Below are 112,979 nucleotides of genomic sequence, written 5' to 3'. Positions count from 1 at the left end.
ACGGGTTCGACTCCGGAATGCCGTACTCGCCGTTGGGACCGTTCGTGCCCTCCGGGTCGATGCGGAGGATCTTGCCCGCCGGGTTGTCGAGCTCCTGCGGAATATCGGTGCCGACACCGTCTCCGCCGTCGCCGACCGCCAGGTACAGCAGGCCGTAGTCCTCGTCACCGGGCTCGGCCGTCGGGTTGAAGTCGATCTGCTGGATCGCGTGGATCTGTGTCGCGAAACCGAACCGGAAGATCTCGCGATGGGTTCCCGAGAACGTGTTCGCCGACGGATCATCCGCCGTCCACTCGGTCACGACGCTCTGCACCGTCGCGTCCTGCTGGTTGGGATACGTCGGCTCGTTCTCGGCGATTCCCTCCTCGCCGACCGAATGCACCGTGTAGAACTTGCCGTTCTCGGCGAACTCCGGATGGAACGTGACGAAGCCGAATCCCGTTCCCATACCCCTACCGGAGAAGAAGTACTCGTCCTCGGAGCGCATGTCGAGATACTCGTGCTGCTCACCGTCGTCGGAGAGCAGATACATCGGGCCGTTGAGGTCCGGCACGTACTTCCGGCCCGAGCCGTCCGGCACCTCCCCGATGTAGTTGATTCGGTTGTGCCGCATCAGACGCTCGTCCGTCGGCGGCGGCGTCGGTTCGGTCTCCGGCAGCTGGGCGTACTCCTCCAGCACCAATCCCAGTTCCGCAGGCTTCGGATCCTCGGGGATCGGGTCTGTGATCGGTTCGTCACCCGTCGCCGGCCCGCTTTCCGCCGGTGGCGCTCCGCCCGCCGGCGGCGCCGACAGGGTCATCGTGAGCACCGCCGCGGTCACGGCGGACACCCACCATTTTCTGTTGCCCATCATTGGACTCCATCCCACGTGCTCATGGTTTTCACGTGCTTGGATCGGTTTGCGGCCGGCGCGAGTGCGAGTGCACGCCGGCCCGCCCGAAATGTGGCGGCGATCCCGCCACACCGGGACGTCTACAGTGGATCTCCAGTCGTCAGTCGCGGACACCGACGGCGGTCACGTCGCGAATGCGCCCGTAGTTGTCGAACGATCCGAACCCGATGCGGCCACCCGAGAACGTCGTGTCCTTGGCCGTCATCAACGGCTTCGGAGAACCGTCGATGTGAACGGCGATACGACCGGACGGCGCGTGGTGGTCGACACGCACGTCGTGCCACTCGCGGTCGTCGATCGCGGGCCTTGCGCCGGACTCGCCGTTCCACTGGTCGTCGATGCGTTCCCGGTCGGCGTCGTCGACCTTGAAGATGCCGTTGTGCGGGTAGATCGTGTTGTCCTGCGACAGGTGGACGTAGTAGAAGCTCGTCGGCGACCGGTAGTTGAAGATCAGGACGACGTCGCGGTCGTTTCGGGTCACGGGTTCGTCGATGCGCACCGTGGCGCGGTAGCGAACCGATCCCAGTTCGGGGCCCGCGTCGACGATCGCGTACTCGAACGGCCTGCGCGGACCCTCCGGCGGGTCTCCCCGCTCGGCCTGGATCACCTGCCGGTCGGAGAAGCTCCACTTGTCCGGGTGAAGCGGCGACCAGTCACGCTGCGTCGGCTCCGGACGAACGACGGTGAAGCCGCTCCGATCCGGAGATCCGCCCACATCGAACGGACCGGCAGCCGGATACTGCGCCGACAGCCCGCCTTCCTGTCCGGGTGAACCGGGTGATGTCGGGCCCGCCTCCGGTGCGCTCGCCGCCTCCGCCGATGCCGCGGCCGGGATCGCCGTCGCGGGGATCGCCGTCAACGGCAGGACTGCGGCCGCTGCGACGACCAACGCCCGTCGCAGCCCCGGCGGCCTCGGCTGCGATGTCGGGCCGATACTGCGTGAGTCGATACTGCGTGAGCTGGAAGTCGTTCGGGCATGCGAAAACGTGCGGTGCATGATCCTCCCCGCTCGGCCGGCCGCGTCCACGGCCGCCGCTGATGCGATTTGGCAACTCATGCGGCACCGCCACCTCGACGAGCGGTCGTGTCGACGAGCCGGCGCCATGCGCGAAGAACTCAGCGATCACCTCCGTTGGCTCGCCGTACGGCTCGTCTTGTAAGCGCTTTCGGAAAGCGCTTCCCGGAAGCATAGGAGCGGTGATCCACAACCGCAAGCCCACACAGCGGACAATCCGGATGGACGAGAGCAGACGGCGCAGCCAGGGCGCACGGCCGCAACAAGCCCCGCACAGGAGCCGGCGCGGCAGCTGCGACGGCGTGGCAGTAGCGCGGCGTGGCAGCAGCGCGGCGACGGCGACGGCGACGGCGACGGCGTGGCAGTAGCACAGCGATGGCGACGCACGGCATCAAAGCCCGGCAGCCCAGCTACCGAGAGGCGGGACGCACGCCGGTCGGCCCCGGGCGGGATCCGGCAACCACCGAAGCACCGAAGACCGCCGCCGCCCGCAAGGCCCGACAGGACCCGCGAGGTCCCACAGCCCTCGAGCGCCGAGCCCTTAGCCCCTAACCCCTGACCACTATCCCGGCGGGTCCTCGCTACACCCGGGAATCGTCGGTGCGGGATCCCACGAGTTGTTCGCGCAGGGCGGTGATCTCCGCCTTGAGGTCGGCGACCTCGCCGCGCAGCTCCTCCGCGCGGACGGCGTCGGCCTGCCTGGACTCCTTCTCCGACTCCTCCATACCGCCGAACTTCTCGACGAACCACGACGCGATCGAACCCGTGACCACACCGAGCAGTGCGATGCCGGCGAGCATCAACCCGGTGGCGATGAGCTTGCCCTCGCTCGACACCGGCGAGTAGTCGCCGTAACCGACGGTCGTGATGGTGGTCATCGTCCACCACAGGGCGTCGGCGAAGGTCGTGATCATGGCGTCCGGCTGATCGCGTTCGACCTCGAGGACGGCCAGCGCGGCGGACACGCCGACCAGCACCGTCGCACCCGACACGTAGGCCACGACCTGACCGCGCACGCGGGCCTGGAGACGCCGGTTGATCAGCACCAGCACCATGACCAGGCGCAGCACGCGCAGCTGGCGCAGTATCGGAACCACGATGGTCACGAGGTCGAACAGGTTCCGCAGCACGAATCTGCCGCGCCGACGGCTCAGCGCGAGCCGGATGAGGTAGTCGGCGGCGAACGCCGCCCACACCAGCCACATGCCGACGTCCAACGTCGAGCGCGTGCCGCGGTCCATGCCGGGCTGCAGCACGATCCAGGCGTACCCGGCGAAGAACAGTACGGACAGCGCGATCATCGGCCACTCGGTGCGCTGCTCCCAGCGCTGCAGCCGTGTCTCGTCGGGTTCGTCGTCGGCGCCGTTGTCGGTGCGCACGGGTTCAGCAGACATCGCGCCCATGATGACGGCCACCCCCTCGGTGGATACGCACAACCCCGCAACCTCACAGGTGACGGGCCTCACACGGACCTCACGCGGCGGAGCCGCCCTCGGGACCGCCACCGGGCACGGCGCGCGGCGGCATCACAACCCGGACCTGGCAGTATCGACAGCCGTGACGACACAGCAGCCAGGCACAACGCAGTACCCAGCCCCGCACGTCCCCGAACGGCTCTTCTCCGACGAGGCGGCCGAGCAGCGCTGGCGGTCCCGGTTCCTGGCGCCGCGCGTATCGGTGCCGGACTGGGCGCTCGACGCACCCGACGCCAGCATCTACGTGTCCAACGCCAGCGGCGTGTGGGAGGTCTACGCGTGGAACCGCGCCACGGGCGAACGCTGCCGGGTGACCGATCGTCCTAACGGGACGCTCCACGCGACGCTGTCGCCCGACGGGGAATCGATCTGGTGGTTCGACGACACCGACGGCGACGAGTTCGGCTCGTGGGTCCGCCAGCCCTTCGACGCGAGCGGCGACACATCCCAGCAGCCCGGCGCAGCCAAGGCCGTCGTCGACGTGCCCGACGGCTACCCGGCGGGCCTCGAGATCGGCCACCGGCTCGTCGCGGTCGGCGTGTCCACCGACGACGGCAGTGCGCTGTACGCCCACGCGGGCGGGGAGACGACGCGCTTCTACTCCCGGTCCGAGGACGCGGGCATCGCCGCGCTGTCCCGGGACGAACGGCTGCTGGCGATCGCCCACTCCGAGCACGGCGACTCCCGCCACCCTGCCGTCCGCGTGCTCGCCACCGACGGGTTCGAGACCGTCGCCGACAAGTGGGACGGCGAGGGCAAGGGCCTCGATGCGCTCGAGTTCTCTCCCGTCGAAGGCGACCCACGGCTGCTGCTCCTGCACGAACGCCGCGGCCGGGAAGAGCTGCTCATCTGGGACGTCGAGGCCGACACCGAACAGGAGATCAGCCTCGACCTGCCCGGCGAGGTAGCGGGCACCTGGTACCCGGACGCCGACGCGCTGCTGATCGTCCACTTCCACGAGGGCCGCAGCTCGCTGCACCACTACGACCTGAAGACCGGCGCACTGGCCGCGCTGGACACGCCGCCGGGCCGGATCGGCGGTGGCGGCGTGCGCCCTGACGGCAACGTCGAGTACTCGTGGTCGAACGCCGCCCGGCCGCCCGTGGTGCGGGTGCGCCGCGCCGACGGCACCGACGAGGTGCTGATGACCCCGCCCGGCGATCCGGCGCCGGGGTCGCAGCCCGTCGAGGACGCGTTCGTCGACGGCCCCGGTGGGCGCATCCACGCGCTCGTCGCGAAGCCGGCAGGCGCCGCCGGTCCGCAGCCGACCGTCTTCCTGCTGCACGGCGGTCCGCACGCGGCCGACGAGGACCGCTTCTCGGCCTACCGCGCCGTGTGGCTGGATGCCGGGTTCGCGGTCGTCGAGGTGAACTACCGCGGGTCGACGGGGTACGGCTCGGCGTGGCGCGACGCCATCGAGGGAAGGCCCGGACTGACCGAGCTCGAGGACGTTGCAGCGGTGCACGACTGGGCCGTCAGCAGCGGGCTGACCGATCCGCAGCGGTGCGTCGTCAGCGGCGCTTCGTGGGGCGGGTACCTGACGCTGCTGGCGCTCGGCACCCAGCCGGGCCGGTGGACGGCAGGTGTCGCCGGCGTTCCCGTCGCCGACTACGTGGCCGCCTACGAGGACGAGATGGAACAGCTGCGCTCGTTCGACCGTGCCCTGTTCGGCGGTGCGCCCGAGGACGTCCCCGACGTCTACCGCGAGTGCTCGCCGCTGACGTATCTCGACGACGTCGACGTCCCGGTGCTCGTCCTCGCGGGTGACAACGACCCGCGGTGCCCGATCCGGCAGATCGAGAACTACCTCGACGGGCTCGCCGAGCGCGGCGTGCCGCACGCGTTCTACCGCTACGACGCAGGGCACGGCTCGCTGGTGATCTCCGAGACGATCACCCAGACGGCCACCGAGGTGCACTTCGCGATGCAGGCCGTCGGCCTCGCCTGACCCGCGCGTTCAACCCGGCCACGCGTCGGCATGTCGTCGACGGGCGGTGGCCGGGCCGGCGGTGAACGCCCCCAACGGCACCTTGGGGCGTTCACCGCCCTTGATCTTGCGTCTCCCCGTGATCTCACCATCCGTGTCCGTCCCGTGGGAGAACCGCCCCCTGGGGCTTCACACGCCGGTGCGATTACTGCTGCTGGGCCTGCCACATCCAGTGATGCTTCTCGAGCTCGGCCGCGATCTCGATGAGCAGGTCCTGAGTGACGAGGTCGGCCTTGTCGGTCTCGTCGATGCTCTTGCGCAGGCGTTCGATCAGCTCGGAGAGGACCTCGACGATCGCGTCGACGGTGGCCTGCGTGTCCTGCCAGTTGTCGGGGTAGTCGGACAGGCCGGAACTCTCGGTGACCGTCGATGCCTTGCCGTTCGGCGAGACACCGATGGCGTTGGCACGCTCGGCCACCGAGTCGGTGTAGGTGCGCGCCGTCGACACCAGCTCGTCGAGCTGCAGGTGGACGCTGCGGAAGTTCGTGCCGACCACGTTCCAGTGGGCCTGCTTCGCGATCAGTGACAGATCGATGAGGTCGACCAGCGTGCTCTGCAGCACGTTCGCGGTGATCTTCTTGTCGCTGTCCTTGAGTGGGCTGCTGATCGGCGACTTGGCCATCGGTTCCTCCTGCGGTGCGCTCCCCTGCAAGCGCTCGAGTACTCGGAACGCCGCGTGCCGCGGGCAGCATGCGACGCGCGCCGGGCCGACGCGACTCGGGGATTACCGCGTTGCCGGGGCCCCAAACCCGGCCGCCGTCATGCCCGGCGCTGGGCGAACTCCGTGACCTGGCTTCCGATGAGCCGCAGCGTGTGCTCGACCTTCTCCTCCGACACACCGCCCTGGGCGTCGAACTTGACCTCACCGGTGTTGACCGCGCCACCGAGTGGTGTGGGCCAGCCGCGGAGGGCGTGCGTGATGGTGCGCAACTGGTCGAGCGTGGTGACGGCAGCCTGCCAGCCGTAGGCGACACCGACCACGCCCACGGCGCGGCCGTCGAGGTAGGGACGCCGGTCGGCGCGCAGGTCCTCGAGGTAGTCGAGCGCGTTCTTGATCAGACCGGACAGTGCGCCGTGATACCCGGGCGAGACGACGATGAGCCCGTCGGCTTCGCGAACGGCCTCGACGAGTTCGCTCGCGCGTGGCGTGCGCTCGACCGATACCGCGTCGTAGAACGGCAGGTCCAGGGCCTGACCGCAGATGGCGGACGTTTCGGCACCCGCGTCGGCCGCACCGGCGAGTGCGACCCGCAGCGCCCGTTCGGTCTGTGAACCGTCCCGCAGCGAGCCGCCGATACCGAGCACCTTGACCGCACTTGCAGAAGTCGCGCCCGTAGAAGTCGCGCCTGTAGAAGTCGCGCCTGTAGAAGTCGCGCCTGTAGAAGTCACAGCTTCGAGGCTAAGCGCTCGACCATGGTCGAGGTCCACTACGGCGGCATCGAGACGATATCCGTCACATCTCGACGCATGTGACGGCGCGACCCCGGCCGGAGGTCCTCGCGACGACATCATCGCAGGTACGGAATGCGGTCACGGGAGCGGAACACGGGTGCCGAGGACTGGCCGCCTCGCCTACTCGGGAGTAACCTCGAGTCGCAGTCAGAGTCGACGGGAAGGCACCACCGATGGCGATTCCACCTCAGATCCGGGCCCAGGCCGCCGCCATGAAAACGATCTACGCACTGCCCTCGCCGTTGCGGCGGCTGATCGCGGGCAAACCGGTGCAGCGGGACGGCCAGGAGCTCGCACTGGACGCGCAGTTGCTGCTGCGGATGCAACAGCTGTCCGGGACGTCACTGGTGGATTCGAACTTCGACGTCGGCAGTTCGCGCGCGGCGCTGGACGCTGCGCGCCACCTGGTGAGCGGTACGCCGATCCAGCCGGTCGCGACCCGCGAACTGTTGATTCCCGCCGACCACGGCGACATCGCGGCCCGGCTGTACACCCCGCAGGGCCTGGCCGACGGCTCGCCGCTGCTGGTCTTCTACCACGGCGGCGGCTTCGTCATCGGCACCCGCGACAGTCACGACAACACGGCGAGGCTGCTCGCCAAGCAGGCCGGCGTGCGGGTGCTGTCGATCGAGTACCGCCTCGCACCCGAGCATCCGTTCCCCGCGGCGCAGCAGGACGCGCTCACGGCCTTCGACTACGCGCACGCGAAGGCCGCCGACCTGGGAGCCGACGCCGACCGCATCGCCGTCGGCGGGGACAGCGCGGGCGGCAACCTCGCAGCGGTGACCGCGCTGGCCGCCACCCGGCGCGGCGGCCCGGCACCCGCGTTCCAGCTGCTGCTCTACCCGGCGGTGGACTCGACGACCACGCGCCGCTCGCGAGAACTGTTCGGCAACGGGTTCTTCCTCACCGACGAGCACATGACGTGGTTCCTCGACCAGTACGCACCCGCAGGCGTCGACCGCGCCGACCCGTTGCTGTCACCACTGCTGGCCGACGACCACACGGGCCTGCCGCCCGCCTACATCGCCACGGCCGGGTTCGACCCGCTGCGAGACGAAGGCGAGGCGTACGCCGCAAAGCTCGCCGAAGCGGGCGTTCCCGTCGGCCTCAGCAGGCAGGAGGACCTGATCCACGGGTTCGCCAACTTCACCGGCGTGGGCACCCGGTTCCGCGAGGCGACCGTCGAGGCCGCAGGGGCCCTCCGCATGGGCCTGTCGGGATACACCCGGTAGCAGGACCGGCGCCTCTCGTCAGCCACCAAACTCGCCCCGGGTGGGAACTCTCCACACGGCTGCCCGTCACGGTGCGGAGGGGCGGCCGTTCCCGGCCACCACCCCTCAAGGACGCGCGTTGAATGCCCCCAAGGCTGACCTTGGGGGCATTCAACGTCTGTGGGTCACGGGGCGGGGACGTCCGGCACCTCAGGGGCATCCGGTGCGTCGGGAACCTCGGGCACCTCCGGCATCGGCACCGGCCCGAGCAGCCCGGACAGCAGCCCCTGCACCGTCGCGAGCAGCGACTGCAACAGACCGTTCACCGCCGCCAGCGGGTCCGGCAGCGCGGGCAACTGCCTCATCTCGGCGTCGGCCGTGTACGCACGCGGCTGCGCCTGCGGGTCCGCGAGCACGTCCTGCACCTTCTCGTTCTGCGTCAACGCCTTCTTCGCGTCGCTTGCCGCCTTCCGTTGGGCCGGTGTCGCGGCGAGCCGCTCGAGCACCGGGTCGATATCGGTGAGAGTGGCCTTCGTGCCCTGCACGTCACCGGAGTAGGCCCGGTCGGTGAGCTGGTCCCGCAGGTCCAGCAGGCGATGTGCGGAGGACTGCGTGGTGACCGAGCCGCTGCCGTCGTCGCTGATGCTCGCGGCCGTCGCGATCCCCGATGTGGAGACCGCGAGCGCGGCCCCTGACAGCACCGCGGCGACCGTGCGAGCGAATCCGGACTTCATGACTGCCAACCTCCTGGCGTGGGAGAGCAACGAACACGTCCAGCCGTACCAACCGGCCTCGCCGTGTACACCGTGCAATCACCTGATCCCGTGGCGTGATGGCGTCACTGCGAGTGCCTGCGATCCCTCGCACACTGGGCCGTCAGGGCTATGGCCTTCACCCGGTTGCCGGTACGACAAGTACCGAGACGAGCGATCCGGGCGTCACACTGCGGTCGCAGCGTCCACCACAGCTCCCACTGCCGTCCCTCGACGTAGCCGTTTCACGGTCCGGCCCTCCGGGTTCACCCTCCGGCGCGTCACCCGCACCCCACATGTGACGTGCCCGAAAGAAGTTGCACGACCGTACCGGGATGCTGTTACGTCGCGGATGTGCCGCTGACGCCTTACCTGCACATTCTTCGCATTCCTCGCATGGCTACGTCGACGCTCGTCGCCGTACTCGCCCGGCTCCCCATGACCGCCACGGGCGTCACGCTGACGCTGCACGTCGTCGGCACACTCGGCCACGGCTACGGCGCCGCCGGCCTCGTCGGCACGGCCACCACCGCGGGCACGGCACTCGCGGCCCCGCTGCTGGGCCGCATGATCGACCGTTACGGACTGCGTCCCGTCGTCGCGGTGTGCGGCACGACGTCGGCGACATTCTGGATCAGCGCACCCCACCTGCCGTACGCGGTGCTGCTCGTCGCGGCGCTGCCCGCCGGTGCGCTCCTCATCCCCGCGGGCCCGATCGCGCGGCAGGTGATCGCCGCGCTCGTCCCCGCCGGACAGCGCCGCACCGCCTACTCGCTCGACTCGGTGCTCGTCGAGCTGACGTTCATGACGGGCCCCGCGCTGGGAATCCTCGTCACCACACAGGTCTCGTCGACGGCCGCGCTGACCGCGATCGGCGTGCTCTTCGGCACGTGCGGATGCGCGCTGTACGCCGTGAATCCGCCGGTGCGGACACCGGACGAAGCGGGACGGTCCCGCGCCGCGGTCCGTCCACCGCTGACATCGTGGCTCGGCAGGCACCTGGTCGCGACATTGCTCGTCGCGACGGGCGCGCTGTTCGTACTCGTCGGCGCCGAACTGGCCGCGCTGGCGGCCCTCCGCGAATCCGGGGAGGTAGGCGCGGCCGGCGTCGTGATCGCCGTGATGTGCCTGGCGTCGCTGGTGGGCGGGATCGTGCACGGGGTCGCCCGACGCTCGGCCTCCCAGCTGACGCTGATGGTCACGCTGGCCGCGCTGACGATCCCCGCGGCACTCGCGACGCAGCCGTGGTGGCTGCTGGCGTTGGTGCTGGTGCCGTCGAACCTCGTGTGCGCGCCGACTCTCGCGGCCACGACGGAACGAGTCTCCCAGCTGGCCCCGCCCGCGGTGCGCGGCGAAGCGATGGGAGTGCAGGACTCGGCGACCCGCATCGGGCTCGCGCTCGGCAGTCCGGTCGTCGGGTTCGTCATGGACCACACGTCGCCGGGCATGGGTTTCGTCGCGGCGGGTGCGGGTGGGCTGGCGTTCGCCGCCGCCGGTGCGGCCCTTTCCCGTCGCGGCACCGCGGACCGCACCGCCCCGCAGCCCGCGTGACGCCCGCCGCGGGCGACCGGGCCACCCGGCCGCCCGCGGCGGGCGTCACCGGTCACATACAGGCCTGGCGGAGACTCTCGAGCTTGGACAGGTTCTGCTGCAGCCACTGGTTGAAGTCACCGATCCGGTCGGCTCGTTGCTGTTCGAGCTCGACGTAGCCGTCGGCCAACGCGGTCAGGTTCTGCTGGAGGTCCTGGTCGGCCGCCTGTCCGGCCAGGTCACGCAGCTGCTGTGCCTTGTCCGCCGCTTCGGACTGGACCTGCTGCGGGTCGACGTTGGGGTTGAGGTCGACGATCCCGAGCGCCTGACCACAGACGCTCGCCTTGTCCGCAGCCCCGTCCACGGACTTACTGATCTCCGAAACCTCGGAACATCCTGCGAGCAACAACATCCCCAGCGCGGCGACCGGCGCCGTCCGTTTCCACATGGCTCGACAACCTACCGGCAAGGCCACCTTGCCGTGATCGACTGTGGACGGGAAGGCTAGTGCTTGCGCGCCGTCAGATACCTCCCCCTGCCGGCGAGCTCCGCGACCTCCTCGTCGTCGAAGGTCCGGCCGTACCGCTCGGCCAGCTGCGCCACCGTTACCTCGTCGACCGCCCATCCCAGCTCGGACAGGCGGGCGTTCGGGTCGTAGTCGGCGTCCGACAGCAGCGAGGCGAGGTCGATCCCCAGTCCGGCCGACAGTGACGCGGCCGAGGAATCCGCGAGAGCCGAGCCCACGCCCGGCATGTACTCCACCGCGATCGTGCTGCCCGGCGCGGACAGCTCGTGCACGGTCGTCAGCAGCCGCTCCGCCGCGTCCGCGGGAAGGTAGGGCATGAGCCCCTCGGCGAGCCAGCTGGTGGGCGCCGCCGGGTCGAAACCGCTGCCGGCCAACGCCGCCGCCCAGTCGTCCCGCAGATCGATCGGGACGCCACGGCGCTCGCATGCCGGTTCGGCACCGCCGTGGTCGAGCACCGCGTCCTTGAACTGCAGCACCCGCGGCTGGTCCACCTCGTACACCGTGGCGCCCTCCGGCCAGTGCAGGCGGAAGGCGCGGCTGTCCAGTCCGGCGGCGAGCAACACGACCTGGCGCGCACCCGCCGATGCACCGGCCGACTCGTGGGAACCGAGCAGATACTCGTCGAGATACCGCGAGCGCAGCCCCAGGAAGACCGACATCAGCGACCACCGGTGATCGTCGTCGGCCACGTCCTCGGCGCGGGTCGGCATGGGGATCGGCGATTCAGCGGCGCGAACGAACTCGGCCGCGTAGGGGTCCCGGACGAGCGCATCGGTCCGGCTTGTCTCGACGGCCCTGGCGGCAGCCACGCCGAGAGCGGTGATGCCCACACCGGAGACGATGTCCCAGTCCCGCAGCTCGTACACCATGTCCGCACCCCTTTTACCGCACGTGATCACTCCACTACCAGGCATACCGCGATTGCTTAGCATCTACAACTATCAGAGACACGCGTCACCGGCGACGAGGAGAACGGGTTCCGAAAAGCGAAAACCGCGAAGGCCTGAACCTTCGCGGTTTTCGTCATGCCGGCACGATCCGGCGGAGAACGCCCGTTCCGGGCTTTCAGCGCCCGGTTCGCTGCGTCTACTGCTTCGCTGTTTTCCCTGACTTCGCTGCGTCTACTACTTCGCGATGCGGTCGGCGACCAGCTCCGCGATCTGCACCGCGTTGAGCGCCGCGCCCTTGCGCAGGTTGTCGTTCGCCAGGAACAGCGTCAGCCCGCGGCCGTCCGGCACGCCCTGGTCGGCGCGGATGCGGCCCACGAAACTCGGGTCCTTGCCCGCGGCCGCGAGCGGCGTCGGCACGTCGACCAGCTGCACCCCCGGAGCCCCGGACAGCAACTCCTGCGCCCGCGCCACGGAGATCGGCGACGCGAACTCGGCGTTCACCGAGATCGAGTGACCGGTGAACACCGGAACGCGCACGCACGTCCCCGACACCGCGAGCCCCGGAATGTCCAGGATCTTGCGGCTCTCGTTGCGCAGCTTCTGTTCCTCGTCCGTCTCGAACGTGCCGTCATCCACAATGGACCCGGCCATGGCCAGCACGTTGAACGCGATCGGCGCGACGTACTTGTCCGGCGAGGGGAAGTCGACGGCCGACCCGTCGTGGGTCAGCTCCTTCGCCTTCGTCCCCGCGGCTTCGACCTGGCTCGCCAGCTCCTCGACGCCGCCGAGCCCGCTGCCCGACACCGCCTGATAGGTGCTGGCGATCAGGCGCGTCAGCCCGGCCTCGTCGTGCAGCGGCTTGAGAACCGGCATCGCGGCCATCGTCGTGCAGTTGGGGTTGGCGATGATCCCCTTGCGCGCGTGGCCGATCGCGTCGGGGTTTACCTCGCTGACCACGAGCGGGACGTCCGGGTCGAGCCGCCACGCCGACGAGTTGTCGATCACCGTCGCGCCCGCCTCGGCGAACCGCTGCGCCTGCGCCTTCGACGTCGAACCACCCGCCGAGAACAGGGCGATGTCCAACCCGGAGGGATCGGCCGTGGCCGCGTCCTCCACCTCGATGTCCTTGCCGCCCCACGACAGCGTCGAACCGGCAGACCGGGCCGAGGCGAACAGCCGCAGCTCGGACAGGGGGAACTTGCGGTCCTCCAGCAGCTGCCGCATCACACCGCCGACCTGGCCGGTCGCACCGACCACGCCTACTCGCAGACCTCCAGCCATCAGCGACCACTCCCCGCGTAGACGACGGCCTCTTCGTCGCCGCCGAGTTCGAACGCCTCGTGGATCGCACGCACCGCGTCGTCGACCTGCTCGTCGCGGATCAGTACGGAGATGCGGATCTCGGAGGTGTTGATGATCTCGATGTTGACACCGGCGTGGGCCAGCGCCTCGCAGAACGTCGCCGTGACACCCGGGTGCGAGCGCATGCCCGCGCCGACGAGCGACACCTTGCCGACGTGATCGTCGTAGAGCACTGCCGAGAAGCCGATCTGCTCCTTGAGCGCCTCGAGCTCGCTCACCGCGCTCGGCCCGTTCGCCTTCGACAGGGTGAAGGTGATGTCGGTGCGGCCCTGGGTGTTGGACACGTTCTGCAGCACCATGTCGATGTCGATCTCGGCGTCCGCGACCGCGCGGAAGATGCTGCCCGCTGCGCCCGCATGGTCCGGGACCCCGGTGACCGTGATCTTCGCTTCGGACCGGTCGTGCGCCACACCGGTGATCAACGCCTGTTCCACGGGGATCTCCTCAATCGAGCCGGCCACCGTTGTGCCCGGCTTGTCGCTGTAGGACGAGCGAACCCGGATCGGCACGCCGTACCGCCTGGCGTACTCGACCGAGCGCAGGTGCAGGATCTTCGAGCCGCTCGCCGCGAGCTCGAGCATCTCCTCGTACGGCACCGTGTCGAGCTTGCGGGCATCCGGCACGATCCGCGGGTCCGCGGTGTACACACCGTCCACATCGGAATAGATCTCGCACGCGTCGGCCTCGAGCGCCGCGGCGAGCGCGACGGCCGTCGTGTCCGATCCGCCACGGCCCAGCGTGGTGATGTCCTTGGTGTCCTGCGCAACGCCCTGAAAACCCGCAACCAGTGCGATGTAGCCCTGGTCGAGTGCCTCGGTCACGCGCCCCGGCGTGACGTCGATGATGCGGGCGTTTCCGTGCACGGACGTCGTCACGACGCCCGCCTGCGAGCCGGTGAACGACCACGCCTCGGCGCCCTGCGCCGAGATCGCCATCGCGACAAGCGCGTTCGAGATCCGCTCGCCCGCGGTCAGCAGCATGTCCATCTCGCGCTCCGGCGGGACGGGATTCACCTGCTCCGCGAGGTCGAGCAGCTCGTCGGTCGTGTCCCCCATCGCGGAGCACACGACGACCACCTCGTTGCCTGCCTTCTTCGTGGCAACGATGCGCTCGGCGACACGCTTGATCCGGTCTGCGCTCTCCAGCGACGAACCGCCGTACTTCTGGACTATGAGCGCCACTTTGGCCGAACCTCCTCGAAGGAGCGGCGCCCGCTCGGCGGCCTTGTCGCAAAGGTGCGCACGCTCCGTATCGTCGGGACCAGGGTACCGATCGTTCACCCGGATGCCATTCGGCCTTGTGACTCCTCGCACGCCGCCGAGCTGCTGGTTTCCGGGCCCATGGAGGTGCGGAATGGGTGGCGGACAACAGGAAACGGCCGTCGGCGTGCACTCGCTGATCACCCTGCGGAGAAGCCCCCGGGCCCTCGACGCAATGAGCGACGTCACATCGGAGCAGATTCGCAGGCTCCTCGAGGCGGCCCGCTGGGCGCCCTCGTTCGGCAACACCCAGCCCGCGCGGTTCCTCGTCGGCCTCCGTGGTGACGAGACCTACGCGCGCGTGCTGGCAGCGTTGACGGAGCGGAATCGGGCGTGGGCCCACCGGGCGGGTGCGCTGCTGATCGGGTCGGCGGTGCGGCGCAACGCCAAGGGAGACGTGCCGTACGCCGAGTACGGCGTCGGGCTCGCGGCGGAGAACCTGGCGCTGCAGGCCGTGGCCGAGGGCCTGGCCGCGCATCAGATGGCGGGCTTCGACGCGGAGCAGGTGCGACGGGACTTCGACGTACCCGCCGACGTGGAACCGCTGGTGGCGATCGCCGTCGGGGTCCAGGCCGACGCGGAGGTACTCGGGGAACCGCGGGACGTCGAGCGGGAGCGGGCCCCGCGCTCCCGCCTGCCGCTCTCGGAGATCGCCTACGCCGGAACGTGGGGCGAGCCCCTGCGGTGACGCTGCGGTTGCGCTCAGTGCCGGCGTGAGCGCCCCCAAGGGCACCCTGGTCGCGTTGGGCGCGACGAATCCTCCCCTGATCATGGCGCAACAGCGAGCGCAACCCGTGCCTCTTCACGGAGTGCGAGGGGAAGAAAGGGCGCGTTGAGTGCGACCAATGTGCCCTTGGGGGCGCCGGCACCGCTCAGGCGCCGCCACCGACGCGGCGGATCACCTTCGCCACGATCGACGACACGACGAGCCAGAAGATCGCGGCGATGCCGTAGTTGATCAGAACCAGCAGTTTCGGATCCGCGGGCTGGAACAGGTCGTGGAACCCGACCGCGAGGTTCTCCGAGGTGTCGGCCACCCACTGCACGATGCCGTTTCCGGGGTTCGCCTCGCCGATCACGAAGACGACGTGGAGCACCAGGATCAGCGCGAACGCGAGGCCGACCCACCGGACGATCCCTGCGAGCAGGCCGACGCCCCGTTCGCGGACCGCCGTCCAGTCGACCGACGGCTCCTTCGCCTCACGCTGCGCACGCCGCGAACCGCCGGTCTGGCCGGCCGCCTTCCCGTTCGCCGCGTCGGGGGTGCCGTTCTGCGTCGCCGCCTGCGGCGCACCGCTGCCGCCGGACGTCGTTTCGGGAGCCGGCGGCTGATGCACCTGAGTGGCCTCCGTGTCGGCGCCACCACCCGCGCTACCCTGCGCGTTCTTCTCCGTGTGCTCACCCATGACCGCAGTCTGACACGTCGCATGGCCGATTGCTACGGGCCAGTAACCTGCAACGATGTTGCGCCGTAACATTTCGGTGTCGGGACCCACTCTCGCCAATGGGCCCGTCGTTGGGTTAGCCTCGCTCTCGTGGCACGCGCACTTCTGCTTCGCTGCCGCGACGGGGCCTGATCGGACCGGCTCCTCGTCGCGGGGTTTCGTCGTGCCGGTCTGAAGACCGAGGCCCTTTCAGCAGCGAGCAGGAGCATTCAGCACCATGAGTACGCCCGAGAGCGGAATCTCCGAAGTACCTTCTTCCAGTAGCCACATCCGTAAGCCGTCGCGTCCGGCGCCCGCCGACCAGGCCGTGTGGAACTTCCAGCGTGGCTCGTCCATGCCGTACCACCGCTACGAACCGTGGCACCGGCTGGTCGAGGACATCCGGCTGCCCGACCGCACCTGGCCGGACAACCGCATCGACCGCGCCCCGCTGTGGTGCGCGGTCGATCTGCGCGACGGCAACCAGGCACTGATCGACCCGATGTCGCCCGCCCGCAAGCGCAAGTTCTTCGACCTGCTCGTGCGGATGGGCTACAAGGAGATCGAGGTCGGTTTCCCCGCGGCCAGCCAGACCGACTTCGACTTCGTGCGCGAGATCATCGCCGACGGCGCGATCCCCGACGACGTCCACATCCAGGTCCTGACGCAGTGCCGCCCCGAGCTGATCGAGCGCACTTTCCAGGCCCTCGAAGGTGCGCCGCGCGCGATCGTGCACATCTACAACTCGACGTCGATCCTGCAGCGCCGCGTGGTGTTCCGCGAGGAGCGCGAGGGCATCAAGAAGATCGCGCTGCAGGGCGCCGAGCTGGCCGCCGAGTACGCGAACAAGTACTCCGACACCGAGTTCCGCTTCCAGTACTCGCCCGAGTCGTACACCGGTACGGAGCTGTCGTACGCGGTCGAGGTCTGCAATGCCGTGGCCGACATCTGGCAGCCCACGCCGGAACGGCCCGCGATCATGAACCTGCCCGCGACCGTCGAGATGGCCACGCCCAACGTCTACGCCGATTCGATCGAGTGGATGGGCCGCAACCTCGACAAGCGCGACTCGATCATCCTGTCGCTGCACCCGCACAACGACCGCGGCACCGGCATCGCCGCCGCCGAACTGGGCTATCAGGCGGGCGCCGACCGCATCGAGGGCTGCCTGTTCGGCAACGGCGAGCGCACCGGCAACGTCGACCTCGTCGCGCTGGGTATGAACCTGTTCAGCCAGGGCGTCGACCCGCAGATCGACTTCTCCGACATGGACGAGATCAAGCGGACCGTCGAGTACTGCAACCAGCTGCCCGTGCACGAGCGCAGCCCGTGGGGCGGCGACCTGGTCTTCACCGCGTTCTCCGGCAGTCACCAGGACGCGATCAACAAGGGCTTCGCCGCACTGGAGGCCGCGGCGGAGAAGGCGGGCACCCCGGTCGACGAGTTCCCGTGGGAAGTGCCGTACCTGCCGATCGATCCGAAGGACGTCGGGCGCACCTACGAGGCGGTCATCCGCGTCAACTCGCAGTCCGGCAAGGGCGGCATCGCCTACATCATGAAGAGCGAGCACCAGCTGGACCTGCCGCGCCGCCTGCAGGTGGAGTTCTCGCAGGTCGTGCAGCACTACACCGACTCCGAGGGCGGCGAGGTCGACCCGGACACGATGTGGACGGCCTTCTCCCGCGAGTACCTGGAGTCCACCACGCCGCTGAAGCTCGAGCAAGCACAGGTGGCCGCGACGTCGGACGGCTACGAGGTGAACGCGACCGTGCTGGTCGACGGCGACGAGCGCGAGATCAACGGCCGTGGCAACGGGCCGATCGCCGCGTTCTTCGACGGCCTGGCCACCGTGGGCTACGACGTGCGGCTGATGGACTACAGCGAGCACACCATGTCTCCGGGTGACGACTCGCGCGCCGCCTCGTACATCGAGTGCGGCATCGGCGACAACGTCTACTGGGGTGTCGGCATCGACCCGTCGATCGTCACGTCCTCGCTGCGCGCCGTCGTCTCGGCGATCAACCGCGCGCACCGCTGATCGGCCACGCGCCCCACCGAGGGGCCGCGCACCACTGAGGAATCCGCGAACGCGGGGTGGGCACATGCCCGCCCCGCGTTCGCGTTTCCGCCCGGTCGCCCGCCGCCCCCTCTCAGCGACGCGCCTTCTCTGGCCCGTGTCGCGTGCTCCGGGGAGGTCGTCCGCTAATCCTGGAGTCACGCGGGCGCGCAGCTGACCTCGACGGCCCGTGTTGCGGCTTCCGGAAGACGATCCTCACGCACCCGGTTCGCCGAACTGGGCGGCCTCGGCACGGATCGCGTCGAGGACCGCGCGCACCGCGGGACGCCGATCCGGCGCACCGGGGCGGATCACGGCCTCGACGTGCCTGGCGGCCTTGATGCCGGCGAGCGGTTTGCACCGCACCTTTGCCGTGTCCACTGTGTACCGTGGCAGGAGCGCGATGCCGTGGCCCGCGGCGACGAGCGATTCGATGATCCGGAAGTCGTTGATCCGCTGCACCACCCGCGGCCGGACACCGGTCCTGGTGGCCAGTGACATCAGCAGGTCGTCGACGGGGAATCCGACGTCGACGCTGATCCAGGACTCCGCGGCCAGGTCTGCGAGCTCGACGCGGTCGGCGCCCGCGAGCGGATGCTCCGGGGGCAGTGCCACGTCGAGGGGCTCCCGCAGCAGTGGCAGGACCTCGAGCCGTTCGGAGGCGACGGGCGGGGCGTACTCGTCGCGGTGCATCACCACGATGTCGAAGTCGGCCATGAGCCCCGGCACTTCCGGTGGCGTCATGTCGACATCGCGGACGTCCAGGTCGAGGCCGTCGACGGCCTCGACCTGTCGCAGCAGTCCCGGCAGCAGCACGAGGGCCGCCGACGGGAACACCGCCAGCCGCACACGTCCGCGTGGGGTGCTGCGGAAGGTGTCGAGTTCGGCCTCCGCGCGGTCGATCGCGCCGAGCACGTCGTCGGCCCGCGCGACGAGCGCGGTTCCGGCGTCGGTGAGGCGCAGTCCGCGGCCGTCAGGCTCGGTGAGGACGAGTCCGACTTCGGCCTGCAGTGCGCGCAGCTGTTGTGACACCGCCGACGGCGTGCAGCTCAGGGCTTTCGCGGCCTCCGACACACTGCCCCGATCGGCGAACTCCCGCAGCGTCCTCAACTTGCCCACATCCACGAGGAAATTGAAGCATAACTACATACTTTCTGCAAATATTCTCGCTGGACTACAGAGTCATGGGGCTGCAGGCTGGAGCCATGGCGCTGAGAGATCGACTGCTCGCCGCGTTCGTCGCCGTCATCTGGGGTTGCAACTTCCTGGCGATCCACGCGGTACTGACCCACTTCCCACCGCTGTTCGCGGGCGCGATCCGGTTTCTCGTCATCGCCGTCCCCACGATGCTGCTGATCCCCCGTCCCAAGGTGAAGGCGCGCTGGCTGATCGGCTACGGCCTCGGCTTCGGGACGTTCCAGTTCGCGTTCCTGTTCGTGGGCATGTACACGGGAATGCCCACGGGCCTCGCGTCGCTGGTGCTGCAGTCCTCGGCGCCGTTCACGGTGCTGCTCGGCGCGGTGATGCTGCGGGAACGGCTGTCGCGCAGGCAGCTGGCGGGCATCGCACTCGCCGTCGTCGGCATGGCCGCCATCGCCTGGCAGCGCGCCGAGTACGCCGCCCTGCTGCCGGTGATCCTGACGCTGCTGGGCGGGCTGAGCTGGGCTGCGGGCAACCTGTGTTCCAGGCAGGCGAAGCCGGACAACCCGCTGCACTTCACGCTGTGGATGAGCGTGGTGCCGCCACTGCCCATGCTCGCGTTGTCGCTGGTGTTCGAGGGACCCGAGCGCCAATGGCTGTCGCTGGCGACCCTGGACGAGGCGTGGCTCGCGCTGGCCGGACTCGCCTACATCGTCCTGCTCGGTACCGTCCTCGGTTCCGGAATCTGGACCACACTCATGCGCCGCAACCCTGCCAGCTCCGTCGCCCCGTTCTCACTACTCGTGCCGGTGGTCGGGATGACGCTGTCGTTCGTGCTGCTCGACGAACGGCCGACCCCGGTCGAGATCACGGCCGCGGCCGTCGTCGTGGTCGGCGTGTTCCTCGGCTCCACCACCGCACGGCTCATCCGAGGCCGAAGCCGACACCGCGACCCCGTCGTCGATGCCGAAGAGCCCGGCGAGGTGCAACCGAGCGTGTCGCACGTGCCCCCAAAGGCACCGTCGGGGCGCTGACCGCAGCCACGCGTCAGCGTGTCCTTGAGGGGTAGGGGTCGGGCCGGCGGTGCCCCAAGGGCACCTTGGGGCACCGCCGCCGGTCACGAGTCGGGGTGGACGAGTTCGGGTTCGACTTCGTGCGAGGTGATCCTGCCCGCGAGGATGTCCTCGGCGTAATGGCACGCGACCCGGTGGCCGCCGCCCACGTCGCGGAGCTGCGGCCGGTCCGTGTCGCACAGCGTTTCCTGTTTCCACGGGCAACGCGTGTGGAACCGGCAGCCCGTCGGCGGATTCGCGGGCGACGGCAGGTCGCCGGTCAGCAGAATCTGTTCCCGCTCGTCCTCAACTGTCGGATCCGGCACCGGAACGGCCGACAGCAACGCCTTCGTGTAAGGGTGCATCGGCTCGGCGTACATCTCGTCGGAGCTCGCCTCTTCGACGAGCGAGCCCAGGTACATCACGCCGATCCGGTCGGAGATGTGCCGAACCACGGCCAGGTCGTGGGCGATCACCAGGTACGTCAGCCCGAGTCGCTGCTGCAGCTCCTCCAACAGGTTCAGCACCTGCGCCTGCACCGACACGTCCAGTGCCGACACCGGCTCGTCGGCCACGATCAGGTCCGGTTCCACGGCCAGTGCCCGCGCGATACCGATCCGCTGCCGCTGACCGCCCGAGAACTCGTGCGGATACTTGTGCAGCGCGCTCTCCGGGAGACCGACGGAGTCGAGGAGTTCCACGAGCCGGGCCCGCGTCGACTCCTTGCCGGAGTCGAGTCCGTGTGCGCGCATGCCCTCGATGAGGATCGACTCCACGGACTGCCGCGGGTCCAGACTGGACAGCGGGTCCTGGAAGATCATCTGCATGCGTCGGCGCGACTTACGCAGCCTCTCACCCTTGAGCGTCGACACGTCGATGTCGTCGAACACGACGCGCCCGCCGGTGGGCTCGACGAGCCGCAGCAGGCCGCGGCCCAGCGTGGTCTTGCCGCAACCGGACTCGCCGACCAGGCCGTAGGTCTCGCCGCGCCGGATCGTCAGGTCGACGCCGTCGACCGCGTAGACGTAACCGACGGTGCGTTCCAGCACGATTCCCCGCTTGATCGGGAAATGCACCTCGAGGCCCTCGACGGTGACGAGCACGTCGTCGCCGCCCGCGGCACCGTCACCGGACCGGGACGTGCCGTCGTCGGGCCCGGCCGCGCCGGCGACCTGCGCTCCGGTGACGTCGCCGTCTTCCGGTGTGGCGCCGGTGGCTGCTGTCTCGGTGCCGGTGACGTCCGTCGTCGTGGCGGTTTCGTCGGTCACAGGGCTCCCTCCGTTACGGCATCGCCGATGGCGACGGGGTTGTGACAGCGCAGCATCCTGCCGTCGTCGGCCTTCAGCTCGGGCGGCTCGCTCCAGCACACGTCCGTCGCATTGGGACAACGCGGCGCGAACGCGCAGCCCTGCTCCCATTCGATGTTGTCCGAAACCGAGCCACGGATCGGCGTCAACGGCTCACCCCGCGGCGCGTCGAGCCGCGGGATCGACTGCAACAACCCGTGCGTGTAAGGGTGCCGTGACCGCTGGAACAGGTCGTGCCGCTGCGCCTGTTCGACGATGCGGCCGCCGTACATGACGTTGACGTCGTCGCACAGTCCCGCCACGACACCGAGGTCGTGCGTGATCATGATCAGCGCGGTGTCCGTTTCGGACACCAGTTCCGACAGCAGCGACAGGATCTGCGCCTGGATCGTCACGTCCAGCGCGGTCGTCGGCTCGTCGGCGATCAGCAGCTTCGGCCTGCACGCCAGCGCGATCGCGATCAGCACACGCTGCCGCATGCCACCGGAGAGCTGGTGCGGGTACTCGTCGATCCGCCGCTGCGGATCCGGTAGTCCGACCCGGTCCAGCAGTTCGGCGGCCTCGACCCGTGCCTCCTTCCGCGACATTCCGCGGTGACGTTCGAGCACCTCGGTGATCTGCAACCCGATGGTGATCACCGGGTTCAGGGACGACAGCGGGTCCTGGAACACCATGCCCAGGTCCCGGCCACGCCGATCGCGCAGCTGCTTGTCGGAGAGCGTCAGCAGTTCGGTGTCTTCGAAGGTCACCGAGCCGCTGATCTCCGCACCCCGTTTGGGCAGCAGCCCCATGATCGCCAGCGACGTCACGGACTTGCCACTGCCCGATTCCCCGACGAGCCCCACGGTCTGCCCCGGTTCGACGGAGAAGCTCACGCCGTCGACCGCGGTGAACGGGCGGGTCCCCTTGCGTTTGAACACGACGCTCAGGTCGCGTACGTCCAGTAGTGCCACGTGAGTTACCGCCTGTTCTTCGGGTCGAGCGATTCCCGCATCGACTCGCCGAGCAGTGTGAAGCCGAGCGCCACGATGATGATCGCGATGGCGGGGAAGAACGCCAGCGACGGTTTCACGCTGAGCAGCTCCTGCGCGTTGCCGAGCATCAGGCCCCACTCCGCGCGCCGCCAGTCGGAATCGCCGAGGCCGAGGAACGACAGCGCCGCCGCGTCGATGATCGCGGTCGCGAGCGTGAGCGTCGCCTGCACGATCACCGGGCCGATCGAGTTCGGCAACATGTGCCGGAACACGATCGTCTTCCGCTTGACGCCGAGCGCCGTCGCCGCGAGGACGTGGTCGCTCGACCGCTGGGCGATCATCGCGCCCCGCAGTAATCGTGCGAACACCGGAACACCGATCATCGCCACCGCGATGATCACCGTCCACTGACTACCCGGCAGCAATGCCGCGATCGAGATCGCCAGCAGCAGCGAGGGGAGCGACAGCATGATGTCGGTGAGTCGCATCAACAGACTGTCGACCCAGCCGCCGAACGCGCCCGCGAGCCCACCGATGATCATGCCGATGGTGACGCCGATCAGCGTCGCGAACACACCCACGAACAGGGTCTGCTGCGCACCGACGAGCAGCCGGGAGAAGAAGTCGTACCCGTTCTGGTCGCTGCCGAGCAGGAAGCCCGGCATCGGACCCGGGATGTTCGACGGCGTCAGCTCGGACTGCAACTCCGGATAGGGCCGATACGGGTCCTTCGGCGCGATGAACGGCGAGATGATCGCCAGGATGACGAACAGGCCGACGATGACGAGACCGAGGATCGCGACCGGACTGCGGAACGTCCGGCGGAGCGCGTCCATGGCGAGGCTGGTTCCACCCTCGGCCAGCGAGTCGATCTTGTCGGCCTTCCGCGTGGAAAGAATGCTCATCGCACACGCACCCTCGGGTCGATGATTGCGTACGAAATGTCGACCAGCAGGTTGACCAGCACGAAGACCGTGGCGAACAGCAGGATGAGCCCCTGCAGCCGCGGATAGTCACGTTGCTGGATCGCCTGTTCGAGCAGGGTGCCGAGCCCGCCCCAGGCGAACACCTTCTCGGTCAGCACCGCACCCGACATGAGCAGGCCGGTCTGCAGGCCGATCGTCGTCGACACGGGAAGCAGAGCGTTCCGAAGCACGTGGCGCTTGCGCACGATCTGCGTCGTCAGACCCTTCGAGTTCGCCGTGCGGACGAAGTCCTCACCCTGCACGTCCAGCACCGAGGCGCGCGTGATCCGCACGATCACCGCGAACGGAATGCTCGCCAGCGCCACCGAGGGCAGGATCAGATGCAGCATCGCATCCCACGTGGCGTCGAACTCGCCCGTCAGCAGTCCGTCCAATGTGGCGATGCCGGTGATCCTGGTGGCGTCGATCAGCACGTCCTGCCTGCCGGACGGCGGCAGCAACGACATCTCCTGCGTGAAGATGTACTTGAGCAGGAAGCCGAGGAAGAACACCGGCACCGCGACGCCGACGAGCGTAGTGACGACCGTGGCGTTGTCGAGGAACCTGCCGCGGAACCGGGCCGCGATGTAACCCATCGGGATGCCGAACAGCACCGCGAGGAACATCGCCGCGGCGGACAGCTCCAATGTCGCGGGGAACGCCCAGCTGACCTCCTCCATCACCGGGTCACCGGTGATCAGCGAACTTCCGAAGTCACCGGTGAGCACGCGGCCGAGGAAGCGGAAGTACTGGACGAAGATCGGATCGTCCAGCCCCAGCACGGCGTTCATCGCCGCGACCCGCTCCGGGGTGGCCTTGTCTCCCAGCAATGCCGTCGCCGGCCCGCCGGGCAGCATCCGGAGCCACGCGAAAACCAAAATGGACAGTACGAACAGCGTCGGAACCGCCTGTAGCAGCCGACGCACCGTGAACCTGAGCATGAATAGGTGCCTTTGCCCCATGAAGCCGGGAGGCAGCGCTCACGCACGCGGCGCGCACGCAGGCACTGCCTCCCGGTGGGATGTCGAGCAGAGCGTCAGCTCTGGCCCTTGGAAACCGAGACGAACCGCTCGTCGGTCAGCGGGCTCGGGACGAGTCCCTGCACGTCGCCGCCCACGACGATCGCCGGCGGCGACGACGTCAGCGGGACGGCGGGCACGTACTCGGAGATCTTGACCGCGGCCTCCTCGTAAGCCTTCTTCTGCCCCTCGTCGTCGACCGTCGCGTCGGCGTCGGCCAGCGCCTTGAAGATCTCCTTGTCGTTGAAACCGAACTCCGCCTTCTCGCGGCCGAAGAACGTGCCGACGAAGTTGCCGGCGTCGCCGTAGTCGCCGGTCCAGCCGAGCAGGTGGATGTCGTGGTTACCGTGCTTCTGGATGTCGTCCTTGAAGCCGCCGTTCCACGGCCGCTGCACCATTTCGACGTCGATACCGGCCGCGTCGAGGTTGTCCGAGACCGCGCCCGCGATGTCCACCGGGTTCGGCATGTACGGGCGGCTGACCTCGGTAGGCACGTAGAACTTGAGTTTCAGGTCCTCGGCGCCCGCTTCCTTCAGCAGCTGCTTCGCCTTGTCCACGTCGTGCTCGTGCTTCTCGACGTCGTCGGTGTAACCGTCGGTCTCCTCCGGCACGAACTGGTACCGGGCCGACGCGCCCTCGGGAAGCTGGTTCTTCGCGAGCTGTTCCTTGTTGATCGCGTACTCGATCGCCTTGCGGACGCGTTCGTCCTTCAGTTCCGGCGTGTTCTTCTGGTTGATGCCCAGATAGAGGATGTTGAACGTCGGGCGGACCATCACCTGGGCGCCCGAATCGCGCAACGCCTGGTAGTCGGCGGGGTTCGGCAGATCGTAGCCGTCGATCTGGCCGGAGATCATGTCCTGCTTGCGGGCGTTCTCGTCCGGGATGACTCGGAAGACGATCTTCTCGAGCTTCGGCTTGTCGCCCCAGTAGTCGTCGTTACGCGTCAGCGTGATGGTGTTCGCCGACTTGTCGTAGGACTCGAACTTGAACGGCCCGGTGCCCGTCGGGTGTTCGTTGGCGTAGGCCGGGTAGTTGAACGACTCGCCGCTCTGCGTGACCTCGTCGGCGTTGTGCTCCTTCAGCGCCTCCGGGCTCGACATCGACAGCGACGTCAGGCCGAAGGCGTCGGGGAACGCACCCTTGGCCTCGTTGAGGTTCAGCACCGCGGTGTGCTCGTCCTTCGCCTCGCAGGACTTGTACACCGGGTCACCCGAGGCGTCACCCTTGTTCTCGGCGAAGCCCTCGAACACGTCGCCGTAATAGATCATCTGGCTCTGCGCGGCGGCGCCCGGCATGTTGTACCAGCGGTCGAAGTTGAAGCAGACCGCCTCGGCGTTGAAGTCGGTGCCGTCGTGGAACTTGACTCCTTCGCGCAGCTTGAACGTCCACGTCGTGCCGTCGTCGCTCGGGGTCCACTCGGTGGCCAGACCTGGCTCGAGTTCGGCGGTGCCGGGCTTGTACGCGACGAGCGTCTCGTACATCTGCCGGATCGGGCGGAAGCTTTCGCCGTCGTCGTTGAACACCGGATCGAAGTTCTTCGGCGCGCCGGCGGCGCCGAACACCAACGTGTTCGCGTTTCCGGCGTCCTCGCCACGTTCCGAGGCACAAGCGGACAACGCAAGCGCGCCCGCCAGCCCGATCAGGGCGAGGCGGCGCGTGCGGTTCACCCGTGAGTGGAGCATGTTCGCACCCCTTGAGAAAGGTCAGTCGGGTTACGCCCAGGTGGGCGCAGATGGGGGCAGACCTTAGCGGCTCGTTGCCGGTTCCTTAAGTACTTGAGGTTACGATCGGGCTACTTGACAGCCGTTTCCGGCGACTAATTCACGAATTCGGACACGGATAGTGCCTGAAAACCAAAATTTTCAGCGCCCTGCGACGAATGGATTAGACCGTTCGGACGAGTACGTCACGTCGGCCGCCTCATGAGGTTCGTCCACCGAGAACCAGCCGGCCTCGAAGCGCTGCCACCGCTCCAGGTGCGGTCTGGACCACTCGCCGTCGCGGGCCACCGCGCGCGCCAACCGGGCGTCCCGGTCCGCGTGGTCCAACCAGCACAGCACGGAGGTCGAAGCCCGCACCGACCGGCGGCCCGACGACACGCCTTCCAGTACGAGTACGTCCGGTACCGGAACGTCCACCTGCGCACCGGCGACCGGCTCCCCCTCATCGGTCCACTCGGTGCGCCGGAACCGACCGGGCCTGCCGGCCGCGAGCGGTTCGAGCACCCCCGCGGCCAGCCGCGGCCACCACGACACCGGGTCGTCCCACGTCGCGAAGTCGTCGGTACTCACCAGCGCAGGATCGGCCCCGCGGCCGCGGAGAACGTCGACGACCCGGGCCGCCAGGTGCGACTTCCCCGCACCCGACGGCCCGTCGATCGCGATCAGCCGCACCGCCCCGAGCCGCGGCGGCGCGGCGAGAACCCGGTCGGCCAGCTCGCGGGCCGCGTCGACCGCGCGACCGTCACGCACCGTGCCGCAGTCCGGACCCATGGCGGGTCACAGCGCGCGGCGGCCCGACAGCGCGCGGCCGAGCGTCAACTCGTCGGCGAATTCGAGGTCGCCACCCATCGGCAGGCCGGAAGCCAGCCGCGTGACCGTCAGCCCCGGGAAGTCACGCAGCATCCGCACCAGGTACGTCGCCGTGGCCTCACCCTCGGTGTTCGGGTCGGTCGCGATGATCACCTCGGTGATCTCCTCCGACCCGATACGCGTGAGCAGGTCCTTGATGCGCAGTTGGTCGGGCCCGACACCCGACAACGGGTCCAGCGCACCCCCGAGCACGTGGTAGCGGCCGCGGAACTCACGCGTGCGCTCGACGGCCAGGACGTCCTTCGGCTCCTCGACGACACAGACCGACGTGGCGTCACGGCGCAGGTCGTTGCAGATCCGGCACCGCTCGGCCTCGGAGACGTTGCCGCAGATCTCACAGAACCGCACGCCCTCGGCGACCTTGCCGAGCACCTCGCGCAGCCGCCCGATGTCCTGCGGATCCGAGGCGAGCAGGTGGAACGCGATCCGCTGCGCACTCTTCGGACCGACCCCGGGCAGCCTGCCGAGCTCGTCGATCAGGTCCTGAACGACACCTTCGTACACGCTTACATTCCGGGGAGGCCGAGGTTGCCCATGCCGGGCAGGCCTTCGCCGCCGCCGAGCCCACCCGTGATGGAGCCCAGCTTCTCCTGCTGGAGCTGCTGCGCGTTGCTCGTCGCGTCGCGGACGGCCGCCACCACCAGGTCGGACAGCGTTTCGACGTCCTCGGGGTCGACGATCCCCGGGTCGATGTCGAGCTTCTTCAGCTCGAGCTCGCCGCTGACCGTTGCGGTCACCTTGCCGCCGCCTGCGGTGCCGGTGACCTCGGCGTTGGCCATCTCCTCCTGCGCCTCGAGCATCTGCTGCTGCATCTGCTGCGCCTGCTGCATGATCTGCTGCATGTCGGGCATTCCGCCGCCGGGCTGCGCCATGGTGGTCGATCCGATCTCTCGCTTGAGCTGGCTGTACCGGCCAGCCTAGTCGCCGCACCTGTGGCACCGTGGACACCGTGCGAAGTTCGGGGGGCAGGTTCGCCACCGCGTCGGCCCGCGGGGTCGTTGCGGCGATCGGTATCGGCATGCTGGCGACGGCCTGCTCAGCGGCCGAACCCGCATCCAGCGGCCAAGTGGGCGACCAACGCGCGGCGACCCAGCGTTCGGCGGTCGTCAGCACGGAGCGGAACGCGACCGGTGAACCGGACCGGGCCCCGGACGGGCAGGCACAGGGCCGGCAGTCACGTGCGGCGCCGGGCAGGGACTCCGGCCGGGAACCGCGAGGCGACGTCGTCGTCCTCGATCCCGGGCACAACGGAGGCAACGGGGCCAACCTCGACCGGATCGAACGCCAGGTGCCGAACGGCCGCGGGGCACGCAAACAGTGCAACTCGACGGGCACGAGCACCGCCGACGGCTACCCCGAACACGCCTTCAACCTCGCCGTCGCCCAGCAGGTGCGCAGGCAACTGGCCGACCGTGGCGTCCGCGTCGTACTCACCCGCTCCGCCGACGACGGCGTCGGCCCGTGCGTCGACCAGCGGGCTGCGATCGGCAACCGAAACGACGCCGACGCGGTCGTGTCGATCCACGCCGACGGATCCGCGGCCGAGGCGAACGGCTTCCACGTCATCTACTCCGACCCGCCGTTGAACGATGCCCAGCGGACCGCCGCGCCCAGGCTGGCGCGCGCCATGGTGGCGGGGATGGCATCGACGGGCCTGCCGAAGGCGGACTACATCGCCTCGACCGACGGGCTCGACGGACGCGCGGACCTGGCCGGGCTCAACCTGTCGACGGTGCCCGCGGTGCTCGTCGAATGCGGCAACATGCGCAACCCCGACGAGGCGGCGGCGATGTCGACCGCCGAAGGACACCGCCAGTACGCCGAGGCCATCACCCGCGGAGTACTGCGCTACCTCGACCGCTGATCGCCCGCCACGACCGGGAACCTTCCCGGCGCCGCGGGAAGTTCCCGGAACCTCCCGGAGCGCGGACCGTCACCGCCGGTAGGCCGGAGCCGCGCAGCGAGCAGCGAACTGTCAGTCGATGGGACGGGCACCGAGATGATCCGTCAGGAGCCGCTGTGCGACGTCCTCCGGATCGTCCGAATCGGAGGACGTCGGCGCGGCCTGTGCACTGCCGTTGCCGGACGGGCCCTGCGACCGCTCCGTCCGGGCCGGTCCGGGACCCGGCGGCGGTTCGGGGGCGCCGTACTCGTCGTCCTCCGGCTCCGGAGGCAGCGGAATGTCGGGCTCGGTCGTCGTCACCTTCGGCCCCGCGCCCGCCGAGTCGGCGGCTCCTGACGGACGCTGCTGCCGGGCCGCGTTGTCCGGTGAGGCGTTGTCCGGTGATCCGTCGTCCCGTGATTCGTTGTCCGGTGATCCGTCGTCCCGTGATTCGTTGTCCGGTGATGCGTTGTCCGGTGATGCGGCTTGCGCCGCGGCCCCGGACGTCGCCTCGTGGCCGGTCGGCGCGGTGCCGCCGGACCCGGCGTCGGCGGGCCGGCTGCCAGCCGAGGCCGGAGCGGCGGCGGTCGACGCGGACGGGGCACCGCCGGCCGACGGGGCCACCTGCCGTGCCGAGTTCCCCTGCGCTGATGTCCCCTGCGCCGGAGCCGCCGTGCCCGACTGGGCAGGCGGGGCACCTGCGGCTCCCGCGTGCACACATCGCACCTGCCACCGGCCGCCCAGCAGTTCGCCGAGAGCCGCCGCGATGCAGTCCGCGTTGCGCGGTTCCGACAACCGCCGCGCCAACGGCTCGGCCGTGTGCGTGAGCGTGACACCGCCCGCCTCGACGCTGTGCACCGTCGCGTTGGTGAGCATCGCCTCCGTGCTGCGGCTCGCCTTGCGCACGGTCGACAACAGCTGCGGCCAGTACTGGCGCAACGCCGCCGCGTCGATCTGCCCCGGCTGAGCCGCCGGGGCCTCCTGCGCATCCGGTTCCGGCCGGGCCGACCCGTCCGGCTGTGCCGAAGCTGCCGGCTGGGCCGCCGGTACCGACTGCGCTGCGCCCCCGCCGGATGCCGGCGTCGCGGCTTGCGCTGCCGGTCGGGCCTGTGCTGGGGGTTGGGTGTGAGCTGGGGGTTGGGTGTGAGCAGACGGTGCCTGCGCAGGCGCGGCCGGGGCGGGCGAATCCGCCGAACCGGCCTGCGCCTCCGGCGCCGACGCGGTCGCGGACGCCTGCTCGGCCTGTGCGGCTGCCTGGACGGGCGCGGCCGGTTCGGCCTTCTGCGCACGCTGCGAAGGCCGTTCGAACGTTCGCTCCGGCGCGGCTTCCGCGGCCGGCGCCGCCCCACCTGCCGGAGCGGCACCACCCCCGGCGGTCATACGCCGTTCGAGACGTTCGAGGCGTTGCAGCGTCGCACCCTCGTCGTCGGCAACCTCGGGCAGCAGCATGCGCGCGGCGAGCAACTCGAGCAGCAGCCGGGGCGCGGTGGCGCCGCGCATCTCGCGCAGGCCGTTGTGCAGCAGTTCGGCGTAGCGGGTGAGCGTGCCGGGCGCGACCCGTTCGGCCTGCGCCGACATGCGGCTGAGCTCCTCCTCCGGCGCGGCGACCATGCCGTTCGACGCGGCGTCCGGAACGGAACGCAGGAGGATCAGGTCTCGGAAGCGGTCGAGCAGGTCGCTGGCGAACCGGCGCGGATCGTGACCGGCCTCGGCCAGGCGGTCGATCGTGGCGAAGACCTCCTTGTGGTCCTCGGCGGCGAGCGCGTCGACCATGGAGTCGATCAGCGCCGCGTCCGTGACCCCGAGCAGCGCGACCGCGCGGTCGTAGGTGATGCCTTGGGGGCCCGCACCGGCGAGGAGCTGGTCGAGCACCGACTGGGTGTCCCGCGCGGATCCGCCGCCGGCACGCACGACCAGCGGGTACACGGCCGGTTCGACGTTGATGCCCTCGGCAGCGACGTTCCGTTCGAGCAGTTCGCGCATGGCCGTCGGCGGGATCAGCCGGAACGGGTAGTGGTGGGTACGCGAGCGGATGGTCGTGAGGACCTTGTCCGGCTCGGTGGTCGCGAAGATGAAGATCAGGTGTTCTGGCGGTTCTTCGACGATCTTCAGCAGGGCATTGAAGCCCTGCGTCGTGACCATGTGGGCCTCGTCGATGATGAACACGCGGTAGCGCGACTCGGCGGGCGCGTAGAAGGCGCGGTCGCGGAGTTCACGAGCGTCGTCGACGCCACCGTGGCTGGCGGCGTCGAGTTCGGTGACGTCGACGCTGCCTGGACCTTCCGGCGCAAGCGCTTTACACGGGCCGCACTCGCCGCAGGGATCGGACGTGGGCCCGCTTTCGCAGTTGAGCGAGCGCGCCATGATGCGAGCGCTCGACGTCTTGCCGCAGCCGCGGGGCCCTGAGAACAGGTAGGCGTGGTTGATACGTCCGGCCGCCAGCGCGGTGCGGAGCGGCTCGGTGACGTGTTCCTGCCCCACGACCTCGGCAAAGGTCGACGGCCGGTACTTGCGGTACAGCGCGAGAGCCACGGCAGCGAGCGTACCGGCCCGCACCGACACCCGGACGAGCACTTCGCCCCGACCCTCCCCGCCCCGTGTCCTGCACTCGGACACGCGTGTTCTGCACTCGGGCCCGCGTGTCCTGCACTCGGGCCCGCGTGTCCTGCACTCCGGCCCGCGTGTCCTGCACTCCGGCCCGCATGTTCTGCACTCGCGCACGCATGTCCTGCACTCGGGCCCGCGTGTCCTGCACTCCGGCCCGCGGAGGCCCGTCACGCACCGGATGGCCTCCTGCGCTTAGTGACCGGACAACGACTGAGCAGGACATGCGCGACGAGACAGTCGCGCGGCATCGCGTCGTTGAGGGGCAGTAGCCGGACGACGACCGCCCGGATGCAGAAGACGCGGTGCTGAGTGCAGAACACGCGGTGCTGAACGCAGGACATGCGCCTGGCGGTTCGCCAACAGCACGGTGACGTACACCGGTGGGCACAGCACCGGCCGGGCACGGGCACAACACGAAGAACAGGGAGGGATGCGCCGCCGAGACAGAGTCGGATCCCCACAAAAAAAGGGGACCCCCGCACCCGTCAGAGCCTGCTTATCCTTGCTGCCTTCCGGCCCTGGGGAGGTTCACAGGGTGGACGCCGCGGGGGTCCGGTGCCCAGTCTACGGCCTGGCGACGGTTCTCCGGAACGGGGTCCGGCCAGACCGCCCGCCCGGCCGCCGAGAGCATGACGCTCAGGCGGGCAGATCGAACTGACCTGCCTTTACGGCCGTGACGAACGCCTGCCATTCGCCCCGGGTGAACATGAAGACGGGACTGTCGTCGAGCTTGGTGTCCCTGACGCCGACGTTGCCGTCGCCGCAGGCGTCGCCGAGGTTGACCTCCACGCAGTTTCCACCGTTGGGTTCGCTCGCGAACGACTTCTGCCACCCGGTCGGATCGAACCGGCTCACAACAGTTGCCGGGTCGTAATAATCCGTCTCCACTGCGCGGTCGGCCATCTCTACCTCCGTACCAGGGCGACACCGGCACCAGCTCGGTGAGCTGGCCCGATTTCGTGTCGCTGTTCCGGTTTATCCCTGTACCCAGACGTCAAACCGACAAAAGCGTGCGTCCATCCGTGGGAACTTCACGAACGCCGGTCGACACCGTGATTAATCCCGTCCTAGGATTATTCCTAACGCTCGGCGGCGGGTCGACCCCGGCCCACCCGCTGAGAGGCGAACCACAAGTCCGCAAGCGCGCGCACAGCGTGCTCTCTGGGGGTGGAGTGCATATGGCCGTACGACTTGAGATGCCCCGGGCGGGCGCACCGACCACGGAGCCGGACGTCCCCGACCTCACCGATCACGCCGTGCCCGCGCTGCCCTCGCCGCGCAAGCCCCGCCGGTTCGGACCGGGCCTCGTCAGCCGCCGCCCGCCGCAACAGGACGGCGCCCCGGACGACCGCAGGCTCACCTCGCGGTACGTCGCCCGCCTCTGACCCACCCCGAAGGGCCACTCACTCCGCGGTGCCCTGTCGCCCGCAACCGGCGCACCGCCCGAGTCCGGCAGCGGTCGCCGCCGAACGCCGCCGATCGAATCACCCCGCCGCCCGCGGCCGGCCGCGTCGTCACCGCGCGTGCAGCCACCGCGCGAACGGCCCAACGCGTGCCGCCATGCCACGGACAACAGAACCACCCGCGATCACTCCGCGTGCTGCACGCCCGCGTTCGTGTCACACGCCACATCCCGGCTCTCGGCACCCAGTCCGGCGAACGTGCCTCGGCCGCGCAAACACGCGCCACATTCCCGCATCACACCTCGCTCCGGCAGGCCCGCGAACGTGTCGCTTCCCTGCTGCTCGCCGGACCGCCTCAGGTGACCAGCTGGGAGCGGTAGTGCGCCGCCATCTCCTGGACGAACTCCCGCGTCTCGCCCCGTTCCAGCGCGGCGCCGCGCAGGCGGTCCCACGAGTCGACGAAGATCTGGAAGTCCTTCATGTCGTCGAGGTAGATACCACCGGCGGAGTGTTCGACGTAGACGAAGTCGCGGGTCCGGTCGGGGAAGCGCATGATCGTGAAGTCGTTGGGCACGGCGGCGAGCTTCGCGTCGAACGGCAGCACGTGGATGTACACCCGGGTGCGGCGTTCCAGCTCGAGCAGGTGCTCCATCTGATCGAGCATCACGCCGGGTGAGCGCCCGCCGGGCGCCCTGCGCAGCGCCGATTCGGACAGGATGAACCGGTAGTACGGCGGCTGTTCCTGATCGAACACGGCCTTGCGGTCGAGGCGGGCGCGCACGAGCGAGGTGATGTCGGCCGAGCCGAACTCGGTGAACTGCTTGAGCATGTAGTGCTCGGACTGCAGCGGCCCCGGAATGCGCTCGCCGTGCCACGTCATGATCTCGGCGGCCGCGGGTTCGAGGTCGGTGAAGGTGCGGAACCAGTGCGGCACCACGGATCGGTAGCCGGACCAGTGGCCGCGCTGCCCGGCCGCGGCACGCGCGAGGTTCAGCAGCGTGTCGGACTCTTCGCTGGAGACACCGTAGGCATCGATCATGGTCCGGACATCGCCGAGTTTCGCTCCGACGGCGCCGGACTCGATCTTGTTGACCTTGCCCTGCGTGCAGCCGAGGATCGCAGCCACCTGCTGCTGCGTCATCCCCGCGTTGGTACGCGCATGCCGCAACTCGTTGCCGAGTTGCTTGCGGCGAGAGGTCACGGTGCTTGCCATGGCGGGATGAACGTTACCTTTTCTCGCCGCTGCCCCAAAGCAGGAGGTCGGCGTAGGGTTAGGCCCATGACGAAGAAGGCCGATATCGGCGTGACCGGACTCGCCGTGATGGGGCGGAATCTGGCCCGCAACCTCGCTCGCCGCGGGCACACCGTCGCCCTGCACAACCGCTCCGAAACCCGCACCAGGGAGCTGGTGGAACAGTTCGGTGACGAAGGTGACTTCGTGCCCACTCACTCTGCGCGCGAGTTCGTCGACGCGCTGGAGCGCCCGCGCAAACTCGTCGTCATGGTCAAGGCGGGCGGGCCGACCGACGCCGTGATCGAGGAGTTCGCGCCGCTGCTCGACGAGGGCGACGTGATCGTGGACGCGGGCAACGCACACTTCGCCGACACCCGTCGTCGCGAGGCCGCGTTGCGGGAACGTGGTCTGCACTTCGTCGGCACCGGCGTGTCCGGCGGCGAGGAGGGCGCGCTGCACGGGCCGAGCATCATGCCGGGTGGTTCCGCCGAGTCGTACGAGTCGCTGGGCCCGTTGCTGGAGAGCATCTCGGCGCACGTGGACGGTGAGCCGTGTGCCGCCCACATCGGTCCGGATGGTGCGGGCCATTTCGTCAAGATGGTCCACAACGGCATCGAGTACTCGGACATGCAGCTGATCGCGGAGTCGTTCGACCTGCTCCGTGGCGCGCTCGGGTACGAACCGGCGCAGATCGCCGACGTCTTCCGCACGTGGAACACCGGACGGCTCGAGTCGTACCTGATCGAGATCACCGCCGAGGTCCTCGGACACGTCGACGCCGCGACGGGCAAGCCCTTCGTCGACGTCGTGGCCGATCAGGCCGAGCAGAAGGGCACCGGCCGGTGGACGGTCCAGATCGGACTCGACCTGGGCGAGCCGATCACGGGCATCGCCGAGGCGACGTTCGCCAGGTCACTGTCCGGCCACGCCGATCTGCGTTCGGCGACCCGCGGCCTGGCCGGTCCTACCCGCGCCCCGCTGTCCGGCTCCGAGGCTGAGCGGTTCGCGGACGACGTCGAGCGGGCGCTTTACGCCTCCAAGGTGGTCGCCTATGCGCAGGGCTTCAACCAGATCCTCGCGGGCGGCGCCGAGTACGGCTGGGACATCGATCTGGGCAGGGTCGCGGCGATCTGGCGGGGCGGCTGCATCATCCGGGCACGCTTCCTCGACGACATCCGCGCCGCCTACGCCGCCGAGCCGGGGCTGCCGACACTGCTGACGAGCGGCGGGTTCCGCAAGGCCGTCGAGGACGCCCAGGACTCCTGGCGGTCGGTGGTCCAGACCGCGGTTCGCCTCGGCATCCCGACACCGGGCTTCTCGACCGCGCTGGCCTACTACGACGCGTTGCGCGCCGAGCGGCTGCCCGCGGCACTGGTGCAGGGACAGCGCGACTTCTTCGGCGCCCACACCTACCGGCGGGTCGACGTGGACGGCGTGTTCCACACCGAGTGGGCCGCCGACGGCCGTCCCGAACACCCCGCGTGAGGTGACCGGACGCCTAGCGAAGCGCCTGCTGCCGAGCTGGCGGCAGCCGGCACGCGTCGTCGTCGCGGGGTTCGCGTTCGTCGTCGGGTGCGGCACGGTGCTGCTCGCACTGCCGGTCGCGGCCCAGCCCGGTGAGACCACCGGGCTGGTCGACGCGCTGTTCACGTCGGTGTCGGCGCTGTGCGTCACCGGGCTGATCGTCGTCGACACCCCCGAGCACTGGTCGGCGTTCGGGCAGATCGTCATCCTGGGGCTCATCCAGCTCGGCGGCATCGGCATCATGACGACGGCGTCGCTGCTGGGGCTGCTCGTGTCGCGGCGGTTCGGCCTGCGGATGCGGCTGACGGCGCAGGCCGAGACGAAGGCGCTCGATCTCGGTGACGTGCGGCGAGTGGTGCGCGGCGTCATCAGCGTGTCGCTGCTGCTGGAGCTGGTCGTCGCGGTCGTGCTCGCGCTCAGGTTCGCCACCGGCTACGGCTACGAAGCGGGGCGCGCGGCGTACCACGGGGTCTTCCACGCGATCTCGGCGTTCAACAACGCGGGCTTCGCTCTCTACAGCGACAGCCTCATGGGGTTCGCCACGGACGCGTGGATCTGTGTGCCGATCATGCTCGCCATGCTGGCCGGTGGACTGGGCTTCCCGGTGTGGCTGGAGCTGTGGCGGCACCGGCGGCCGCGCCGCCGCGGCGACGAGGTCCGGCGCTGGTCGATGCACGCGAAGCTGACGCTGCTGACGACGAGCGTGCTGCTCGGCATCGGCATCGTCGTGATCACCATCGCCGAGTGGAACAACCCGGACACGCTCGGCGGCTTCGGGCTGGCGGGCAAGCTGCTCGCCGGAGCGTTCCACGGTGCGATGCCGCGGACGGCCGGGTTCAACAGCGTCGACGTCGGCGAGATGGAATCGGGAACGCTGCTGGTCACCGACATCCTGATGTTCATTGGCGGCGGCAGCGCGGGCACGGCGGGCGGCATCAAGGTGACGACGTTCGCGCTGCTGGCGTTCGTCATCTACTCGGAGATCAAGGGTGAGCCGTCGGCGCACGCGTTCGGCCGCAAGATCCCGGCCCTGGTGCAGCGACAGGCGCTGACCGTGGTGCTGCTCAGCGTCGCGGCCGTCATGCTGAGCACCCTGGCACTGCTCGCGCTCACGCCGTTCCGCCTCGAGCAGGTGCTGTTCGAGGTCGTGTCGGCGTTCGCGACGGTCGGGCTCTCCACCGGTATCACCGGCGAGATCGGCACGGCGGGAGACCTCGTGCTGTCACTGCTCATGTTCCTGGGACGCGTCGGCCCCATCACGCTGGCGTCCGCGCTGGCGTTGCGGGACCGTTCTCGTCGATACGAACTTCCGGAAGAGAGGCCGATCGTTGGCTAGGTGGGGGAGCAGGAATGCGCCGCGGACGTCCCACGACGTCAACCGTGTCGTGGTCATCGGGCTCGGCCGCTTCGGTGGCTCACTGGCGCTGGAGCTGATCGCGAGCGGGTTCGAAGTGCTCGGGCTGGATCGCGACCCGAAACTCGTGCAGCACTTCGCCGACGAACTGACCCACGCGGCCGTCGCCGACACGACGGACCCCGACGCGCTGGTCCAGCTCGGCGTGCCGGATTTCCAGCGCGCCGTCGTCAGCATCGGCGACGACATGGAGGCGAGCATCCTGACGACGTCGGTCATCGCCGACTTCGGCATTCCACACATCTGGGCGAAGGCGACGAGCAAGCGACACCGGCGGATCCTCGAACGAGTCGGCGCCCACCACGTCGTGCTGCCCGAACACGACATGGGTGAACGCGTGGCGCACCTCGTGACGGGGCGGATGCTCGACTACATCGAATTCGAGGACGACTACGCGCTCGTCAAGACGACCGCGCCCGACGAGGTGCTGGGCGTTCCGCTGGGGCAGACGGCGATCCGCAAGCGCTACGGCGTGACGGTCGTGGGCATCAAGCGGCCCGGCGAGAAGTTCACGTACGCCACCCAGGAGAGCATCGTCGAGCGCCACGACCTCCTCGTCGTGGCAGGCCGCCGCGACCAGGTGGAGAACTTCGCCAACCTCACGTCGACACCCCCACGCTGAGTAACCGCTCCGCAGGGCGAACGCCCCCAAGGGCACCTTGGTCGCGTTGAACGCCCCAAAGCTTCCCCTCGCGCATGGCGTTGGACGGCTTTCCGCAGCAGCAAGATCAGGGGAGAAATGAATGGTCGCGTTGAGTGCAACCAAAGTGCCCTTGGGTGCGCGCGGAGGACTCGTCCGCACGCGGGGTTGTCACGGTGTGTATCCGGCGGAAATCGGTCGACGGTGCAGCGATACTGGCGGCATGCTCGCCGACCACTTCCCGCTCCTGGGGTTGCGCGTGCGCACCCCGCGGCTCGAACTGCGCCTGCCCGACGAGGACCAGCTGGCCGCGCTCGCCGAACTCGCCGCGGGCGGCATCCACGAACCGGACACGATGCCGTTCCTCACGCCCTTCACCGACGCGCCGCCGGACGTCGTCGCCCGCTCCGTCGTGCAGCACCACTACCGCATGCGCGGCGAGCTCACCCAGGACAAGTGGGCGCTGCCGCTGACCGTGCTGTCCGGCGGCATCGTCGTCGGCGCGCAGAGCCTCGAAGCCACCGAGTTCGCCGTCACCCGCGAGATCGGGAGCGGTTCCTGGCTCGGGCGCGACTACCAGGGCACGGGGATCGGCACGGAGATGCGCGCCGCGGTGCTGCACCTGGCGTTCGCCGGCATGGGCGCCGAGGTCGCCCGTTCGGAGTCGTTCGACGACAATCCCGCGTCGGCGCGGGTGTCCCGCAAGCTCGGTTACGCCGACGACGGCACCGCCCGCCACGCTGTCCTCGGCCGCCGCCGCACCGGCCACCGCTTCGTACTCACCCGCGAGGCATGGGAGCGGCACCGGACCGTCGACGTGGCGATCGACGGCCTGGAGCCGTGCCTGCCGCTGCTCGGCGCCGACGGATCAGCGGCGTCCTGAGCTTTCTCGTGCGTGTGGTGAGACGTGCCCACCGCCCGCCACGTGACCGGCCTGTGAGGAGCCGCCGAGAGCCGACACAGGCGCCGAGAGGACCCGCTGAGGGCCACCACGGCGGGTGCACAGGCGCCGTGGTCGCCGCAGCTCAGACCCGCTATCAGCGGTAACTCACGGTCCTGTACCCTTTTCCGCGGAGGATTGGCCGAGCGGCCTAAGGCGCACGATTGGAAATCGTGTTGGGTTAATAGCCCTCACGGGTTCGAATCCCGTATCCTCCGCCAGCCACGAACGCCGGGCGCTCCCTCTGGGGCCGCCCGGCGTTCGTCGTTCCACCAGGGCGCCGGTTCCACCGCGTTCAGGGACAACCGAGCGTTCAGCACGACCGAGCGCGCGCAGGTCGACCAAGGCGTTCAGGGACAACCGAGCGGCCTGCGGTCAACCGAGCGGTGAGCTTCCTCGCAAAACGCTCGCGACCAACGGCCGGGCACACCTTAGGCTGGGACGTGCCGAGAGGCGTTGCAACGGGCTGCCATCGCCAGGGGGCAGCCCGCCACGCTCGGTGAGAACCTCCAAGGACGCCTTCCGACCAGGAAGGCAGGGCATGAGCAACATTCAGCCAGACCGCACCGACCAGCTCACCTCGCTCCTGCGTGAGCGAATCCTGATCATCGACGGTGCGATGGGCACGATGATCCAGCAGGAGTCGCCCGGCGAGGCCGAGTACCGCGGCGAGCGTTTCGCGGACTGGAGCTGCGACGTCAAGGGCAACAGCGACCTGTTGGTGCTCACCCAGCCCGACCTGATCGGCGGCATCACGCGCCAGTTCCTCGAGGCGGGCGCGGACATCGTCGAGACCAACACCTTCAGCGCGACCACCATCGCGCAGGCCGACTTCGAGATGCAGGAGTTGGTCTACGAACTGAACTACGAGGGCGCCCAGGTGGCCCGCAAGGCGGCCGACGAGTTCGCGACCGCCGACAAGCCCCGGTTCGTGGCTGGCGCGATGGGTCCGACGAACCGCACGGCGTCGATCTCCCCGGACGTCAACGACCCGGGCGCCCGCAACGTGTCCTACGACGAGCTGGTGACGGCGTACCTGCAGCAGGCCAACGGCCTCGTGGACGGTGGCGCCGACCTGCTGCTGATCGAGACGATCTTCGACACCCTCAACGCGAAGGCCTGCATCTTCGCGCTCGAGACGCTCTTCGAGGAGCGGGGCCGCCGCTGGCCGGTCATGGTCTCCGGCACCATCACCGACGCCTCGGGCCGCACGCTCTCGGGCCAGACCACCGAGGCGTTCTGGAACTCGATCCGGCACATCAACCCGCTGCTGGTCGGCCTGAACTGCGCGCTCGGTGCCGCCGAGATGCGCCAGTACGCCGCCGAGCTCAGCCGCATCGCGGACTGCTTCGTGCACTGCTACCCGAACGCCGGCCTGCCCAACGCGTTCGGCGAGTACGACGAGTCCCCCGAGCAGATGGCGCCCGTGGTCCGCGAGTTCGCCGAGGCGGGCCTGGTCAACGTGCTCGGCGGCTGCTGCGGCACCACACCCGAGCACATCGGTGCCATCGCGAAGGCCTCCGAGGGGCTGGAACCCCGCGTGCCCGCCGAGCCCGAGCCCGCGATGCGTCTGTCCGGCCTCGAGCCCTTCAACGTCGACAACTCGTCGCTGTTCGTGAACGTCGGCGAGCGGACCAACATCACCGGCTCCGCGAAGTTCCGCAAGCTGATCAAGGACAGCGACTACGACACCGCCCTGTCGGTGGCCGTGCAGCAGGTCGAGAACGGCGCGCAGGTCATCGACGTCAACATGGACGAGGGCATGATCGACGGTGTCGAGGCGATGGATCGCTTCCTCAAGCTGATCGCCTCCGAACCCGACATCAGCCGCGTGCCGATCATGGTCGACTCCTCCAAGTGGGAGGTCATCGAGGCCGGCCTGAAGAACATCCAGGGCAAGCCGATCGTCAACTCGATCTCGCTCAAGGCGGGCGAGGACGAGTTCATCGAGCAGGCCCAGCTCTGCAAGAAGTACGGCGCGGCCGTCGTCGTGATGGCCTTCGACGAGGACGGGCAGGCGGACAACCTCGAGCGCCGCAAGGAGATCTGCAAGCGCGCCTACGACATCCTCGTCGACCGGGTCGAGTTCCCCCGCGAGGACATCGTCTTCGACCCGAACGTGTTCGCGGTCGCGACGGGTATCGAGGAACACGCCACGTACGGCATGGACTTCATCGAGGGCGCCCGCTGGATCAAGGAGAACCTGCCGGAAGCGAAGATCTCCGGCGGTATCTCCAACGTGTCGTTCTCCTTCCGCGGTAACAACACCGTGCGCGAGGCGATCCACGCGGTCTTCCTGTACCACGCGATCGACGCCGGCCTGGACATGGGAATCGTCAACGCCGGCGCGCTCGCCGTCTACGACGAGGTCGCCCCCGACCTGCGGGACGCCATCGAGGACGTCATCCTCAACCGCACCGACGACTCCCAGGCCGCGACCGAGCGGCTGCTGGAGCTCGCCGAGCGGTACAAGGGCAGCGGCACCTCCACCGACGAGACCGCCGACGAGTGGCGCGAGCTGCCGGTCGGCGAGCGGATCACCCACGCGCTCGTCAAGGGGATCGACGCCCACATCGAGGACGACACCGAGGAGCTGCGCACCGAGATCGCCGAGCGCAACGGCCGGCCGATCGAGGTCATCGAGGGTCCGCTGATGGACGGTATGAACGTCGTCGGCGACCTGTTCGGCGCGGGCAAGATGTTCCTGCCCCAGGTGGTCAAGAGCGCCCGCGTGATGAAGAAGGCCGTGGCCTACCTGATCCCGTTCATCGAGCAGGAGAAGGCCGAGGCGGGCACGACCGGCGAGAAGGACACCAACGGCACCGTCGTGCTCGCGACCGTGAAGGGCGACGTCCACGACATCGGCAAGAACATCGTCGGCGTCGTGCTGCAGTGCAACAACTTCGAGGTCATCGACCTCGGCGTGATGGTGCCCGCCCAGAAGATCCTGGACGCCGCCAAGGAGCACCAGGCCGACGTGATCGGCCTGTCCGGTCTGATCACCCCGTCGCTGGACGAGATGGTCAACTTCGCCTCCGAGATGCAGCGCCAGGAGTTCGACGTCCCGCTGCTGCTCGGCGGCGCCACCACCTCGCGTGCCCACACGGCCGTCAAGGTCGACCGGAAGTACGACGGCCCCGTGGTGTGGGTCAAGGACGCGTCCCGTTCGGTGCCGGTGGTGGCCTCGCTGCTGCACGAGGAGCAGCGCGAGACGCTGATGGCCGACGTGCAGGCCGACTACGACGCGCTGCGCGCCCGGCACGCGAACAAGCAGGGCAAACCGCTGATCAGCCTCGAGCAGGCGCGGGAGAACCGCACCCCGATCGACTGGTCGTCGTACACGCCGCCGACGCCGGCCAAGCCGGGCGTGCACGTGTTCGAGGACTACGACCTGGCCGAGCTGCGGGACTACATCGACTGGCAGCCGTTCTTCAACGCGTGGGAGATGAAGGGTTCGTTCCCCGACATCCTCAACAACCCGTCGACCGGTGAAACCGCGCGCAAGCTGTACGACGACGCGCAGGCGATGCTCGACAAGCTGACCGAGGAGAAGTGGCTGACCGCCAGCGGCGTCATCGGCTTCTTCCCCGCCAACGCCGTCGGCGACGACATCGAGCTCTACACCGACGAGCAGCGCAAGGAGACGCTGTCGACGCTGTTCAACCTGCGCCAGCAGGGCGAGCACCGCGAAGGCGTCCCGAACCGCTCCATCGGCGATTTCGTCGCGCCGAAGGAGACCGGTCTCGAGGACTGGGTCGGCGGCTTCGCCGTGACCGCGGGCCTGGGCACGCAGAAGAAGATCGCCGAGTTCAAGGAGAACCTCGACGACTACAACGCGATCCTGCTCGAGTCGCTGGCAGACCGGCTCGCCGAGGCCTTCGCCGAGCGGATGCACGAGCGGGTGCGCAAGGAGTTCTGGGGCTACGCCCCCGACGAGGAGCTGGACAACGTCGGCCTGATCAAGGAGAAGTACGACGGCATCCGGCCCGCGCCCGGCTACCCGGCGTGCCCCGAGCACACCGAGAAGCAGACGCTGTGGAAGCTGCTCGACGTCGAGAACACCACCGGTATCGAGCTCACCGAGTCGATGGCGATGTGGCCGGGCGCGGCGGTCTCCGGCTTCTACTTCAGCCACCCGGAGTCGCGGTACTTCGTGGTGGGCCGACTGGGCCGTGACCAGGTCGAGGACTACGCCGAGCGCAAGGGCTGGTCGATGGCCGAGGCCGAGCGCTGGCTGTCGGCGAACCTGGGCTACGACCCGGAGGACTGAGCCGCGGACGCCGAGTAGCCGAACGCCGGCGAAACGCCGGGTGGGTCCGACGCGACCCACCCGGCGTTTCGCTGTCCGGGTTCTCAGCTGTCCGGGTTCTCAGTGGTGGTAGGCGTGCGCGAGGGCCGCTGCCGACGGGCACTCGCGCCAGACCGTCACTCGAACAAGGCCGACAGCTCCCGCGGGAGCTGGGCGATCGTGTCGTCGACCTGGCCGGTCGGCGCCCACGAACGCAGCACGGACAGCACCGCGGAGGCCTGGCGCTCCATGCTCTCCATGTCGACCGTGTGGGTCTCACCGCCGATCTTGTTCAGAAAGGTCGTCTTGTCGAACCGCTCGGCGTGTCCGCTCTTGTCACCGAGTTCGGCTTCCAGGACGTCCGGCAGCCATTGCGCCAACTGCTTGGCCTGCCCTCCGGAAACGGAGGTGCCCAGGGCACGCGCGGTTGCGCGGCACAGCTGATGGGCCTCGTTGTACGACTCCAGCCCGGCGCGCTGCTGCGCCGCACGAACGAACTCTTCCAGCTCGGCGCTGTCCTGGCCGGGAACGTCGGTCATCACTGGTTCCTCCTCCCCGTGGGCGGTGGCATGCTGCGACCCCGCGTCACGGCCTGTCGCGGTCGGGAGTCTGGCCGGCGACACCGTGCCGGAGCGGAGCGCCCGGACCGGCTGCGGTGTCACGAGAGACGGGCGAGCCGTGCGGTGTGTCCGCGGGCTTGCCGGTGCCGTCCCATTGATCGCCGCCCGACGGCTCGGCCCCGTCGGCGAGCTCCTGCTGCCGGGTTCGCAACAGCTCCAGCACGGGTGTGCGGTTGCCGTGCTGCTGCTCGTGGTCGATCAGGGTCTGGATGTCGTCGGCCGACAGTGCGCGAATCTGGTGCTGCAGCTTCGCGATCGGCAATTCGTCGTAGTCGGGCAGGGGCAGGACGCTGTCGGACGTCATCGGGTGCACCTCACAGGACGTGGAAGGTCGATGTGGTCAACTTCCCCGGTTCTCGCCGAGTTCTTCGACGATCGGGGTCGACGCCCACCTCGGACACCGACGTCGCTCCGTCGGCGGGGGAGTCAACTGAGGACAGTGCTGCTTTCAAGGATTCGCGGTCCGCACTCATCGATGGCCCCTCCTGTTCCGGCCGGGCAACGACCGGCCGGCCCGGCATCGCGATGGGCGCCGGCCGATCAGGGAGACGATTGGACTCGCGGGATACCCGCCGCGGCTGCTAATCCGCAGGAACCACGGGGGCGACCCACCCGTCGTCGACCTTGGACCAGTCGGCGCTGCGGTTGAAACCGGCTGCGAGGAGTTCGCCGTCGATGTCGTTGGGGCCATCGACGTCGTGTTGCAGCTCGAGCTCGGTCACCGGAATGCCGCGATCGTCGCGCACCGTGATAGCCGGCGCACTGTCCGTGTCGGCGGCGCGGTAATGCGCTGTTCGTGCCACGCTGTCTCCCTTCTCGGTGGCTCTGCGGGTTCGTACCCGCATCGCCGCGTCGCCAAACCGCACGTCTCACCGCACGCGGGGCCACCGGAGCGGGCCCTGCCTGGTTCCGCCCTGCCGGCCGCCGACACGCCCCGGCGCACGGCGATCGGGCACCGGGGCAGCGCCTGTCACGCGGCGCGCTCGAGCTCCGCCATGTCGTTCTCGCTCAGGGCGACGTCGGCGATCCGCATGTTCTCCTCGAGATGCGCCACGCGTGACGTGCCGGGGATCAGCAGCACGTTGTCGCGGCGGGCAAGCAACCAGGCGAGCCCGACTTGCGCGGGCGACGCGCCGACGCGCTCCGCCACCGCCTGGACGGCGGGGTTGTCGGTGACCTTCGGCATGTCGGGGAACGCCGACCCGAGCGGGAAGTACGGCACGTAGGCGACCCCCGCGCCGTGACACAGGTCCAGTACCTCGGCGTCCTTCCTGTCGACGAGGCTGAACGCGTTCTGCACGCACACGATGCCCGCCTGCTCGATGGCCTGCTGCACCTGGGCGTACGTGGCGGTCGAGATGCCGATTCCCGCGATCTTGCCCTCGGCGCGCAGCCCGACCATCTCGGCGAGCTGATCTTCGAGAGGGATCAGCTGATCGGCGGGCAGTTCGTGCTCGTCCATCCGGCGCAGGTTCACGACCCCGAGCCGGTCGACGCCGAGCGTGCGCAGGTTCTCCTCGACGGCGGCCCGCAACTGGCCGGGGCGCTGCGCGGGGACGAACCCACCCTGTGCGTCACGGAGAGCGCCGACCTTGGACACCAGCACGAGGTCGGCCGGATACGGGTGCAGCGCCTCGCGGATCAGCTCGTTCGCGACGTCGGGTCCGTAGAACTGTGCGGTGTCGATGTGGTCGACGCCGAGTTCGACGGCGCGGCGCAGCACGGCGATGGCCTCGTCGCGGTCACGCGGTGGCCCCATCACGCCGGGGCCGGGCAGCTGCATCGCGCCGAAACCGATGCGACGCACGGGAAACTCGCCGAGGGAGTAGGTATCCATGGTCGCGACGCTAGCCGCGCCCGGTACGGGTCACAAACCGCGTTCCGTGCCGGCAGCCGTGAGCGACCACGGCCGCCGGGGCCCGGGTTGCGCATCCAGGGGCCCGGGTTGTGGATCCAGGAGCCCGGGTTGTGGATCCAGGAGCCCGGAACATGATCGTCGCCTCGGAGGAGCCGCCGTGGACCACCACCCGACCGACGCCACCCCGCGTGTCCTGCGCTCAGCCGCCCGAGAGCTGCATCCCGACCCGCCTGATCTGCGGCAGCGCCTGCAGGACTACGCCGACGCCCGCACCTGGGTCTCCTCCCTGATGTCCGACACCGATGCCGAGCAGCTCGCCGGTCCGGCGCCCTGCGCCGAACTCGACGTCCGCACATTGATGGCGCACCTCATCGGCACGGCGCATCGCGGCCTCGGCACCGCACTCGGCACGTCCACGCGGCACGTTCCGTTCGCGGTCACCGACGTCCCCGACGCCGAGCTCGCGACGACGTACGCGCGGCTGTCGGACGAGATCGCCGACGCGTGGGCCGTGCTGGGCCCGGACGACGAGGTGCGCGCACCGTGGGGACCGTGCACCGCCTCCGCGGCCGCGGGCGGGTTCACCGTCGAGACCGTGACACACGGCTGGGACCTTGCCGTCGCCACGGACAGACCGACCGCGATCGCCGATCCCATCGCGGAACGCTGCCTCCGCCGCGGCGCCCCGCTCGTGCCCGAACGGCTGCGCGGGGTGATGTACGACGAGCCCGCGGCCCCACCGGAGGGGCCGCGCCGATCGAACGCCTCGCCACGCTCCTCGGCCGCACGATCACGGTTCGGGCCACGACGCGGCACGGGACGGGACGGGCTGACCCGGCCGCAACTCGGTGTGGTGGGTGGAGTGGACCCGCCGACGGTGTCCGAAGTCGATGACACACCCACTGCCCCGCTCACCGCGTGCGGTCGGCACGCTCGGCCGGTGACTCCTCGTCCACGCGGCGCTGCGCGGCCCGTACCGCCCCGACGACGGCCCGCGCGGCGACGCCCACGACGACGATCCCCACCGCCATCTGGATCATCGTGAGTATCCGGGCGGCCTCGGTGCTCGGTGCGATGTCTCCGAATCCGACCGTGGCGAACACCGTGATCGCGAAGTACAGCGCGTCGGTATGGCCGAGGTCCTCGGTGAAGCTGCCCGGCTGAGTCCGCGCCAGCCCGGCGTAGGCGGAGGCGAAGAGCACGAGCAACAACGGAAGGCCGACGGCGACCAGCTGCGTGGCCTTCAGCCGCGGAATGTCGGAGACCGCGATGACGCGGAGCTGCCAGGTCACCGCCACGCCGAAAGCCACCAGGGCGATGCCGAACCGCAGCCACGGGCCGGTTTCGAACGGACGGTCCAACGGCAGGAGGTAGTAGACGGTGATCACGAGCCCTGCGCTGAGCATTGTCCGCAGCAGCACACCGGCGACGATCCGTCTTCGCACCCCGGTGGGCAGCTCCTCGAATCGCCGTCGTCCCACGGCCGGACCTCCGGACTCCGCACCCTCACCTGCACGCCACGGGTATGGGTACCCCGGCCGCCGCAGGCGACACGTGGTCACCGGCCGTGGAGAGACGCCTCGACACGGCCGCGCACTCGGTCGACGACGACGGCCGGACGCAACACAGTCCCCCCGAGAACTCAACACGGTCCCCGGAATCCGCAACACCCGTACCGGCACCGGACGCAGGACACGCGTGGCTGAGCGCAGGACACGCGGGAGAAGGTCAGGGGAGGTAGTCCTTCAGCCAGGCCGGCGGGTGCCCCTTGGTGAGCAGTTCCGGCCAGTCGCCGGGGCGCTCGTCGCCGTAGGCGCGTACGCGCAGTTCCTTGCCGAGGACGTCCGCGTACTCGGTGACCTCGGTGTAGTACATGTACGACATCAGCCGGTCGGCGAACCGCCAGCCGGTCGGGGTGCGGCGGTACACGTCCTGGTACCGCAGTGCGACCACCATGGCCTTGCCGTCTCGGACGACCTCGGCGTGCGAAGCGAGCTGACCGTGGGCGATGTCGGGGTCGGTGTCGTCGAAGCGCACGACGTGGCCGTGCGTGAAGTGGTTCGTCGGGCCGAGAGCCTTGAACCGGCCGAGATAGGTGGTCACGATGTCGTCGATACCGACGGCCGCGAACACCCCGTCCGCCGACCGCAACGTGCCGTCCTCGCAGAAGATCCGGCGGATGCCGTCTTCGTCGCGCTCGTCCATGATGTAGCCGTAGAGCACGGCGAGGTCCTGGATCGCCGTCCTGTCCTCGATCCGCTGGATGCGCCGCTCGAGTGCTTCCGTCATCGCTTGCCTCCCGAAGCCGCCGCGCGCCCGGCGCGGTATCCGAACACGAGCGCGGGACCGAGCGTGCCGCCCGCCCCGCCGTACACCATTCCGGTGGGCCCGGCCATGGCGTTTCCCGCGGCGAAGAGCCCCGGTATCGGGTCTCCATCCACAGTGAACACAGAGCCGTCCACATCGGTCTGTGGACCGCCCTTGGTGCCGAGGGTGCTGATGTGGAGTCGCACGGCGTAGTAAGGCCCCTCGTCGAGCGGTCCGAGGGTGGAGGCCGCTGCCGGGTAGTACCGCTTATCGCCGACGAATCCGTCGTAGGCGCTCACGCCGCGGGCGAAGTCGGTGTCGACGCCGTCGGCGGCCATGCCGTTGAACCGGTCGACGGTTCGCCCCAAAGTGGCCGGTTCGACGTCGATCTTCCGCGCCAGTTCGCCGATCGTGTCGGCGCGGAGCGCCCAGTCCGGCGCCTGCCCCGGCGGGAGCGTGAAGCCGCCGTACTCCTCGACGTGCCGGGCGTCGAAGATCAGCCAGCACGGGTCGCCCAGGTAGTCGAAGTCGGACGGGTCGAGCTGGTGGAACGCGCCGCCGAGTGCGTTGTAGTTGGCCGCCTCGTTGGTGAACCGCTCGCCCGCGCGGTTCACCATGATCGACCGCGGCAGCGTGCGCTCCCGCAGCACGAGGTGCACCGCCTGCTCGCCATGGTTCTCCTGGCCGGGCAGCACGCACACCGGCACCCACCACGCCTCGCGCATGTTGCCGAGGCGCGCGCCGGCCTTCATCGCCATGCGCAGGCCGTCGCCGGTGTTGGTCGGCACCGTCGCGGGATAGGACATCGGACCGCGGAGAAAATCGCGCACCAGGTCGGCGTCCCATTCGAACCCGCCGGTCGCGATCACGACGCCGTGGCGGGCCGTGGCCGTGGAGCCGTCGGCGAACCGCGCGCCGCTCACCGCGTGTCCGTCCTGGATCAGCTCGACGGCCGCCGCACCGGTGACGGGTTCGATCCCGTGGTCGAGACAGCCTTTCAGCAGGGCGCCGACCATCGCGCGGCCGAGACCTTCGAGGTGCAGCTGCTCGCGACGGTTCGCCTCGCCGGGGTCGACGACACCCGTGCCGCCGCCCACCGGCGTCTCGCGGACCATCATGCGGCGGACCCGGCCCTCGATGTGGTCGGCCCACGCGCCGAGCTCGTCGAACGGGAACAGCTCCGGTTCCACCGAACGGCCGCCCTTCGGCTTACCGCCGGGGTGTTCGGGGTGGTAGTCCGGATAGCCGGGTACGAGACTCAGGTGCAGCGGCGTGCGCGTTTCGAGCCAATCGGTGACCTCGCCGCTCCCGTCGACGAACGCCTCGGCCATGCCGGGCCGGATCATGCCGCGCGAGAGGGACTCGAGGTACCGCACACCCTCGGCTCGCGAATCCTCGACGCCGGCCTCCCGCGCGTACCGATTGTCCGGCAGCCACGCGACACCGCTCGACAGACAGGTCGTGCCACCGATCAGGGACGACTTCTCGAACAGGCCGACACTCGCTCCCGTATCGGCCGCCGACAGCGCCGCGGTCAGCCCCGCTGCCCCGGTACCCAGCACCACGACGTCGAACTCGGCCATGAGTTCTCCCCTCAATCGAGGATAACCATGCTAAGCGATTTCATCACAACGTCAATGAGTCGACCACACCCCGGCACGGCACCCCGCCCCAGCTCTGCCACCCGAAGGAGATTCGCAATCGAGGATGAACACGCAGTGTCATCGGATTCGACCGACCTCCACACCCCTGCCGAGCCGTGGTCACGCTAAGTTGGTGAGCGACACGCACCGAACATGTCCTAGGAGCCCGCCCCATGGCCGGAGTGGAAGAGATCCGCGCGGGGATCGCCGCCGCGAACGAGAAGGCTTCCGCCAGCATCGCCGCACTTCAACAGGCCGCGCAGACCCTCGAGGAAGCGCAGCAGACCCTCGCGATGGCGACCGAGGGCAGCGCACAGGAGGACGTCAGCCAGGCACACGGACTCATGGCCGAGGCGATTCAGGGCATCACGGGCACGCAGAGCACCATCCAGGCGTGCATCTCCTCGACCGAGGGCTACGCGGCCCGCCTCTGAGCGGCGCCGTACCCGCAGCACGCGATGTCACTACACGAGCTCCGCGCCTCGCTGGGCGTCGTCCGGTCCGGCGTCACCGACACCGCCGCGCAGGCCGCCCACGCCAGGGAACTGCTCGAGGAGTATCGGCATGCACTGCTCAGCGTCCAGAGCGGTACCGGCGCGGACACCTCGGGCCAGCCGTGGCTACCGCCGCCGCTGGCACGCGCGTTCGACCAGCTGGACGAGCACCTCGCCCAGCTCGGCAACGTCGAGTCGGCCCTGAACCAGTACGAAGCAAGGTTGTAGCAGGCGAATGGGCAGGAAGAAGGGCGAGCAGCGCGCTCGGGTCGTCACCGCTCTCGACCAGCTCCGCCACCAGATCGGCCTCGCGCTCGGGGCCGCCCGCAACGCGCGGGCGGCCGCGGAGCACGACCTCGCCCAGCGCAGGCTCGAACAGGAGGTCGTGCGCACCGGGCTGGAGCGTGCCGCCGCCGATCCGGAACTCGCCGCGCGCATGACGACGCCGGCGATGGCAGGTGTCGTGGAGCGGCTCGCGACGGTCCGCGACCGGTTCTACGCCGAATGGGCCGACGGCCCCCGCCGGTTACGAGAGCTCGTCGCCGGCGCCGCGCCAGGGCCCGCGGGAGCGCCGCCCGGCGAATGGTTGGGCCGCGTCGGCACCGATCCCGGCCTGTCCTCCCCGGAGCTGTGGCGGATCGGCGATTCCACAGTGGACATCGGCGGCAGGCAGACGTTCGACGTCGCGGTGCCACTGCTCGACGCCTCCCACCTGTCGATCACATCGGCGCCGAACACCCGGCCCACCGTCGACGCGCTCGTCGAATCGCTGCTGATGCGCGTGCTGTCGACGTTCGAACCGGGCGCCGTCAAGATCCACCTGTGGGACATCGGCCAGCTCACCGGCGTGCTGCCGAACTTCTACGCGCTCACCCGCACGAGCGCCGTCACGGTCCACGACCCGACACGCCTGGCCGACCTGCTCGACGACTTCGCCGGGCACATCCGCCGCATCCACGGCGTCGCGATGCAGGCGGGACACGTGTCGCTGCGGGCCATGCGGGCCGCGACGGGCAAACGCCTCGAACCGTGGCGGATCGGCGTGCTCTACGGCAACGGCGAGGACCTGCAGCCGGAGCAGATCCGCGACATCAAGCGCGTCGCCAGCGGGGCGCTCGAAGCCGGCATGGCGCTGATCCTCGTGGACGTGCCGACGATGCTCGACGGCGCCGTGGAGAACGTCCATGTTACGGCCGATCGCACCGCGGTGACGAGCATGACGGGCGCCGACCTCGCCGTCCGGCTCGACCCGCCGCTGCCCGCTAGCCAGGTGACGGCCGCCGCAAGCAGACTCGCCGAGGCGCTCGTCGCCAAGCAGGGCGGTCCGCGCACGTTCGAGGACCTGCTGCCCACCGAGTTCGGCACCGAGTCGTCGGCGGTCGAGCTCCGCGCCCCGGTGGGCTTCCACGAGGGCGAACCGGTCGACGTCGTGATCGGCGACGCGACGCCGCACGCGCTGATCGGCGGCCCGAGCGGTTCCGGCAAGACGAACTTCCTGTACGCGCTGCTGGGTTCGCTGTGCGCGCGGTACTCGCCGGACGAGCTGTCGTTGTACCTGCTGGACTTCAAGGAGGGCGTGTCCTTCGCGGGGCTGGCGCCGGGCCGCAAGGAGGAGAGCTGGCTGCCGCACGCGCGGCTGGTCGGGGTGAACGTCAACACCGACCGCGAGTTCGGCCTGGCGTTGCTGCGGTTCCTCACCGACGAGCTGCGCCGCCGTTCGGCCGCGGCCAAGCAGCACGAGGTCACGACCCTGTCCGAACTGCGGCAGCAGGATCCGGGCGGGCACTGGCCGCGCATCGTGGCCGTCGTCGACGAGTTCCAGTACCTGTTCGGTGAACGCGATTCGGTGACGGCGCTGGCGACGTCGCTGCTCGAGGACGTCGCTCGCCGCGGCCGCTCGCAGGGCATCCACCTGATCCTGGCCAGCCAGGACATCGCGGGCATCGAGGCGTTCTGGGGCAAGCCCGCCGTGTTCGAGCAGTGCACGCTGCGGATCGCGATGCCGAAGGCCAGGCGGGTACTCGCGGAGGCCAACCAGGCGGCGGTGGCCGCGCCGCGCTGGCACGCGGTGGTCAACCACGAATCCGGCATCGGGCACGGCAACAGCCTGGCCCACGTCCCCGACGCGAGCTCGGGTGGCGTGTTCCCGGCGCTGCAACGCGAGCTGTGGCAACGCTACGGCTCGACTAGCGTGCCGCGACTGTTCGACGGCGCCCACGCACCCGTGCTGACCGAGTCGTCGGCCTACACGGCACTGTCGCGTTCGGACCGTCCACAGGCGATCGTAGGGCAGTCGATCGACGTCGCCGATACGGCGCACGCCGTCGAGCTGTCGGCCGCGCCGGGACGCAACCTGGCCGTACTCGGCACCGGCCAACGCGACGCGGTCTCCATTCTGGATTCCGCGGTGCGTTCCGTGGCGCGGCAGTGCGCGCCGGGCGACGTGGAGTTCGCGCTGGCATGCCTGGTCGAGCAGTGCACCCCAGCGGTGACGGCACTGGCCGAGGAGCTGTCGGTCGACGGGCACAAGGCCGAGGTCGTCACCACCGACACGCTCACCGACCTCGTGTCGGCGTGGGCCGAGCAGCAGTCGGCGGCGCGGCGGATCGTCGTGGCCTACGGCGTCGACGCGGCACTTCCCACGTTGGAGGCGAAGGAACCCGGCAAGTCCAGCGGCCTCGACCACCTGCGGGCGCTGCTCAAGCACGGCCCTGCGCGCGGGGTGCACGTGCTCGGCTGGTGGCGCAGCGTGGCGCGGCTCAAGGACACGCTCGGCTTCGGCGGCACCGACGACATCGGCGCGTGGGCCGCGTTGGACGTGCAGGGCAACGAGCTGTCGACCCTGGCGGCAGGACAGGTCGTGCACTGGTCGCCCCGGCCCGACCGAGCCCTGTTCTTCGACCGGACGACACTGTCGGCCCCGGAGATCGTCGTCCCGTTCCGGCGCGAGGAGGACACCGATGACTGACCCGCAGCGGCATCCCGAGCCGGACAGCGCGATACAACCCGGCGCTATGCAACCCGGCGCTATGCAAGCCGGTGCGGTGGGCGCCGACGGCAGTGGGACGTCGGCGGCGGCGCGGTACAAGGAGATCATCGGACTGGCACGCAGCGCTGCCGAGGAGCTGCGCGCGTGGGAGCAGGCGCGGGAGCGGCAGCTGTACGCCGAGATCCAGGCGGCAGAGGAGAACGTCACCGCGGCGGGCGAGGCGGAGGAGGCGATGGCGGACCGCGCGCGCCGGTGGTGGTCGATGGCGCGGGACAACGTGGCGCGGCTGTCGTGGCTCGACGTGGGCGCCGATCCCGAGCCGGTGCCGACCGCGCGGGGCGAACAGGCCTCGCGCTACGCCGACGACATCCGCCCCGCCTATCACGAACTCACCCAGTCGGTGCTGAAACTGAGCTGGCGCGCACGCTGAAGCCGCGAGCCGGTGCGACCTCGGCCGACCGGTCTCGGCGCGCGGCCGTTCCCTGTCGAACCGTGCGCGATTGCGCCACACTCGTCACGGACGCATGGCCGCGCCCTTCGCGGGGAAGACGACAGGTGCACCGAGAGAAGGGACGTCGATGGGCAGGATCGTGCTCTACATGTGGATGTCCCTCGACGGCTTCATCGCGGGACCGGAGGACGGTCCCGGCCGGGGCCTCGGCGTCGGCGGCGAGCGGCTCCACCGAACCCTCTCCCTCGACGACGGAGATCCGAGCACCGCTCGCTCCACCGACGAGGTCGGCAGCCGGATCCTGGCCGAGGTGAAGGACACCGGCGCGGTGCTGACCGGCAGGCGCACCTTCGACCACGCGGGCCACTGGAACGGTGACCACCACGACGGTGTCCCGATCTTCGTGCTCACCCGCTCCGTGCCCGAACAACCCGCACCCGGGCACGCCCGCTACGTCACCGACGTCCACGAAGCAGCGGCGCAGGCCAGGCAGGCCGCTGGCGAGCGGGACGTCCTGCTGCACGGCGCGTCGGCGGCGCGCGCGTTGCTCGACGCCGGGGAGCTCGACGAGATGTCGCTGCAGATCATGCCCGTGTTGCTCGGACAGGGCCGCCGACTCTTCGACGGCATGCCCGCCGAACACGTCGAGCTCCAGCTGATCCGCACCCTCGACAGCCCCGACATGCTCCACACCCGCTACCGGATCGACTCAGCGCGCCCGGACCGGAGCCGGGCGTAAGGGCTCGACGCACGCTCGACCTCCGGTGGTACCTCCCGTGTCCGGCTGATCGAGCCACGCCCGCTGACCAGCAAGTTCCCAGAACACAGCCGCGAGGAAGAGCGCCGGCGTGGGGACGTGGCCGGGCGAGGGCGGGAGCAACACGGGCCCCGGAACCCGCAACACGACCCCTGGAATCCACAACACGCGCCCGGAAACGACGACACGGCCTCCGGAAAGCGCAACACGGTAGGCCCGCCTACCGCGGCATCACCCGCCGAAGCGTGACCAGAACCAGTCCCAGTAGTCGAGGAAGTGGCCCGCGGACGGCCGGAAGCGGACGATCTGCGGGTCGTGATCGCTGGCCTGCTCGGCGAACTCGGCGTTGATGCGCACCACGTCGTAGTCGACGCGGCGCAGCGAGTCGGACACGAGGATGTGGTCGAGGACCTGCGAGTTGCCCTCGTAGACGTAGCTGTACTGCTCGCCGGCGGGCAGGGTGTCGATCAGCGACGTCAACGCGCCGCCCTCGGTGAGAGTGCCCAGCGTGTCGGAGAACTGGAAGTCGTTCAGGTCCCCGGCGACGACGACGTTGGCGTTCGGCTGCACCTGCTGCAGCTCGTCGACGAAGCCCCGCACCACCTCGGCCTGCTGGTGGCGCTGCTTCTCGGACGAGCGCGTCGGCGGCTGGTGCCGGCCGTGGGTCGGCTCGTCGCCGCCCTTCGACGCGAAGTGGTTCGCCACCACGAACACCGTCCGCCCACGGAACGTGAACTCGCCCGCGAGCGGTTTGCGGCTGTCGTCCCACGCCTCGTGTTGCGGGTCGACCCTGCCCGGCGACACCGACAGCTTCGCCGCGCCCCGCCGCGTCTGCTCCACCTCGACGGCCGTCGTCGCGTCGCCGCCCTCACGGTCCACGAACGACACCCGATCCGGATCGAAGAGGAATCCCACGCGGATGTTGCCGCCCGGCTGGCCACCGTCGGTGAGCTCCTGCGGGTCGATCTGCCGGTATTCGTACTTCGGACCGCCCGCGGCCTCGATCGCCTCGGCGAACCTGTCGAGTGTCTCGTCGGCCGCGACGACCCCGTCGCCGTTGCCGTCGGCACCGTTGTTGTCCTGGATCTCCTCGAGCGTCACGACGTCGGGCGACCGCAGGTGCTTCACGATCCCCTCGGCGAGGTCGTCGAACTTGGCCTGCTCGTCGACGGCGGACAGGTTCTCGACGTTGTACGTCGCGACCGACAGCTCGCTGGGACGCTGCTCGCGCGTCGTCTCGCGTTCGATGCCACCGCTCTCGACCTCGCCCAGCTCGGTGGCCTGCATCGTGTAGCCGCCGTACTGGTCGTACTCGAGCGGACCGGTGGTGGTGCCGGTGAGCGTGTCGCCGACGTTCGCCGTCGGGAACGGGCGCTCGGAGAACGGGATCAGCGACTCGATCTTCAGCCGTCCCGTGTTGCCGTCGTCGTAGCCGCCGTAGACGACGCCGCCCCGCGGGGTGCGATTCTGCTCGGGCTTCGTGGTCACGTACAGCTCGTCGTAGTCCGTGCTGCGGCTGACCAGCGGCACGTCGGCGACGGACACGCGCTCACCCTCATGGGCTTCCCAGAAGTCCAGCGCGTACTTGTCGGGCCGGAGTTCGAGCTCGTCGAGGTCGCCCTCCTCGGGCGCGAGCGTCTCCGGCACGGCGTCCGGGGTCAGCCGGGCGGCCTCGGGCAGTTCGTTGCCCGACGACGCGACCGTCCACTCCGCACCGGTCAGCTGGGTCGACGACTGGTACGCCGAGTCCTGCCCCTGCGGCCGGTACTCACCGACCTCGCCGGTGACGGACACCTCGTCGCCGACTGCCACGTCCGGCGTCTCGTCACCGTTGTAGACGAACAGCGCCTCGCTGGTACGCGGATCGTCGTCCGGCTGCGGGTCCTGCACCCAGAAGCCGCGGGCGCTGCCGAACTGCCGCTTCGCGGTCACGACGCCCGGCACGGTCACGGTCTCGCCGTCCATCGGGGAGATCCGGCCGGTGCCCTGCACGTCGTGGATTCGGGAGTCGGCGGTGGCCTCCGGGGTCGACTGGGGCTCTGCGTTCGCTGGGGTGGCGAGCGCGAGCGAACCGGCCACCGCTGTCGCGGAGAGTGCCGAGACGACCCGCGTCGCGCGTCTGGAATGTACGGTCACGGCACGCATCTTTACCCATTCGGGTTATCGCCGAAAGGAAAATGCCCAATGCGGAGGGGTCCGTTCGTCGGTTGTTCATCCGCACGAACGCCCGAGGTGATCAGCGGCGCGCCGAGCGTCCCACCGTGGACCGGACCACGTGTGCCAGCGCCTCGACCCCGCCACGTGCGCTCGCCGCGAGGACGGTCGTCCAGTCGAAATAGTCCCGCCACAGCACGATCCGGCCGCCGGAGACCTCGAACGTGCCGCACACCCAGAACTCGGCCCGCCACGGCCTGGCGGCGAGCACGTCGGTGCGTTCGGTGAGCACGACCGGCCCGTCGGCGGCGATGCGGTGCACGCGCGCCTCGAACCCACTGCCGTACCGAGCCAGGAAGCGCATCTGCTTCTCGAACGCCGCCTTGCCACGCGCGGGAGGCAGCGGCACGTTCTGGTACACGATGTCACCCGCCGCGTAGCCGAGTGCGGCGTCGATGTCGAGCCGCTCCAGCGCCGACAGGAACGCGCGGACGACCGCGACGGGATCGGTGGGCCGGGCCTCGTCGGCCTCGGCGGCGGGCTGGTCGGACATCGACGTCTCCTCGGCTCGCGTACGAGGTCCGAATGTTACTCCGCAGTAGTAAACATGGGAAGCCGGTGCTCGTCACCGTCACCCACGTGACTCGTGGAAACGCCGTTCAACCGAGGAGGCCGGGGCCGCTCACCGGCACCGGCCCGAACACGAAACGGGGCAGGCACTCGCGATGAGTACCTGCCCCGTTTCCAGCTCCCCTAGGAGATGACTCTCCTGAGAGACCAAGCGCGGTAGCGGTGGGATTCGAACCCACGGAGGCTCTCACCTCACGCGATTTCGAGTCGCGCTCCTTCGGCCGCTCGGACACGCTACCGCTAAATAGGTTACGACACGGCCGACCGCCGATGACACGGGGGTGGGCCTCCCGCCACGCCCCGGCGACGCTCAGCCGGCGTCACCGCGATGCGCTGCGAAGAACTCGTCGAGCAGCGCCGAGCACTCGGTTTCGAGCACTCCGCCGATCACCTCGGGCCGGTGGTTCAACCTCCGGTCGCGCACGACGTCCCACAGTGATCCGGCCGCGCCCGTACGCGGTTCCCACGCGCCGAACACCACCCGGTCGACGCGCGCGAGCACGAGCGCACCCGCGCACATCGTGCACGGCTCGACGGTCACGGCGAGGGTGCAGCCCGTGAGCCGCCAGCCGTCACCGTGTTCGGCGGCCGCCGCGCGCAGCGCCAGCACCTCGGCGTGTGCCGTCGGGTCGCCCAACGCCTCACGCGCGTTGCGGGCGCCCGCGAGCAGTCGACCGCCGGCGTCGAACACTGCCGCGCCGATCGGCACGTCGGCCTCCGGTGGTGCGGCACCGGCACCGTCATCGACCCCGAAGCCCTGCCGTGCGAAGCGCAGCGCCTCACGCACCGCGGATTCGTCGGCGTGCGACGGGTTCACAGCTCGTCGAGCGCCTTGTTGAACTCGTCGCCGAACCCGCAGCGCTGCGCGATCATGCCCAGCTGCTCGTCCGGGTACAGCTCCGTCTCGCCCGCGATCACCTCGAGCTCGGGCGCCGGCATGCCCAGGTCGGCCAGCACCTCGAGGTCACCTTCGGGCCAGATCGTGTCGTCGTCCTCGTCGGGCGGCTCGGCGCGCAGCAGGTCCAGCACGTCGGCCGCGATGTCGTAGTCCAGCGCCGCGGCCGCGTCCGACACCATCAGCTGAGCACCGCTCGGCGTGGGGCGGACGATCACGAAGAACTCGTCGTCCACCGCCAGCAGTCCGAACACCGCGCCCGTAGAACGCAGTTTGCGCAGTTCGGTGATGGCAGCGTCGAGTTCGGCGAGTGCGGCCTGGTCCAGCGCACTGCACTGCCACCGGCCGTCCTCGCGCACGACGGCCACCGCGAATCCCGTGATCGGCTCCTCCACCGGCATGGGCCCTACCGTATACCCGCGTGACCTTCGGTGACGGCTCGAAAGCCTCCCGCCTGTCTTCACGGCCGATCCGAACCGGTGACCGCGGCCCGCGTGAGGCTCGTGCCAGGATCGACCGCATGACCGGACCCGAACAGCTCCCCACCCTCCCCGACCTGGTGCTCCCGCGACTACTCGACGAGGCGCGGGAGCTGCAACCGGACACCGTCGCCCTCCGCAGGCGGCTGCACGCCCAGCCCGAGATCGGCCTCCAACTGCCGAACACGCAGCAGCAGATCCTCGACGCGCTCGACGGGCTCCCACTCGAGGTCAGCACCGGGAAGACGTCGACGTCGGTCACCGCCGTGCTGCGCGGCGCGAAACCCGGTCCCGCGGTGCTGCTGCGCGGCGACATGGACGCACTGCCCCTGCAGGAGGAGTCCGGCCTCGACTTCCCGTCGGAGATCGACGGCGTCATGCACGCCTGCGGGCACGACACGCACGTCGCGATGCTCGTCTCCGCGGCGCGGCTGCTGGCCCGGCACGTCGACGAGATCGCGGGCTCTGTCGTGTTCATGTTCCAGCCCGGAGAGGAAGGCCAGCACGGCGCGCGGCACATGATCCACGAAGGTGTGCTGGACGCGGCCGGTGAACGGGTCGAGCGGGCGTTCGGCGTGCACATCTACCCGACGCTGCCGAGCGGCCGGGTGCACACGCGCCCCGGTCCGCTGATGGCAGCCGTCGACGACTTCCACGTACGCGTCCTCGGCAAGGGCGGGCACGGTTCGGTGCCGGAGGCGGCCGTGGATCCGATCCCCGCGGCCGCGGCGATGGTCGGCGCGCTGCACACGATGTCGAGCCGCCGGTTCGCGGCGACGGAACCGGCCGTGTTGTCGGTGACGCACCTCGAGGCGGGCACGACCACGAACATCATCCCGGAGACCGCGTTCGTCGAGGGCACGATGCGCACCCTGTCCGACAGCGCGCGGGCCACGATGCGCGCCGAGGTGGAGAAGGTGTGCGAGGGCATCGCCGCGGCGTACGGCTGCCGCGTGCACGTGGACCTCACACCGGGGTATCCGGTCACCGCCAACGACCCCCACGAGGCCACGCGCGTGCTGGACCTCGCGTCGACCGTCCTCGGACCGGACAACGCGGCCCCGCTGCCGGAGCCGATCATGGGCGGCGAGGACTTCTCGTACGTCCTGCAGCGCGTCCCCGGCGCGTTCGCCCTGCTGGGCGGCTGCCCACCGGACGTCGACCCCGCGGAAGCGCCGGCCAACCACTCGAACCGCGTCCGCCACCACGAGGACGCCATGGCCCACGGCGTCGCGATGCACGCCGCCTACGCCCTATCGACGCTGCGGTGAGTGGTGATTTCACCCTCAAGGACACCGTTGCGCCCCCAAGGGCACCTTGGTGGCGTTGAACGCCCCAAAACTTCCCCTCGTGCACGACGTCTCCCCGCGCGCACGGTAGTTGAACAGCGCTCTGGCACGGCCATGATCAAGGGAAGAATAGTGGCGTTGAGTGCCCCCAAAGTGCCCTTGGGGGCACGCTGGGGCACTCAACGTTCAGTGAGGGGCGGGCGCGGAGCCACGGACGTGTGCCAGGATCTGCACCGTGCGTGACGTGTGTGTGATCGGACTGGGGCTCATCGGCGGATCGGTGCTGCGTGCGGCCGCTGCCGCCGGACGCAGCTGCTGGGGAGTCTCCGACTCGCAGGCGGACGTCGAGGCCGCGGGCGCCGACGGCTACGACGCCACCACCGAACTCGGCCACGCCCTGGACCGCGCGGCCGAGGCCGACGCACTGGTCGTGCTCGCCGTTCCGCTCACAGCGGTCGACGAGGTCCTCCGCACGGTCGGCGAACACGCGCCGCACTGCCTGCTCACCGACGTCACGAGCGTGAAGGCCCCGGTCCGTGACGCCGTCGCCCGCCTCGCCCCGCACACACGCTACGCAGGCGGTCACCCGATGGCGGGAACCGCCGAGTCCGGCTGGAAGGCCGCGACGGCGTCGCTGTTCGACGGTGCGACCTGGGTCGTGTGCGCAGAGGAGCCCGCCGCCGACGACGAACCCGGCACGGACCTCACGGCGTGGCGGGAGACCGCCGCGCTGGCGTTCGACGCGGGCGCGCGGGTCCTCGCACTGCCCGCGCTCGCGCACGACGGCACGGTCGCCAGGACATCACATCTGCCGCATCTGCTCGCCGCGGTGCTGGCGAACGTCGCGGCGGGCGGCGGCCCGCTCGCCGCGGCCCTCGCAGCGGGGTCGCTGCGGGACGGCACGCGCGTCGCGGGCACCCGCCCCGAGCTGGTGCGCGCCATGACCGAGGGCAACCGCGGCGCACTGCTTCCCGTGCTCGACGAGGCACTCGGCCTGCTCGGTGCCGCGCGTGGATCACTGGCTTCGACCGGCGGCCTCGCCGCCACGATCGACGCGGGGCACGAGGCCGCCACAACCCTCGTGCGACAGCAGGAGGCACCGCGCACGCCGGTCACGCTGGACCTGCGAGCCCCCGACGCCCTCGAAGGGCTGTTGTCGCTGGGGGAGCGCGGGGGCTGGTTCACCGCGATCGACGGCGACGTCCTCACCGGCGAGGTCGCCTGAACGCGGCCGACCTCGCCGAGCAATCGGCACTGCTGGTCCGACGGCCGGCACTGCCCGCCTGACCGGCGGTGTCAGGCCAGCACTGTCAGGCCGTCACTCTTAGGCCAGCACTGTTAGGCCGGCGTTGTCCGGCCGGCCGTGTCAGATCGGCATTCTCAAGACGGCGTTCGCACGCCGGTGGTGTCCGATCCGACCTCGCCGGATCGGACACCCGCTCACTGCCCTGTCGGTCCGGTCGGACCCGACGGACCCGGCTGCTGGCCACCCTGGCCACCGCCCTGGTCGCCCTCGCCGCCTGACTGTTTGTGCAGCGCGTCCTTCGCCTTTTGCGTCGCGTTGTCGATCTTGTCGGCCTTGTCGCCGAACTTCGACTTGGCAAAGCCGCTCGCCTTGTCCAAGCCCTGCTCGACCTTGTCGCTGTTCTTGCTCAGGGCGTCCTGAGCCTTCTTCTTGATGTCATCGAAGTTGATGCCCATGTACCCAATCCACCAGCATCGACGGCCCGAGCGCAAACGCTGGCGGGGGTGTCGCCCGAAAAGACCCGAGCGTGTCACGGACGAAAACCGCGGACTCCGTGCTTCCGGCCCGCCGCGGCCCTCGAATACGCGACGATTCCCCCGAAATACCGTCGAAACCCGTAGCAATCGGACTAACCGGATAAATCACCCGGACGGAGCGGTGCGGAGCCGGACGGCGTAGTGCCGGATACCCCGAGGTGGCGGGTACGCGACGACGCTGGGGATCGGCGGAACGTGCCGAGCGCAGAACGTCACTGGCCCGGGGCATCCACGAGCACAGGGCCATCCGAACGCAGCACCATCCAAGCGAAGCGCCGTCCGAGCGCAGGGCATCCGAACGCAGCACCATCCGAGCGCAGGGCATCCGAACGCAGGCCGTCCGAACGCAGGCCGTCCGAACGCGCTGCGGGCCCCACCTCACCGCCGCCGGAACCGGAACCGCGGCCGCATCGGATCCGGCCCGCGGACGGCGGCGAACGCGGCGGACAGCTGATCGGTCACGCCCGAGAGCTGCTCGGACGCGGGCAGCTCGACGTCGCCGGGGTCACGTGACTCCCGCACGGCGGATGCCAGCTCGCCGAGCGCGGCCGTCACGAGCCGGACGTCCGCCTCCGCGGGCCGTTCGGCGCCGTGGGAGATCGTCACGACGACAGCCGTGACCGCGTCGGTGACCTGTTCCAGCGCCACGATCGCGGGCCACCACGCCGCGGCCTGCCTGCCCGCGGGCGAGGGCTCCACGACCAGCTGCTGGAACGCCGTGCGCAGGTCGGACAGTCCGCGATAGGCACGTCGCCTGCAGCGGGACTGCTCTGCCCGGTCCTCGTCGGACGGGCCGAGGCTGACCGCTACGTACCGGGCGACGGTGTCGGCGACCTCCGCGAGCCGCCCGCCCACGCGCGGGCGCAGACTGCCCGGCCACAACAGGTAGCCGAAGACCAACACGATGGCGCAGCCCAGCACGGTGTCGGCGAGCCGGGCGATCACGACACCCCAGTCGCCGCCGATCGTGAGGTCCATCTGCAGGATGATCAGCGGCGTCACGAACGCGCTGAGGATGCCGTAGTTGCGGACCTTGCCGATGGCCACGCCCGCGCCCATGATCGCGACGAGCAGCACCAGCACGACACCGTGGGAATCGGCGCCGAGGCCGAGGATCGCCGCGCCGATGCCCACACCGACCACCGTGCCCACGCCGCGCAGCACCGCCCGGCCGAACACCGACCCGAAGTCCGGTTTGAGCACGAGCCCGACGGTGAGCGTGATCCAGTACGAGTTGTCCAGCGGCACGATCAGACGTGCCAGCTCGGCGAGCGCCACGCACAGCGTCAACCGGGCCGTGGCCACCCACGTGAGCGGACCCGATGTGAGCGAGTCCAGCCACTCGCCCAGCTTCGTGTGCCAGGGCGAGGGGGCACGCCTGCGGCGGTCCCGGTCGGTGCTGATCCTCGTCAGCGCGTGGTACAGCGCCGCCGCCGGTGAATCGGCGGGTTCGCCGCGGCCACCGGTCGCCGACTCCGGGTCTGGCGGCTCCGGCAGCGGCATGTCCGCCAGCACGGCCGTGGCCAGGTCGGTGAAGTGCGCGATGATCTCCTTAGGAGCGCGCTGCCCCGCGTTGACCATCGCGACCGAGGCCTCGACGGCCGGCGTCGTGGCCGACAGCAGGTTCAACAACCTGCGGTACGTCGCGTCCCGACCCGACAGCCACGACCGTGCGGTGAGCAACCGGTCGTAGGCGGTGTTCATCGCGGTCGTGAGCTGGGCTCGGGCGGTGAGCGACGTCGCGTCGTCGGGCGCCGAATGCATGGCAGCCAGCTCGATGTAGACCTGGGCGACGGCCGTGCGCTCCGGCGACGTCCCGCGCACCGGCCAGCCGGACAGCGCGACGAGCAGTCCCCACACCCCACCGGTCACGATGCACAGCAACGCCACGCCGACATCGGCCCCGGCCTCGGCCTGGCCCGTTCCGAGGGTGACGAACACGAACAGCTGCAGCGCGGCGAACGAGGCGTTGTTGCCGCCCGCACTGATCAGCGCCGACACGGCCGCGACGGCCACGACCGTCGGGTGCGACAGCCACGGGTCGGCGCCGGAGACGAGACCGATCCCGAAGCCCGCGATCGCGGCGAGCACCGTGCCGCCGAGCCGCTTCGCGCGATACCGGTACGGGCCCGCCACGTCGCCGGTGACGACCGGCAGCACGCCCGCCGACACCAGTGCACCCGTCGCGGGCGCGCCGAGCAGGTAGCCGACGGCGATCGGCACGGCGAACGTCACGGCGGCGCGCGCCGCGCCGCTCCACGGCACCGGCGCCGGATTGGTGCGCAACAGGTGCGCGAGCCAGCGCGGCGCGGGCAGGTCGGCACGGGGCGGGCTCACGCCACCATCTTGACCCAGCACCGCCACCGCCGAGTAGCGGCCACCGGAGCGAGATGATCACGACGACAATCGTGTGCCGCCAGGGACGGTGCCCCCTCGTCGACTCGTGACCCCGCCGGATCGACGGCAGCATGTCGAATCGCGACCCCTGTCACTGTGGCGGCACCGGGTCGATTCGGCAGCGCCGGGTCGTTTCGACGGCCCTGTGTCGAGTTCACAGACCTGGGACGTCGAATCCACGGCGCCTCGTCGAATCCACGCCCCTCGGACGAATCCGCACCGGGTCGATTCGGTCGCCCTGGCGGCGAATCATCGCCGCTGGCCGGCACGCGCGAAGCGGTACGGCTGCCCTCCCTGCGAACCGCACCCGCCTCGCGCTCCGTGGTCCGGACCTGCGCCGTGGCGTGGCCCGGACCGATTCCCGCATCCCGGACGGATGGCCGACACCCCCACTGCGTGTCATCCGACAGTCGGCCAGCCGCACCCGCTTGCGGGGAACACTGCCTCCGACCTACTGCACCCGCCCGCCGGTTCCGTCCTGCGGCCAACGGATTTCACGAACCCACCGGCCGCCGCTCACCGGTCGGCGTTCAAGGACTCCCAGCGGGCGAACAGCTTCGGGATCTCGACGACCAGGTAATCGAGGAAGTCGGCCATGTTGGACAGGCGAATCCCGGCCGGCGTGTCGGGCCCCACGGCCTGCACCCCCTCCCGCGTCGCGTCTCGCCACATCTCGAGCATGCGCTCGCGCTTGAGCATCGAGGCGAACCAGAAGTCGTCGAACACGCGGTAGTGGTCGCGGCGCGCGCCCGGGGCCCGCTCCCTGGCGATGAGCCCGGTCTGTTCGAGGTACTTGACGGCGCCCGAGACGGCGGCGGGGCTGACAGACAGGGCCTCCGCGATCTCGGCCGCCGTCATCTCCCCACTGTCCGACGTGGTCAGGGCGGCGAACACGCGCGCGGGCATGCGCGGAAGGCCGATGTTGTTGAGCGTCAGCCCCAGGCTCTCGACGTACTTGGCGACGGCCTCCTCGTCTCGAGCGCCGGCCTCGCCGGGGGTGTTCACCCCGTTGCGGCCGTTCTCGTCGCGGGCCTCGTCGTCGCGGGCCTCGTCGGTGCGGGCCTCGCCGTCGCGGGCGTCGTCGCGGTTATCGGCGTCCTGCTGTCCGGCTGACTTCTCGACCACGGGCACATCCTCCCTCACGCCGATCCGGGAACCACACGGCGCGCGCCCTAGGGTTCACATCGATCACGAACTTTTCAGTATTCACAAGTTTGTGAAATCAGTGTACCTTCGTTCGCATGACATACAACGCCGCGAGCACCACCACGAGCGGCACGACCGCCCACGAGGCGATCGGCGTCGCCGGGCTGCGCAAGACATTCGGCCGCACCATCGCCCTAGACGGACTGGATCTGCACGTCGAGACCGGCGAGGTGCACGGCTTCCTGGGCCCCAACGGCTCCGGCAAATCGACCACCATCCGCGTACTGCTCGGCCTGCTACGCGCCGACGGCGGCGACGTGCGACTCCTCGACGGCGACCCGTGGCGGCAGGCGGCCACGCTGCACCGCAGGCTCGCCTACGTGCCGGGCGACGTGAACCTGTGGCCCAACCTCTCGGGCGGCGAGGTCATCGACCTGCTCGGCAGGTTGCGCGGCGGCATGGACAAGCGCAGGCGCGCCGAGCTGATCGAGCGGTTCGAACTGGACCCGACCAAGAAGGGCCGCACGTATTCGAAGGGCAACCGGCAGAAGGTCGCACTCGTGGCCGCACTGGCCTCGGACGCCGAACTGCTGATCCTCGACGAGCCGACCTCGGGGCTCGATCCGTTGATGGAGGCCGCATTCCAGGAGACGATCCGCGAAGTCCGCGGCGAAGGCAGGACGGTGTTGCTGTCCAGCCACATCCTCGCCGAGGTCGAGGCGCTGTGCGATCGCGTGAGCATCATTCGCGCGGGCCGCACCGTCGAGACCGGGACCCTGGACGACCTGCGGCACCTCACGCGGACGTCCATCTCCGCCGAGCTCGCGGGCCCCCCGAACGGGCTGGCGACCCTGCCCCACATCCACGACCTGCGCGTGGACGGCAACACCGTGCACTTCGACGTGGACACCGACGCACTCGACGAGGCGTTGCGGCGGCTCACCGCCATCGGCGTCCGCAGCCTGACGAGCACACCGCCGACCCTCGAGGAACTGTTCCTGCGGCACTACACCGACGAGCTGCCCGACGCCGAGGCCGACCGCACGGAGAATGCGAGGACGGCGCCATGACCGCGGACGTCACCCACGTGCCCGCCACCCACGAGAGGCCGTCGGCCACGGCGGGCGCACTGGCGGGCACGGGCCAGCTGATCCGGCTGGCACTGCGCCGCGACCGGATCGTGCTGCCCGTGTGGGCACTGGTGATCGCCTTCCTCGCCGCATCGGGCGCGAGCGCGTACGAGGCGCTCTACCCCGACCCCGCCGAACGCGCTGGGCTGACGGCCAGCGTGGCGGCCAACCCGTCGTTCGCGATCATGTTCGGCCCGGCCTACGACCTGCAGACGGCAGGCGGGTTCACGGCCTGGCGGTTCGGCACGATCGCGGCGCTGCTGACGTCGTTGATCGCGGCGTTCACCGTCACCCGGCACACCCGCCAGGAGGAGGACACCGGGCGCCAGGAACTGCTGTCGGCGGCGGTGGTCGGCCGCTACGCACCGCTGACCGCGGGCGTGGCCACGGCCGGCCTGTTCAGCGTGGTGACCGGGGTGCTGCTGACCGCGATGATCGCCGGGGTCGGCGCGGACGTCACAGGATCGGTGGCGTTCGGCGCGGCCGTGGCGCTGTGCGGCCTCGTGTTCACCGGCGTCGCGGCAGTGACCGCCCAGCTCGCGGAGTACTCGCGTACCGCCAACACGCTCGCCGGTTCGACGTTCGGCGTGCTGTTCCTGCTGCGTGCCGCGGGCGACACGTCCGAGGCCGAATGGCTGTCGTGGCTGTCGCCGGTGGGTTGGGTGCACCGCGTGCGCGCGTTCGCCGAGAACGAGTGGTGGGTGTTGGCCCTGCCCGCCGCGACAACGCTCGTGTTGTGCGCGGTGGCTTACGCACTGCTGCCGAAACGCGACGTCGGGATGAGCCTCATCCCTGGCAGGCCGGGGCGCGCGACGGCCACGCCGGGGCTGCGGACGTCGCTGGCGCTCTCGTGGCGGCTGCACCGCGGCGCGCTCATCGGCTGGATCGTCGGATTCGCCGTGATGGGAATGCTGTTCGGCACGCTCGCCTCCGGCGTCAGCGACATCGTGGGTGACAGTGCCGAGATGAAGCAGATGCTGCAGCAGATGGGCGGCGCCCGCGGCATCGAGGACGCGTTCCTGAGCTCGATCACCGGCATGATCGCCATGATCGGTTCGATGTACGCGGTGCAGGCGACCCTGCGCATGCGGTACGAGGAGACCGCGCTGCGCGTCGAACCGCTGCTCACGACCGGTGTCGGACGGCTGCGCTGGCTCGGCGGGCACCTGCTGTTCGTGCTGGCGGGCACGGCCGCGGTGCTCACCGTGTGCGCCGCGCTGCTCGGCGTCGGCTACGGGCTGAGCTCCGGCGACGTCGGCGGCGAGTGGCCACGCGTGTTCGGCGCGACCCTCGCCCAGCTGCCCGCGATGTGGGTCGTGGCGGGAGCCGCGGTGCTGCTGTTCGGGCTGGTGCCACGCGCGACGGTGGCGGCATGGGCGCTGGCCGCGGCGTTCGTGCTGATCTCCATGTTCGGCCCCATCCTCGACCTGCCCCAGGCCGTGCTGAACGTCTCGCCGTTCACGCACGTGCCGCAGCTGCCGCACGCCGAGTTCACCGCTACCCCGCTGCTGTGGCTGACGGCTACAGCCGCGGCACTCGTCGCCGTGGGCGTGACCTCACTGCGCAGGCGCGACATCGGCTGATCGGGCCGGCGAGACCGGCGGGCGGGCCGGTCGCCGGCGGGGGAGGTGCGGCCGGTCCGGCGTCGGGGGCCGGGCCGGCCGCACCGCCGCGGGCGGATCACCCGGGACGCACCGCGGCGTCCCGGTCGACCGTGACCGAGGCGGCCGGTCCGAGCGCCGGGCATTCGTCGCCGTTGGGGCGGACCGGCTCCGGGACGACGGTCACCGGATTCAGCCGTCGCCCGTCGGCGACGAGCGTGACGCGGACGGGTTCCGCGGGCAGCTCCCGGATCTCGACGAAACCTCGCTGAGGCTCCGACGACCAGTGACGGCTCACTTCGTACTCCTGACACGTTCCGCCCCAGCACGCCTCGAGCACCAGATCGGTGGGAACCAGGCCGTCTCCGGACGGAGCGGGCGCCGTGCCGCCGGGCGCAGGATCACCGGGCTCCGGCCCGCCCGGCTGCGACTCACCGGACGGTGCTTCTCCGGACGGTGCTTCTCCGGACGCCGACTCACCGGATGTCGCCTCACCGGGCACTTCCGGAGCGAGAACGTTGATACCCGGCGGTGAACCGATCGCCGTACAGGTCTGCCCGCTCGAACCGCACCCGCCGACCGCAACGACGGCCAACAGTCCCGGTATCCACATTCGCCACACACCACTGGGACGCACCCGGACGTCGATTCGGTTGCACATCCGCCCCTGGTCCATATCGGACCGATCGGTCCGGCACTTCTGCCGGTTCCCGCACCCTGGGCGGCTTCGTCCCCTCACCGCCGTTCGATGCCCGTCCGCCGACCTGCTCCGTTGTGGGACGCGACGTCGTGCGACGGCGACCACCGCCGGTCCCTGCGCCCGTGGTCCGGTACCGCTGCCGAACTGCACGTCCGATCAGGTGCCCTGCGGCGACTCCGGCTGCGCGCCGGCGACAGGTCCGTAACATGAGGATCCGGCGAGTCGGGTGCGAAGGGAACGGGATGGACAGCGATCGGCGCTCGGAGTGGTCACCCGCCGAGCGGGCCGCGTACCGGCGGTTCGTGCGGGATCACCATCCCGACGCGGGCGGCGACCCCGAGGTGTTCGCGGCCGGACTGCGCCGGTTCCGGCAACGTCCTCGCCCCGACGCCGAACCCGTCGTGTTCGTCGCCCGTAAACGCGGTCTGCCACGACTGTGGTCCGCGCTGTCGGCGCGCCGCCGTCGCAAGAGGAAGTCGCGGGTGATCTAGGAACAGGAACCGCACATCGCAGGCCCGTCCCGGAAACGGACAGCGCCCGGTGACCACGGCGGCGTCCACGTGGCGGCCGTCACGTGGGTACGCGCGTGACGACGGTGCGATTCCGGTGTCCTACGAGGTGAACAGGAGGGATGTCGCCATGACGGTCACCGGGACTCAGCTGGACGACGTCACGCTGGTCGCCAGAGCCCGGGACGGGGACGCACACTCCTACGAGCAACTGGTGACACGCTACGAGGGGCCGATCTATCGTCTTGCACTGCGGATGCTCGCCAACGCGGCCGACGCCGAGGACGTCACCCAGGAGGCGTTCCTCGCCGCCTGGCGGCAGCTCGGACAATTGCAGGAGGACGCCGCATTCGTCGGCTGGCTGTACCGCAGCGCCACCAACAGGTGCCTGAACGTCATCCGATCGCGGAAACCGCTCGCCGACAGTACGCCCGAGGAACACGCCGCATCGGGCCCCGACGGGAAGCCGGAACAACAGGCCGAGACGAGCGCTCAGCTCGCCGCGCTGTCGACGGCGATGGGCCGGCTCACCCCCGAGAAGCGAGCCTGTTGGCTGCTGCGCGAGGTGCACGGCCGTTCCTACGACGAGATCGCGACGACATTGGGGGTCTCCGCCACGACCGTGCGCGGACGGATCGCACGCGCACGAGCAGAACTGGCTGAGGTGATGTCACCATGGCGCTGAGCCCGGGCACGGACACATACCGGCTGCCCTGCGGCCGGAACGTCGAGCGCCTCTGGGAGGACCTCGACGCACCCGACGAGCACGGGACGAGCTGCCCGCACTGCCAGGCGTCCCGAGCCAGCCTGCAGCTGTTGCGCCAGGCGACCGGCGAGCTGGTCGCCGACGAGGCCGAACCGCCCGCCGGCCTGACGGCCCGGATCATGGCCGCGGTGCGGGCCGACATCCGGCGCAGGGACCTCCTCGAACTGCCCACGACCGAGCCGGGTGCCGCGCGCATCAGCGCCCAAGCCGCCGCGACGATCCTGCGGTTCGCCGCCGACACCGTCGAAGGCGTGCGGGCACGGCACTGCCGGGTGGACCTGGACGCGACGGGTGCGGTCGTCGAGCTGAACATCGCAGTCGACAGCCGCACGTTCACCCACCCCGCGCTCGAGCAGGTTCGGCAGCGGGTCGAGACCGCTGCCAGCAGGCGCATCGGCTGGCCGACGGTCACCCTGCATCTCACAATGACGGACGTCTTCGAAGCGTGATCGTGCTCCACATGCGCGACGAAAGGAAACCGACAGCCGTGCCGACCGTGGATCTCGCCAAGTGACCGGCCAGGAACGCGAACCGGATTGGGACGTGGAACCGCCCGTACTCGCCGCGATCGCGGCACGGGCTGCGTCCCGAGTGGTCGGTGTGCAACGCCTGCAGAGCGGCCTCGTGGGTCTCACCGGAGCCGCCATACGCGCCGTCCGGCAACGGATCGCCGACGTGGATCCCGCCCCCACCGAGGGAGTACGGATCGAGGTCGACGACACCACCGGCAGCGTCGACGTCGAGATCGACCTGACGATCTCGCACTTCGAACAGGCCGCGGCGGTGGCACGGGCGGTGCAGCACGCGGTACACCGCACCGTCACCGATGCGACCGGGATCGCTCCGAGGAACGTCTCGGTGAACATCCTCGACGCCGACCCGGGGACGGCAGTGTGATCACCGAGAGAACCGACCTCGTGCAGGCGCTGCTCACGGTGCTCCGCGGGCTTCCCGGACTGCGCCCGGCCACTCCCGTGACCCGGTCCTGGGTTCCCTGGGACGCCGACACCATGGCGTTGGACGTCGACGACCACACGGTGGAGATCCGGGTCGTCGCACTGGCCCTGCCGCTCGAACCGTTGCTGCGCGAAGCCGCCTCGGCGCTGGCACCGTCCTTGAACGACAGTGCCTGGCGGAACGCACGGCTCCGGCTCGTCGTGACCGACGTGGATCGTGGTGCGCTGGACTCGCTACACGTTCCGGAGACGTAGACCACACGAACGGGTCGTGACGTTCTTCCGTCCGTGGGGTCTTTCCTGTGTAGGCATCCGATGAAGGAGGACGGCATGACCGAGACCGACAAGACCACCACGCAGGGTTCGGCGTCCAAGACGAACACGCAGGCCTCGGGGGGCGAAGTGGAGAAGTCCGGCACCAGTGCGCTGGTGACCAAGGACGGCACAACCACCATCGCCGACACCGTGGTGCAGAAGATCGCCGCGCTGGCCACCCGCGAGGTCTCCGGGGTCCACGACGTCGGCGGCGGCGCCGCGCGGGCCTTCAACGCGATCCGCGAGCGCATCCCCGGCGCCTCGGCTTCGAGCGGCCAGGGCGTCACGGTCGAGGTCGGCGAGAAGCAGGCCGCGATCGACCTCCAGATCCTCGTCGAGTACGGCGTCTCGATCGCCGATCTCTCGCGCTCGGTGCGGCGCAATGTCATCACCGCGGTCGAGCAGATGACGGCGTTGGAGGTCGTGGAGGTCAACATCCACGTCGGAGACGTGCACCTGCCCGGCGACGACACCGACGACGACCAGGCCGACAGCAGCCGCGTGCAGTGACCGGCGACGAGCTCCGGGCCGATCGGATCGCCGCGGCGCAATCCGTTCCCCGCGTCCGCCGGATCACACGGTGGCTCCCGGATCGCTCCGCCGATCCGGGTTCACACCACCGCTCCGGATCGGACACCGTCACCGGATTCCACGGCATCAACGGATCACACGGCATCAGCGGATCACACGGTGGCCGGCTCGGCCGGTCACCCGTCCGTCCGGCCGCTGCGCGTGGCGGCCGGACGGACGGGTGACCCCCGGTCGTCGTGGGCTGCCGTTACCGGGCGGCGGCGCGCGAGGTCGGCGACGATGTGCGGGAGGTGGCCGCGACGTCGCCGGGCCCGGCAGCCGGACCGGTCGTCACCGACATTTGCACCGATTCTTACGGCTCGCCTGAAGGGACACTGTCATGAGTATGACCCAGATCGGGTTACTTACCGGGCTCGTGCTGGGCCTCGCCGGAGCCTTCGGCGGGTTCGGCGCCTTCGTGTTCGTTCTCGTGTTCGGAGGGCTGGGACTGCTGGTCGGCCGCTACCTCGACGGCAAGCTCGACCTGTCCCAGTTCTCCGGGCGCGACCGGAACTGAGGCACGCATGACCGCCACGAGCATCGAGGAACGCGGGCAGACCACGATCGCCACGCGCACCGTCGAACGCATAGCCACGGCGGCGCTGACCGAAGTGGACGACGTCGGCGGCAGCGCCCGGCGCGTGTTCAGTATCGCCGTGGGCGGTGCTGATGACGCCCAGGACGCGCAGGTCACCGCCCAGGTCCAGGGAGAAGAGACCACGCTCGGCGTCCGCCTCTCCGTCGTCTATCCGACGCCGGTCTCGGCGGCGACCGAGGCGGCCAGGCAGCACCTGGTCCGCCGGGTGAGCGAGTTGACCGGCCTTGCCGTGTCGCGCGTGGACATCACGGTCACCGCGCTGCACGCACCGACCCGCGAGCGCAGGAGGGTGTTGTGAAGCGCCGTCCCCGCAGGAGCCTGCCGGCCTTGTTGGTGGCACTCGTCGTGCTCGCCGCGGGAGCGCTGGTCGCGATCACCGCGGTGCAGTTGCTGCTCGGTGAACCACCGTGGATCAGCTACGACGCGGTGGCACGAACCCTGCACGGTCTCCGGTGGGCCGACACCGCGGTACTTCTCGTCGGCATCGGCACGGCCCTGGTGGGCCTGTTACTGCTGCTGTGCGCATTCGTGCCCGGCGCGCGGACGGTCCTGCCGTTGGCACCCGGCGACAGCGGCGTGGACTGCGGTGCCGCACAGCGCAGCTACCGCAACGTCCTGCACAGCGCGGCCGCCCGAGTCGACGGCGTCAGCGACGTGAAGGTGAAGGCACGCAGCCGGTCGGTGAAGGCCGTCGTGCGCACCGACCGCACGAACACCGCAGGCCTGACCGAGGCGGTGGAGCGGGCCCTGGCACAGCGGATCGACCAGCTCGCGCCCGAACGCAAGCCGACGGTGAAAAGCAAACTCAAGGCCGCTAGGAGCAAATAATGCCCAGCCTCAACCGTCCCGCGAGGCTCAACCGAAGCGTGCTCGCGCTGTTCGGGTTGGTGCTGATCGCGGCAGGCGGGTTCGCGGTCGCGACCCATTTCGGCTGGCTGACCCTGTTCGGTCCGGACACTCGCCTGGTCCCGGGCACCGCACGACCGCCGACGTGGGCGCTGTACGTCGCTGCGGCCGCCGGTGTCGTCGTCGCACTGCTCGCGCTGGCGTGGCTGCTCGCACAACTGGCCCGCAAGCCCGCGACCACGACGTGGCGGTTCGAGCGGGAACCGGCGGCGGGCACGACCGAGCTGGCCGCGAGCACCGCCGTCGAACCGCTGCTGGCCGAGCTCGAGGCATACGACGGGGTGGCGGCGGCGCGCGGCACTCTCGCCGGGCGACAGGGATCCCCGGTCCTCACGCTCGTCGTCACGGCGGAGGCGGACGCCGATCCGGCCGAGATCCGCCGGCGACTCGAGTCGGAAGGGCTTCCCCGGCTCCGCCAGGCCCTCGAACTCGACACCCTGCCCACGAGAGCCGAGTTCCGTTTCAGCACCTCGACGAGCAGCCGCATCCGCTGATCGGCGGCGAACCGGGCGTCACCCCGCCGACCACTGCTGTCGGAGCGATGACACACGCGGGCTCGGCGCTCCGAACGCGTCCACCGCTGCACCCGAGGCGGCACCCGTCAGACCGGACCGCGCCGCGCCTCGGTCACCTCGGACAGGGCGGCTTCGGCCTCGCTCACACGACGGTCGGCGGCCTCGAACGCCTTACGGGCCGCGATGGTGCGGCGGCGCGCTTCCGCCTCGGCGGCCTCCGCCTCCCGGAGTTCGGTCACGGCGGCCCCGAGCGTCGCCCGCGCCTCGGCGAGTTCGGCGTTGCGCTGGTTGCGCAGTTCCCGCTGCTCCCGGAGCCGCTGTTCTTTGAGCTCCTGTTCCTTGAGCTGCCGTTCCTTGAGCTCCTGTTCCTTGAGCTCCTGCTCCTTGAGTTCCTGGTCCCGCAGCTGCTGGTCGTGCTGCTCCTGCTGTCGCAACCGCTGTTCGGAGCGCCGGCTCTCGGGTGAGTCCCGCTCGGGCGGCTCCTGCGGTTGCATGCCGCGCGGCTGGAGTTCCCCACGGTTCCGCTCGCGGCGTTGCCGTTTCTTGTCGCGGTGCTCCCGGTTCTGTCTCCCGGTCTGCGCCCGCCGCGCGGCCTCGCCCTGCCTCGCGGTCGACCGTGAACCTTCGGAGTCGACACCGGCGTCACCGCCGCCCTGCCCACCGCCGCGCTGTCCACTGCTGCTCCGACCCGCCGACGGCTCCACCGCTGCCGATCCGAGTTCACGACCGTCCACATCGGGCCCGGTCCAGCCGGTTGCGAACACGTCTCCCGGCTGCAGCACCGACACGAGACAGCCGCGGGCGACGGCCTCGCCCGCGTCGGCGTCCGTCACGGCGGCGTCGAACGTGTCGTGCACCTCGCGTGACACTTCCCGGCCCGCCTCCTCGGCCTCCAGTTCGGACAGCTCGCCGACCAGTTCACGCCGACGCTGCGACAGTTCCCGGATGCGGTCGCCGTCGAGCTCGCCGTGCGCGGCGCGCAGCTCGTCGCCGAGTGCGCGAAGCTGCCAGACCCGGCCGGGATTGCTGCGCGCGAACCGGTTCACCCGCGCTGCGGCGACGGTGGGTTTGCGCAGCTTGCGGACCCGAGCCGCCAGTTCGCGATCGCCCACGGAACGCGCACGTGCGTCCCGAGCTCGCGTGAACTCGGCGCGGTCGAGTGCGTACAGCTCATCGGCGACGTCCCGCAGCGCGGCATCCGCCACGACGGACTCCTCCCGGGCGGCGTCTTCCCGTGCGGTGTCCTCCCGTACGGGGTGCTCGTTCCCACCCGCGTCGGTGCCGGTTCGCGCGCCGTCGTCCATGCCGTTCAGCGTGCCGCACCATCGCCCGCCCGCGAAGACCTCCGGACCGCCGCCTGCCGGAAGTCCGAGGTCGACATCCCGGTTCCGCAGCAACGACCCGCCCGGCACACGGATTGCACGACCCGCGTGCCGGTGCGCACGTCAGGTGGCAGGAATCGGCTCGTCCGCCTCGAGTAGGGTCTTGAGGTCGGCCACGAGTTCCGGCCAGCCCTGGGAGACCATCTGCCGCATGGTGCTGCCGTCGGGGAACCCGTCGTGGGTGACGGTGAGCCGCACCTTCTCACCGCGGCCGTCGGGGTCACCGCGGCTCTCGATCTCGAACGTCACGGTGGAACGCGATTCGGCGGCCAGCTCGGCGCGCACGTCCTCGCCGATCCCAACCGAGGCCGCCCACTCCGGGGTGGGCGTGTGCCACGTGTAGGACAGTGTGCGATACGGCTCGGCCTCGACGACCTGCTGCGCCGGATCCTCGGTGCGGCTGCCGCCTTCCTGCCACACCATGGGCGAACCGGGCCGCCAGTCGGTCTCGAACTCCACGCCCCAGTAGCGGCGCGTGAACGCCGGGTCGGTCAGCGCCTGCCACAACTTCTCCGGCGTGGTCCTGATGTACGTCGTGTACACGAAAGCGGGCTCGCCCATCGGTGTCTGCTCCAATGCGTGTTTGAGGTCGGCGAGCGCTTCGACCCGCCTGCGGTCGTAGGTGTGGATCCAGCGATCCGAGATCGCGAGGATCGGCTCGGCATTGAGGTAGTGCAGTTTTTCCCTGCCCCGGCGAACCGCGGTCACGAGATTCGCCTCCTCCAGCACGGCCAGGTGTTTGCTCACCGACTGGCGCGTCATCTCCAGCTCCGCGCACAGTTCGCGCAACGCCTGCCCGTTGCGGGCGTTGAGGCTGTCCAACAGCCTGCGCCGACCGGGGTCGGCCAGCGCCTTGAAGACCTCGTCCATCCGCTCCCTGTCCCCGATAGGCAACCGTGCGGCTGCTTTTTCACGATAGGCACCCGGACGGTTGCATGTCAATCTGCGTCACATCCGGCCCTGATCCGCCGCGGCAACGACGTACCGTCGGAGACGTGGCGATTGACGAGATCGAGTTCTACTGGCGTCCCGGCTGCCCGTTCTGCATGATGCTCGAGGCCCAGCTGGACGCGACCGAGCTGCCCGTCCGGAAGATCAACATCTGGGAGGAGCAGGGCGCGGCCGATCGCGTACGCGCGGCAGCCGACGGCAACGAAACGGTGCCGACCGTCTACGTCGGGCAGCATTCGCTGGTGAACCCGAGCATGGCCCAGCTCGAGAACCTCGTCCGCACCGAAGCCCCCGGACTCCTCGGCGAATAACCCCGCTTTCACTGCGACTCTTTCACTGCGGCCTGTGGAACGCGGCCTGTGGAACGCGGTTTGACCGCATCCAGTTCGGGTAGCCGGGCGAGTGATGGATGCAGGTTCACCGCCGGACGTCGCAGACCTTCTGCGCTCGGCCGGGTTGCGCGTCACCGGGCCACGCCGGCGCGTACTGCGCTGGCTCGAACACCACCCGCACTCGACCGCGGACGCCGTATGGGCAGGCGTGCGCGGACAGCCGGCGTCGGTGTCACGCCAAGCGATCTACGACGTCCTGCGCGCCTGTGAGGAAGCCGGCCTGGTTCGTTCCATACAGCCGGCCGGCCACGCGGCCCGTTACGAGCGCCGCGTGCACGACAACCATCACCACCTCGTCTGCCAGTCATGCGGGCGGACGGAAGACGTCGACTGCGCCGTCGGCGCGTCGCCGTGCCTCACCCCGAGCGATTACCGCGGATTCGACATTTCCCAGGCCGAGGTCATGTTCTGGGGCCTGTGTCCTGCGTGCCTGCAGCGACGACGGTCCGCATCGGCCCCGGCCGCACAGGCTCCCGCTCCCCACGGCGGCTGACCCCGGCGACGGGCTCCCAGCCCCGCGCGGGAGAAGGCCGCGGAGATTCCCGATACCGACACACCCAGCGTGCAGGCGACGCGACGAGGAGGAACCGAAAGACATGGCCGCACCCACCAACCGCCCCGCCACCACCACCGACGCAGGCATCCCCGTCGAAAGCGATGAACACTCGCTCACCGTCGGCCCGGGCGGGCCGATCCTGCTGCAGGACGCGTACCTCATCGAGCAGATGGCCCAGTTCAACCGCGAACGCATCCCGGAACGGCAGCCGCACGCCAAGGGCAGCGGCGCGTTCGGGCGTTTCGAGGTGACCGGCGACGTCAGCCAGTACACGAAGGCGGCGCTGTTCCAGCCTGGCGCGAAAACGGAGATGGTCGCGCGCTTCTCGACGGTCGCGGGCGAACGCGGCAGCCCCGACACATGGCGCGACCCGCGCGGTTTCGCGCTGAAGTTCTACACCTCGCAGGGCAACTACGACATGGTCGGCAACAACACGCCGGTCTTCTTCATCAAGGACCCGATGAAGTTCCAGCACTTCATCCGGTCGCAGAAGCGCCGCGCGGACAACAACCTGCGCGACCACGACATGCAGTGGGACTTCTGGACGCTCTCGCCGGAGTCGGCGCACCAGGTGACGTGGCTGATGGGTGATCGCGGCATTCCGCGTTCCTGGCGCCACATGAACGGCTACACGTCCCACACCTACATGTGGGTCAACGAGAAGGGCCAGCAGTTCTGGGTCAAGTACCACTTCAAGACCGACCAGGGCATCGAGTGCTTCACCCAGCACGAGGGCGACCAGATGGCCGCGGCCGACACGGACTACCACACGCGTGACCTGTTCGAGCACATCGCGGCCGGCGACTATCCGAGTTGGACACTATACGTGCAGGTGATGCCGTACGAGGACGCGAAGACGTACCGGTTCAACCCGTTCGACCTGACGAAGGTGTGGCCGCACGGCGACTACCCGCTGATCGAGGTCGGCCGGATGACGCTGGACCGCAACCCGACCGACAACCACGCGGAGATCGAGCAGGCCGCGTTCCAGCCGAACAACCTCGTGCCCGGCATCGGGCCCAGCCCGGACCGGATGCTGCTGGGCAGGCTCTTCTCGTACGCCGACGCCCACCGCGCCCGCATCGGCGTCAACTACCAGCAGCTGCCGGTGAACGCCCCGGTCGTGCCGTTGCAGTCGTACTCGAAGGACGGCGTGATGGCGTACCGGAAGGTGACCGATCCGGTCTACGCGCCGAACTCGAAGGGCGGTCCGGCAGCCGACAGTGAGACCCACAGCCCGCCGACCTGGCAGGCCGACGGCGACATCACGCGTGCCGCCTACGTCTCACACGCCGAGGACGACGACTGGACCCAGCCGGGCACGCTCGTGCGGGAGGTCATGGACGAGAGCGCCCGCGACCGGCTGGTCGACAACGTCGTCGGGCATCTGCTGAACGGCGTCACCGAACCCGTGCTGGAGCGGGCGTTCGAGTACTGGAAGAACATCGACCCGACGGTCGGCAAGCGCATCGAGGACGGCGTGCGGTCGAAGCAGGCCGAGAAGGACCCGAAGGCGCACGAGCAGGCCAACCCGGCTCGCAGCAGCATGCAGCAGAAGGCCTGAGCAGGCAGCGACGGTTCGCCGAGCGGCCCGGATCCCGCGTGGGATCCGGGCCGTTTTCGTCGCGCGGATCGTCTCGCGCCGACCGTTTCCCGCAGCGATGCCTCAGATGGCGGACGGGTGCCGCGTCAGCGCCTTCACCTGGATGTCCATGTACGGGAACAACGGCAGGTTGGACAGGATGTCGTGCAGTTCGTCGCCGGACGGCACGTCGAAGATCGAGACGTTCGAGTACTGGCCGACGACGCGCCACAGGTGCCGCCACGTGCCGGCACGCTGCAGCTCCTGCGCCAGGGCCTTCTCGTCGGCCTTGAGAGCGGCGGCCCTCTCCGGGTCCATGTCAGGCGGCAGGTTCACCTGCATCTCCACGTGGAACAGCATCGGCTTCCCTCCTGCTCGGGCCGGCTGTGATCCGCCGGCGGGGTGGCTCCGCGCAACCGAACTTGACACGTCCGGCAGGCCACCGCACAGTACCGAGTAGTCGAATAGCGAACAACTCATACGCATTGCGTCCAACATTGGGTCCAACATTGCGTGCAGCGCGAGGAGATCGGCCGTGGTGAAACCGCCGGAGGACAAGGACTACGTGCAGTCCCTCGAACGCGGGCTCGCGGTCATCCACGCGTTCACCGATCGCGGACCGCGCCTCACGCTGGCGCAGCTCGCCCAGGCCACCGGCTTGTCACGACCGACCGTCCGCCGTGTCGTACTGACCCTGGAACGCCTCGGCTACCTGCGCACCGACGACCGCGAGTTCTCACTCACCCCGCGCGTGCTGACGCTCGGGGAGGCCTACCTGTCGTCGTTGAAGCTGACCGAGGTCGCCCAGCCGCACATGGAGAACGTCACGAAAGTCACCGGGCACACGTGTTCGCTGGCCGTACTCGACGGCGACGACGCCGTGTTCGCCACGCGCGTGCCGGCTCGGCCGGTCATGCGGAACACGTTGACCACGGGAACACGCTTACCCGCGTACGCCACGTCGATGGGCCGCGTACTCCTCGCCGGACTGCCCGACCACGAACTGGACGCGTTCCTCGCCCGCGCACCGTTCTCCCGGTTGACGGCGAGCACGAAGGTCACCGCCGAGGAGTTGACGGCGGCGCTCGCCGCGACCCGCTCCCGCGGCTGGGCACTCGTCGACCAGGAATTCGAGGAGGGCGTGCGGTCGTTCTCGGCGCCGGTGCGCGACTCCCACGCCTCGACGGTCGCATCGCTGAGCATGTCGGTGCGCGCCGACGAACTGAGCGTGGACGAGATCCGCCACGAACTGCTGCCCGTGGTCATGGAGGCCGCGGCCGAGATCAGCAAACAGCTCGGGGCCGACGCCCCGCACACCCCTCCGCACGCCTGACCTCGCGTGTCCTGCACTCAGCACCGCGTGTCCTGCACTCAGCACCGCGTGTCCTGCAGTGTTGCGCCTTCCGGGGCCCGTGTTGCGTTTTCCAGCGGTCGTGTTGCGCCTTCCGGGGACGCGGGTTGCGACTCCGGAGGCGTGGCGGTCGCTCTGCCAACCCGCGGCCGATCAGGCGAGTCCGGCGGTGCGTAGCTGCAACTCCACGGTTCGCGCGAAGTAGACGTCGGCCGGGTCGAGGGTGTTCGCGAACTGGCCGGTGAACTCCAGCGCCACGGTGCCGAACAGCTGCGTCCACGCATCGACGGCCCGGAGGATGACCACCTCGGGCAGGCCGGACAGGTCGAGTGCCGTCGCGATGGTGCGCGCCTGGGTTCGCAACGTGTCGTCCGGTTCGGCTCCGTCGGCGCGGAGGTCGCCCGCGTGCCAGGCGTCGCGCGCGATGCGCAGGAACGCGCCGGGGACCCGGCCCGCGGGCGCGACGGTGTCGTGCGGCGCGCGATAGCCGGGCACGGGGGTCCCGTAGAGCAGGGCGTACTCGTACGGGTGAGCGCGAGCCCAGGTGCGGAGCGCGTCCGCGGCGGCGCGCCACCGGTCGGCGGGGGTGCCATCGGAAGCCGACGCCGTGTCGAGCGTGTCACCGAGCGCGTTGTAAGCGTCGACGATGAGTGCCGTCAGCAGCTCGTCGCGACTGGGGAAATAGCGGTACAGCGCGGACGAGACCATGCCGAGCTCACGCGCGACCGCTCGCAGCGAGAGGCCGTTCGCGCCGTTGTCGGCTAGCTGCCTGCGGGCCTCGTCCTTGATCTCGGCTGTCAGTTCGGCGCGGGCGCGTTCCCGTGCGGTGCGATGGGCGGGCATGACGTGATTCTCCCACCTGTGTGATCACTGCACCATACCGAGATCAGTGCTCTTGATTTTTGGAACGAGAGCGAGGATGCTCAAAGAGAGAGCAGTGATCTCACTTTTGACAGGCGATCTCAAGGAGGGGTGATGACCGAGAACGTGCGGTACCTGGAGCCCACACGACCGGCCGTCGTGTTCAACGCCGTCGTGGCGCGCCTGACCCGGCTGGGCGTCAGCCTGTGGGGCAGCAGAGTGCTGTCGGTGCAAGGGCGGAAAACCGGCGAATGGCGGTCGGTGCCGGTGAACGTGCTGACCATCGATGGTGCGCAGCACCTGGTGGCGGCTCGCGGGCACACCCAATGGGTGCGGAACCTGCGCGCGGCAGGCGAGGGCACGCTTCGAGTCGGCAGGCGGGTCGAGTGGTTCGGGGCCGTCGAACTCTCCGACTCCGACAAGCCGCCGATTCTCCGCGCCTACCTCAAGCGGTGGGCGTGGGAGGTCGGCTCGTTCTTCGACGGGATCGATGCGAAGTCGTCGGATGACGACCTGCTCGCGGCCGCACCGGGCGTCCCCGTGTTCCGCCTCTCGCCCGGGCACGACGGCTGACTCATCGACAGGCGACTGCGCCCGTCGGTGACGTCGACCGACGTGGGCCGGGCAACGACACGCGAACACCGTCCAGGCCCCGCCCGCGTGCGCAGGCACGATCCGCGCAAGCGCAACACAGCAGCCCGGGCGAACACAACACGAGCCCTGGGACCCGCAACACGAACCCCGGAACCCGAAACACGAGCCCCTGGAGGAACAACACACGGGAGGGGCGAGCACAGATGCAGGACACGCGTGGCTGAGTGCAGAACACGCGCCTCCGAGTGCAGGACACGCGTGGCTGAGTGCAGGACACGCGCACGCGCGCGGGGTGTCAGCCGACCAGCAGGACTTCCAGGGTGCGCGGGCCGTGGACACCTTCGACGCGGTCGAGCTCGATGTCGCTGGTCGCGGACGGCCCGCTGATGAACGTCAGCGGACCCGACGGATCCAGCCGTTCGATCGCCTCGGGCACACTCACCACGATCTGGTCCGCCCTCACGACACACAGGTGGTAGTCGGGTACGAGCGTCAGGACACGCCTGCCCTGGGCGGGACCGGCGTCGAGCACGATGGTGCCGGTCTCGGCGATAGCGAGGGCACATCCGCTCAGCACGCCGTCGACCTCCTCCATATCGGACACCCCGAGCGGAGGGTCGTCGGGTAGCCAGGCCACGCCGGGAACCCGCCATTCCCCCGGCACGTCAGGTGGCACGGCGATGCGGCCACGGCCGTCGAGACGTTCGGCGATCCGGTACGGCAGTTCCCGCACGGCCGCCCGGTACACCGTCGCCCGGTAATCGGAGATGCGTTCGGCGAGCAGCTCGACGGGGTCGTCGGCATGACGGGCCCGTTCGTAGTCGCGCGGCACCGGGGGCGGTGCCGGCCGGTCGACGGCGCGGATCCGGCCGAGGATCTCGTCGCGCGCACTACCCACGGTTGCGCCTCCACCACGAGCGGAACGATTCCTTCGGCACCACCGGGGCGTCGCGGGTATCCGTCCACTTCGAACCGGGCCACGGCAACGACGACAGGGTTCCGCCGCGCGCCAGGAACCGCGTGAGCGAGCCCGCCTTCTGCGCAGCCTCGTACCGTTTGCGATCGCCGAACACCCATGCGGCCGCCGACATGGCCATGGCCTCGGGCGTCCGCTTTCCCTTCGCCTCCACCACTTCCGCTCGCAGGTGCGTCAACACCTCGGGGATGTTGATCCGCACGGGACACACCTCGTAGCAGGCTCCGCACAGCGATGACGCGTACGGCAGCGACGCGGTCTGTTCGTCGTGCAGATCGCCGGCCAGCTGCGGCGCGAGGATCGCCCCGATCGGCCCGGGATACACGGACCCGTACGCCTGGCCGCCGGTGCGCTCGTAGACCGGGCAGACGTTCAGGCACGCCGAGCACCGGATGCACCGCAGCGCCTGCCGCCCCACCTCGTCGGCCAGCGTCGATGTCCGTCCGTTGTCGAGCAGTACGAGGTGGAACTTCTGCGGACCGTCACCGGGTGTCACGCCCGACCAGATGGACGTGTACGGGTTCATCCGTTCCGCTGTGGACGATCGAGGGAGCAGTTGGAGGAAGACCTCGAGGTCCTGCCACCGTGGCAGGACCTTCTCGACGCCCATCACGGTGATCAGCGTTTCCGGAAGGGTCAGGCACATCCGGCCGTTGCCCTCGGACTCCACCACGACGATCGATCCCGTGTCGGCGACGCCGAAGTTGGCCCCGGAAATCGCCACCTTCGCCGACAGGAACTTGCGGCGCAGGTACTTACGGGCGGCCTCGGCGAGCACGCGAGGGTCGTCGGATGCCGGCGGTTCGGGCATCTGCGCGAAGATCTCCTTGATCTCCGCGCGGTTACGGTGGATCGCGGGGACGAGGATATGCGACGGCCTGTCGTCTCCCAATTGGACGATGACCTCGGCGAGATCAGTCTCGATCGCGTTCACGCCGCCGTCGGCGAGCGCCTCGTTGAGGCCGATCTCGGCGGTCGCCATGGACTTGACCTTGACGACCTCGTCGGTGTCCTCCTCCTGCACCAGGTCGAGCACGATGCGGTTCGCCTCGTCGGCGTCGCGTGCCCAGTGCACGACACCGCCACGCTCGGTGACAGCGACCTCGAGGCGTTCCAGCTGGGTGTCCAGGTCCGCCAGCACTTCGTCCTTAATGGACTCACCGGCCCTGCGGAGTTCCTCCCAGTCGTCGAGTTCGGCCACGACCGATTCGCGCTTTCCCCGGATCGTGGTGGTGGCCTTGCGGAGGTTGCCGCGCAGTTGCGTGTCGCCGAGGGCCCGGCGCGCCGCGTCGGGGAACGTCGGGCTGCCCAGCCACGTCACGGGGTTGCGACCCACGGCTCCTCCTCTGTGCTCGCCAGAATCTCGGCCAGGTGCACCGGGCGCACCCCCGTACGCAGCCGGGACAGGCCGCCACCGATCTGCATCAGGCACGAGTTGTCGCCCGCGGTCACGACCTGCGCGCCGGTGTCCTGCACGCACCGCATCTTGTCCGCGAGCATGGCGGTGGAGGTCTCGGCGTTCTTCAGCGCGAACGTCCCGCCGAACCCGCAGCACTGCTCCGCCTGCGGCAGCGGAATAAGCTCCAGTCCGGAGACGGCACGCAGCAGGCTCAGAGGCTTGTCGCCGACACCCAGCATGCGCAACGAGTGGCACGTCGGGTGGTAGGTGACGCGGTGCGGGAAGTGCGCGCCCACGTCGACGACACCGAGCACGTCCACCAGGAACTCGCTCAGCTCGTACGTGCGCCGGGCGGCGGGCGATGTGCCGCACAGGTCCGGATGGATCTCCCGCACCATGCCCGCGCACGAGCCGGACGGCACCACGACGTGGTCGTAGCCGTCGAACACCTCGGCGTAGGCGCGCGCCATCGGACGCGCGTGCTCGGCGTATCCGGTGTTGAAGTGCATCTGCCCGCAGCAGGTCTGGTCCAGCGGGAAGTCGACGTCGCAGCCGAGCCGTTCCAGGAGCCGCACCATGGCCTTGGCGGTCTCGGGGAACGCCGTGTCGGTGAGGCACGTGGGAAACAGTGCGACGCGCGGTCCACTCGTGCGCCGACCGCCAGCGTCCTCAGTGGACGGCGGACCGCTCGCTCCGTCGCCGTTCTGCACACCCCGAGCCTACGACGTGCACGGCGCTTACGCGAGCGTTGCGGACCGCGTGGCTCCTGGGCTAACGTCGAGATCGTGACTGCCGGGTCGGCCATGCGTGGCCACGCACGAGAGAGGTTCCCGGTCATCGCGTGATCGCGCGGTGGCCCCGGAGCTGCTCACGAACGCGGGGCCCGCCACGACGCACTGCTTTTCGACGGTTCGAATCCTCAGGCCCTCTCCGAAAGCAGTGCGTACATGAACGATTTCAACAGACCGATCATCGACGAGTTCCGTGCCGCGGGCGGCCGTGTCGGCGGCATGTTCGCCGACGCCAGACTGTTGCTCCTCACCACCACCGGCGCGAAGAGCGGCCTGCGGCACACCACTCCGCTGGCCTATTTCCCCGACGGCGGGCGCGTACTCGTGATCGCCTCGGCAGCGGGCTCGGATCGGCATCCCGACTGGTTCCGCAACATCGAAGCGGACCCGCGCGTGACCGTCGAGGACGGCGCGTTCACCTACGACGCCCACGCCGAGGTACTCGACGGCGAGGAGCGCGACACCGTGTTCGCCCGTGTCGTCGCGGCCGAGCCCGGCTTCGGGGACTACCAGCGCAAGACCACGCGAACCCTGCCGGTGGTCGCGCTGACACCGGTCGCCGACGGCCCACCGGACGGTGGTTCGCTCGCGGACATACTGGTGGGCATCCACGACGGATTCCGCCGCGAGCTCGAGCGGATCCGGAAGGAACTGGCCGATTCGGGCCCGACGCTGGGAGTGCAGCTGCGCATCAACTGCGTGACGCTGTGCCAGGGCCTGCACAATCACCACGTCGGCGAGGACATGGGCCTGTTCGCGGCCATCGGCGCCAGGCACCCGGAGCTGACAGACACCCTCACGCGGTTGCGCAGCGAACACGAAACGGTCGCCGACCTCACCGCCGCGATCCAGGCAGCCGTGCGTGACGAGTTGCGGGACACCGCACGTGCCGAGGTCGAACGGCTCGCCGGCGAACTCGAACGACACCTAGATCACGAGGAGGAGCAGCTCCTGCCCGTGCTCAGAGCGATGTGACGCGGGCCGGTGTCACCGCGGGTGGCACCGGGCGTCGCCGGGCCTACGGTGAGCCGGTCGCCGGCCCGGCCGTGGCCACGAGCCGTTCGACGAGACCCGCCTTGAACCGCTCGCGCTCGACGACGTCGAAGCCGTGCCCCGTGAGCAGTTCGAACGGCCGGCGCAGGAAGTGTTCGCCGGCCTGCCGGACGGTGACGGCCTCGAGTAGTCGTTGCAGCACGCGGACAACACGCGAGGTGCCCGCGACGTGGTCGACGAGGATCAACCGCCCACCGGGCCGGAGCACGCGGGCCATTTCACCGAGCGCGGCGTCGTGGTCGGGGATCGCGCACAGCCCGAGCGTGCAGACCACCGTGTCGAACGAGTCGTCCGGCGACGGCAACTCCTCGGCGCCCGCCTGGCGGAGCGTCACGTCGCGGCCGAACTGTTCGGCCCGGCTGCGAGCGCGATCGAGCATGCGCGGGGAGATGTCGATGCCGGTGACGCGGACGTCGTCCGGGTACAGCGGCAGGTTGAGTCCCGTGCCCACGGCTACGTCGAGCACCTCGCCCCGCGCCCGCGACGCTGCCCACTCTCGGGAATCACCGAAGAGCTTGCGTTCCCATCTGGTCATCTGCCGGTCGTAGTCGTCGGCGTGGGAGTCCCAGTACCGCTGCCAACGCGTGCTGTGGGTCGTCACCCGGGTGAGTCTGCCGGACACACCCCGCGGCAGCGACCCACAGAACCCTCGGACACGACGCGGCCCCGGACACCCTCGAGGGGCTGTCCGGGGCCGCGGGTGGGTGTCACTTCGACGAGTCGTCGCTCCCGGTCTGGTAGACGTCCGGCACGCCGTCGGCGTCCTCGTCGCGGTTCTCGATCTCGTGCAGCCGCTTGTACACGCGGTTGCGGGCCCTGAGCACGATGGTGCCCAGCACGGCGGCGAGGATCGAACCGGAGAGGATCGCGATGCGGACGTGGTCGTCCTCCGGCGTGCCCACCCCGAAGGCGAGTTCGCCGATGAGCAGACTCACCGTGAAGCCGATACCGCCGAGCAGGGCGAGACCGACGGCGTCGACCCAATTGAGCCCTTCGGCCATGCGGCCGCGGGTGATTTTCGTGGCGAGCCACGCGCCGCCGACGATGCCGATGGTCTTACCGAGCACGAGGCCGGTCATGACGCCGAGCGAGACCGGCTCCTGCCAGGCTTCGACCAGGCCGGACAGGCCGCCGATCGGAACGCCTGCCGCCATGAAGGCGAAGATCGGCACCGCCACACCGGCCGACAGCGGGCGGAAACGGTGCTCGAAGTGCTCGGCGAGACCAGGGCCGGCGTCCGGGCCGCCGGCCCGCTCGCTGCGGATCACCGGCACGACCATGCCGAGCGCGACGCCCGCGATGGTCGCGTGGACACCGGAGGCGTGCACGAGCGCCCAGGTGACGATGGCCAGCGGCAGCAGCAGATACCACGAGCGCACCCGTTTCTGCACCAGGAAGGTGAAGATGCCCAGCGGGACGAGCGCCAGCAGCAGCGGGCCGATCGCCAGGTCGTCGGTGAAGAAGATCGCGATGATCAGGATCGCGATGAGGTCGTCGACGACGGCGAGCGTCAGCAGGAACATGCGCAGCGCGGCGGGCAGGAACGGCCCGGCGACCGCGAGGATCGCCACGGCGAACGCGATGTCGGTGGCCGTCGGGATGGCCCAGCCCTGCGTGGCGCCGCCGATGTTGAAGGCGACGTAGATCAGGGCCGGCGCGACGACACCGCCGATCGCGGCGACGACGGGAACGATCGCCTTACGGATGTCCCGCAGGTCGCCCGCGACGAACTCGCGTTTGAGCTCGAGCCCGACGACGAAGAAGAAGATGGCCAGCAGGCCGTCGGCGGCCCAGTGGGAGATCGTCAGGTCCAGGTGCAGCGATTCGGGGCCGATCTTGTACGACACCATGGACTGATACGCCTCTGACCAGGGCGAGTTCGCCCACAGCAGGGCAACCACGGCACCGATGATCAGCAGCGCGCCGCCGACGGTCTCCTTACGCAGGATGTCACCGATTCGGCGGGTCTCCGACCACGATCCGCGACCAAACGTGTCGTAGTCGTGGGAAGACGATTGCGACATTCACACTCCAGGGGAAGGCAGCGGTCAAGACCATTGCCGACCAGACTTCCCGGCGCACCTGGCCGCCAGGATAGTGGCCGCGCACAGGAACACTAGCCCCTTCGCGCCGTCTCGGCCGAGTACGAACGCAGCCGGGTTGACACGGTGACCAGGCGTTTTCGTGGACACTCCAGCATACTCCGGCGATCCAGTGACACACTGTGACATGTACCTCGAATGCCGCCACCTCGCGGAAACCCGACCCACCGCGACGCCGTCGTCACCCTGCGAACACCTCTCCCGCGGTCAGAGCTGAGACCGAACGAGCCGGCGCCGGGGAAGGGGACGGGGAGAAGTGGGGACGGGGAGAGGCGGGGACAGCGAAGTGAGGGGGCGCCGGCCCTTGCTGGGGGTCCAAGGGCCGGCGCCGGCGCGACCCCCTGGGGGAGGGAGGGTGCGCATGGGGGAAGAGCGGCCTCGCGGCCCTCAATGACGCGCACTCACCAAACTCACCCATCCGGGTGAGTATTCGCCTCCAGTCCTCGTGTTGTTCCCGCCCGTCGCCCGACCAGCCTGACCGGCACGCTGGCCGCGCGACCGTGCTTTCGAGCCCGTGTTGCGGGTTCCAGGGGCCGTGTTGCGGGTTCCAGGGGCCGTGTTGCGGGTTCCAGGGGCCGTGTTGCGGGGCCCGTTGCCGCACCCGTCCCCGACCACCGCACCTCACCGACATGCCGACACACTGACGCGTATCCACGGCCGGCGTGACCGGTTCACGACTCGGCGACGAGTTCGACCTCGAAGCCCTCGCTGTTCTCGAGGAACGCGGCGTAGTGATCGGGACCGCCCGCGTACGGGTGCCGATCGGCGAACAACAGCCGCCAGCCGTGGGCGGCTCCTTCGGCGGCGAGCCGGTCCACGTCGCCGCGCCCGCCCGCCCAGAACGCGACGTGATTCGCCCACCCGTCTCCCGCCACCACCCATCTCAGAGTGACCATCCGCCACGGTTGACGTTCGGCGGGGAGGCGAGACCGGCCTCGGCCGTACTCCGATCGTGCGTTCCGGAACGGTCGGGCCCCGCCTCCAGCACGACGTACCCGGCCGTGTCGTGACGCCAACTCTGTCCGTCGCGCCAGTGGTCGGAGCACACGTATCCGAGTTCGCCGAGCAACCAACCCCACTCGCGTTCGGCCCCGGCGAGGTCATCGACCCACAGTTCCAGGTGGTGCAGGGCCCCCGTTCGGGTCATTCGCCGGTCTCCCCGTCGATGGCCTCGCGCAGCAGGTCGGCATGGCCGTTGTGGCGGGCGTACTCCTCGATCATGTGGAGCAGGATCCACCGCAGGTTCGGCGCGCGGCCGTCCGGCCAGGGCGTCTCGGCGAGCCGCTCGAACCCTCCGTCGGCGATCGCCTCAGCGGCCAGCCTGCGGGAGCTGTCCACAGTGTCCTTCCACAGTCCGAACAGCTCCTCCGGCGTGTCGCGGGCGGCGCTGCACCATTCCCAGTCCGGGTTCCGGCTCCAGTCCACCTCGTCCCACGGCGGCTCGGCGGGCAGTCCGTGCAGCCTGCGCGCGAACCAGTGGTTCTCGACGAAGGCCATGTGCTTGAGTAGTCCGCCGAGGGTCACCGCGGAGGCCGATGTCGTCCGCCGCAGCGCGTCCGCACCCAGCCGCGAACACTTCCATTCGAGCGTCTGCCGTTGGTAGTCGAGAAAGCCGAGGAGCTGATCCTCCTCGCCACCTTCGAGTGGTGGCTCGGTCCTGCCTTGCTCGTCCACGTCTACATCGGACATCGACATCGTCTCCTCACCCGTACTCGGCGGTGACCAGCGACCCTAGTCCGACATCGGCGTGTCCGATACGGTTCGACGCAGTTCACGACGCCGTGCCCACCGGAACCCGGGAGTGCCCGCAGTCATGCTCGAACCGACCGTGGAACCCACGGCCGAAGCCGCCCGAACCGCCGCGCAACAGTTCATCGACCTAGCGTTGTCGGTTCTCGACCCGGCCGTCCCTGTGCCCGCCACTCCACCGTGGACGATCGCCGACGTCTTCGGTCACGTCGCGATGGAGCCGCGGCGCTACCGCGACCTCGCCCGTGGGCAGGGCGCGTGGCCGTCGCGGGCTGCCGACCTGCCCGACTTCAACGAACAGCAGATCGCATCGCTGCCCACCGACGACCTCGGGACACTGGCCGGTCTGCTGCGGGCCGATCTCGACGACTTCCTCACCACGATCGACGAACTCGGCCCGGACGCGCGAATGATGTTCGACGGCGACCAGGAGATCCGCGTCGACCGTTCGCTCGGCACGCTGCTCGGCGAGTTCATCGTCCACGGCCACGACATCGCAACCGCGCTGGGCAGGTCGTGGCCGATCGACCCCGAGCACGTGCCGATGGTGCTGACCGGCATGCACCAGGTCATGCCCGGCTGGATCGACCGCGACGCCGCGGCGGGCCACACGGCGACCTACCACGTGCGGCTGCGCGGCGGCCCCATGCAGATCTACTCCTTCCGGGACGGCGCACTGACCATCGGCGAGAGCGGCCGTCCGCACGTACGCATCTCCGCCGACCCGGCCACGTGGCTGCTGTTGGTGTACGGCCGAGGAAACCCGACGCGCGCCGCTCTCACCGGGAAGGTCGTGGCCTACGGCCGCAAGCCGTGGTTGGCCTCCGGCCTCGCGAAGCGGTTCCTGCCGCCGTGAGGGGCCGCCGTCGGCACCTCACCACCTCGCCCAGGCGTCGGGGCGGGTTCCGTCGACGTCGGTGACGCAGTACTCGCGTGCCAGGTCGCCGGCGGTGACCGAACGCTGATTCCAACGTGCGCGATCCGCATCGGCGGCCAGCGCGGCGATGCCGCGCCCGACGAACCGCGGGGTCTCGGACTCCGAGAAGTCCGCGGGCGCGACCGGTCCGTCGGCACGTTCCGGGTTCAGCGCGTCACGCCAGCTGTCCTCGGTGACGCCGAAGTGCTCCAGCATCATCTCCGAGCGCATCCATCCCGGCGTGACCGCGACGGCGCTGCCCCCGTGCGGTGCGAGTTCGTGCCCCTGGGAGAAGGCCAGCCGGTTCACCGACGCCTTCGCCAGGTCGTAGAACACCGAGATCCGATACGTCGAGGCGTTGATCTCCGTGGTGCCGTCGGTGACCTCCACCAGCAGCCCACCGGGACGCTCGATGAGCAGTGGCAGCAGGAAATGCGACGTCACCAGGTGCGTTTCGACGGCGAGTCGCAGCATGCGCAGCCCGGCCTCGAGGTCGAGACGCCAGATCGGCGTGTCCCACTGCGGCGGGCCGCCCGTCAGTTCCTCGCCGCCCCAGATGTCGTTGACCAGCACGTCGAGGTGCCCGAATTCGCCGCGGACCCGGTCTGCGAGCGCGCGGACGCTGTCGTGTTCGAGGTGATCGACCTGGACGGGCACACCCGTGCCGCCCAGCGAGGTGACCAGCTCGGCGGTCTCCTCGATCGTCTCGGGACGGTCGTAGTCCGACGCCGTGTTACCGGCGCGCGAGCTGCGCCCGGTGCAGATCACGGTCGCCCCCGACTCGCCCAGCGCCGCGGCGATCCCACGGCCCGCACCGCGCGTCGCCCCGGCCACCAGGGCCACCTTGCCGCGCAGACTCCCGCCCGGATCTCCGTCGCCGCCCAGATCTCCGTCTAGCTCTCCGTCGCGGTCCACGTTCCCGTCACCGTCCGGCACGACAGCCCCCTTCCGCTCCACCACCGATGGTCGCCGGTGACGCTACTCGCGACGTCCGACAATTCCGGTGCCGCGAGAATGCCGGGCATGGACGAGGTGACGATCCGTACGGCACGCGACGACGAGCTGCCGTTGCTTGCAGACATGCGCTGGCGCTGGGTGATCGATCGCGGCGACGAACCGGACACGACGCGGGACGCGTTCGTCACGGCATTCGTCACGTGGGCGCGGGCGCACGCCGAGGCGCACCAGCCACTGATCATGCTGCGGGGCGGGACGGTCATCGGCATGGCGTGGCTGGCGCTGCAACCGCGGGTGCCGTCACCGCGGTCGACCGACCGGGTGACGGGCGATCTGCAATGCGTCTACGTCGCGCCGGAGCACCGATCGGCGGGGCACGGGGACCGGCTCATCGAAGCGGCACTGGCCCGGGCACGCGAACTGGGCCTCGAATCGGTGACGGTGCATTCGAGCGAACGTGCCGTCACGGCGTACGAACGCCGAGGGTTCGCCGTGTCGCCGAGGCTGCTGCAGCTGAGACTCTGATCCGGCCGTAGCCGCCCGGTCCCGTGTCACCCGACCCGGGCGCGACGAGCACCCGCCACGGTGCATCCGCGGCTGCCACTCAACCCATGCCCCGTGCCGCGCGTCCCCCGCACATGACCAACGGCGTTGCGTGCGACAGGAACCTCGCCTGGGACGGCTGCGTGAACGTCCGCGACCTGGGCGGACTCGGCGACATGACACCGGGCGCCGTCATCCGGATGGACGAACCGACGACACTGACCGAGGCCGGGTGGGCGGCCGCATGGGAACACGGCGTTCGCACGATCGTGGATCTGCGGGACCCGTGCGAGCGGACGTCCGACCGGGCACACCGGCCCGACGGCATCGCAACGGTCCCAGTGCCGGTGGAACCGGTCGGCACGCCGTTCCACGACCGTTGGCAACGGATCGACGGCCTCGCCTCCCCACTGCACTACACCGCCATGCTCGACGAACACCCGCACGCGGTCGTCGCTGCGGTTCGTGCCGTCGCCACCGCGGCACCCGGCGGGGTGGCGATCCATTGCGCGGCCGGCAAGGACAGGACCGGGCTCGTGACACTGGTACTGCTCGCGTTCGCCGGTGCGACCGCCGACGAGATCTGTGCCGATTACCTGCTGAGTTACGGGCGACTGCAACCACGGTTCGACGCCGAGAATCCGGGCGAGGGCGTGCGAGATCAGCTCACCGCCGTCACCGGCCTCCTCGCCGACCACGGCACGACGATCGAGGAATCGATCGCGGCCACGGTCGCCCACCTGCGCATGCCCGACTTCCTGCTCGAGGGCGGCCTGCCGAAGTCGGGGCTCGCCGCGCTCCGCAGGCGTCTGACCGGCTGAGCTCAGCCGGTGGAACGCACCATCGTGAGCTGGTGCACCGGCTTGCCGCGGTAGCGAACACCGGGCACCGGTACGGCCTCGCCGTGCGGCGTGAACCCCATCCGCCGGAAGAACCGGACGGCGCGGTCGTTCTCCACGACCGTCTGCAGGTAACACCCAGGCACGTCCTGCTCCTTCAGCTGGGAAAGGAAGTGCCGCATCAGGCCTTCCGCGGCACCGCTGCCACGGGCGGTCTCCGCGACGTTGATGTGCAGGTGAGCGGGCCAGCGCTCGTCGTGCAGTTCCCCCGCCGTGCGGCGACCGCGGAGCTTGGCGACGGCCATGTCGCGCACGCTGCGGGCGAAGAAGCGCCGCGCAGCGGGGTTCCGCAGCAGGCGGTGCTGCCGGATCGCGGACGCCAACCTCGCGTCCTCACCCGGCATCAGGTCGGAGGAAGGGCAACCGACGAGATATCCGACGAGCCGGTCGTCGCGTTCGGCCAGCCACACCGAGCCCGGCACGGCGTCCAGGTACGGGTCGAGGTAGACGGCCGCCTCCGACACCGGATCGCCCCACAGCGACTCCGTCGGGGATCCGCGGCCCGCGAATGCGAACAACTCGCGTACCGCGACCCGATCGCCGCTGCGATAGGTACGAACGGTCAGCATCGACATCACCTCGCCTGCGGATCGCTGCGCGAGCGGTCACCGTCCGCTCCCGATGTCGGCCGATTCTCCCTCACACGGCCGAAAACCGCGGCGGAGCGGTGGCGTCGGCTCCCACTGTCCAACCTTGACACACGTTCCGGCGCCGCCGCACCATCAGCCGGCGGTGGCCGACGGCGGCGAAGGAGCTTCCCGATGATCGACGCACCTGCGATGCGAGACGTCCGCGGCGGGGACGCACCGAGGACGGTCGGCCACGGGAGCGATTCGCCCGTCGACCCGTTCACCGTCCGCTGACGCCATGGGGAGCTACGACCAGCGCCCGTGGCTGAAGCTGTACCCGGACGGGCAGCCCGGCGGAATCACGGTCGAGTTCGACAACGTCGTGGACATGTTCGCGGCCACGGTCGCGCGCGATCCGGACGGCGACGCGATCCGCTACTTCGACGGCCGGATCAGCGCCCGTGAGCTGGACGCACTGTCGGACGCGTTCGCCGCGGGCCTCGCCGACACCGGGTTCACGGCGGGCGAGCGCGTCGCGATCTACGCGCAGAACGTGCCGCAGTTCGTCATCGCCCAGCTGGGCACCTGGAAGGCCGGCGGCATCGCGGTGTCGGTCAACCCGATGAACCGCGAGCGCGAGCTGGAGCTGATCCTCACCGATTCCGGCGCCAGCGTGCTGGTGTGCCTGGAAGGGCTGTATCGCGACGTGGCGAGCGCGGTGCTGCCGCGCACCGAGGTGCGGACGGTCATCACGACGTCCGAGCTCGAACACCAGACACGCGGGGACGAGCGGGTGCTCGGCGGGATCGAGCGGATCACCTGCGACGGAACCATCGATATGTCGACAATGCTCGCGCGGTTCCGCGGTGCCGCGCCTCCCGCGGTGCGACTGCGCCCCGACGACGTCGCGCTGTTGACCTACACCTCGGGCACGACCGGCCCACCCAAGGGCGCCATGAACACCCACCGCAACGTGGTGTTCAACGCACAGACCTTCCGCGACTGGATCGGCATCGACCACGACGACGTCGTCCTCGGCGTCGCCCCGCTGTTCCACATCACGGGGCTGATCGGCCACGTCGCGCTGTCCCTGCTCACCGGGGCTCCCCTCGTGCTGCTGTACCGGTTCGACCCGGAGGTGACGATCGAAACGGTCCGGGACGAGCAGGTCACGTTCGCCGCCGGGTCGATCACGGTGTTCATCGCGATGATGAACGCACCGAACGCCGAGAAGGCCGCGCTGGCCAGCCTCACGAAGGTGTACTCCGGCGGCGCGCCGATCCCGCCGAGCACTGTCACGGCGTTCCGGGAGACGTTCGGGCACTACATCAACAACGTCTACGGCCTCACCGAGACCACGTCCCCTTCCCACGGCGTGCCGAGGGGAGCCGACGCACCCGTCGACCCGGCGTCGGGGGCGTTGTCCGTGGGCGTCCCGGTGTTCGACACCGTGGTACGCGTCGTCGACGAGGACGGGCGCGACCTGCCGCCCGGCGAGATCGGCGAACTGGTGACATCCGGACCACAGGTGGTGCCCGGCTACTGGAACAAACCCGACGAGACGGCGAAGGCACTGCCCGGCGGCGAACTGCACACCGGCGACGTCGGCTACATGGACGCCGAGGGCTGGTTCTACCTCGTCGACCGCAAGAAGGACCAGATCAACGCCGGCGGCTACAAGGTGTGGCCCCGCGAGGTCGAGGACGTGCTGTACGAACACGACGCCGTGCGCGAGGCCGCGGTCGTGGGCGTGCCGGACGCATACCGCGGCGAGACCGTGAAGGCGTTCGTCAGCCTTCGTCCCGGCCGGTCCGCCGACCCCGACGAACTCGTCGCGTTCTGCAAGCAGCGCATGGCGGCCTACAAGTACCCGCGGCAGGTGGAGATCCGCGACGACCTGCCCAAGACCGTCACCGGCAAGCTCCTGCGAAGGCAGTTGCGCGACTGACACAGGCGCCGTGTTGCGGATCCCGGGCGCCGTGTTGCGGATCCCGGGGGCCGTGTTGCGGCGAAAACGGGGAGCGGGTACCGGCGCGGCGTTGTTACGTTGCGCCGGTGACGGAACAGACCACGGACGTGCGCGCCGCCATGCGGACCGCGTTGAGAGATGCCATGAAGGCGAAGGACAAGGGCGCGACATCGGCGTTGCGCTCGGCGCTGGGTTCGATCGACAACGCCGAAGCCGTGGAGGTCGAGGCCACTGCCGATACGGCTTCGGAGAACGTGGCGGGAGCCGTGTCAGGGGTCGGCACGGCCGACGTCCCACGTCGGGAGCTGACGGCCGACGACGTGACCGGCATCGTGCGCTCGGCCGTCGACGAGCGCAGGGCCAACGCGGCCGATTACGACCAGCTCGGGCAACACGACGCGGCCGAGGCCGCGCGGTACGAGGCCACCGTCCTGGCCCGGTTCGTGGACGGCTGAATCGACGTCCGAGTCGGCGGGTGGGTCACAGCCGGTCGAACCGGACTATCGACACCCATCCGGGGCAGGGACAGGCGCCCGTGCCCGCACCGCGCGGGCGCAGAACCCCCGGTGCCGAGTGCAGAATACGCGTGGCTGAGCGCAGCACACGTGGTGCTGAGTGCAGGACGCGCGACGGCCCCGGAACCCGCACCACGCTCCCCCGAACCTGCAACACGGGCGCCGGAACCCGCAATACGATCCCGAACCCGCAACACGGGGCCCGGAACCTGCAACACGGCGTCGGCGCGGCGGGCGCGGGACACGCGCGAGCACCGGGGCTAGCTACGCGGGCGCAGGCGGACGTTCGGCAGCTCGGGCGCGGGAATCGTCTGCTCCCACTCTGCGGGCATGCGGCCGAACCTGCCCGGCTGCCGCGATGTGCGCTCGTGTTCCCATTCGCGGCGGTACTCGGCGATCTCGTCGTGGGAGCGCCCGACGAAGTTCCACCACATGACGATCTGCTCGCCGAGCGGCTCGCCGCCGAGCAGTAGCAGGCGGGTGTCGGACTCGGCACGCAACGCCAGCGTGTCGGAACCTGCGGGCTGGTGGACGAGCACCCCCGCTGCGGCCGTGACCCCTGCCGTGACGACCGAGCCCCGGTCGACCAGCACACCGTGTTCGAACGCCGGGTCGATGTCCAGCCGCAACTCGCGTCCCGCCGGCAGCGTGATCTCGGCCCCGAGCAGCGGGGTGAACGTGTGCACCGGCGACACCTGCCCGGCCAGTGAACCGAAGAAGACCAGCATCTGCGCACCGTCGACGTCGACCACGGGTGGTGCGTAGTGCTCGAACCCCGGCTCGGTGAACCGATGTTTCTCGGGCAGCGCGAGCCACAGCTGCGCGCCGTGCAGGACGTCGGTGCCGGGAGTGGAGAACTCGGAGTGGGCGATGCCCGCGCCCGCGGTCATGAGGTTGAGCTCGCCGGGGCGGACGTACGCGTGCGCGCCGGTCGTGTCGAGGTGTTCGATCTCGCCGCGGAACAGCCACGACACCGTCTGGAGCCCGGTGTGGGGATGGCCCGCGACGCGCATGCCGCCCGTCGCCGCCACCTCGTCGGGGCCGTAGTGGTCGACGAAGCACCACGCACCGATGAACGACTGCGCGCGTTGCGGCAGCGTGCGGCGTACCGACATGGCCCGCGGACCGCCGAGCGGCACGCTGCGCGGTTCGAGCACGCGCCCACGGTCGTTCGGCGCCGACGTGCACGTCAGCTCCTCGGGTGCCGCTTCGAGATTGCTCATGCCCGCCTCCACTGCTCGCCAGGTCGACGCGAGATCCACTGTTCACGATGCCGGACGCGCCGGCAGGGAGCATCGCGAGGGTCGCCTCCCGGCGGATGCAACCGATCACCGGCAGGCGGCGTCGAACCCGGCATGGCCGCCGACGAACCGACCTCGCCCGACGACCCGGACAGCCGGGCCCCGGACGGCCGGGCCCCGGACGCCCACGACGCGGACGCCCACGGCGCGGCTGTCCACGGCGCAGATGCGCAGGGGCCGGGCACGCCGGACATCGACGGGCGGGACCACACGCCGGATGCCGACACGGGAGATTCCGACGTCAGGGAGGACGCCGACGCGTCCGATGCGACAGCGCAAGACCGACGCGCGGGGTCGTATCTGATCACGTTGCTGGTCACCGTGCAGCTCGCCCTCATGGTGCCCGCCGCTCTGTTCACGACCTGGGTTCTCGGTGGTTTCGACGCCGAGGAGATCCAGGTGTGGGCGCTGCTGGCCACCGGGTTCACGGCGCTGGGCTTGTTCGGGCTGTGGGGCGCGGGCCACGCGGAGTCGCACACGGCGCTGCACTGGTTCGCCGGGCTGGCCGCGTTGTTCGCCGTCGGCACCGCGGCGACGGCCGTCGTCGGGTTGCTGCCCACGGACGAATGGCAGGGGCCCGCGCCGCTGTACGCGCTGCTGGCCGCGCCGCTGTGGGCGGCCGTGGCGGCGGCGACGTGGTGGGAGATGCGGTTGCACGGGCCGCGCGCGACGGGGTGGGCCGCGGGCGGTCTGATCACCGGCAGCTGTGTCGTGATCGTGACGGCGATGGTCTTCGTGCTGGGCGGGTTCGGCCCGGCGCTGTCCGACCGGTACCTGCTGTGGCGGCATTCCGACGTCGAATCGGGGCCCGGCCGGATCGAGACGCCGCAGCCGTCCACCTTCGACGGCTCCGTCCGCTGGACCTTCGAGGTCGGATCGCTCGGGCTGGTGCGCGACGTCGTGCCCACCCGGCACGGCATCGCGGTGGCCTACGAGGATCGCGGCTTTCCGCGCGTCGCGCTCCTGTCGGCACGGGACGGAGAGCCGGTGTGGATGCGATCGCTCGAGGAAGGCCGCCGCCCACGCATCATCGCCGCCGATGCGACCCACGTCGTGGTGCGCTGGAACACGCACGGAACGGACGTGGACGGGACCGTGCTCGACACGCGGACGGGCGCCTCGACGTCGGTGTGGAACTACGGCGGGGACGATCACCCGCTCCACGCCGAGGACGACGAGCCGTGGCCGACGGGTGACGACGACGTGCGAGCGCCGTACACGCTGGTGACGCGCGGCGACCGTCCGGACGGCCGGCTCGCCGCGGTGGACATCGACGGTGCCGAGTTGTGGGACCGCCGGGTCGACTGCATCAACGAGCACGTCGAGGCGGCGCACGACGACGTCGCACTCCTCGGCTGCGACGGCGACACGCTTGCGTTCGACGCCCGGACCGGCAGCCGGCTGTGGGAAGCGTCGGAGGACGACGACACGCTCGAGTCGAACGTCGCCTCCACCGTGACCGGCCGGCTGTACATCACCGCGGGCAGCGAGACCGGCCGGATCACGGCGCGGCGGCTGTCCGACGGGGCCGACGCCTGGTCCACCGGTCCGCCACCGGAGGGAACGCCGTGTGCACAATCCGCGGAAAAAGACTGGGCCACGGAACGAACACTGCGGCTCACCGCCGGTGCGGACACGCTGTACGTGTCAGGCTGCGGTTCGGCGTCCGACTCCGACGTGCTGACGGCGATGCCGTTCGGCGGCTCGCCCGCCTGGCACCACCGGTACGAGCGGCGGACCGTCACCGACGTCCTGCCGCTGTCGGGCGAGCGTGCGCTGGTCGCGTCCGCGGACCGGGACGGCGGCTGCGCCGTGGACCTGGTGAGCGGGTCGGGCAGCACCCGCCTCGCCGATTCGGAGTCGGACTCACGCATCGACTGCAGCTACGGCGGCCGGCTGGTGCGCTCGGGCGGCGCCTACTACCTCTACGACGCCCGCGGCACCGTCACCGCCATCGGCTGACCGGTTCCCTTGTGGGCACCGGCCGGACGGAGCCCGGCACCGCGCCGGAACACCGCGGTTGACCGTAATGGAGCAGTGTTGTCACCGTGACGCGCGAAGTCGCTGCTTTTCGCACCGTTGCCGGACGGTGGTTCGATGAGCGAACGGCGCCGGCGAATCCCGAGAGGTTGCGAAGGCATGCGAACTTCCCGCGTTCCCGCCACGCTCGCGGCCCTGTTCGTCGCGGTGGCGATGTCGCTGCTCACAGCCGCGGCACCTGCCCAGGCACAGGAGGCCCGCCGGGTGGGCGAGGTCAGCGCGGTCACGGTGACCGCGGGACCCTCCCGCACGCCGGAGGCGGCCACCGGCCCGTCGACGCCGATCGGAGCACTCGTCGTGCTCTCCGGACTGGGGCTGCTGACGGGCCTGGCGGTCCGGTACGTCGCCCACAAGCGCGAAGGCTGACCGGTGTTCGCCGTCCGCGTCACGCGGGGGCGCAGCTGGCCGGGTCGGCCTGCACCACGGGTGCGTCCTCAGCGGCGCCGTGGAACTCGGTCTGTCCACGTGGGACGACCGTGTCGCGCGTGACCTCGTAGCTGGTGCGCACGCCGTCGAGTCCGCCGTCGGTCCGTTCGGCCCGCACGGTGGTGAAGGTCGCGCCGTCGTCGTCCGGTTCGTGGCACGCATACGAGGCCAGCGATGTCGCACCGCCGCCGTCGTGGAAGGTCAGTGGCGCGCCGTCGGTTCCGGTCACCCGCACCAGGCCCTGTTCCGGGATGTAGGTGAACGCGGCGAACGTCAATGTGTTGGCGCCGGTCGCGGTGGTGACGAGCAGGTCCGCCGTACCGTCCCTGCCGAGGTCGGCCACCCGCGGATCGAGATTCAACCGCCCCGCCGTGTCGCTGGGGAACGCGGATTCCACATAGGAATGGTCGGCGAAGCGTGCCGACACCACCCGGTCGTCATCGCGTTCGCGCACGGTGATCAGCTCCGGCCCACCGTCGCCGTTGATATCGGCCTGCACGGACGCCGAATCCGGCAGGTCCCCGCCCGCCTCGCCCGCCGCTGCAACCGGCGTCGCCAGCGCACCGCCCAGCAGTGCGGCCAACGTCAAACCGGCGGTTCTCGACCCGATCCTGACAGGTTTCATCGCAGCCCCCTCGCGATGTCGACCCGCGCCGTTCGCGCGGACTCCCTGTCAGGACGGGACGAACGTGGCCGAAGGTTGCACGCGCCCGCTCACAGTGGACGCACCGTGAGGATCTGCTGCGCGTGCCCCACGTGGCCGTGAGTGTCGTGGAGCGCGGTGCTCGTGATGCCGCGGCCGCCGGGACCGAACGTGACGGTGGTATCGAGACCGGTCCAACCGGGTTCGGGCGCCCGATGCAGGTGAACGGTCAGGTCGACGTTCGGGAACATCCACTCGGTCGGCGGCCTGCGCACGGCGATGCCGTTGGCCGCGTCGACGTGCGTGACGAACGCGGCGAACGGGCCGACGGGCTCGCCGGCGACGAGGTCGGCGTCGGACGAGATCCAGACTGTGCCGCGGCCGGGCTCCGGTGCCGCGACGGGACGGGCGTCCAGCGAGGCGATGTAGCCGCCGGACCACAGGTGCGACATCTGCCACGGCTCCAGCTCACCCGGCGGGGTGAGGGGTGGATCCTCCCCGCCCGCGACGGACGCCGTGTCGCCCGGGGCCAGCAGCCACGCCCTGGCGCGTACCGCCGTGCGGCCACCGAGGTCCGCGACGGCTTCGACCAGCTCGATCGTCCGTCCTGGGCGGATCACCTCGACGCGGATGTCGCATTCGTCGAGGGCGAGTTTGCCGAGGATGTCGAAACTGATGCGGGAGATCGCCAGTGCGCTGCCCCGCTCGTCCCGGTCGCTTTCGATGGCGTGCGTGATGAGACCACCGAGGGGACTGAAGTGCTGTTCGTCGGGGTTCCACGCGCCGCTCGTGTGAGACGTCGGCTTGAATCGCCGATCGTCGATGCGCTCGTAGTAGCTGCGCTCGTGGTCGGTGCTCACCAGGCGGGCTCCCTCTCTGCTCGTCCTCCCGGTGAGAGTAAGCGACCGGGGTGAGTCGAGGGCGCGTACGCGCACTTCGTCACTGTCTCGCGGCCCCTCCCGCGGCACGTGGCCGGCGTGGCGGCGTGGCCGGCATGGCGACGTGCCGTCTCAGGGGTAATTCAGGAAAGGACCGGGTCGTGCCCTGATGTCGGCCGTCGCGTGGCCGCATAGCGTCCACACCGTGAAGACTCGACTTGCCCAGCTGTCGTGGCCGCTGATCATCGCGCTCGGCGTGTTCGCGCTCATCAGACCGCTGTTCAGCATCACAGGGCTCATGGATGAACTCGGAAAACCGGTGACGCCGATCCTGATGACCGTGGGCATCTCGGTCGTGTGGCTGGCCGCCGTGCTCCTTGGGCGTGCTCGCGAACCGGTGCTGACGTTGGTGTGCGTCGGCCTCGTCTACGGTGCGGCGGCGATCGTGCTCAGCGCGATTCTCTCGCCGATGCTGCACGGCCAGCTCGAAGGCCCGCTGGCGACGCCGGGAGGCATCGGCGTCGTGATGACCCTGCTGGTCAACGCGGCATGGGGCGGAGCGGTCGGGTTGCTCGCGGCGGGTATCGGCGCCACCCGACACCGGGCGGGTTGACCGGCTGCGCGAGGCAGTGCCGGGGCGCTGATGCGGGAGCAACTGAGACCCGAAATGAGCACCCGACACGAAATTGGCCCCTGCGAGTGCTTTCGCAGGGGCCAATTTCGCTGGTCAATGTTGTGGCCAGGGCCGGGGTCGAACCGGCGACCTTCCGCTTTTCAGGCGGACGCTCGTACCAACTGAGCTACCTGGCCGTTGGCTGTACACACTAGCGCATGTGCGCAACGGCCCGTGCGGCGGGGCCCGTTGCGCAGGGCGGTGTCAGGACTCCGACGTCGGGACCACCCGGCGATGCAGGTCTCCGGAATCGAGGCCGCCACGCGGTGACTCCCGGGGTCCCGACGTCACGACCGGCGCGCGATGACTCCCAGCGAGCCATGACTCACAACCGGGCGGTGACTCACCACGGGCGACACCTCCCGACGACATGAAAAAGCGGATCCGTCTCATGACGAACCCGCTTCCTCGATGCGACCCTGACGGGACTTGAACCCGCGACCTCCGCCGTGACAGGGCGGCGCGCTGACCAACTGCGCCACAGGGCCTTGCTGTGCTCCGGCCTTCAGGTTCCGATGTCGTTACCCGAGCCGGTATTCTGTTGTCGACTGCACTCGTCACGTGCAGCGTACTGCGTACTCCCAACGGGATTCGAACCCGCGTTGCCGCCTTGAAAGGGCGGAGTCCTAGGCCGCTGGACGATGGGAGCCCGGCCGGTTTCGGATAACCGACCCGACCACGCTCTCCAGGTCGTCTCCCCGGGAGCGATGACTACTTTACGGCACCCGGTGATCCGCCGAAACACCGGGGGTCACTTTCACCCTGACCTGCGAAAACCTCCGGATCGGCGCCGAACCTCCGCGACGCCCCTCGACGGGGGGGCACACCCGATCCCCCGCGCGCCGACCTTCGGCACCGAGTTCGCGATCCCCGCACGCCGCCACGGCAGGCGTCCCCACGACTCGACCGTCCGATCCCGCCGGCTCGGTCACACCCGGCGACGCCCCGCACCCGGATCCGTCACAGCGACCTCTCCGCAACCACCACCGGGTTAACGGCGGCCGACCGGCACCTGCCGACCCGGTTACAGCCCGGACGCATCAGGTCGCAACCGTTTGCCCGGCGGCACTGCCTGCAATTAGCGTGGCGAAGTGTCGTCCAGGTGCACGACCAGGGGGTGTGCACCTGGACGCACATTTGCCGGACGTCGCACGGCATCGGCCGCGGACCACACGGGTGACGTCCGCCCGCGGCGGCGCATCCACCGCAACCACTCCGTGCGACGCGAACGACCTGCATCCCGACGGCACCGAGCGAGTCGCCCGGCCGGGCCTCACCGAACGGCGACGGCCGGCCCGAACGACGGCGCTCCCCGAAATGACGGCGCAGCCCGAAACAACGGCGAGCCGCCGCGGATCGGCGCGGTCACAGCCGGATCGGCACCGCGGTCACCGCTGAACGGGAACGTTGCCGTCCTCGTCGGGTGTCAGGCCGAGCATGTCCAGCAACTGGGCGCAGTCCTCGGCGTCGACCGCACCCGAGGCTACGGCGATCCTGGCTCTGCGTACCTGGTCGTCGGAAACCCGCGGCGCCTCCGCCTGCCCCGAGCGTTGCCCTGGCAGTCCACCGACTCCGGAAACCTGCTCCCCTCCGTCCTGCCGAAGGAGAAACTGTCGCACTTCCACTGATCCGCTCATTGCTCCTCCAAGGGGCTGCGCCGGATCGCGGACGGATCCCCCGCGTACGGGTTGCCGCCGGATCGAGGGGTGGTCGAGCACCGACCTCGGCGCCGAGGCTAGCCACGCGGCGATCACAACCCCAGCCCCCCGCAGAGTGAACTCCTCGTCACGCGTGCGGACTCCGCACATCGGTGACGGCCGGCCGTGGAACGCATTCCGACGACAGTAGTTGCGCGATCTCCGTTCGGATGCGTCGTCCGCGCAAGATCTCGCGGGTGTAACGCCCGAACGCCGGAAGAATGTCAACCCATTCACCGTCGACTCTGCGGAAGACGGGCCGACGGAGCCCCGCCGAAGGTGGCCCGCAAGCTTTTTTCATCCCCAAACCTCGCCACCCGCGGCCGGATCGTGTAACAATCGACGTGCTGACACACCCCCGGTCAGCGCCTGTGGAGATCCCCTCCGGCCCCCGCGTTCCTCCCCCTGGCGCGGGGGCCTCTCCATTTCCGCGATCACTTCGCCGAGCACATCCCGCCGGTGGTCACAGCGGTTTCGGCGGACTTCCGGCGGCTTGACTTCCTGCAGCCGATCGCCGTCTTGCGAAAATTCTTCAGCCCTGCAATCTGCAATCGTCGCGATGTCCGAAATCACGATCCGTACAGGAATCCACAACGCGCTCCGGTTGTGCCCACACAGATGGCCCACCGCCACGTTGAACGCAGAATCACGGACACCTACGAGCCGTTACACGACGTGTCGGAAGCCACGTCGTCCCACGTGGCTGAGACACAACCGTTATCGTGGCCGCCGTGCCTAAACCTTCATTCGGACGGCTGTCCGGCCGCGGCAAATCCGGCTCCAGACGCCGGGACGACGCGGACAACGCCACGCCGCGCACCGCCGCACCGGCAGGCCGCGACGACACCGACGACCACGGTGGGGAGGACCAGGAGCTCTCCAGCTACCTCAAGGCCCTCGCCCCGGACAACGACGTCGAGAGCACCGGCTCCGGCAGGAAGTTCGGCGACGCGCAGGTCTACCAGCTGCGCATGACCCACGCCGCAGGCGAGGAACTGACCGAGCTCGCCGAGGCCCGCGGCACATCCCCGCAGGCGCTCGCTTTGGAGTGGGTGCTCGAACGGCTTGCATGGGAGGCGGGCTCCGTGACGCCCACCGGCACCGACCCGGCCGCCCCGGGACAGGACGCCGCCGCATCCGGGGCGGACCAGCCTGCCGGTCACCAGAACGCGGGGTTTCAGAACGCGGGGTTTCAGGACGCCGGGTTGCCGGGCGACGGGTTCCCGGCGGCGCCGCAGGCGGAACAGGTGGCGCCCGCTCCCGAGGCGCACGCCGCGCGTCCCGGCGAGGACACCGATCCGCACGGCCGCGCCGTTCCCCCGCTCGGTGCGGGTCCGGACCCGCGGCATGCGGCTGGACCCGGCCACATCGAGCCGGAGGCCCGCACCGACGAGCACTTCTTCGATCGCACCGGCTGGGACGCGCCGCGGCGCTGACCGACCCGAAACGCAAGCCGACCCGAAACGCAAGTGAGCCCCCGGCGACCTGGTCGCCGGGGGCTCACTTGTCAGTCAGTGAAAATCAGCAGGTGACGCACGCCCTCAGACGGCGCGAACCTTCTGAGCCTGCGGGCCCTTCTGGCCCTGGCCCACCTCGAACTCCACTCGCTGGTTCTCCTCGAGGGTGCGGAAGCCGCGTCCCTCGATCTCCGAGTAGTGGACGAACACGTCGCCCTCGCCGCCGTCCTGGGCAATGAAGCCGAAGCCCTTTTCGGCGTTGAACCACTTCACAGTGCCTTGCGCCACCGTTTACTCCTCGTTGCTGTTGAGCTGGGACCCAGCTTAGTGAGTCCCCGGCCGATCCGGACGGTTCCAACGAGGTTCTGCGAAAGAGCGCATGTCCGTCTCACGCCCCGCGTCAGAAGTTCCGCGAGTGTGAAGCCACGAACACGCAAAACAACGGCCACTTCGCAGCCTACCCTGCCGCCGCCGTTTCGACAGCCCCGTACGGGTGTTGGTCCAACCGGGCGGACCGGCCCCGAACGGGTTTCGATCCGGCCCACACCGGCCATGTCACCTGGGTAGCCGCATGGTCACCGCCGGAGTCGACCGGAATGTTCGGACCGGAGTGCCGAATGTGAGTGCCATCACATTCGGCGGATGAGTGGCGAGGACAGGACACGGCCACACATTTCGCGGACCTCAGAGGGGCGGATCCACGTGAAGGGCACTTACACGATCGGGGGCGATCGCAGACCCGGGCCGGTGATCGCATTGACACTGACCGCGATGCTGTGGCTGGCGGCTTGCACCGGTAGCACGCCACAGCAGCGAAACGCGGGTATGCAGGACAGCACCCCCGAACCCGCACCCGCGGCCGAGGTCGACCTGCGGCCCGGCGACGGTGAGGCCGACGTCGAACCGCGTGACGACGTGTCCGTGACGGTCGAACACGGCACTCTCGACAACGTCACCCTCACCGCCGACGCGGGCGAGCAGGTCGACGGCGAGCTGGCGGAGAACGGCCGCTCGTGGACGGCCACCGAGCGGCTCGGTTACGGCAAGCGCTACCGCTGGACGGGCACCGCGACGAACGCGGAAGGCAAGGAATCCCCGGTCACCGGGTCGTTCGAGACCGTGAAGCCGACCGCGATCCACAGCGCCAGCCTCAACGTCGGTGACGGCGGCACCTATGGCGTGGCCATGCCGATCTCCATCACGTTCGACGAGCCCGTCGAGAACAAGGCTGCGGTCGAACGCGCACTGTCGGTCGAGACGTCAACGGCCACCGAGGGCTCGTGGGCATGGCTCGAACTCGACACCGCCGTGCACTGGCGGCCGAAGGAGTACTGGCAGCCCGGAACCGAGGTGTCGGTCAGCGGCGATCTGTACGGGCTCGAACTCAGTGACGGCGCCTACGCCGAAAGCGACGTGTCCTCGACGTTCACGATCGGCCGCAGGCAGCTCGTGCGCGCCAACACGCAGTCGCACCGGATGAAGGTGTTCGTCGACGGCAAGCAGACCGCCGACTACCCGGCCAGCTTCGGCCTCGACTCCGACCCCGGCCGCGTCACCCGCAGCGGAACACACGTCGTGATGACCAAGCACTCCGAGTACTACATGAACAACCCTGCCTACGACTACGAGGACTTCCGGGTCGAATGGGCCGTGCGGATCTCCAACAACGGCGAGTTCACCCACGCCGCTCCGTGGTCGGTGGGCAGCCAGGGATACGACAACGTCAGCCACGGGTGCATCAACCTCGCGCCCGCGGACGCCCTCGAGTACTACAACCTGGCGCAGACCGGCGACCCGTTCGAGGTGCGGGGCAGCAGCGTTCCCCTCGGCCCCCGGGACGGCGACTACCACGACTGGTCGTACTCATGGCCCGAATGGACGTCGATGTCCGCTCTCCAGGACTGACGGCCGCGGAGATCGTTCGCCCGGACCGAGTCATCACCCGAGCTTCGTCAACGCGGCCTGGGCCGTCTCGGCGGCGACCTCGCGGTAATGCTCACGGCCGCTGTCGACGTCGACCGTGCGCACGCGCAGCTGCACGTACGCCGACCGACCGTGCAGCGGCGGTGTTCGCCACAGATCGGCGCCGCAGGCGAGGTCACGGCGCCGCGGCCGGATAGCTTGACCCGATGAGCTCACGTACCGAGAACTGGCCGCCAGCCGACGCCGAGCCCGTCAGCCCGCACGCCGACGCACCCGCCCCCGGCACGCAGCTCGCCGAGCACTACGCCGAGTGCTTCGGGTGCGGCCACGAGGTCGAATCGGGCCTGCACCTGAAGTCGGCCGTCGCCGACGACATGTCCGTCGTGTCGACGTTCACCGTGCAGAAGGATCACCAGGGCGCTCCCGGTCTTGCCCACGGCGGGCTGCTGGCGTGCGCGTTCGACGAGGCCCTCGGGTCGGCTGTCGGCAACCTGCTGCGCAGGCCGGCGGTGACCGCCCGCCTGGAGACCGACTTCGTCGCGCCCGTCCCCGTCGGATCGACGCTGCACATCGCCGCCAAGCTCGACGGCGGGTCCGGCCGGAAGACGTACGTCAGCGCCGAGGGCCGTCTCGACGCCGCCGACGGTCCGGTCGCGCTGCGCGCCCGCGCGCTGTTCGTGACGGTCGGCTTCGAGCACTTCACAACGCACGGCGACCCCGACGCGCTCGACAAGTTCCGCGAGTCCGAGGCCACCGAGACCACGGCCGCCGAGGACAGGGGCTGGGACGTCAACCCCTGACGTCCGCCGCGGTGGCGTGGTCGTGCGGCAGCCACGGCGATGCCCCCAAGGGCACCTTCGGGGCATTGATCACGGCCACGCGTCGGCGTGCCCTTGAGGGGCGCTGGTCGGGCCTGCGGGTGAGAGCGCCCCGAATCTTCCCTTGATCACGCGGCATGGCATGCCCGTATGCGCGGTCGGCGCACGGCGGCACGGACTTGCCCACCGCCATGCCCCACGAGCCCACGGACCCGTCCGCGCTCACGTCAAGGTGCGCGGCCGCAACGCATTCGCTTTGTCGACGAGTTCGATGCGCTCGGCGGCCGTCGACGCCAGCCGCGCCAACGACCGGTGGTGCGACTCGAGCCCGAGCCGGATGTCGCGGTCCTCCAGTGCACATCCCAGCACCCGCGTGCCCCCGGACGCGTTGTTCGCACCGACCCATTCCAGCGCGGCCGACAGAACCTCGATCCCGAGCCGCGTCCGCCGCTCGGCGTCAAGGTTCAGCCGCTCGAGGCGTGCGCTCGCGTCGACGAGATCGGCCTCCGTCACGGACTTGCCCGCGATCGGCGTGATCTTCACCTTGATCGCCGCCAACTGTGCGGGCACGTGGTGCGTCGACGTCGCGGGCACCGATTCGAGCACCTCGATCGCGCTGGCCCGCGCTCCCTGTGCCAGGTAGACCCGCGCCAGTCCGAACGCGGCACTCACGTACGACCGGTCGGTCCGCCACACCAGCTCGTACAGCCGCGACGCCGTGAAGTACTCGCCGGTCGCCTCCGCGCTGAAGGCCATCGCCAGCTTGGGCGCCGTCTCACCGGGCAGCTCGTCGTAGACCGTGTCGAACGCGACGTGCGCGACCCGCGCGCGCCCGCCTGCGAGCTCGATCAGGCCGCGGTACCAGTCGATCCGCCAGTCGTGCGGGAAGCCCGCCTTGATCGCCAGGTACTGCGCCGCCTGCAACTGACGATTGGCCTCGGCCAGCTCGCCCAGCTCGATCCGCGCGCGCACGACCCGCAGTCGCACCTCGATCGACTCCCGCGGCGCACCGGCCAGCGCCTCGATCGCCGCCCGTGGATCCGCACCGAGCGTCGCGGCGAGCACACCGGCGCCGACGTCGTCGGTGTCGACCTGCGGCACCGGCAGTCCGGACACGACCTCCACCGGATCGGGCAACGGCACATCCTGTCCGTTGCCCGGAACGACCATGTCGACACCGAACGTGTTCGTCTCCGGACCGAACACAGTGGACTGTCCGGGGCGCTGTTTTCCGGTTCCCAGCGCCATGATCTCGCGCAGTACACCGGTCAGCTGGTCGGCCATCTCCTCTGCGGAGACGAACCGGCGCGCGGGATCGGTGTGCGTCGCGCGGCGCAGGAACCGGTAGTAGGAGCCGAACAGCTGGAACAGTGGAACGTCGTCCTGGCTCGGCAGCGTCGTCTTGAACTTCGTGGTGTAGCCCGTGAATTCGAAGCTCAGCACCGCCAGCGTGCGGCCGACCGTGAACAGGTCGGAGGCCACGGACGCGCCGTCGCTCGCCAGCTCCGGCGCGCTGTACCCGCTCGTGAAGAACAGCGGACTGCTGTAGTCGTCCATCCGCCGCACTGCGCCCAGGTCGATGAGCTTGAGCTGGTCGCCGGTCTGGATCACGTTGTCCGGCTTGAGGTCGCAGTACAGCAGCCCCTGGCTGTGCAGGTAGCCCAGCGCGGGCAGGATCTCCAGTCCGTAGGCGATGACCTGCCCGATCGGCAACGGCTCGGCGCGCCCGCTCTTGCGGTGGTGGTCGAGCGCGAGCTGGCGCAGCGACTGCCCGCCGACGTACTCCATCACGATGTAGTCGACGGCCCCGCCCGTGTCAGGGTCGGGGTGCTGCACGAAGTTGTAGATCTTGACGATGTGCGGATGCTCGACCTCGGCGAGAAACCGCTTCTCGTTGACGGCGGCCGCCATCGCGGTCGCGTCACCGGTGTTAATCAGTCCTTTGAGGACGACCCAACGGCCGTCGACGTTGAGGTCACGTGCGAGATAGATCCAGCCGAGCCCACCGTAGGCGAGCGCGCCCAGCACCTCGTACTGACCGCCGACGAGATCGCTGGGCTGGAGCTTCGGCACGAACGAGAACGGTGTCCCGCACTTGTCGCAGGTGCCCTGCGGACTGCCCGCCTTGCCGTCCGCCCCCCGGCCGACCTTGGCGTTGCAGCTGCTGCAGAAGCGCTTCGACTCCGACACGACCGGGTCGGACAGCACCGCCTCGGCGGGGTCCCGGTAGGGCACCGGCGGCACCTCGACCATGCCGGCACCCAGCCTGCCGCGGGTCGACGTGCGGGAGGACGACCGCCGCGACGTGCGCGGGAACGCACCTCCGGTGCCTGCCCCCGAACCGGTCCACGGCCCACTTCCGGCTCCGCTGCCGGTCCCGCTCCCGGTGCCACTGCCCGGCCCGCTTCCGGGGCCGCTCCCCGGGCCGCTCCCGGGGCCGCTCGCCGGACCGCTCGCAGGACCACTCGCCGGGCCGCTTCCCGGACCGCTCGTGTACCCACTGGGCGGTCCCATACCCTCGCTCGGATCGGCCGATTCGGACGGCGGAGCAGGCGGCATGACGAGTTCGGTGCCCGGAGCGTGGTCGAGCACGCTCGTCGACATCGGCTCGTTGGCCCCGGCCTGCGCCTGCGCGGCTTGCGGGCCCTGCTGTGCGGCCCCGGGTGCCTGCGGCTGCGGCGGTGCCTGCGGCTGCGGCGGCTGCGGCGGCTGCTGCGGCTGAGCGGCGTGCCGGGGCGTGCCGCCGTTCGGCTGCACCGGCGCGACGTACTGTGTGTGCTGCTCGTCGTCTCCGTCCGGCGCCGCGTGGCGAGGACGACGTGGCTCGTCGGTCACAGGTTGCCTCCTCGGTTCGCGGTCACCGGTACTGCGGCTGCGGTGGGGTCAGGTCGCCCAGCACCCGCTGCAGCCCCCAATGCCGGAACCGGTCGCGCCACATGTTCTTCCGGAAGTCCTCGAGCGTCGCATTCACGAAGCGGACCATGTCCTCGTTGCCCTTCGGGACACCGACGCCGTAGAGCTCCTCCGACAACTGCGGGCCGACGACGCGCGTCGCCGGATCCTCCTCCGTCATGCCCGCGAGGATCGTGTCGTCGGTGGACACTCCCGCGACCTGCCCCTGCTGCAACAGCACGAGGCAGTCCGTCCAGTTGTTGGTGACCACGGGCTCGGGCTTCGGTTTCGCTTCGGCGAGCCGGTTCACCGAGGTCGAACTGCCCGCGGCGCACACCTTTTTCCCGCCCAGCTGCGCGATGTTCTCGATCCCGGACTTCTCGGTGACCAGTACGCGCTGCGCCGCTTCGAAGTAGACGGACGAGAACGCGACCTTCTGCAACCGCTCGCACGTCACCGAGTACGTCCGCACGACCACGTCCACGTCGCCGCTGGCGAGCACGGTCTCGCGCTCCGAGGAGTTGATCGCCTTGAAGCGGATCGTGTTCGGGTCGTAACTGCCGAAGATGTCGTGGGCGATCTCCTTCACGACATCGATGTCGAACCCTTCGAGCTCGCCCGTGTGCGGGTTGCGGAAGCCCCACAGGTTGGTGGCCTGATCGACACCGGCGATGAGGTAGCCGCGCTTCTTGATGTTGTCCATTGTGGACCCGGGCGGCATCGAGTCGTCCGGCCGCAGGCTCTGCTGCGGGTTGCAGTTCGGCGCGTCCGAACCGCCCTGCTCGATCTTGCCCGACACATCGGTGCCACCCGGCATCGGCCGCTGCACCGATCCGACCGGGGCCGGATCCACGGGCGTTCCCGCCGACCCGCATCCGGCCACCAACGTCGCCACCAGTGCCCCGGCGAGCCATGTCCAGCGTTTCATCAGCGGTACTCCCGAAGACGTTCACGGATGCCGAGGATCGAACCCAGCATCGCCACCAGCGACAACACCGCGAATCCCGGCGAGAGCAACGTCAGCACGCGCGAACCGTTCGTCGTGTCGTCGAGGAACAACTGCCTGCTGTCGGCGATTCCCCTGGCCAGGTCGCCGTCGAGGCGCGTGAACGCGGCGGTCGCGCCCTCGTCGCCCTCGGTCTGGATGGCGAGCTCCACCGCGTCCTCGTAGCGGCCACCGTTGTCGAGGTTGCGCACCTGGCCGTGGACCTCTCGCCACGCCCCGGCGCTCCGGATCGCGGCGTCGACGTGGTCCGCGGCCGACAGCCCCTCGGTGCCGTCCCTGGCCTCACCGAGGAACCCGCCTTGCCCGTTGCCACCGGAGAGCCGCTGGATGGACGCCTGGTATTCCTCCTCGTACGCCGTGCCGTTGCCGCGGGCCAGCAGCGTCAACGTCTCGTCGGCGCGCGCCTGCAACGCCGCGATGCGCGCCCGCACCATGACGTCGGTCTGCTCGGAACCCGACGACTGGCCGCTGCTGACGAGGACGCTCTGGATCGTGACCGCCACGGCCGACCACAGCACCGCCAGCCCGACCGCGACCGTCGCCACGACCAGGCCGACGTTGAACACGCGGTTCGTCCGGCGTTTGAGGTGCACCTGCGTGACGATCAGCGCCGCCAGCAGCGCCAGTGCCAGCAGTCCCGTCAGCCACGGCACGGACGCCGCGTCGTCCTGCTCATCCGCGAGACGTTCGACCTCGATCTCGTAGAGATTCTTCGCTGCCGGCAGGATCTCCGACCGCATGAGCTGCGACGCCTCGGCGAGATACGCGGCGCCGACGGGGTTGCCCTGGCGGCTGTTCGTCCGAGCCGTCTCGACCAGCCCGGTGTAGACCGGCAACTGCCGCGACAGCACGTCGACCTGCGCCACGGCCGCGGGGTTACCGGCCGAGGCGCTGGCCGCCTTCGCGAGCGCTGCGCCCGCGCGGGCGACGTCCAGGTCGTAGCGGTCCCGCAGCGCGATGCCCTCGGAGTCGGCGTTGAGCAGCGTGCCGGCCGCGGTGGCGTCGGCGTCCGAGAGGGAGCGGTAGACCTCCTGTGCGGCCGCCGTCAGCGGTTCGCGGTGGTCGACGAGACCGTCGATCGTCGCCTTGCGCTCGCCGAGTTCGGCGCCCGCCACCGTGCCGACCAGCAGCGCGAGCAGGGCGAGGCCGGCGCTGATGAGCGTCAGTCGTCCCGGTGTGGTCGCGGCCGAGCGCCGCAGCCCGCGAACGGCCGCACTCGGGAGTCGCACCAGCCACGCGAACCCGGAGCGTCCCCCGCGCGGCTCACCGGCGGGTTCCGGCCCGGACTCCGGTTGCTGCACTTCCGGGCCGTGACGCGTCACGGTGCTCGTCATCGTCCCTCCACCCAGTTCGCCTGCCGCGCACGACCGTAGCCGAGGCGCCCCTCACGCAGGTCACGGACCGGTACAACAGACGAAGATCGTGGAGATGTCGTATCACGAGCAGCGGCGGCAGCCGACCCTTCCCACCCGAAACGAGGAGCCGGCCGCGTCGGCCGTGACACCCCGTGACGGGTCGGACGGGTGGAACGACTACTGAGCCAGTCGGGTGAGCCGGGTCGCGCTCGGCCAGCGGACCTTGGTCGCCCAGCCGAGCTTCTCGAAGATCCAGATCAGCCGGGCCGATATGTCCAGCTGGCCGCGCAGCACCCCGTGCCGGGCACAGGTCGGATCGGCGTGGTGGAGGTTGTGCCAGGACTCGCCGAACGAGAAGATCGCGAGCGGCCAGAAGTTCGCAGCCTTGTCCCTGCTGCTGAACGGGCGTTCGCCGATCATGTGGCAGATCGAGTTGACCGACCACGTCACGTGGTGCAGCAGCCCGATGCGGACGAGCCCGGCCCAGAAGAA

At 69.8% G+C, this 112,979-nt stretch carries 109 protein-coding genes, 5 tRNA genes, 1 other RNA gene, 2 pseudogenes and 1 riboswitch (2 of these 118 only partly in view); of the genes and pseudogenes, 51 read left to right on the top strand and 66 right to left on the bottom strand.

Annotated features, from left to right (window positions below; genetic code table 11):
- The 3 genes from LY40_RS13380 to LY40_RS13370 form a co-directional block, all read right to left on the bottom strand.
- Positions 1-853, bottom strand: partial view of a PQQ-dependent sugar dehydrogenase gene (locus LY40_RS13380; RefSeq protein WP_258937041.1) — the start only. 1,487 nt of this gene lie to the left of the window's left edge; the window shows 853 of its 2,340 coding nt (coding positions 1-853); it begins with the start codon at positions 851-853; its stop codon lies off the left edge, out of view.
- A 139-nt stretch (positions 854-992) separates the two neighbouring features.
- Positions 993-1,751, bottom strand: a complete 759-nt coding sequence (locus LY40_RS13375; protein ID WP_258937040.1) for a hypothetical protein — start codon at positions 1,749-1,751, stop codon at positions 993-995.
- Positions 1,752-2,488: 737 nt separating this feature from the next.
- Positions 2,489-3,301: a potassium channel family protein gene (locus tag LY40_RS13370; protein ID WP_183782208.1), complete on the bottom strand. Its 813-nt coding sequence runs from the start codon at positions 3,299-3,301 to the stop codon at positions 2,489-2,491.
- Positions 3,302-3,464: 163 nt separating this feature from the next.
- On the opposite strand from LY40_RS13370, the gene LY40_RS13365 reads away from it, so the two are divergent.
- Positions 3,465-5,330: a prolyl oligopeptidase family serine peptidase gene (locus LY40_RS13365; protein ID WP_258937039.1), complete on the top strand. Its 1,866-nt coding sequence runs from the start codon at positions 3,465-3,467 to the stop codon at positions 5,328-5,330.
- Between the two features lie 184 nt (positions 5,331-5,514).
- Here the strand turns inward: LY40_RS13365 and dps are convergent, their stop codons facing one another.
- Both dps and LY40_RS13355 read right to left on the bottom strand, forming a co-directional pair.
- The gene (gene dps, locus LY40_RS13360) at positions 5,515-5,991 is read right to left on the bottom strand and encodes a DNA starvation/stationary phase protection protein Dps (protein WP_183782206.1); all 477 of its coding nucleotides are present in this window, start codon (positions 5,989-5,991) and stop codon (positions 5,515-5,517) included.
- Between the two features lie 137 nt (positions 5,992-6,128).
- On the bottom strand, positions 6,129-6,674 hold the full coding sequence (locus tag LY40_RS13355; protein WP_258937038.1) for an NADPH-dependent FMN reductase: 546 nt from the start codon (positions 6,672-6,674) through the stop codon (positions 6,129-6,131).
- 320 nt (positions 6,675-6,994) lie between these two features.
- Here LY40_RS13355 and LY40_RS13350 point away from each other — a divergent pair, with 320 nt between their 5' ends.
- Positions 6,995-8,056, top strand: a complete 1,062-nt coding sequence (locus tag LY40_RS13350; protein WP_258937037.1) for an alpha/beta hydrolase — start codon at positions 6,995-6,997, stop codon at positions 8,054-8,056.
- Between the two features lie 164 nt (positions 8,057-8,220).
- Here LY40_RS13350 and LY40_RS13345 read toward each other — a convergent pair whose 3' ends face one another.
- A complete protein-coding gene (locus LY40_RS13345) occupies positions 8,221-8,769 on the bottom strand; it encodes a hypothetical protein (RefSeq protein ID WP_183782200.1) in 549 nt (182 codons plus the stop codon).
- Between the two features lie 372 nt (positions 8,770-9,141).
- Here LY40_RS13345 and LY40_RS13340 point away from each other — a divergent pair, with 372 nt between their 5' ends.
- The gene (locus LY40_RS13340; protein ID WP_183782197.1) at positions 9,142-10,338 is read left to right on the top strand and encodes an MFS transporter; all 1,197 of its coding nucleotides are present in this window, start codon (positions 9,142-9,144) and stop codon (positions 10,336-10,338) included.
- Between the two features lie 52 nt (positions 10,339-10,390).
- Here the strand turns inward: LY40_RS13340 and LY40_RS13335 are convergent, their stop codons facing one another.
- The 4 genes from LY40_RS13335 to LY40_RS13320 all read right to left on the bottom strand — a co-directional run bounded on the left by LY40_RS13335 (position 10,391) and on the right by LY40_RS13320 (position 14,276).
- On the bottom strand, positions 10,391-10,765 hold the full coding sequence (locus LY40_RS13335) for a DUF8711 family protein (protein ID WP_183782194.1): 375 nt from the start codon (positions 10,763-10,765) through the stop codon (positions 10,391-10,393).
- A gap of 56 nt (positions 10,766-10,821) precedes the next feature.
- Positions 10,822-11,712: an SAM-dependent methyltransferase gene (locus LY40_RS13330; protein ID WP_258937036.1), complete on the bottom strand. Its 891-nt coding sequence runs from the start codon at positions 11,710-11,712 to the stop codon at positions 10,822-10,824.
- A gap of 255 nt (positions 11,713-11,967) precedes the next feature.
- Positions 11,968-13,014, bottom strand: a complete 1,047-nt coding sequence (locus LY40_RS13325; protein ID WP_258937035.1) for an aspartate-semialdehyde dehydrogenase — start codon at positions 13,012-13,014, stop codon at positions 11,968-11,970.
- On the bottom strand, positions 13,014-14,276 hold the full coding sequence (locus LY40_RS13320) for an aspartate kinase (protein ID WP_183782185.1): 1,263 nt from the start codon (positions 14,274-14,276) through the stop codon (positions 13,014-13,016). Before LY40_RS13320 ends, LY40_RS13325 begins: the two co-directional genes overlap by 1 nt.
- A 172-nt stretch (positions 14,277-14,448) precedes the next feature.
- On the opposite strand from LY40_RS13320, the gene LY40_RS13315 reads away from it, so the two are divergent.
- The gene (locus LY40_RS13315; protein ID WP_258937034.1) at positions 14,449-15,042 is read left to right on the top strand and encodes a nitroreductase family protein; all 594 of its coding nucleotides are present in this window, start codon (positions 14,449-14,451) and stop codon (positions 15,040-15,042) included.
- Positions 15,043-15,226: 184 nt separating this feature from the next.
- On the opposite strand, the pseudogene LY40_RS13310 reads toward LY40_RS13315, so the two are convergent.
- Positions 15,227-15,544: pseudogene (locus LY40_RS13310) on the bottom strand (hypothetical protein); the annotation flags it as partial.
- A gap of 472 nt (positions 15,545-16,016) precedes the next feature.
- Between LY40_RS13310 and leuA the strand changes: the two are divergent.
- The gene (gene leuA / locus LY40_RS13305) at positions 16,017-17,816 is read left to right on the top strand and encodes a 2-isopropylmalate synthase (protein WP_258937033.1); all 1,800 of its coding nucleotides are present in this window, start codon (positions 16,017-16,019) and stop codon (positions 17,814-17,816) included.
- Positions 17,817-18,050: 234 nt separating this feature from the next.
- Here leuA and LY40_RS13300 read toward each other — a convergent pair whose 3' ends face one another.
- Positions 18,051-18,959, bottom strand: a complete 909-nt coding sequence (locus LY40_RS13300) for a LysR family transcriptional regulator (protein ID WP_258937032.1) — start codon at positions 18,957-18,959, stop codon at positions 18,051-18,053.
- A gap of 80 nt (positions 18,960-19,039) precedes the next feature.
- Here LY40_RS13300 and LY40_RS13295 point away from each other — a divergent pair, with 80 nt between their 5' ends.
- Positions 19,040-20,008: an EamA family transporter gene (locus LY40_RS13295; RefSeq protein WP_183782173.1), complete on the top strand. Its 969-nt coding sequence runs from the start codon at positions 19,040-19,042 to the stop codon at positions 20,006-20,008.
- An 83-nt stretch (positions 20,009-20,091) separates the two neighbouring features.
- Here LY40_RS13295 and LY40_RS13290 read toward each other — a convergent pair whose 3' ends face one another.
- From LY40_RS13290 to LY40_RS13255, 8 genes are all read right to left on the bottom strand, one after another.
- Complete coding sequence (locus LY40_RS13290; RefSeq protein WP_183785305.1) at positions 20,092-21,129, bottom strand: ABC transporter ATP-binding protein; 1,038 nt, start codon at positions 21,127-21,129, stop codon at positions 20,092-20,094.
- 161 nt (positions 21,130-21,290) lie between these two features.
- Positions 21,291-22,286 carry an ABC transporter ATP-binding protein gene (locus LY40_RS13285; RefSeq protein ID WP_183782170.1) on the bottom strand — a complete coding sequence of 332 codons (996 nt, stop codon included), beginning with the start codon at positions 22,284-22,286 and terminating at the stop codon, positions 21,291-21,293.
- Between the two features lie 5 nt (positions 22,287-22,291).
- Positions 22,292-23,212, bottom strand: coding sequence for an ABC transporter permease (locus LY40_RS13280; RefSeq protein WP_183782167.1), 921 nt, complete (start codon positions 23,210-23,212; stop codon positions 22,292-22,294).
- A complete protein-coding gene (locus tag LY40_RS13275) occupies positions 23,209-24,213 on the bottom strand; it encodes an ABC transporter permease (protein WP_183782165.1) in 1,005 nt (334 codons plus the stop codon). The genes LY40_RS13280 and LY40_RS13275 overlap by 4 nt, the downstream gene beginning before the upstream one ends.
- Positions 24,214-24,308: 95 nt before the next feature.
- A complete protein-coding gene (locus LY40_RS13270; protein WP_258937031.1) occupies positions 24,309-25,973 on the bottom strand; it encodes an ABC transporter substrate-binding protein in 1,665 nt (554 codons plus the stop codon).
- A 180-nt stretch (positions 25,974-26,153) separates the two neighbouring features.
- A complete protein-coding gene (locus LY40_RS13265) occupies positions 26,154-26,783 on the bottom strand; it encodes a uridine kinase family protein (RefSeq protein ID WP_258937030.1) in 630 nt (209 codons plus the stop codon).
- Positions 26,784-26,789: 6 nt separating this feature from the next.
- On the bottom strand, positions 26,790-27,386 hold the full coding sequence (gene recR / locus LY40_RS13260) for a recombination mediator RecR (protein WP_183782156.1): 597 nt from the start codon (positions 27,384-27,386) through the stop codon (positions 26,790-26,792).
- Positions 27,387-27,388: 2 nt separating this feature from the next.
- The gene (locus LY40_RS13255; protein ID WP_183782153.1) at positions 27,389-27,754 is read right to left on the bottom strand and encodes a YbaB/EbfC family nucleoid-associated protein; all 366 of its coding nucleotides are present in this window, start codon (positions 27,752-27,754) and stop codon (positions 27,389-27,391) included.
- A 77-nt stretch (positions 27,755-27,831) separates the two neighbouring features.
- Between LY40_RS13255 and LY40_RS13250 the strand changes: the two genes are divergently transcribed.
- Entirely contained in the window at positions 27,832-28,746 is a 915-nt protein-coding gene (locus tag LY40_RS13250) for an N-acetylmuramoyl-L-alanine amidase (protein ID WP_258937029.1), read from the top strand.
- A 111-nt stretch (positions 28,747-28,857) separates the two neighbouring features.
- Here the strand turns inward: LY40_RS13250 and LY40_RS13245 are convergent, their stop codons facing one another.
- The 3 genes from LY40_RS13245 to LY40_RS13235 all read right to left on the bottom strand — a co-directional run bounded on the left by LY40_RS13245 (position 28,858) and on the right by LY40_RS13235 (position 32,274).
- Positions 28,858-31,296 carry a DNA polymerase III subunit gamma and tau gene (locus LY40_RS13245; RefSeq protein WP_258937028.1) on the bottom strand — a complete coding sequence of 813 codons (2,439 nt, stop codon included), beginning with the start codon at positions 31,294-31,296 and terminating at the stop codon, positions 28,858-28,860.
- Positions 31,297-31,835: 539 nt separating this feature from the next.
- Positions 31,836-31,928, bottom strand: an RNA gene (gene ffs, locus LY40_RS13240) — signal recognition particle sRNA small type.
- A gap of 79 nt (positions 31,929-32,007) precedes the next feature.
- Positions 32,008-32,274, bottom strand: coding sequence for a DUF397 domain-containing protein (locus LY40_RS13235; protein ID WP_183782146.1), 267 nt, complete (start codon positions 32,272-32,274; stop codon positions 32,008-32,010).
- 275 nt (positions 32,275-32,549) lie between these two features.
- Between LY40_RS13235 and LY40_RS13230 the strand changes: the two genes are divergently transcribed.
- Positions 32,550-32,756, top strand: a complete 207-nt coding sequence (locus LY40_RS13230) for a hypothetical protein (protein ID WP_183782143.1) — start codon at positions 32,550-32,552, stop codon at positions 32,754-32,756.
- 373 nt (positions 32,757-33,129) lie between these two features.
- On the opposite strand, the gene LY40_RS13225 is transcribed toward LY40_RS13230, so the two are convergent.
- On the bottom strand, positions 33,130-33,987 hold the full coding sequence (locus LY40_RS13225; RefSeq protein WP_183782140.1) for a helix-turn-helix domain-containing protein: 858 nt from the start codon (positions 33,985-33,987) through the stop codon (positions 33,130-33,132).
- 66 nt (positions 33,988-34,053) lie between these two features.
- Between LY40_RS13225 and gnd the strand changes: the two genes are divergently transcribed.
- From gnd to metH, 6 genes are all read left to right on the top strand, one after another.
- Positions 34,054-35,493 (top strand): NADP-dependent phosphogluconate dehydrogenase, encoded by a 1,440-nt coding sequence (gene gnd, locus LY40_RS13220; protein WP_258937027.1) that lies wholly within the window; start codon positions 34,054-34,056, stop codon positions 35,491-35,493.
- Position 35,494: 1 nt separating this feature from the next.
- Complete coding sequence (locus tag LY40_RS13215; protein WP_258937026.1) at positions 35,495-36,868, top strand: TrkH family potassium uptake protein; 1,374 nt, start codon at positions 35,495-35,497, stop codon at positions 36,866-36,868.
- A complete protein-coding gene (locus tag LY40_RS13210) occupies positions 36,861-37,568 on the top strand; it encodes a potassium channel family protein (RefSeq protein WP_221212693.1) in 708 nt (235 codons plus the stop codon). Before LY40_RS13215 ends, LY40_RS13210 begins: the two co-directional genes overlap by 8 nt.
- A 241-nt stretch (positions 37,569-37,809) precedes the next feature.
- On the top strand, positions 37,810-38,469 hold the full coding sequence (locus LY40_RS13205; RefSeq protein ID WP_258937025.1) for a GNAT family N-acetyltransferase: 660 nt from the start codon (positions 37,810-37,812) through the stop codon (positions 38,467-38,469).
- 189 nt (positions 38,470-38,658) lie between these two features.
- Positions 38,659-38,747: transfer RNA gene (locus LY40_RS13200), tRNA-Ser, on the top strand.
- 221 nt (positions 38,748-38,968) lie between these two features.
- A riboswitch (S-adenosyl-L-homocysteine riboswitch) is annotated at positions 38,969-39,054 on the top strand.
- Between the two features lie 13 nt (positions 39,055-39,067).
- Positions 39,068-42,796, top strand: coding sequence for a methionine synthase (gene metH / locus LY40_RS13195; protein ID WP_258937024.1), 3,729 nt, complete (start codon positions 39,068-39,070; stop codon positions 42,794-42,796).
- A 155-nt stretch (positions 42,797-42,951) separates the two neighbouring features.
- On the opposite strand, the gene LY40_RS13190 is transcribed toward metH, so the two are convergent.
- The 4 genes from LY40_RS13190 to LY40_RS13175 form a co-directional block, all read right to left on the bottom strand.
- Entirely contained in the window at positions 42,952-43,353 is a 402-nt protein-coding gene (locus LY40_RS13190) for a DUF2267 domain-containing protein (RefSeq protein ID WP_183782125.1), read from the bottom strand.
- 46 nt (positions 43,354-43,399) lie between these two features.
- Positions 43,400-43,738 (bottom strand): DUF8129 domain-containing protein, encoded by a 339-nt coding sequence (locus tag LY40_RS13185; protein ID WP_183782122.1) that lies wholly within the window; start codon positions 43,736-43,738, stop codon positions 43,400-43,402.
- A 277-nt stretch (positions 43,739-44,015) separates the two neighbouring features.
- On the bottom strand, positions 44,016-44,237 hold the full coding sequence (locus LY40_RS13180; RefSeq protein WP_183782119.1) for a hypothetical protein: 222 nt from the start codon (positions 44,235-44,237) through the stop codon (positions 44,016-44,018).
- A gap of 167 nt (positions 44,238-44,404) precedes the next feature.
- A complete protein-coding gene (locus LY40_RS13175; RefSeq protein ID WP_258937023.1) occupies positions 44,405-45,271 on the bottom strand; it encodes an oxidoreductase in 867 nt (288 codons plus the stop codon).
- Between LY40_RS13175 and LY40_RS26525 the strand changes: the two are divergent.
- Positions 45,270-45,980, top strand: a pseudogene (locus LY40_RS26525) (TIGR03086 family metal-binding protein); the annotation flags it as partial. The gene LY40_RS13175 and the pseudogene LY40_RS26525 sit on opposite strands and share 2 nt — an antisense overlap.
- 223 nt (positions 45,981-46,203) lie before the next feature.
- On the opposite strand, the gene LY40_RS13165 reads toward LY40_RS26525, so the two are convergent.
- From LY40_RS13165 to LY40_RS13155, 3 genes are all read right to left on the bottom strand, one after another.
- On the bottom strand, positions 46,204-46,773 hold the full coding sequence (locus tag LY40_RS13165) for a potassium channel family protein (RefSeq protein WP_258937021.1): 570 nt from the start codon (positions 46,771-46,773) through the stop codon (positions 46,204-46,206).
- A gap of 247 nt (positions 46,774-47,020) precedes the next feature.
- Positions 47,021-47,581 (bottom strand): nuclear transport factor 2 family protein, encoded by a 561-nt coding sequence (locus tag LY40_RS13160; RefSeq protein ID WP_183782110.1) that lies wholly within the window; start codon positions 47,579-47,581, stop codon positions 47,021-47,023.
- A complete protein-coding gene (locus LY40_RS13155) occupies positions 47,578-49,182 on the bottom strand; it encodes an FAD-dependent oxidoreductase (RefSeq protein ID WP_258937020.1) in 1,605 nt (534 codons plus the stop codon). Before LY40_RS13155 ends, LY40_RS13160 begins: the two co-directional genes overlap by 4 nt.
- 233 nt (positions 49,183-49,415) lie before the next feature.
- Here LY40_RS13155 and LY40_RS13150 point away from each other — a divergent pair, with 233 nt between their 5' ends.
- From LY40_RS13150 to LY40_RS13130, 5 genes are all read left to right on the top strand, one after another.
- The gene (locus tag LY40_RS13150) at positions 49,416-49,676 is read left to right on the top strand and encodes a hypothetical protein (RefSeq protein ID WP_183782107.1); all 261 of its coding nucleotides are present in this window, start codon (positions 49,416-49,418) and stop codon (positions 49,674-49,676) included.
- A 24-nt stretch (positions 49,677-49,700) separates the two neighbouring features.
- Positions 49,701-49,964 (top strand): hypothetical protein, encoded by a 264-nt coding sequence (locus LY40_RS13145; RefSeq protein ID WP_258937019.1) that lies wholly within the window; start codon positions 49,701-49,703, stop codon positions 49,962-49,964.
- Between the two features lie 7 nt (positions 49,965-49,971).
- Complete coding sequence (locus LY40_RS13140; RefSeq protein WP_183782101.1) at positions 49,972-52,704, top strand: FtsK/SpoIIIE domain-containing protein; 2,733 nt, start codon at positions 49,972-49,974, stop codon at positions 52,702-52,704.
- Positions 52,697-53,155, top strand: coding sequence for a hypothetical protein (locus LY40_RS13135; protein WP_372497734.1), 459 nt, complete (start codon positions 52,697-52,699; stop codon positions 53,153-53,155). Before LY40_RS13140 ends, LY40_RS13135 begins: the two co-directional genes overlap by 8 nt.
- Before the next feature lie 148 nt (positions 53,156-53,303).
- Entirely contained in the window at positions 53,304-53,915 is a 612-nt protein-coding gene (locus LY40_RS13130) for a dihydrofolate reductase family protein (RefSeq protein WP_258937018.1), read from the top strand.
- 249 nt (positions 53,916-54,164) lie between these two features.
- Here the strand turns inward: LY40_RS13130 and LY40_RS13125 are convergent, their stop codons facing one another.
- The 5 genes from LY40_RS13125 to LY40_RS13105 all read right to left on the bottom strand — a co-directional run bounded on the left by LY40_RS13125 (position 54,165) and on the right by LY40_RS13105 (position 58,013).
- Positions 54,165-56,069: a DUF8508 domain-containing protein gene (locus tag LY40_RS13125; RefSeq protein WP_258937017.1), complete on the bottom strand. Its 1,905-nt coding sequence runs from the start codon at positions 56,067-56,069 to the stop codon at positions 54,165-54,167.
- A gap of 100 nt (positions 56,070-56,169) precedes the next feature.
- Entirely contained in the window at positions 56,170-56,640 is a 471-nt protein-coding gene (locus LY40_RS13120; RefSeq protein ID WP_258937016.1) for a limonene-1,2-epoxide hydrolase family protein, read from the bottom strand.
- Between the two features lie 231 nt (positions 56,641-56,871).
- Positions 56,872-56,956: transfer RNA gene (locus tag LY40_RS13115), tRNA-Ser, on the bottom strand.
- Positions 56,957-57,027: 71 nt separating this feature from the next.
- Positions 57,028-57,534: a nucleoside deaminase gene (locus LY40_RS13110; protein WP_183782090.1), complete on the bottom strand. Its 507-nt coding sequence runs from the start codon at positions 57,532-57,534 to the stop codon at positions 57,028-57,030.
- The gene (locus LY40_RS13105) at positions 57,531-58,013 is read right to left on the bottom strand and encodes a tRNA adenosine deaminase-associated protein (RefSeq protein WP_183782087.1); all 483 of its coding nucleotides are present in this window, start codon (positions 58,011-58,013) and stop codon (positions 57,531-57,533) included. Before LY40_RS13105 ends, LY40_RS13110 begins: the two co-directional genes overlap by 4 nt.
- A gap of 119 nt (positions 58,014-58,132) precedes the next feature.
- On the opposite strand from LY40_RS13105, the gene LY40_RS13100 reads away from it, so the two are divergent.
- Positions 58,133-59,362, top strand: a complete 1,230-nt coding sequence (locus LY40_RS13100) for a M20 metallopeptidase family protein (protein WP_258937015.1) — start codon at positions 58,133-58,135, stop codon at positions 59,360-59,362.
- A 253-nt stretch (positions 59,363-59,615) separates the two neighbouring features.
- Positions 59,616-60,605, top strand: coding sequence for a prephenate dehydrogenase (locus LY40_RS13095; protein ID WP_258937014.1), 990 nt, complete (start codon positions 59,616-59,618; stop codon positions 60,603-60,605).
- A gap of 215 nt (positions 60,606-60,820) precedes the next feature.
- On the opposite strand, the gene LY40_RS13090 is transcribed toward LY40_RS13095, so the two are convergent.
- From LY40_RS13090 to LY40_RS13080, 3 genes are all read right to left on the bottom strand, one after another.
- The gene (locus tag LY40_RS13090; protein WP_183782078.1) at positions 60,821-61,081 is read right to left on the bottom strand and encodes an antitoxin; all 261 of its coding nucleotides are present in this window, start codon (positions 61,079-61,081) and stop codon (positions 60,821-60,823) included.
- A gap of 459 nt (positions 61,082-61,540) precedes the next feature.
- A complete protein-coding gene (locus LY40_RS13085; RefSeq protein ID WP_183782075.1) occupies positions 61,541-63,499 on the bottom strand; it encodes an FUSC family protein in 1,959 nt (652 codons plus the stop codon).
- 576 nt (positions 63,500-64,075) lie between these two features.
- A complete protein-coding gene (locus LY40_RS13080) occupies positions 64,076-64,564 on the bottom strand; it encodes a GbsR/MarR family transcriptional regulator (protein ID WP_258937206.1) in 489 nt (162 codons plus the stop codon).
- 236 nt (positions 64,565-64,800) lie between these two features.
- Between LY40_RS13080 and LY40_RS13075 the strand changes: the two genes are divergently transcribed.
- Positions 64,801-65,775 carry an ABC transporter ATP-binding protein gene (locus tag LY40_RS13075; RefSeq protein WP_258937013.1) on the top strand — a complete coding sequence of 325 codons (975 nt, stop codon included), beginning with the start codon at positions 64,801-64,803 and terminating at the stop codon, positions 65,773-65,775.
- Positions 65,772-67,418: an ABC transporter permease gene (locus LY40_RS13070; RefSeq protein ID WP_258937012.1), complete on the top strand. Its 1,647-nt coding sequence runs from the start codon at positions 65,772-65,774 to the stop codon at positions 67,416-67,418. Before LY40_RS13075 ends, LY40_RS13070 begins: the two co-directional genes overlap by 4 nt.
- A gap of 97 nt (positions 67,419-67,515) precedes the next feature.
- Here the strand turns inward: LY40_RS13070 and LY40_RS13065 are convergent, their stop codons facing one another.
- Positions 67,516-68,049, bottom strand: a complete 534-nt coding sequence (locus tag LY40_RS13065; protein ID WP_258937011.1) for a hypothetical protein — start codon at positions 68,047-68,049, stop codon at positions 67,516-67,518.
- A 329-nt stretch (positions 68,050-68,378) separates the two neighbouring features.
- Here LY40_RS13065 and LY40_RS13060 point away from each other — a divergent pair, with 329 nt between their 5' ends.
- The 10 genes from LY40_RS13060 (at position 68,379) to LY40_RS13015 (ending at position 73,250) form a co-directional block, all read left to right on the top strand.
- Complete coding sequence (locus LY40_RS13060; protein ID WP_258937010.1) at positions 68,379-68,627, top strand: hypothetical protein; 249 nt, start codon at positions 68,379-68,381, stop codon at positions 68,625-68,627.
- A gap of 148 nt (positions 68,628-68,775) precedes the next feature.
- A complete protein-coding gene (locus LY40_RS13055; RefSeq protein WP_183782060.1) occupies positions 68,776-69,330 on the top strand; it encodes an RNA polymerase sigma factor in 555 nt (184 codons plus the stop codon).
- Positions 69,321-69,860 (top strand): anti-sigma factor, encoded by a 540-nt coding sequence (locus LY40_RS13050; protein WP_258937009.1) that lies wholly within the window; start codon positions 69,321-69,323, stop codon positions 69,858-69,860. The genes LY40_RS13055 and LY40_RS13050 overlap by 10 nt, the downstream gene beginning before the upstream one ends.
- 61 nt (positions 69,861-69,921) lie before the next feature.
- Entirely contained in the window at positions 69,922-70,308 is a 387-nt protein-coding gene (locus LY40_RS13045; protein WP_258937008.1) for an Asp23/Gls24 family envelope stress response protein, read from the top strand.
- Positions 70,305-70,622: a hypothetical protein gene (locus LY40_RS13040; RefSeq protein WP_258937007.1), complete on the top strand. Its 318-nt coding sequence runs from the start codon at positions 70,305-70,307 to the stop codon at positions 70,620-70,622. Before LY40_RS13045 ends, LY40_RS13040 begins: the two co-directional genes overlap by 4 nt.
- Positions 70,623-70,697: 75 nt before the next feature.
- Positions 70,698-71,192, top strand: a complete 495-nt coding sequence (locus LY40_RS13035; protein WP_183782053.1) for an Asp23/Gls24 family envelope stress response protein — start codon at positions 70,698-70,700, stop codon at positions 71,190-71,192.
- A 400-nt stretch (positions 71,193-71,592) separates the two neighbouring features.
- Positions 71,593-71,769 carry a hypothetical protein gene (locus LY40_RS13030; protein WP_183782051.1) on the top strand — a complete coding sequence of 59 codons (177 nt, stop codon included), beginning with the start codon at positions 71,593-71,595 and terminating at the stop codon, positions 71,767-71,769.
- Between the two features lie 7 nt (positions 71,770-71,776).
- Positions 71,777-72,148, top strand: a complete 372-nt coding sequence (locus LY40_RS13025) for an Asp23/Gls24 family envelope stress response protein (RefSeq protein ID WP_258937006.1) — start codon at positions 71,777-71,779, stop codon at positions 72,146-72,148.
- Positions 72,145-72,678, top strand: coding sequence for a DUF6286 domain-containing protein (locus LY40_RS13020; protein WP_183782044.1), 534 nt, complete (start codon positions 72,145-72,147; stop codon positions 72,676-72,678). Before LY40_RS13025 ends, LY40_RS13020 begins: the two co-directional genes overlap by 4 nt.
- Positions 72,678-73,250 carry an alkaline shock response membrane anchor protein AmaP gene (locus LY40_RS13015; protein WP_183782041.1) on the top strand — a complete coding sequence of 191 codons (573 nt, stop codon included), beginning with the start codon at positions 72,678-72,680 and terminating at the stop codon, positions 73,248-73,250. Before LY40_RS13020 ends, LY40_RS13015 begins: the two co-directional genes overlap by 1 nt.
- A gap of 107 nt (positions 73,251-73,357) precedes the next feature.
- Here the strand turns inward: LY40_RS13015 and LY40_RS13010 are convergent, their stop codons facing one another.
- Together LY40_RS13010 and LY40_RS13005 are read right to left on the bottom strand one after the other, a co-directional pair.
- Positions 73,358-74,575 (bottom strand): hypothetical protein, encoded by a 1,218-nt coding sequence (locus LY40_RS13010; protein WP_258937005.1) that lies wholly within the window; start codon positions 74,573-74,575, stop codon positions 73,358-73,360.
- 141 nt (positions 74,576-74,716) lie between these two features.
- Positions 74,717-75,523, bottom strand: coding sequence for an ArsR/SmtB family transcription factor (locus LY40_RS13005; protein ID WP_183782035.1), 807 nt, complete (start codon positions 75,521-75,523; stop codon positions 74,717-74,719).
- 125 nt (positions 75,524-75,648) lie between these two features.
- Between LY40_RS13005 and LY40_RS13000 the strand changes: the two genes are divergently transcribed.
- The 3 genes from LY40_RS13000 (at position 75,649) to LY40_RS12990 (ending at position 78,116) form a co-directional block, all read left to right on the top strand.
- Complete coding sequence (locus LY40_RS13000; protein WP_183782032.1) at positions 75,649-75,915, top strand: glutaredoxin domain-containing protein; 267 nt, start codon at positions 75,649-75,651, stop codon at positions 75,913-75,915.
- Between the two features lie 94 nt (positions 75,916-76,009).
- Positions 76,010-76,489: a Fur family transcriptional regulator gene (locus tag LY40_RS12995; RefSeq protein ID WP_183782030.1), complete on the top strand. Its 480-nt coding sequence runs from the start codon at positions 76,010-76,012 to the stop codon at positions 76,487-76,489.
- A gap of 103 nt (positions 76,490-76,592) precedes the next feature.
- Positions 76,593-78,116, top strand: coding sequence for a catalase (locus LY40_RS12990; protein ID WP_258937004.1), 1,524 nt, complete (start codon positions 76,593-76,595; stop codon positions 78,114-78,116).
- Positions 78,117-78,218: 102 nt separating this feature from the next.
- Here LY40_RS12990 and catC read toward each other — a convergent pair whose 3' ends face one another.
- The gene (catC, locus tag LY40_RS12985; protein ID WP_183782025.1) at positions 78,219-78,494 is read right to left on the bottom strand and encodes a muconolactone Delta-isomerase; all 276 of its coding nucleotides are present in this window, start codon (positions 78,492-78,494) and stop codon (positions 78,219-78,221) included.
- A gap of 175 nt (positions 78,495-78,669) precedes the next feature.
- On the opposite strand from catC, the gene LY40_RS12980 reads away from it, so the two are divergent.
- Positions 78,670-79,467: an IclR family transcriptional regulator domain-containing protein gene (locus tag LY40_RS12980; RefSeq protein WP_258937003.1), complete on the top strand. Its 798-nt coding sequence runs from the start codon at positions 78,670-78,672 to the stop codon at positions 79,465-79,467.
- A 171-nt stretch (positions 79,468-79,638) separates the two neighbouring features.
- Here the strand turns inward: LY40_RS12980 and LY40_RS12975 are convergent, their stop codons facing one another.
- Entirely contained in the window at positions 79,639-80,328 is a 690-nt protein-coding gene (locus LY40_RS12975) for a TetR/AcrR family transcriptional regulator (protein ID WP_258937002.1), read from the bottom strand.
- A 132-nt stretch (positions 80,329-80,460) separates the two neighbouring features.
- Here LY40_RS12975 and LY40_RS12970 point away from each other — a divergent pair, with 132 nt between their 5' ends.
- A complete protein-coding gene (locus tag LY40_RS12970; protein WP_183782020.1) occupies positions 80,461-80,919 on the top strand; it encodes a nitroreductase family deazaflavin-dependent oxidoreductase in 459 nt (152 codons plus the stop codon).
- Between the two features lie 316 nt (positions 80,920-81,235).
- Here LY40_RS12970 and LY40_RS12965 read toward each other — a convergent pair whose 3' ends face one another.
- The 3 genes from LY40_RS12965 to LY40_RS12955 are packed head-to-tail and all read right to left on the bottom strand — an operon-like array spanning position 81,236 to position 83,944.
- Positions 81,236-81,838, bottom strand: a complete 603-nt coding sequence (locus tag LY40_RS12965) for a LutC/YkgG family protein (protein WP_183782018.1) — start codon at positions 81,836-81,838, stop codon at positions 81,236-81,238.
- Positions 81,831-83,252: a LutB/LldF family L-lactate oxidation iron-sulfur protein gene (locus LY40_RS12960; protein ID WP_258937001.1), complete on the bottom strand. Its 1,422-nt coding sequence runs from the start codon at positions 83,250-83,252 to the stop codon at positions 81,831-81,833. The genes LY40_RS12965 and LY40_RS12960 overlap by 8 nt, the downstream gene beginning before the upstream one ends.
- A complete protein-coding gene (locus LY40_RS12955; protein ID WP_221213166.1) occupies positions 83,234-83,944 on the bottom strand; it encodes a (Fe-S)-binding protein in 711 nt (236 codons plus the stop codon). The genes LY40_RS12960 and LY40_RS12955 overlap by 19 nt, the downstream gene beginning before the upstream one ends.
- A 318-nt stretch (positions 83,945-84,262) precedes the next feature.
- Between LY40_RS12955 and LY40_RS12950 the strand changes: the two genes are divergently transcribed.
- Positions 84,263-85,081, top strand: coding sequence for a nitroreductase/quinone reductase family protein (locus LY40_RS12950; RefSeq protein WP_258937000.1), 819 nt, complete (start codon positions 84,263-84,265; stop codon positions 85,079-85,081).
- A gap of 43 nt (positions 85,082-85,124) precedes the next feature.
- Here the strand turns inward: LY40_RS12950 and LY40_RS12945 are convergent, their stop codons facing one another.
- From LY40_RS12945 to LY40_RS12925, 5 genes are all read right to left on the bottom strand, one after another.
- The gene (locus LY40_RS12945; protein ID WP_372497735.1) at positions 85,125-85,760 is read right to left on the bottom strand and encodes a class I SAM-dependent methyltransferase; all 636 of its coding nucleotides are present in this window, start codon (positions 85,758-85,760) and stop codon (positions 85,125-85,127) included.
- A gap of 106 nt (positions 85,761-85,866) precedes the next feature.
- Positions 85,867-87,183 carry a Na+/H+ antiporter NhaA gene (nhaA, locus tag LY40_RS12940; protein WP_258936999.1) on the bottom strand — a complete coding sequence of 439 codons (1,317 nt, stop codon included), beginning with the start codon at positions 87,181-87,183 and terminating at the stop codon, positions 85,867-85,869.
- 749 nt (positions 87,184-87,932) lie between these two features.
- A complete protein-coding gene (locus LY40_RS12935; protein ID WP_258936998.1) occupies positions 87,933-88,139 on the bottom strand; it encodes a VOC family protein in 207 nt (68 codons plus the stop codon).
- Positions 88,140-88,144: 5 nt separating this feature from the next.
- Positions 88,145-88,408 carry a VOC family protein gene (locus LY40_RS12930; RefSeq protein WP_258936997.1) on the bottom strand — a complete coding sequence of 88 codons (264 nt, stop codon included), beginning with the start codon at positions 88,406-88,408 and terminating at the stop codon, positions 88,145-88,147.
- Entirely contained in the window at positions 88,405-88,950 is a 546-nt protein-coding gene (locus LY40_RS12925; protein WP_221212689.1) for a DinB family protein, read from the bottom strand. Before LY40_RS12925 ends, LY40_RS12930 begins: the two co-directional genes overlap by 4 nt.
- A 124-nt stretch (positions 88,951-89,074) precedes the next feature.
- On the opposite strand from LY40_RS12925, the gene LY40_RS12920 reads away from it, so the two are divergent.
- A complete protein-coding gene (locus LY40_RS12920; protein WP_258936996.1) occupies positions 89,075-89,866 on the top strand; it encodes a maleylpyruvate isomerase family mycothiol-dependent enzyme in 792 nt (263 codons plus the stop codon).
- An 18-nt stretch (positions 89,867-89,884) separates the two neighbouring features.
- Here LY40_RS12920 and LY40_RS12915 read toward each other — a convergent pair whose 3' ends face one another.
- Entirely contained in the window at positions 89,885-90,841 is a 957-nt protein-coding gene (locus LY40_RS12915) for an SDR family oxidoreductase (RefSeq protein ID WP_372497736.1), read from the bottom strand.
- 108 nt (positions 90,842-90,949) lie between these two features.
- On the opposite strand from LY40_RS12915, the gene LY40_RS12910 reads away from it, so the two are divergent.
- Together LY40_RS12910 and LY40_RS12905 are read left to right on the top strand one after the other, a co-directional pair.
- Positions 90,950-91,408 (top strand): GNAT family N-acetyltransferase, encoded by a 459-nt coding sequence (locus LY40_RS12910; protein ID WP_258936995.1) that lies wholly within the window; start codon positions 90,950-90,952, stop codon positions 91,406-91,408.
- An 86-nt stretch (positions 91,409-91,494) separates the two neighbouring features.
- Complete coding sequence (locus tag LY40_RS12905) at positions 91,495-92,247, top strand: tyrosine-protein phosphatase (protein ID WP_307876800.1); 753 nt, start codon at positions 91,495-91,497, stop codon at positions 92,245-92,247.
- Positions 92,248-92,249: 2 nt separating this feature from the next.
- On the opposite strand, the gene LY40_RS12900 is transcribed toward LY40_RS12905, so the two are convergent.
- Positions 92,250-92,894: a GNAT family N-acetyltransferase gene (locus LY40_RS12900; protein ID WP_221212688.1), complete on the bottom strand. Its 645-nt coding sequence runs from the start codon at positions 92,892-92,894 to the stop codon at positions 92,250-92,252.
- Between the two features lie 298 nt (positions 92,895-93,192).
- Here LY40_RS12900 and LY40_RS12895 point away from each other — a divergent pair, with 298 nt between their 5' ends.
- Positions 93,193-94,842, top strand: a complete 1,650-nt coding sequence (locus LY40_RS12895) for a class I adenylate-forming enzyme family protein (RefSeq protein ID WP_183781988.1) — start codon at positions 93,193-93,195, stop codon at positions 94,840-94,842.
- Positions 94,843-94,949: 107 nt separating this feature from the next.
- The gene (locus tag LY40_RS12890; RefSeq protein ID WP_258936994.1) at positions 94,950-95,318 is read left to right on the top strand and encodes a GatB/YqeY domain-containing protein; all 369 of its coding nucleotides are present in this window, start codon (positions 94,950-94,952) and stop codon (positions 95,316-95,318) included.
- Positions 95,319-95,638: 320 nt separating this feature from the next.
- On the opposite strand, the gene LY40_RS12885 is transcribed toward LY40_RS12890, so the two are convergent.
- A complete protein-coding gene (locus LY40_RS12885) occupies positions 95,639-96,601 on the bottom strand; it encodes a pirin family protein (protein WP_258936993.1) in 963 nt (320 codons plus the stop codon).
- A gap of 132 nt (positions 96,602-96,733) precedes the next feature.
- Between LY40_RS12885 and LY40_RS12880 the strand changes: the two genes are divergently transcribed.
- On the top strand, positions 96,734-98,641 hold the full coding sequence (locus LY40_RS12880) for an outer membrane protein assembly factor BamB family protein (RefSeq protein WP_258936992.1): 1,908 nt from the start codon (positions 96,734-96,736) through the stop codon (positions 98,639-98,641).
- A 177-nt stretch (positions 98,642-98,818) separates the two neighbouring features.
- A complete protein-coding gene (locus LY40_RS12875; RefSeq protein ID WP_183781979.1) occupies positions 98,819-99,085 on the top strand; it encodes a hypothetical protein in 267 nt (88 codons plus the stop codon).
- A 19-nt stretch (positions 99,086-99,104) separates the two neighbouring features.
- On the opposite strand, the gene LY40_RS12870 is transcribed toward LY40_RS12875, so the two are convergent.
- Together LY40_RS12870 and LY40_RS12865 are read right to left on the bottom strand one after the other, a co-directional pair.
- Positions 99,105-99,770 carry a hypothetical protein gene (locus tag LY40_RS12870; RefSeq protein ID WP_258936991.1) on the bottom strand — a complete coding sequence of 222 codons (666 nt, stop codon included), beginning with the start codon at positions 99,768-99,770 and terminating at the stop codon, positions 99,105-99,107.
- A gap of 89 nt (positions 99,771-99,859) precedes the next feature.
- Positions 99,860-100,648: a thioesterase family protein gene (locus tag LY40_RS12865; RefSeq protein WP_258936990.1), complete on the bottom strand. Its 789-nt coding sequence runs from the start codon at positions 100,646-100,648 to the stop codon at positions 99,860-99,862.
- A 223-nt stretch (positions 100,649-100,871) separates the two neighbouring features.
- On the opposite strand from LY40_RS12865, the gene LY40_RS12860 reads away from it, so the two are divergent.
- Positions 100,872-101,279, top strand: coding sequence for a hypothetical protein (locus LY40_RS12860; protein WP_258936989.1), 408 nt, complete (start codon positions 100,872-100,874; stop codon positions 101,277-101,279).
- Positions 101,280-101,402: 123 nt separating this feature from the next.
- Here LY40_RS12860 and LY40_RS12855 read toward each other — a convergent pair.
- The 4 genes from LY40_RS12855 to LY40_RS12840 form a co-directional block, all read right to left on the bottom strand.
- Positions 101,403-101,476 (bottom strand) — tRNA-Phe (locus tag LY40_RS12855).
- Positions 101,477-101,753: 277 nt separating this feature from the next.
- A tRNA-Asp gene (locus tag LY40_RS12850) sits at positions 101,754-101,827 on the bottom strand.
- Positions 101,828-101,915: 88 nt separating this feature from the next.
- Positions 101,916-101,988, bottom strand: a tRNA-Glu gene (locus tag LY40_RS12845).
- Positions 101,989-102,727: 739 nt separating this feature from the next.
- Positions 102,728-102,976 carry a hypothetical protein gene (locus LY40_RS12840; protein WP_183781966.1) on the bottom strand — a complete coding sequence of 83 codons (249 nt, stop codon included), beginning with the start codon at positions 102,974-102,976 and terminating at the stop codon, positions 102,728-102,730.
- A 791-nt stretch (positions 102,977-103,767) separates the two neighbouring features.
- On the opposite strand from LY40_RS12840, the gene LY40_RS26520 reads away from it, so the two are divergent.
- Positions 103,768-104,472, top strand: coding sequence for a hypothetical protein (locus LY40_RS26520; RefSeq protein ID WP_372497737.1), 705 nt, complete (start codon positions 103,768-103,770; stop codon positions 104,470-104,472).
- Between the two features lie 105 nt (positions 104,473-104,577).
- Here LY40_RS26520 and LY40_RS12830 read toward each other — a convergent pair whose 3' ends face one another.
- The gene (locus LY40_RS12830) at positions 104,578-104,781 is read right to left on the bottom strand and encodes a cold-shock protein (protein ID WP_183781963.1); all 204 of its coding nucleotides are present in this window, start codon (positions 104,779-104,781) and stop codon (positions 104,578-104,580) included.
- A 459-nt stretch (positions 104,782-105,240) separates the two neighbouring features.
- Between LY40_RS12830 and LY40_RS12825 the strand changes: the two genes are divergently transcribed.
- Both LY40_RS12825 and LY40_RS12820 read left to right on the top strand, forming a co-directional pair.
- Positions 105,241-106,398 (top strand): L,D-transpeptidase, encoded by a 1,158-nt coding sequence (locus LY40_RS12825; protein WP_258936988.1) that lies wholly within the window; start codon positions 105,241-105,243, stop codon positions 106,396-106,398.
- 224 nt (positions 106,399-106,622) lie between these two features.
- Positions 106,623-107,216 (top strand): PaaI family thioesterase, encoded by a 594-nt coding sequence (locus LY40_RS12820; protein ID WP_258936987.1) that lies wholly within the window; start codon positions 106,623-106,625, stop codon positions 107,214-107,216.
- A gap of 240 nt (positions 107,217-107,456) precedes the next feature.
- On the opposite strand, the gene LY40_RS12815 is transcribed toward LY40_RS12820, so the two are convergent.
- From LY40_RS12815 to LY40_RS12800, 4 genes are all read right to left on the bottom strand, one after another.
- On the bottom strand, positions 107,457-110,069 hold the full coding sequence (locus LY40_RS12815; protein ID WP_258936986.1) for a serine/threonine-protein kinase: 2,613 nt from the start codon (positions 110,067-110,069) through the stop codon (positions 107,457-107,459).
- Between the two features lie 22 nt (positions 110,070-110,091).
- Complete coding sequence (locus tag LY40_RS12810; RefSeq protein ID WP_183781954.1) at positions 110,092-111,054, bottom strand: glutamate ABC transporter substrate-binding protein; 963 nt, start codon at positions 111,052-111,054, stop codon at positions 110,092-110,094.
- Positions 111,054-112,466 (bottom strand): GlnX family signal transduction membrane protein, encoded by a 1,413-nt coding sequence (locus tag LY40_RS12805; RefSeq protein WP_183781952.1) that lies wholly within the window; start codon positions 112,464-112,466, stop codon positions 111,054-111,056. The genes LY40_RS12810 and LY40_RS12805 overlap by 1 nt, the downstream gene beginning before the upstream one ends.
- 198 nt (positions 112,467-112,664) lie before the next feature.
- A protein-coding gene (locus tag LY40_RS12800; protein ID WP_183781950.1) for an acyl-CoA desaturase crosses the window boundary here: on the bottom strand, positions 112,665-112,979 show its final stretch. 639 nt of this gene lie beyond the right edge of the window; the window shows 315 of its 954 coding nt (coding positions 640-954); its start codon lies beyond the right edge, outside the window; its stop codon occupies positions 112,665-112,667.

The organism is Prauserella salsuginis (genome assembly GCF_024648885.1).
GTDB classification, from domain to species: Bacteria; Actinomycetota; Actinomycetes; order Mycobacteriales; family Pseudonocardiaceae; genus Prauserella; species Prauserella salsuginis.
The sequence above is the reverse complement of the archived record's forward strand: the minus strand, read 5'-3'. Positions and strand labels throughout refer to the sequence as shown.

Excerpts from the sequence above, each read along its gene's own strand:
- LY40_RS13370 (WP_183782208.1), bottom strand. The coding sequence starts at position 3,301 with ATGTCTGCTGAACCCGTGCGCACCGACAACGGCGCCGACGACGAACCC.
- dps (WP_183782206.1), bottom strand. The coding sequence starts at position 5,991 with ATGGCCAAGTCGCCGATCAGCAGCCCACTCAAGGACAGCGACAAGAAG.
- LY40_RS13350 (WP_258937037.1), top strand. The coding sequence starts at position 6,995 with ATGGCGATTCCACCTCAGATCCGGGCCCAGGCCGCCGCCATGAAAACG.
- LY40_RS13345 (WP_183782200.1), bottom strand. The coding sequence starts at position 8,769 with ATGAAGTCCGGATTCGCTCGCACGGTCGCCGCGGTGCTGTCAGGGGCC.
- LY40_RS13335 (WP_183782194.1), bottom strand. The coding sequence starts at position 10,765 with ATGTGGAAACGGACGGCGCCGGTCGCCGCGCTGGGGATGTTGTTGCTC.
- LY40_RS13330 (WP_258937036.1), bottom strand. The coding sequence starts at position 11,712 with ATGGTGTACGAGCTGCGGGACTGGGACATCGTCTCCGGTGTGGGCATC.
- LY40_RS13325 (WP_258937035.1), bottom strand. The coding sequence starts at position 13,014 with ATGGCTGGAGGTCTGCGAGTAGGCGTGGTCGGTGCGACCGGCCAGGTC.
- LY40_RS13315 (WP_258937034.1), top strand. The coding sequence starts at position 14,449 with ATGGGTGGCGGACAACAGGAAACGGCCGTCGGCGTGCACTCGCTGATC.
- leuA (WP_258937033.1), top strand. The coding sequence starts at position 16,017 with ATGAGTACGCCCGAGAGCGGAATCTCCGAAGTACCTTCTTCCAGTAGC.
- LY40_RS13295 (WP_183782173.1), top strand. The coding sequence starts at position 19,040 with ATGGCGCTGAGAGATCGACTGCTCGCCGCGTTCGTCGCCGTCATCTGG.
- LY40_RS13280 (WP_183782167.1), bottom strand. The coding sequence starts at position 23,212 with ATGAGCATTCTTTCCACGCGGAAGGCCGACAAGATCGACTCGCTGGCC.
- LY40_RS13275 (WP_183782165.1), bottom strand. The coding sequence starts at position 24,213 with ATGCTCAGGTTCACGGTGCGTCGGCTGCTACAGGCGGTTCCGACGCTG.
- LY40_RS13270 (WP_258937031.1), bottom strand. The coding sequence starts at position 25,973 with ATGCTCCACTCACGGGTGAACCGCACGCGCCGCCTCGCCCTGATCGGG.
- LY40_RS13265 (WP_258937030.1), bottom strand. The coding sequence starts at position 26,783 with ATGGGTCCGGACTGCGGCACGGTGCGTGACGGTCGCGCGGTCGACGCG.
- LY40_RS13255 (WP_183782153.1), bottom strand. The coding sequence starts at position 27,754 with ATGGCGCAGCCCGGCGGCGGAATGCCCGACATGCAGCAGATCATGCAG.
- LY40_RS13235 (WP_183782146.1), bottom strand. The coding sequence starts at position 32,274 with ATGGCCGACCGCGCAGTGGAGACGGATTATTACGACCCGGCAACTGTT.
- LY40_RS13230 (WP_183782143.1), top strand. The coding sequence starts at position 32,550 with ATGGCCGTACGACTTGAGATGCCCCGGGCGGGCGCACCGACCACGGAG.
- LY40_RS13225 (WP_183782140.1), bottom strand. The coding sequence starts at position 33,987 with ATGGCAAGCACCGTGACCTCTCGCCGCAAGCAACTCGGCAACGAGTTG.
- gnd (WP_258937027.1), top strand. The coding sequence starts at position 34,054 with ATGACGAAGAAGGCCGATATCGGCGTGACCGGACTCGCCGTGATGGGG.
- LY40_RS13205 (WP_258937025.1), top strand. The coding sequence starts at position 37,810 with ATGCTCGCCGACCACTTCCCGCTCCTGGGGTTGCGCGTGCGCACCCCG.
- metH (WP_258937024.1), top strand. The coding sequence starts at position 39,068 with ATGAGCAACATTCAGCCAGACCGCACCGACCAGCTCACCTCGCTCCTG.
- LY40_RS13190 (WP_183782125.1), bottom strand. The coding sequence starts at position 43,353 with ATGACCGACGTTCCCGGCCAGGACAGCGCCGAGCTGGAAGAGTTCGTT.
- LY40_RS13185 (WP_183782122.1), bottom strand. The coding sequence starts at position 43,738 with ATGACGTCCGACAGCGTCCTGCCCCTGCCCGACTACGACGAATTGCCG.
- LY40_RS13175 (WP_258937023.1), bottom strand. The coding sequence starts at position 45,271 with ATGGATACCTACTCCCTCGGCGAGTTTCCCGTGCGTCGCATCGGTTTC.
- LY40_RS13160 (WP_183782110.1), bottom strand. The coding sequence starts at position 47,581 with ATGACGGAAGCACTCGAGCGGCGCATCCAGCGGATCGAGGACAGGACG.
- LY40_RS13155 (WP_258937020.1), bottom strand. The coding sequence starts at position 49,182 with ATGGCCGAGTTCGACGTCGTGGTGCTGGGTACCGGGGCAGCGGGGCTG.
- LY40_RS13150 (WP_183782107.1), top strand. The coding sequence starts at position 49,416 with ATGGCCGGAGTGGAAGAGATCCGCGCGGGGATCGCCGCCGCGAACGAG.
- LY40_RS13145 (WP_258937019.1), top strand. The coding sequence starts at position 49,701 with ATGTCACTACACGAGCTCCGCGCCTCGCTGGGCGTCGTCCGGTCCGGC.
- LY40_RS13140 (WP_183782101.1), top strand. The coding sequence starts at position 49,972 with ATGGGCAGGAAGAAGGGCGAGCAGCGCGCTCGGGTCGTCACCGCTCTC.
- LY40_RS13135 (WP_372497734.1), top strand. The coding sequence starts at position 52,697 with ATGACTGACCCGCAGCGGCATCCCGAGCCGGACAGCGCGATACAACCC.
- LY40_RS13130 (WP_258937018.1), top strand. The coding sequence starts at position 53,304 with ATGGGCAGGATCGTGCTCTACATGTGGATGTCCCTCGACGGCTTCATC.
- LY40_RS13120 (WP_258937016.1), bottom strand. The coding sequence starts at position 56,640 with ATGTCCGACCAGCCCGCCGCCGAGGCCGACGAGGCCCGGCCCACCGAT.
- LY40_RS13105 (WP_183782087.1), bottom strand. The coding sequence starts at position 58,013 with ATGCCGGTGGAGGAGCCGATCACGGGATTCGCGGTGGCCGTCGTGCGC.
- LY40_RS13100 (WP_258937015.1), top strand. The coding sequence starts at position 58,133 with ATGACCGGACCCGAACAGCTCCCCACCCTCCCCGACCTGGTGCTCCCG.
- LY40_RS13090 (WP_183782078.1), bottom strand. The coding sequence starts at position 61,081 with ATGGGCATCAACTTCGATGACATCAAGAAGAAGGCTCAGGACGCCCTG.
- LY40_RS13075 (WP_258937013.1), top strand. The coding sequence starts at position 64,801 with ATGACATACAACGCCGCGAGCACCACCACGAGCGGCACGACCGCCCAC.
- LY40_RS13070 (WP_258937012.1), top strand. The coding sequence starts at position 65,772 with ATGACCGCGGACGTCACCCACGTGCCCGCCACCCACGAGAGGCCGTCG.
- LY40_RS13065 (WP_258937011.1), bottom strand. The coding sequence starts at position 68,049 with ATGTGGATACCGGGACTGTTGGCCGTCGTTGCGGTCGGCGGGTGCGGT.
- LY40_RS13060 (WP_258937010.1), top strand. The coding sequence starts at position 68,379 with ATGGACAGCGATCGGCGCTCGGAGTGGTCACCCGCCGAGCGGGCCGCG.
- LY40_RS13055 (WP_183782060.1), top strand. The coding sequence starts at position 68,776 with ATGACGGTCACCGGGACTCAGCTGGACGACGTCACGCTGGTCGCCAGA.
- LY40_RS13050 (WP_258937009.1), top strand. The coding sequence starts at position 69,321 with ATGGCGCTGAGCCCGGGCACGGACACATACCGGCTGCCCTGCGGCCGG.
- LY40_RS13035 (WP_183782053.1), top strand. The coding sequence starts at position 70,698 with ATGACCGAGACCGACAAGACCACCACGCAGGGTTCGGCGTCCAAGACG.
- LY40_RS13030 (WP_183782051.1), top strand. The coding sequence starts at position 71,593 with ATGAGTATGACCCAGATCGGGTTACTTACCGGGCTCGTGCTGGGCCTC.
- LY40_RS13025 (WP_258937006.1), top strand. The coding sequence starts at position 71,777 with ATGACCGCCACGAGCATCGAGGAACGCGGGCAGACCACGATCGCCACG.
- LY40_RS13015 (WP_183782041.1), top strand. The coding sequence starts at position 72,678 with ATGCCCAGCCTCAACCGTCCCGCGAGGCTCAACCGAAGCGTGCTCGCG.
- LY40_RS13010 (WP_258937005.1), bottom strand. The coding sequence starts at position 74,575 with ATGGACGACGGCGCGCGAACCGGCACCGACGCGGGTGGGAACGAGCAC.
- LY40_RS13005 (WP_183782035.1), bottom strand. The coding sequence starts at position 75,523 with ATGGACGAGGTCTTCAAGGCGCTGGCCGACCCCGGTCGGCGCAGGCTG.
- LY40_RS12995 (WP_183782030.1), top strand. The coding sequence starts at position 76,010 with ATGGATGCAGGTTCACCGCCGGACGTCGCAGACCTTCTGCGCTCGGCC.
- LY40_RS12990 (WP_258937004.1), top strand. The coding sequence starts at position 76,593 with ATGGCCGCACCCACCAACCGCCCCGCCACCACCACCGACGCAGGCATC.
- catC (WP_183782025.1), bottom strand. The coding sequence starts at position 78,494 with ATGCTGTTCCACGTGGAGATGCAGGTGAACCTGCCGCCTGACATGGAC.
- LY40_RS12975 (WP_258937002.1), bottom strand. The coding sequence starts at position 80,328 with ATGCCCGCCCATCGCACCGCACGGGAACGCGCCCGCGCCGAACTGACA.
- LY40_RS12970 (WP_183782020.1), top strand. The coding sequence starts at position 80,461 with ATGACCGAGAACGTGCGGTACCTGGAGCCCACACGACCGGCCGTCGTG.
- LY40_RS12950 (WP_258937000.1), top strand. The coding sequence starts at position 84,263 with ATGAACGATTTCAACAGACCGATCATCGACGAGTTCCGTGCCGCGGGC.
- nhaA (WP_258936999.1), bottom strand. The coding sequence starts at position 87,183 with ATGTCGCAATCGTCTTCCCACGACTACGACACGTTTGGTCGCGGATCG.
- LY40_RS12930 (WP_258936997.1), bottom strand. The coding sequence starts at position 88,408 with ATGACCCGAACGGGGGCCCTGCACCACCTGGAACTGTGGGTCGATGAC.
- LY40_RS12925 (WP_221212689.1), bottom strand. The coding sequence starts at position 88,950 with ATGTCCGATGTAGACGTGGACGAGCAAGGCAGGACCGAGCCACCACTC.
- LY40_RS12920 (WP_258936996.1), top strand. The coding sequence starts at position 89,075 with ATGCTCGAACCGACCGTGGAACCCACGGCCGAAGCCGCCCGAACCGCC.
- LY40_RS12910 (WP_258936995.1), top strand. The coding sequence starts at position 90,950 with ATGGACGAGGTGACGATCCGTACGGCACGCGACGACGAGCTGCCGTTG.
- LY40_RS12905 (WP_307876800.1), top strand. The coding sequence starts at position 91,495 with ATGCCCCGTGCCGCGCGTCCCCCGCACATGACCAACGGCGTTGCGTGC.
- LY40_RS12900 (WP_221212688.1), bottom strand. The coding sequence starts at position 92,894 with ATGCTGACCGTTCGTACCTATCGCAGCGGCGATCGGGTCGCGGTACGC.
- LY40_RS12895 (WP_183781988.1), top strand. The coding sequence starts at position 93,193 with ATGGGGAGCTACGACCAGCGCCCGTGGCTGAAGCTGTACCCGGACGGG.
- LY40_RS12885 (WP_258936993.1), bottom strand. The coding sequence starts at position 96,601 with ATGAGCAATCTCGAAGCGGCACCCGAGGAGCTGACGTGCACGTCGGCG.
- LY40_RS12880 (WP_258936992.1), top strand. The coding sequence starts at position 96,734 with ATGGCCGCCGACGAACCGACCTCGCCCGACGACCCGGACAGCCGGGCC.
- LY40_RS12875 (WP_183781979.1), top strand. The coding sequence starts at position 98,819 with ATGCGAACTTCCCGCGTTCCCGCCACGCTCGCGGCCCTGTTCGTCGCG.
- LY40_RS12870 (WP_258936991.1), bottom strand. The coding sequence starts at position 99,770 with ATGAAACCTGTCAGGATCGGGTCGAGAACCGCCGGTTTGACGTTGGCC.
- LY40_RS12840 (WP_183781966.1), bottom strand. The coding sequence starts at position 102,976 with ATGAGCGGATCAGTGGAAGTGCGACAGTTTCTCCTTCGGCAGGACGGA.
- LY40_RS12820 (WP_258936987.1), top strand. The coding sequence starts at position 106,623 with ATGAGCTCACGTACCGAGAACTGGCCGCCAGCCGACGCCGAGCCCGTC.
- LY40_RS12810 (WP_183781954.1), bottom strand. The coding sequence starts at position 111,054 with ATGAAACGCTGGACATGGCTCGCCGGGGCACTGGTGGCGACGTTGGTG.
- LY40_RS12805 (WP_183781952.1), bottom strand. The coding sequence starts at position 112,466 with ATGACGAGCACCGTGACGCGTCACGGCCCGGAAGTGCAGCAACCGGAG.